The 115,343-nt window shown below is 71.2% G+C and carries 86 protein-coding genes, 3 tRNA genes and 4 pseudogenes; 40 read left to right on the top strand and 53 right to left on the bottom strand.

The annotated features are described in order from the left end of the window. Positions 1–25: 25 nt before the first annotated feature. Positions 26–273 (top strand): annotated as a pseudogene (locus tag EV567_RS28025) (tyrosine-type recombinase/integrase); the annotation flags it as partial. 96 nt (positions 274–369) lie between these two features. Here EV567_RS28025 and EV567_RS02685 read toward each other — a convergent pair. The 7 genes and pseudogenes from EV567_RS02685 to EV567_RS02655 form a co-directional block, all read right to left on the bottom strand. After that, entirely contained in the window at positions 370–834 is a 465-nt protein-coding gene (locus EV567_RS02685; RefSeq protein ID WP_130436923.1) for a hypothetical protein, read from the bottom strand. A 27-nt stretch (positions 835–861) separates the two neighbouring features. Beyond that, on the bottom strand, positions 862–7,923 hold the full coding sequence (locus EV567_RS02680) for a polymorphic toxin-type HINT domain-containing protein (RefSeq protein WP_130436922.1): 7,062 nt from the start codon (positions 7,921–7,923) through the stop codon (positions 862–864). A gap of 159 nt (positions 7,924–8,082) precedes the next feature. After that, positions 8,083–11,787, bottom strand: coding sequence for a LamG domain-containing protein (locus EV567_RS02675; protein ID WP_242620656.1), 3,705 nt, complete (start codon positions 11,785–11,787; stop codon positions 8,083–8,085). Between the two features lie 429 nt (positions 11,788–12,216). Next, positions 12,217–12,624 (bottom strand): annotated as a pseudogene (locus EV567_RS02670) (MarR family winged helix-turn-helix transcriptional regulator); the annotation flags it as partial. Between the two features lie 62 nt (positions 12,625–12,686). Then, a pseudogene (locus EV567_RS02665) lies at positions 12,687–13,909 on the bottom strand (RNA-guided endonuclease InsQ/TnpB family protein). A 364-nt stretch (positions 13,910–14,273) separates the two neighbouring features. Further along, on the bottom strand, positions 14,274–15,947 hold the full coding sequence (locus EV567_RS02660; RefSeq protein ID WP_130436921.1) for an MFS transporter: 1,674 nt from the start codon (positions 15,945–15,947) through the stop codon (positions 14,274–14,276). 385 nt (positions 15,948–16,332) lie between these two features. Beyond that, positions 16,333–16,953 carry a TetR/AcrR family transcriptional regulator gene (locus EV567_RS02655; RefSeq protein ID WP_130436920.1) on the bottom strand — a complete coding sequence of 207 codons (621 nt, stop codon included), beginning with the start codon at positions 16,951–16,953 and terminating at the stop codon, positions 16,333–16,335. A 344-nt stretch (positions 16,954–17,297) separates the two neighbouring features. On the opposite strand from EV567_RS02655, the gene EV567_RS02650 reads away from it, so the two are divergent. From EV567_RS02650 to EV567_RS02630, 5 genes are all read left to right on the top strand, one after another. After that, complete coding sequence (locus tag EV567_RS02650) at positions 17,298–18,377, top strand: glycoside hydrolase family 5 protein (protein ID WP_130436919.1); 1,080 nt, start codon at positions 17,298–17,300, stop codon at positions 18,375–18,377. 155 nt (positions 18,378–18,532) lie between these two features. After that, the gene (locus EV567_RS02645; RefSeq protein ID WP_130436918.1) at positions 18,533–18,820 is read left to right on the top strand and encodes a DUF4190 domain-containing protein; all 288 of its coding nucleotides are present in this window, start codon (positions 18,533–18,535) and stop codon (positions 18,818–18,820) included. Positions 18,821–18,913: 93 nt separating this feature from the next. Continuing rightward, the gene (locus EV567_RS02640) at positions 18,914–20,722 is read left to right on the top strand and encodes a serine/threonine-protein kinase (protein ID WP_242620654.1); all 1,809 of its coding nucleotides are present in this window, start codon (positions 18,914–18,916) and stop codon (positions 20,720–20,722) included. 115 nt (positions 20,723–20,837) lie between these two features. After that, positions 20,838–21,080: a DUF6411 family protein gene (locus EV567_RS02635; protein WP_130436917.1), complete on the top strand. Its 243-nt coding sequence runs from the start codon at positions 20,838–20,840 to the stop codon at positions 21,078–21,080. 24 nt (positions 21,081–21,104) lie between these two features. Beyond that, complete coding sequence (locus EV567_RS02630; RefSeq protein WP_130436916.1) at positions 21,105–22,070, top strand: YihY/virulence factor BrkB family protein; 966 nt, start codon at positions 21,105–21,107, stop codon at positions 22,068–22,070. A 60-nt stretch (positions 22,071–22,130) separates the two neighbouring features. On the opposite strand, the gene EV567_RS02625 is transcribed toward EV567_RS02630, so the two are convergent. The 3 genes from EV567_RS02625 to EV567_RS02615 all read right to left on the bottom strand — a co-directional run bounded on the left by EV567_RS02625 (position 22,131) and on the right by EV567_RS02615 (position 23,806). Continuing rightward, on the bottom strand, positions 22,131–22,490 hold the full coding sequence (locus tag EV567_RS02625) for a hypothetical protein (RefSeq protein WP_130436915.1): 360 nt from the start codon (positions 22,488–22,490) through the stop codon (positions 22,131–22,133). Between the two features lie 99 nt (positions 22,491–22,589). After that, on the bottom strand, positions 22,590–23,135 hold the full coding sequence (locus EV567_RS02620) for a hypothetical protein (protein ID WP_207228656.1): 546 nt from the start codon (positions 23,133–23,135) through the stop codon (positions 22,590–22,592). 281 nt (positions 23,136–23,416) lie between these two features. Further along, positions 23,417–23,806, bottom strand: a complete 390-nt coding sequence (locus EV567_RS02615; protein WP_130436913.1) for a VOC family protein — start codon at positions 23,804–23,806, stop codon at positions 23,417–23,419. Positions 23,807–23,935: 129 nt separating this feature from the next. Between EV567_RS02615 and EV567_RS02610 the strand changes: the two genes are divergently transcribed. Continuing rightward, positions 23,936–24,898, top strand: a complete 963-nt coding sequence (locus EV567_RS02610) for a LysR family transcriptional regulator (protein ID WP_130436912.1) — start codon at positions 23,936–23,938, stop codon at positions 24,896–24,898. A 382-nt stretch (positions 24,899–25,280) separates the two neighbouring features. Here EV567_RS02610 and EV567_RS02605 read toward each other — a convergent pair whose 3' ends face one another. From EV567_RS02605 to EV567_RS02570, 8 genes are all read right to left on the bottom strand, one after another. Continuing rightward, on the bottom strand, positions 25,281–26,120 hold the full coding sequence (locus EV567_RS02605; protein ID WP_130436911.1) for a MerR family transcriptional regulator: 840 nt from the start codon (positions 26,118–26,120) through the stop codon (positions 25,281–25,283). A gap of 452 nt (positions 26,121–26,572) precedes the next feature. Continuing rightward, on the bottom strand, positions 26,573–27,406 hold the full coding sequence (locus EV567_RS02600) for an alpha/beta fold hydrolase (RefSeq protein ID WP_130436910.1): 834 nt from the start codon (positions 27,404–27,406) through the stop codon (positions 26,573–26,575). 101 nt (positions 27,407–27,507) lie between these two features. Continuing rightward, positions 27,508–28,347, bottom strand: a complete 840-nt coding sequence (locus tag EV567_RS02595) for an alpha/beta fold hydrolase (protein WP_130436909.1) — start codon at positions 28,345–28,347, stop codon at positions 27,508–27,510. A 343-nt stretch (positions 28,348–28,690) separates the two neighbouring features. Further along, positions 28,691–29,887 (bottom strand): serine hydrolase, encoded by a 1,197-nt coding sequence (locus EV567_RS02590; protein WP_130436908.1) that lies wholly within the window; start codon positions 29,885–29,887, stop codon positions 28,691–28,693. 251 nt (positions 29,888–30,138) lie between these two features. Continuing rightward, a complete protein-coding gene (locus EV567_RS02585; RefSeq protein WP_407071560.1) occupies positions 30,139–30,351 on the bottom strand; it encodes a hypothetical protein in 213 nt (70 codons plus the stop codon). A 334-nt stretch (positions 30,352–30,685) separates the two neighbouring features. After that, on the bottom strand, positions 30,686–31,255 hold the full coding sequence (locus EV567_RS02580) for a sigma-70 family RNA polymerase sigma factor (protein ID WP_242620653.1): 570 nt from the start codon (positions 31,253–31,255) through the stop codon (positions 30,686–30,688). Positions 31,256–31,369: 114 nt separating this feature from the next. Continuing rightward, complete coding sequence (locus tag EV567_RS02575) at positions 31,370–32,203, bottom strand: alpha/beta fold hydrolase (RefSeq protein WP_130436906.1); 834 nt, start codon at positions 32,201–32,203, stop codon at positions 31,370–31,372. Between the two features lie 107 nt (positions 32,204–32,310). Then, a complete protein-coding gene (locus EV567_RS02570) occupies positions 32,311–35,058 on the bottom strand; it encodes an AAA family ATPase (protein ID WP_130436905.1) in 2,748 nt (915 codons plus the stop codon). Between the two features lie 887 nt (positions 35,059–35,945). Between EV567_RS02570 and EV567_RS02565 the strand changes: the two genes are divergently transcribed. Continuing rightward, the gene (locus EV567_RS02565; RefSeq protein WP_130436904.1) at positions 35,946–36,287 is read left to right on the top strand and encodes a beta/gamma crystallin domain-containing protein; all 342 of its coding nucleotides are present in this window, start codon (positions 35,946–35,948) and stop codon (positions 36,285–36,287) included. A gap of 494 nt (positions 36,288–36,781) precedes the next feature. Here EV567_RS02565 and EV567_RS02560 read toward each other — a convergent pair. From EV567_RS02560 to EV567_RS02550, 3 genes are all read right to left on the bottom strand, one after another. After that, positions 36,782–36,858 (bottom strand) — tRNA-Ile (locus EV567_RS02560). A gap of 201 nt (positions 36,859–37,059) precedes the next feature. Continuing rightward, positions 37,060–37,132, bottom strand: a tRNA-Asn gene (locus tag EV567_RS02555). Positions 37,133–37,137: 5 nt separating this feature from the next. Next, a tRNA-Asn gene (locus tag EV567_RS02550) sits at positions 37,138–37,210 on the bottom strand. A gap of 161 nt (positions 37,211–37,371) precedes the next feature. Here EV567_RS02550 and EV567_RS02545 point away from each other — a divergent pair. From EV567_RS02545 to EV567_RS02530, 4 genes are all read left to right on the top strand, one after another. Then, positions 37,372–37,677 (top strand): YtxH domain-containing protein, encoded by a 306-nt coding sequence (locus tag EV567_RS02545; protein ID WP_130436903.1) that lies wholly within the window; start codon positions 37,372–37,374, stop codon positions 37,675–37,677. An 87-nt stretch (positions 37,678–37,764) separates the two neighbouring features. Then, positions 37,765–39,216: an FGGY family carbohydrate kinase gene (locus tag EV567_RS02540; RefSeq protein ID WP_130436902.1), complete on the top strand. Its 1,452-nt coding sequence runs from the start codon at positions 37,765–37,767 to the stop codon at positions 39,214–39,216. Between the two features lie 128 nt (positions 39,217–39,344). Further along, positions 39,345–41,078, top strand: coding sequence for an ABC transporter ATP-binding protein (locus EV567_RS02535; protein ID WP_130436901.1), 1,734 nt, complete (start codon positions 39,345–39,347; stop codon positions 41,076–41,078). Next, complete coding sequence (locus tag EV567_RS02530) at positions 41,078–43,006, top strand: ABC transporter ATP-binding protein (protein WP_130436900.1); 1,929 nt, start codon at positions 41,078–41,080, stop codon at positions 43,004–43,006. Before EV567_RS02535 ends, EV567_RS02530 begins: the two co-directional genes overlap by 1 nt. 252 nt (positions 43,007–43,258) lie before the next feature. On the opposite strand, the pseudogene EV567_RS02525 reads toward EV567_RS02530, so the two are convergent. The 5 genes and pseudogenes from EV567_RS02525 to EV567_RS02505 form a co-directional block, all read right to left on the bottom strand. Further along, positions 43,259–44,536, bottom strand: a pseudogene (locus EV567_RS02525) (RNA polymerase sigma factor). Positions 44,537–44,607: 71 nt separating this feature from the next. Beyond that, positions 44,608–46,512, bottom strand: a complete 1,905-nt coding sequence (gene dnaG / locus EV567_RS02520; RefSeq protein WP_130436899.1) for a DNA primase — start codon at positions 46,510–46,512, stop codon at positions 44,608–44,610. 57 nt (positions 46,513–46,569) lie between these two features. Next, complete coding sequence (locus EV567_RS02515; protein WP_130436898.1) at positions 46,570–47,835, bottom strand: NAD(P)/FAD-dependent oxidoreductase; 1,266 nt, start codon at positions 47,833–47,835, stop codon at positions 46,570–46,572. Between the two features lie 149 nt (positions 47,836–47,984). Continuing rightward, positions 47,985–49,280 (bottom strand): deoxyguanosinetriphosphate triphosphohydrolase, encoded by a 1,296-nt coding sequence (locus tag EV567_RS02510; protein ID WP_130436897.1) that lies wholly within the window; start codon positions 49,278–49,280, stop codon positions 47,985–47,987. Positions 49,281–49,337: 57 nt separating this feature from the next. Continuing rightward, positions 49,338–50,171 carry a sirohydrochlorin chelatase gene (locus EV567_RS02505; protein ID WP_130436896.1) on the bottom strand — a complete coding sequence of 278 codons (834 nt, stop codon included), beginning with the start codon at positions 50,169–50,171 and terminating at the stop codon, positions 49,338–49,340. A 267-nt stretch (positions 50,172–50,438) separates the two neighbouring features. Between EV567_RS02505 and EV567_RS02500 the strand changes: the two genes are divergently transcribed. After that, entirely contained in the window at positions 50,439–51,050 is a 612-nt protein-coding gene (locus EV567_RS02500) for a vancomycin high temperature exclusion protein (RefSeq protein ID WP_207228655.1), read from the top strand. Positions 51,051–51,131: 81 nt separating this feature from the next. On the opposite strand, the gene EV567_RS02495 is transcribed toward EV567_RS02500, so the two are convergent. The 3 genes from EV567_RS02495 to EV567_RS02480 are packed head-to-tail and all read right to left on the bottom strand — an operon-like array spanning position 51,132 to position 54,996. Then, positions 51,132–51,899 (bottom strand): enoyl-CoA hydratase-related protein, encoded by a 768-nt coding sequence (locus EV567_RS02495; protein WP_130436894.1) that lies wholly within the window; start codon positions 51,897–51,899, stop codon positions 51,132–51,134. Between the two features lie 17 nt (positions 51,900–51,916). Next, complete coding sequence (locus EV567_RS02490; protein WP_242620651.1) at positions 51,917–53,482, bottom strand: hypothetical protein; 1,566 nt, start codon at positions 53,480–53,482, stop codon at positions 51,917–51,919. Beyond that, positions 53,479–54,996 (bottom strand): amino acid adenylation domain-containing protein, encoded by a 1,518-nt coding sequence (locus tag EV567_RS02480; protein WP_130436892.1) that lies wholly within the window; start codon positions 54,994–54,996, stop codon positions 53,479–53,481. Before EV567_RS02480 ends, EV567_RS02490 begins: the two co-directional genes overlap by 4 nt. A 333-nt stretch (positions 54,997–55,329) precedes the next feature. Between EV567_RS02480 and EV567_RS02475 the strand changes: the two genes are divergently transcribed. Then, positions 55,330–57,426, top strand: coding sequence for a molybdopterin oxidoreductase family protein (locus tag EV567_RS02475; protein WP_130436891.1), 2,097 nt, complete (start codon positions 55,330–55,332; stop codon positions 57,424–57,426). Positions 57,427–57,433: 7 nt separating this feature from the next. Here EV567_RS02475 and EV567_RS02470 read toward each other — a convergent pair whose 3' ends face one another. Continuing rightward, positions 57,434–58,162: a TetR/AcrR family transcriptional regulator gene (locus tag EV567_RS02470; RefSeq protein WP_130436890.1), complete on the bottom strand. Its 729-nt coding sequence runs from the start codon at positions 58,160–58,162 to the stop codon at positions 57,434–57,436. A 229-nt stretch (positions 58,163–58,391) separates the two neighbouring features. Here EV567_RS02470 and EV567_RS02465 point away from each other — a divergent pair, with 229 nt between their 5' ends. Then, positions 58,392–59,894, top strand: a complete 1,503-nt coding sequence (locus EV567_RS02465; protein ID WP_130436889.1) for an MFS transporter — start codon at positions 58,392–58,394, stop codon at positions 59,892–59,894. Between the two features lie 103 nt (positions 59,895–59,997). On the opposite strand, the gene EV567_RS02460 is transcribed toward EV567_RS02465, so the two are convergent. Together EV567_RS02460 and EV567_RS02455 are read right to left on the bottom strand one after the other, a co-directional pair. Continuing rightward, positions 59,998–60,714, bottom strand: coding sequence for a DUF6215 domain-containing protein (locus EV567_RS02460; protein ID WP_130436888.1), 717 nt, complete (start codon positions 60,712–60,714; stop codon positions 59,998–60,000). Between the two features lie 135 nt (positions 60,715–60,849). Next, positions 60,850–62,496, bottom strand: coding sequence for a M4 family metallopeptidase (locus EV567_RS02455; protein ID WP_130436887.1), 1,647 nt, complete (start codon positions 62,494–62,496; stop codon positions 60,850–60,852). Between the two features lie 169 nt (positions 62,497–62,665). Between EV567_RS02455 and EV567_RS02450 the strand changes: the two genes are divergently transcribed. The 6 genes from EV567_RS02450 to nirD all read left to right on the top strand — a co-directional run bounded on the left by EV567_RS02450 (position 62,666) and on the right by nirD (position 69,016). Continuing rightward, entirely contained in the window at positions 62,666–63,133 is a 468-nt protein-coding gene (locus EV567_RS02450; protein WP_242620650.1) for a gamma-glutamylcyclotransferase family protein, read from the top strand. 272 nt (positions 63,134–63,405) lie between these two features. After that, the gene (locus tag EV567_RS02445; protein ID WP_130436886.1) at positions 63,406–63,930 is read left to right on the top strand and encodes a hypothetical protein; all 525 of its coding nucleotides are present in this window, start codon (positions 63,406–63,408) and stop codon (positions 63,928–63,930) included. Positions 63,931–64,044: 114 nt separating this feature from the next. After that, complete coding sequence (locus EV567_RS02440; RefSeq protein WP_130436885.1) at positions 64,045–64,683, top strand: class F sortase; 639 nt, start codon at positions 64,045–64,047, stop codon at positions 64,681–64,683. Positions 64,684–64,821: 138 nt separating this feature from the next. Next, the gene (locus tag EV567_RS02435) at positions 64,822–66,033 is read left to right on the top strand and encodes an NAD(P)/FAD-dependent oxidoreductase (RefSeq protein ID WP_130436884.1); all 1,212 of its coding nucleotides are present in this window, start codon (positions 64,822–64,824) and stop codon (positions 66,031–66,033) included. Then, complete coding sequence (gene nirB / locus EV567_RS02430; protein ID WP_130436883.1) at positions 66,033–68,630, top strand: nitrite reductase large subunit NirB; 2,598 nt, start codon at positions 66,033–66,035, stop codon at positions 68,628–68,630. Before EV567_RS02435 ends, nirB begins: the two co-directional genes overlap by 1 nt. After that, the gene (gene nirD / locus EV567_RS02425) at positions 68,627–69,016 is read left to right on the top strand and encodes a nitrite reductase small subunit NirD (RefSeq protein ID WP_130436882.1); all 390 of its coding nucleotides are present in this window, start codon (positions 68,627–68,629) and stop codon (positions 69,014–69,016) included. Before nirB ends, nirD begins: the two co-directional genes overlap by 4 nt. 123 nt (positions 69,017–69,139) lie before the next feature. On the opposite strand, the gene EV567_RS02420 is transcribed toward nirD, so the two are convergent. Beyond that, a complete protein-coding gene (locus EV567_RS02420; protein WP_130437543.1) occupies positions 69,140–70,630 on the bottom strand; it encodes a HAMP domain-containing sensor histidine kinase in 1,491 nt (496 codons plus the stop codon). Further along, complete coding sequence (locus EV567_RS02415; protein WP_242620649.1) at positions 70,627–71,673, bottom strand: response regulator transcription factor; 1,047 nt, start codon at positions 71,671–71,673, stop codon at positions 70,627–70,629. Before EV567_RS02415 ends, EV567_RS02420 begins: the two co-directional genes overlap by 4 nt. Before the next feature lie 263 nt (positions 71,674–71,936). Between EV567_RS02415 and EV567_RS02410 the strand changes: the two genes are divergently transcribed. Together EV567_RS02410 and EV567_RS02405 are read left to right on the top strand one after the other, a co-directional pair. After that, positions 71,937–72,542: a carbonic anhydrase gene (locus EV567_RS02410; protein WP_130436881.1), complete on the top strand. Its 606-nt coding sequence runs from the start codon at positions 71,937–71,939 to the stop codon at positions 72,540–72,542. Continuing rightward, the gene (locus EV567_RS02405) at positions 72,539–74,767 is read left to right on the top strand and encodes a SulP family inorganic anion transporter (RefSeq protein WP_347400476.1); all 2,229 of its coding nucleotides are present in this window, start codon (positions 72,539–72,541) and stop codon (positions 74,765–74,767) included. Before EV567_RS02410 ends, EV567_RS02405 begins: the two co-directional genes overlap by 4 nt. Before the next feature lie 24 nt (positions 74,768–74,791). Here the strand turns inward: EV567_RS02405 and EV567_RS02400 are convergent, their stop codons facing one another. Beyond that, positions 74,792–75,721: an oxidoreductase gene (locus EV567_RS02400; protein WP_130436880.1), complete on the bottom strand. Its 930-nt coding sequence runs from the start codon at positions 75,719–75,721 to the stop codon at positions 74,792–74,794. Positions 75,722–75,898: 177 nt separating this feature from the next. Between EV567_RS02400 and EV567_RS02395 the strand changes: the two genes are divergently transcribed. Next, positions 75,899–77,056 carry an alkaline phosphatase PhoX gene (locus tag EV567_RS02395; protein WP_130436879.1) on the top strand — a complete coding sequence of 386 codons (1,158 nt, stop codon included), beginning with the start codon at positions 75,899–75,901 and terminating at the stop codon, positions 77,054–77,056. A 125-nt stretch (positions 77,057–77,181) separates the two neighbouring features. Beyond that, positions 77,182–77,649, top strand: a complete 468-nt coding sequence (locus tag EV567_RS02390) for an excalibur calcium-binding domain-containing protein (protein WP_130436878.1) — start codon at positions 77,182–77,184, stop codon at positions 77,647–77,649. 164 nt (positions 77,650–77,813) lie between these two features. Here EV567_RS02390 and ppdK read toward each other — a convergent pair whose 3' ends face one another. Continuing rightward, positions 77,814–80,561, bottom strand: coding sequence for a pyruvate, phosphate dikinase (ppdK, locus tag EV567_RS02385; protein WP_130436877.1), 2,748 nt, complete (start codon positions 80,559–80,561; stop codon positions 77,814–77,816). Positions 80,562–81,176: 615 nt separating this feature from the next. Here ppdK and EV567_RS02380 point away from each other — a divergent pair. Continuing rightward, positions 81,177–83,222 carry a CDP-alcohol phosphatidyltransferase gene (locus EV567_RS02380; protein WP_130436876.1) on the top strand — a complete coding sequence of 682 codons (2,046 nt, stop codon included), beginning with the start codon at positions 81,177–81,179 and terminating at the stop codon, positions 83,220–83,222. A gap of 19 nt (positions 83,223–83,241) precedes the next feature. Here EV567_RS02380 and dusB read toward each other — a convergent pair whose 3' ends face one another. After that, positions 83,242–84,459 carry a tRNA dihydrouridine synthase DusB gene (dusB, locus tag EV567_RS02375; RefSeq protein ID WP_130436875.1) on the bottom strand — a complete coding sequence of 406 codons (1,218 nt, stop codon included), beginning with the start codon at positions 84,457–84,459 and terminating at the stop codon, positions 83,242–83,244. A 65-nt stretch (positions 84,460–84,524) separates the two neighbouring features. On the opposite strand from dusB, the gene EV567_RS02370 reads away from it, so the two are divergent. Beyond that, positions 84,525–85,976, top strand: coding sequence for an MFS transporter (locus EV567_RS02370; RefSeq protein WP_130436874.1), 1,452 nt, complete (start codon positions 84,525–84,527; stop codon positions 85,974–85,976). Between the two features lie 22 nt (positions 85,977–85,998). Here EV567_RS02370 and EV567_RS02365 read toward each other — a convergent pair whose 3' ends face one another. Next, on the bottom strand, positions 85,999–86,895 hold the full coding sequence (locus tag EV567_RS02365) for a helix-turn-helix transcriptional regulator (RefSeq protein ID WP_130436873.1): 897 nt from the start codon (positions 86,893–86,895) through the stop codon (positions 85,999–86,001). A 102-nt stretch (positions 86,896–86,997) separates the two neighbouring features. Here EV567_RS02365 and EV567_RS02360 point away from each other — a divergent pair, with 102 nt between their 5' ends. Continuing rightward, positions 86,998–88,434 carry an MFS transporter gene (locus EV567_RS02360; RefSeq protein WP_165430290.1) on the top strand — a complete coding sequence of 479 codons (1,437 nt, stop codon included), beginning with the start codon at positions 86,998–87,000 and terminating at the stop codon, positions 88,432–88,434. Between the two features lie 17 nt (positions 88,435–88,451). Here the strand turns inward: EV567_RS02360 and EV567_RS02355 are convergent, their stop codons facing one another. The 3 genes from EV567_RS02355 to EV567_RS02345 form a co-directional block, all read right to left on the bottom strand. Further along, a complete protein-coding gene (locus EV567_RS02355; protein WP_130436872.1) occupies positions 88,452–89,048 on the bottom strand; it encodes a TetR family transcriptional regulator in 597 nt (198 codons plus the stop codon). 25 nt (positions 89,049–89,073) lie between these two features. Next, a complete protein-coding gene (locus tag EV567_RS02350) occupies positions 89,074–90,084 on the bottom strand; it encodes an aldo/keto reductase (RefSeq protein ID WP_130436871.1) in 1,011 nt (336 codons plus the stop codon). A gap of 175 nt (positions 90,085–90,259) precedes the next feature. Beyond that, a complete protein-coding gene (locus tag EV567_RS02345) occupies positions 90,260–91,642 on the bottom strand; it encodes a glycine--tRNA ligase (protein WP_130436870.1) in 1,383 nt (460 codons plus the stop codon). 206 nt (positions 91,643–91,848) lie between these two features. Here EV567_RS02345 and EV567_RS02340 point away from each other — a divergent pair, with 206 nt between their 5' ends. The 4 genes from EV567_RS02340 to EV567_RS02325 all read left to right on the top strand — a co-directional run bounded on the left by EV567_RS02340 (position 91,849) and on the right by EV567_RS02325 (position 95,000). Beyond that, the gene (locus tag EV567_RS02340) at positions 91,849–92,805 is read left to right on the top strand and encodes a metal ABC transporter substrate-binding protein (RefSeq protein ID WP_130436869.1); all 957 of its coding nucleotides are present in this window, start codon (positions 91,849–91,851) and stop codon (positions 92,803–92,805) included. A 17-nt stretch (positions 92,806–92,822) separates the two neighbouring features. Then, a complete protein-coding gene (locus EV567_RS02335) occupies positions 92,823–93,614 on the top strand; it encodes a metal ABC transporter ATP-binding protein (RefSeq protein WP_130436868.1) in 792 nt (263 codons plus the stop codon). Continuing rightward, positions 93,614–94,516 (top strand): metal ABC transporter permease, encoded by a 903-nt coding sequence (locus EV567_RS02330; RefSeq protein WP_130436867.1) that lies wholly within the window; start codon positions 93,614–93,616, stop codon positions 94,514–94,516. Before EV567_RS02335 ends, EV567_RS02330 begins: the two co-directional genes overlap by 1 nt. 73 nt (positions 94,517–94,589) lie before the next feature. Then, positions 94,590–95,000 (top strand): Fur family transcriptional regulator, encoded by a 411-nt coding sequence (locus EV567_RS02325; RefSeq protein WP_130436866.1) that lies wholly within the window; start codon positions 94,590–94,592, stop codon positions 94,998–95,000. A gap of 132 nt (positions 95,001–95,132) precedes the next feature. Here the strand turns inward: EV567_RS02325 and EV567_RS02320 are convergent, their stop codons facing one another. Genes EV567_RS02320 through EV567_RS28445 form a run of 3 tightly spaced genes read right to left on the bottom strand, consistent with a single transcriptional unit; the run spans position 95,133 to position 96,865 of the window. Next, on the bottom strand, positions 95,133–95,969 hold the full coding sequence (locus tag EV567_RS02320) for an isoprenyl transferase (protein WP_130436865.1): 837 nt from the start codon (positions 95,967–95,969) through the stop codon (positions 95,133–95,135). A gap of 24 nt (positions 95,970–95,993) precedes the next feature. Further along, positions 95,994–96,740: a DNA repair protein RecO gene (gene recO, locus EV567_RS02315; RefSeq protein ID WP_130436864.1), complete on the bottom strand. Its 747-nt coding sequence runs from the start codon at positions 96,738–96,740 to the stop codon at positions 95,994–95,996. Beyond that, positions 96,737–96,865 (bottom strand): recombination protein O N-terminal domain-containing protein, encoded by a 129-nt coding sequence (locus tag EV567_RS28445; protein ID WP_130436863.1) that lies wholly within the window; start codon positions 96,863–96,865, stop codon positions 96,737–96,739. The genes recO and EV567_RS28445 overlap by 4 nt, the downstream gene beginning before the upstream one ends. A 208-nt stretch (positions 96,866–97,073) precedes the next feature. Between EV567_RS28445 and EV567_RS02300 the strand changes: the two genes are divergently transcribed. Further along, positions 97,074–98,336, top strand: coding sequence for an MFS transporter (locus EV567_RS02300; RefSeq protein ID WP_242620648.1), 1,263 nt, complete (start codon positions 97,074–97,076; stop codon positions 98,334–98,336). Between the two features lie 54 nt (positions 98,337–98,390). Here the strand turns inward: EV567_RS02300 and EV567_RS02295 are convergent, their stop codons facing one another. From EV567_RS02295 to EV567_RS02270, 6 genes are all read right to left on the bottom strand, one after another. Then, positions 98,391–99,305, bottom strand: coding sequence for a hypothetical protein (locus tag EV567_RS02295; protein ID WP_242620647.1), 915 nt, complete (start codon positions 99,303–99,305; stop codon positions 98,391–98,393). A 147-nt stretch (positions 99,306–99,452) separates the two neighbouring features. After that, entirely contained in the window at positions 99,453–100,427 is a 975-nt protein-coding gene (locus tag EV567_RS02290) for an SCO2521 family protein (protein WP_130436860.1), read from the bottom strand. 1 nt (position 100,428) lies between these two features. Next, positions 100,429–101,385, bottom strand: a complete 957-nt coding sequence (locus tag EV567_RS02285; protein WP_242620646.1) for an SCO2522 family protein — start codon at positions 101,383–101,385, stop codon at positions 100,429–100,431. Between the two features lie 53 nt (positions 101,386–101,438). After that, on the bottom strand, positions 101,439–102,359 hold the full coding sequence (locus EV567_RS02280; RefSeq protein WP_130436859.1) for an SCO2523 family variant P-loop protein: 921 nt from the start codon (positions 102,357–102,359) through the stop codon (positions 101,439–101,441). Between the two features lie 3 nt (positions 102,360–102,362). Next, positions 102,363–104,225, bottom strand: coding sequence for an SCO2524 family protein (locus tag EV567_RS02275; RefSeq protein WP_130436858.1), 1,863 nt, complete (start codon positions 104,223–104,225; stop codon positions 102,363–102,365). A 186-nt stretch (positions 104,226–104,411) separates the two neighbouring features. Further along, complete coding sequence (locus EV567_RS02270; RefSeq protein WP_130436857.1) at positions 104,412–105,188, bottom strand: SCO2525 family SAM-dependent methyltransferase; 777 nt, start codon at positions 105,186–105,188, stop codon at positions 104,412–104,414. Positions 105,189–105,397: 209 nt separating this feature from the next. Here EV567_RS02270 and EV567_RS02265 point away from each other — a divergent pair, with 209 nt between their 5' ends. Beyond that, on the top strand, positions 105,398–105,859 hold the full coding sequence (locus EV567_RS02265; RefSeq protein ID WP_242620645.1) for a GNAT family N-acetyltransferase: 462 nt from the start codon (positions 105,398–105,400) through the stop codon (positions 105,857–105,859). Between the two features lie 74 nt (positions 105,860–105,933). Here the strand turns inward: EV567_RS02265 and EV567_RS02260 are convergent, their stop codons facing one another. Next, positions 105,934–106,431, bottom strand: a complete 498-nt coding sequence (locus EV567_RS02260; protein ID WP_130436855.1) for a protein phosphatase — start codon at positions 106,429–106,431, stop codon at positions 105,934–105,936. An 80-nt stretch (positions 106,432–106,511) separates the two neighbouring features. On the opposite strand from EV567_RS02260, the gene EV567_RS02255 reads away from it, so the two are divergent. After that, a complete protein-coding gene (locus EV567_RS02255; protein WP_130436854.1) occupies positions 106,512–107,045 on the top strand; it encodes a SigE family RNA polymerase sigma factor in 534 nt (177 codons plus the stop codon). Positions 107,046–107,194: 149 nt separating this feature from the next. Then, on the top strand, positions 107,195–108,052 hold the full coding sequence (locus EV567_RS02250) for a hypothetical protein (protein WP_130436853.1): 858 nt from the start codon (positions 107,195–107,197) through the stop codon (positions 108,050–108,052). A 16-nt stretch (positions 108,053–108,068) separates the two neighbouring features. Here EV567_RS02250 and EV567_RS02245 read toward each other — a convergent pair whose 3' ends face one another. Then, entirely contained in the window at positions 108,069–108,764 is a 696-nt protein-coding gene (locus tag EV567_RS02245) for a TerB family tellurite resistance protein (RefSeq protein ID WP_130436852.1), read from the bottom strand. A gap of 187 nt (positions 108,765–108,951) precedes the next feature. Beyond that, positions 108,952–110,673, bottom strand: a complete 1,722-nt coding sequence (gene leuA / locus EV567_RS02240; protein WP_130436851.1) for a 2-isopropylmalate synthase — start codon at positions 110,671–110,673, stop codon at positions 108,952–108,954. Positions 110,674–111,005: 332 nt separating this feature from the next. Between leuA and EV567_RS02230 the strand changes: the two genes are divergently transcribed. The 4 genes from EV567_RS02230 to EV567_RS02215 all read left to right on the top strand — a co-directional run bounded on the left by EV567_RS02230 (position 111,006) and on the right by EV567_RS02215 (position 115,050). Continuing rightward, positions 111,006–112,076 (top strand): M4 family metallopeptidase, encoded by a 1,071-nt coding sequence (locus EV567_RS02230; protein ID WP_130436850.1) that lies wholly within the window; start codon positions 111,006–111,008, stop codon positions 112,074–112,076. Positions 112,077–112,117: 41 nt separating this feature from the next. Further along, on the top strand, positions 112,118–112,384 hold the full coding sequence (locus EV567_RS02225) for a protealysin inhibitor emfourin (protein ID WP_130436849.1): 267 nt from the start codon (positions 112,118–112,120) through the stop codon (positions 112,382–112,384). 75 nt (positions 112,385–112,459) lie between these two features. After that, positions 112,460–113,794, top strand: coding sequence for a GH1 family beta-glucosidase (locus tag EV567_RS02220; RefSeq protein WP_207228653.1), 1,335 nt, complete (start codon positions 112,460–112,462; stop codon positions 113,792–113,794). Continuing rightward, positions 113,791–115,050 (top strand): MFS transporter, encoded by a 1,260-nt coding sequence (locus EV567_RS02215; RefSeq protein WP_130436847.1) that lies wholly within the window; start codon positions 113,791–113,793, stop codon positions 115,048–115,050. The genes EV567_RS02220 and EV567_RS02215 overlap by 4 nt, the downstream gene beginning before the upstream one ends. The last annotated feature ends 293 nt before the right edge of the window (positions 115,051–115,343 follow it).

Genomic DNA, 115,343 nt, shown 5'->3' with positions numbered 1-115,343 from the left:
ATTTTTCCACTTCTGCATTCCTCGACAGGCCGGACTCCGACGCATCCACTTCCACGACCTCCACCACTCAATCGCCACCGTGCTCCTGTAACAGTGTCGACCTCGTCACCATCAAGGAACTGCTCGACCACGCCCACATCGGCGTCACCACGGGCGTCTATGCCCACGTCAGGCTTCACCTCCAACGCCAAGCCATCGATTGCCTCAAACAACGCCCTGAACGGCACCGAGGAACCGCCTGACGATCCACCTGCCACAGCGCTCGGCCGCTGACGTTGCCGCAGCGTCAAAGCTCCTGAGGCCCCGCCGGAAATCACTCCGGTGGGGCCTCCCCTTATCACTCTGCACTCACTTCGAGAACGTTCCGAGTTATTCCGGCAGGATTTGCCGAATCACCGGATTAACAGCCAATCCAGGGATCTCTGAAGTCAGACACGAATGCGCCTCTCGAAGGAATCCGGAGAAAGCACTCTCGAGCTCTTCACGCTCGGCAGTAACTCGCCATGGCCGTTTCGACGAGGTCAAGGCAATGAGATCGCCATCGCGACGCAGATGGATAACCTCTTCGCTCTCTGTGAAACCGAACGCCGCATTTTCCCCTGACGAGATACGCCTCCCTGCATGGGAGATTGAAAGGGCCAGATCAACGAGCGTCACAAATCTACGCTTTGAGATGACCTCCACGTCATCTACGAGCATCTCGGCATTGACGCCGAAGTACTTGTAGCGAAGGTCAATCTCTGCAAGACCCGCAGGATCGCCTTGCTTGGCCCCCTCCCAGGTCCTCCGCCAGGGTGAACCCGGCTCTGGGAGAGAGAAGGAAAGATGAATCATGGTTTCTCCTTGCAGGAACTCTCTCACCTAGAACGGGAAGGCTGTCACGACTTTTCCGTCATTCACGATCACGCGGATGCCGGTCAAGTCTCCACCCCCATTTGCCGGACCAGCCTTGCCGATAGTGTCACCGAAGTCCCATTCATAAATCTGGCCGGGCCGCGGCGCGCCAGTAACAGGGTCTGGCGTGTTCGGCTTGGGAGTGCCGCGATTGATGGTGTCAGCAATCCTCTGACGGACCTTCTTCTCCTTGCCGATGAAGATACCCGCCTCGTCGTCGACCAACGCACCACCGGGCCGGTGACGGTCCAGAATATGCTGCCAGCCCCCGTTCTCCAGCGCCGCGGTTCCGCATATTCCACTCGAATTGTGAACGAGAACCGGAGTCTGCCCCGCCAGCACATAGTACGTGTGCAAGTCGTCAACCGTGAGGTTGTATGTACGAGCATGCCTGCTGAAGGAACGGTTGGCTGTGACTGTGACAGTAGCGCCGGCTTCCGTGAGCAAGGTCATACCGGGGGTGAGGTCTCTGGCTGCAGTCCAAGTGCGGGCAGAAGGGGACCAGAAGGGATGTTCGTGGGTCGCCGTCAAATGTGAAACGCCGTCTGACGTGGCTATGGAGAGTTCATTGAAGAACTTGTCGTCTTCAGTGACGATGAGGTGGGTGACCTCACGAGGGCCAACTTCGCCGGTTTCCGGATCGGTGGCCTGAACTTCATCACCCACTTCTACGTCTTCAATGTTCTTGGTGGTTCCGTCGGCCATCAGGACGTCCGTGCCCGCAAGGAAGCACTTACAACCAGGCGAAGACTTTCCACGCGGCGGCTTTACCGAAAGGGGTTTATGGCCAAAAATGGCCACCAGTACGCTAGGAACCTGATAGGCATCACTGGTCGTGTCATAGCCGTAGCCGGCTATCCAGTTGTCGAAGTCGGCACCATAGTCACAGCCAGGGCTTCCGGGCCCACCACCGTTTCGGCAGTCGCTATCGAAGATCCAGCCAGCGTACTCCGCTGTGCGTGGGACGTTGCTGACCAGTCCATAGAACAGTTCGCCGCTTGTGGAGCAAACCCCGGACAGGAAGCCCCAGGAACCGCAACCGTTATCGGAGTCGCCTGGCCCAGACTTCCCTTTTCCGCTGCCACGGGTATGGCCCGAGCTATTCGTGTTCGCCGTTCCGCCGCCGCCGGGGGCACCGGTGTAGGTGGGAGTCCACCCATCGCTTCCTCGGTGACCGCCGTACTTGAGGCCGTTGCCGTCATGGCCGGGTGGCTCGGGCATTGGGTCGCCGTCGTCCGGACACGCTGCATCCCTTCCTCGGCCGCAGGCGAGTCCCATGCCGCTGGGGTCGGAGTGGGTGAGGGGGTTTTGGACGGCGTAGCTGTAGCCGTTGAGCGTTTGGTGTTTGTCGAGTTCGAGGAGTGGGTCGACGCTGATGAACTGGCCCACGGCGGGGTCGTATTCGCGGGCGCCGATGTGGGTCAGGCCGGTGGTGGTGTCTCGGGTCTTGCCGAGGAAGCCCTTGTCGTCGGGCCAGGGGCCGTAGACCGGCTGGCCGCGGTCGGCGCCGAAGGGGGTGGTGTAGCGCTTGGTGGGCGCGAAAGTCGTGGCCGTCATGGCGACGTTGGAGGTGCCGTGGTGATCGGCGGCCAGGAAGTTGAGCTTGGTGCCGGAGACGCCTGAGGTTGCTGTGCGGACGGCGATGGTCTGGCCGGCGGCTGTGTAGTAGCGAGTGCCGGTCAGGGTCTTGTTCGCACCGTTGAGCGTCAGGCGCACCTCTGTGGAGCCGATGTAGAGGACGGTGTCGCCGTCGCCCTTGGCCCTGCGGATGAGGAGTTCACCGTCGGCGTCGTAGAGGTAGTTGGTCTCCTTGGTGCTTTCGGTGAGCTTGGCGAGTTCGCCTTCGGCGTTCCAGGTCAGAGTCTGCGGAGAGGTGGAGCCGGGGCGTGTGGCGGTGTTGCCGGCCTTGTCGTAGGTGTAGGTGGCGAGGCGGGCGCCGGTGGTCTTGTCGAGGGTGTGCGGCTTGTTGTCCGCCGGATCGTCGTAGGTGTAGGTGGTCGTGGAGTCGCCTGCGGCGGTGTGCTGCGTCTCCGTCTTGCGCTGGCCGCCCTGGGTGTACGTGTAGGACGTCCAGTAGGGGGCTGCGCCGTCGATGTTGTTCGTCGTTCGACCAGTTGCCGCGCAGTCAGCGGTCTTCGGGGTCCATGCCTCGGTCATGCGGCGGTGGCCGTCGTAGGCGAAGCACTGGTTGTCGGCCTTGGCCGTGCCGCCGAGGATGGTGCTGTCGAAGACGGAGGTGACGTTGCCGGCGTCGTCCTGGGTGAAGTGCAGGTCCTGGAGCGGGTAGCCCTGGGCGTCCGTCCGGACGTTGGCCTGCGTCAGTCGGCGAGTGCCGGCCTCGTACGAGTAGCTGAGGTAGGCCTTCTTGGCACTGCTTGTGCGGTCGGTGCCGAGGATGAGCTGCGAGGGTGCGCCGAGGGGGTCGTAGGTGGCGCCGAGCAGGTAGCCGGTGGTGCCCGTGGCTTCCGTCGCGAGGCCGACACCGAGGTAGTTGTACTTGTAGGAGACGATCTCGGAAGCCAGGCCTGCGACTGCGGGGCTGCCCGCCTGCTTGACGCTGCCGTCAAGGAGATACGAGGACGTGGTGGTCAGGGTCTTGGGAACGCCTGCCGCTACGAGCGGGTCGCTGTCAGGCAGGACGAGGCTGCTGTCGGTGACCTGGTAGAGGTTGTCGCGCTTGTTGACCTTCTTGGTGTAGGCCTTGCCCGTCGGGCCGGATCCGCCGTCGTAGCGGATGGCGGTGTCCTGCTGGCCCAGGAGGAGCTTGTCGTACTCCCAAGCGGTGAGCTGGTGGTCGGCGTCTTTGACGCCGTCCCACAGACCCTTTTTACGGCCGAGGGAGTCGTAGTCGGTGAGGAGCGTCTTGTTGCGGCCGACGTCGGTGGTGCGGACTGCCTGGTCGAGCTCGTTGTAGCCGGTGGTCGACGTGCCCTTGTCCGGGTCGGTGGAGGACGTCTGGCGTCCGAACAGGTCGTAGCCGTAGGACCAGGTGGTCTTGTCCGGGCCGGTGATCGCCGCCTGCTGCCCCGCAGGGGTGTAGGCATGCGTGGTGGTGGTGTAGTCGCTGCCGGTCGGCTGCGGTCCGCCGTACTCACGGCGCTCGGTGAGCTGACCGAGGGCGTTGGTGACCGTGGCGGTGGCCTGGCCGCCCGCGGGCGCGGTCGTGGTGACGGTGTCACCGAGATAGGCCGTGTCGGTGCTCCAGCGGACCACGTTGCGGGTCTTGGTGATCGCCTTCACCGCGCGTCCGGCACCGTCGTAGACGGTGTCGGTCTGGATCGGCGGCTGCCCGCCGTCGATCTCCACCGGCTTTCCGGACGGCTGCTGGTCATGGGCCCAGATGTCCGCCTGGGAGGAGACCGCAAGGCCGCGCGAGTCGTACAGGGTCTGCCCGATGATCGACCCGCCGCCCGGGGAGGGAGCCTGTGTCTGCCTCGGCCGTAGCAGGGAGTCGTACAGGGTGTAGCTGGTGTTGTATCCGGAGCCGTCGCCCTTGAGGGTGGCGGTGGACACCCAGGGCATGGCCGAGTTGGTGACGCTGTAGGTGTAGACCTGGTTCGGGGACCGGTTGAGGTCCTTGAGCTGGTTGGGCAGCCACACCTTGGTGAGACGGCCGAGAGCGTCGTACTCCGTCTCGGTGATCTTGCCGTTGGGGTCCGTGATCTTGGTCGGGGAGGCGGTCGCGAAGTCGACGAGTGTCTGGGTCGGGTGCTGCAAGGCGTTCTTGACCACGGTCGACGTCAGCGGACCGGAGGCTGCGGGAACGTACGTCGTCGCCGCGGTGACGAGGCCGTTGGTGTCTGCGACAGTCGCGGGGCGGCCGAGTGCGTCGTAGGTGAACGCAGCGGTCTTCTGCCACTGGGGCTGGTCGGCGCTGGTGTACCCCTTGGCGCGACCGGTCCAACGGATCTCTCCTGCGGTGGGCTCCTGCGCAGCGCTCCACTCGGCAGTGGTGTCGTAGCTGGTGGCGGTGTCGGAAATGACCTGCCCGGGCCTGCTCGAGTCCGTGGGCAGGTCGAGATCGGCGTCCGTGATCGTGCAGGGGTCGGAGACCGGGTCGGTCTTGGCGTTCGCCACCACGCGCTTGCGGGAGACCAGGCTGTTGATACCGGTGGCATTGTTGCGCGCGTACCAGGTCCGCGTGCAGGTCTCGTCGCCCAGCTTGCTGTCGTCACCGCGGTCGGAGACCGTGACAGGCATGCCGTATGTGGCGTCGAACGTGGTGTTCACCGTCCGGGTACGCCAGGACGGCGTGGCGCTCGAGGTGATGTAGGTGTGGGTCGTGGTCGCGGCGGTGTTGAGGAAGTAGGCCTCGGTGTCGGCGTATGACTTGTGCTGGGTGGAGGTGCGCTTCGACCACGGCGTGTTCACCGTGCTGCTGATCGCGGTAGCGCCGTCGTAGGCGACCGTCTCGCGTGTGAAGCCGGCGAACTGATCCTGATCGGCGAGAGCCGCAGCCTTGAACGCCGTGACGGAAACGCTCTTGCGCACCTTGGGATCGAGTTTGCCGTCTCCGTCCAGGACTCGGTCGCCGTTCATGCCGCGCAGGTAGTAGGTGACGGTCTTGGTCTGGATGCCGTTGGCCTTGCCGACCAGGTGGGTGACCTGGTCGTAACCGCGCCAGGACGACCAGGTGCGCTCCTTCTCCTTGGTGAACGGGTCTTCGTTGTAGTGCCAGGCACCACCGTTGGAGCCGTAGGAGTAGGTGTGCTCGACTGCCTCCAGGCCGCCCTTGGGCGCCGTGGTGGACACCGCCTGGACCGGGTACTTGTGGAACCAGTCGAGAATGGGGGTCTTCTCGCCGTTGGGAGCCCAATTGACGGGGTAGCAGCGGCGGGTGTTCTTGTCGACCGTCGGCATGGTCCGGCCGGCGACGCAGTCCTCCGGCATGTAGCTGACGATGGTCTGCGCGCCGCTTTCCGAGGTGACGGTCTTCAAGCGGGGCTTGTAGAACGGCAGGATGTCGTCGGCGGTCCCGTCGACCCGGTTGGCCAGGAACTCATGAGTGAAGACGACCGGGTCGAGAGCGATTGATGCGCCGCGCTTCCCTGTGTGGCGGATCTCCTGCAGCCAGAGCGACTGGTCCGCCGAATCACCGGTGTCGCCGGGGTCGACGTAGGTCTGCTTCAGCTTCCACTCATCGACCGGTTCGAACGCTGGTGTGGCTGGGGCGGCGTTCCACGCGTAGGTCGTGATGGTGGTCAACCGCTTACGGGTGAAGAAGGAGGGCCCGACGTTGCCCGTGCACTTGTCGCCGTCTTTGCAGACCGCGTCGAACGGCACATCCGGCCATTCGTCCCTGCTCTTCTCCGTCAGCTCGCTGCAGGCGGAGCCCAGCTCGCGGATGCATCGCTCTTCGTAGCCGAAAACGATTTTGTCGGATGCTGCCGGAGCGGTCGCGGTGGTCTTGAACAGAGCGCCCTTGCGCTGTCCGTAGCGGATCTCCTTCAGGTAGCCGCCACGGATGTAGGGAGTGCCGGTGTTGTCGTCGCCGAGCTGGTCGTAGTTGTTGGACTCGGCCTCGTACCAGTACGACATGGCGTTGCCGTGGGTGTCCTCGACGTAGTCGAGGTTCCAGCGCCACGCTTGCTTCTTGACCCGTTTCGCAAAGGTGTCACCGGCGGTGAAGCCCGGCTCGCCGGCGTCGTCGCCGAACACGGGAACCGTCCACACCGACTCGGTGCGGTCGGTGGTGCCGGCGCCGTCCAACTTGTTCAGTCCGAAGACGTACTTGACGCCGTCTCCGGTGGTGACGGTCCAGTACTCGCCCTTGTCGCCGATGTCGCCGTCGTCGCCGTTGTCCGCGCCGATGGAGTGCGCGACCGTCGAGGCGTCGTCGTTCTTCAGCCGCCACTCGCCGGTGGTGTCGTCCTTGACCAGTTCAGTGGCTTTGCCGTTGAGGACCAGCGAGGCGTTGCTGTACTTCCAGCACAGGTCGTACTTGTCGGCCTGGTCGTCGTCGTCACAGGAGCCGTATTTGCGCTCGATGAAGGACGAGGTGAGGTCGAAGCCCTCACCGATCGTCGTGCCCTGGTTGTTGGAGGAGGCGGTGCGCCCGTCGACGCTGCCGGAGTCGTAGGAGATCGACAGGGTCGGGCTCGGGCCTGCTGCTGCGGGCGGCGTCCTGAGCGGGTAGGACCAGGTGAAGGAGCCCGACGAGCCGCCTGCCTCCCATGAAGAGGAGGCGGACAGTGGAGTCGCCTTGTAGTCACCGCGAGCGGAAGCGGCGCCTGCGGACAGGGCCACCAGCATTGTCCGGCCGGAGGCAGTGGTCCCGGCGCGACTTTGACGGGGCGCGAGTGCGGGTTGGAAGGTCAGTTGCGCCGTGAGCTGTTGATCCGCACGGTCGTTGACGTGCTCGAGCCGAGTGGCGCCGTGGCACTGGGCCGCCGCAGGGTTGCTCAGGGCGCAGTCGGGCAGGCGCGAGGCCTGCAGACGGCCCGCCCAGTCGCCTCCGTAGGCAGAGGCGAAGCGGCTGTAGTCGATGCCGAGGGCGGCCGAGCCTCCAGTCGCGGATCCGGTCACCTTCAGGACCAGGCCCTTGACGCCGAGCTTGTCGGTCTGGGCACGGTCCAGGACCTCGACCGTGATCGGTCCGCGCGCGGCCTTCTCGCTCTTCGCGGTCTTGGCCGGGGGTGCGAGGGTGATGGGGAGGGTTCCGGCCGCGGCCTGGGCCGCGCCGGAGGCCGGCACATTCAGGGTGGCCTTGCCTGCTGACGGCCACACCGGTTTCTTCGCCTGGTCGGCGGCGGCCCGCGATATCGCCTTGTTGGTTTCCGCTGCCGCCTTCTTCAGCTCGGCTTCGGTCTTCTTGTTCACCCTCATGGTCATCGGGGAGACCCGGTCCGCCTGACGGGCGGGCGGCTCAGGTTGTTTCGACGGGGCGGCCGTCGCTGTTCCCGCCGCCGCTATGGGCGTCAGGAGCCCTGGCACGAGAAGGAAGCCGGCTGCGGCCGAGAGCCGCCGCGTCCAGGCCCGTCTTCTTGATGCGCGGCTGCCCCGGGACAGCCGCGAACTGTATCGATTCATCCTCTTCCGCTCTTCCGGCACCACACCCTGCGGCAGCACGTGACTGCGGCATGCCTCAGGTGGTGTGTGGCGCGTCGCTACAGTTCGGCCCGGTAGGAGAGGGGCCATGGGTGAAAAGTGGGCGGCGGTACGAGCTGCCGCCGCCCACTTGAAGGGGCATCAGCCGTTCGAAGCAGGGGTCTCGATCTGGGCGACTTGATCGGCGGACATCGCGCCCGCCCAGACCCTCACTTCTCGAACCGCGCCCGGCAGATAGTGACCGGTGGTGCCGGCGGCTGCGCCGCGGCCGACCGCCATGTCGCCGCTGCCCTGGCTGTACGCGGAGAAGCCGGGCGTGGCACCTTCGGAATCCTGGTCGGTGGCGCTCAGGAAGAGATGCAGCTTTCCGAACTCACCCGAGTCCGTGCGCTCGGCCGCATCGAACACCCCGGTGACGTGAACCCAGTCGTCCAATTCCGCGGTTTCCACGCTTTCCACCGTTGCGGAGGCGATGACCTTGCCGGTGGCGTCCACAGCCGTACGGCCGAAGCGCCACACGAACCTGTCGGGTGCCAGCTTCTCCGCCCACAGCGCCCACGAAGACTCTTGGCCTACGGGAGTGGCTTGGCCGATGACCTGCGCACGGTAACCGTTCGGCTTGTTCGCGAGTTTGACGCTGTCGAGCTTGACCCGCACATTGACCGTGAAGGAGGCGGATTCATCGGCGACCGGCCCCGGCGTGCTGAGGTAGCCGGAGGCGCCGTTCAGCGTGACGACGCCCTCGGCGTCCGCGGTGGCGTTGTTGGCCTTGAGGTTGCCGACGGGGTAGGGCGTCAGCTGGGGCACGGCACCGGAGGCAGAGCCGGCTTTCCAGTGCCCCACCAGTTCCGCGGCGGACACGTTGTCGGTCAGCAGGGCGCTTTCGTCACGCAACTCCTCCTGGGTCAGCGCGCGCTGCCACACCTTGGTCTCGTCGACACGCCCCGTGAAGTACTGCGTGTAGGCACTGCCGACCCGTGCCCGCCCGATCTGCATGTCACCGGTGGCCGACCACGGCTGGTAGGTGGATGAGGCGGCCTTGAGGTTCACCGGGGCACCCTGGGGGCGTCCGTTGACGAACAGCTGCAGGGTGTCGTCCGCGTCGGCTGTCCGGCCGTCTGAACAGGGGGCTTGGGTGCAACCGCCGGTGCTGAAGACGCCGGCCAGATGGGTCCACACGTTCTTCGGCGGGCCGGCGTGGTCAGCCACGGACCGGATGGCGACCAGGCCGGTGGTGCCGTCGTGGTTCGTCCGGTTGAGCACCCACTTCCTGTCGCCGGACGAGTAGTACAGGGTGAATGCGACACCGTTGTTGCCCGGTCCGGCCAGCACGGCTTTCGTCGAGGAGTCGTCGGTGAGCAGCACCCACGTCGACACCGTGAATGAGTGAGCGGTGTCGACCGGCATCGGCGTGGTCGCGTAGCCGGTGCGCTTCGCGGGGTCAGTGACGTGGTCGTTCAGCCGCAGGGAGTAGTCCCCCACCCCGCGACGTCCCTGATCAGCGGCGAACACTGCGGCTGCGGCTGCCTGAGGGTAAAGCGTGACAGGCTGCCGGGCGCCGTCGGTGTTGGCGTTGGCCGCGGTGGTTCCCGTTCCCTCGGAAAACCTCCACTCACCAGTGGGGCCTGCGGGCAGAGCCACCATGAACTCGTACTCGGCCGGGGCGCCCCACCGCTGACGCACATCGCGTGCCTCGACCACAAGGATGACCTTGCCCCCTCGAGTGGGAGCGACTTCGATCACCCTCTCGGCGACGGGCTGGGACGGCGGTGTCTCCTGGACGGTACGGGGGTCCTGGAGGTACCAGCGATATCCCTGAATGTCCTTGTCGGTGGCATTCGGCTTCAATTTGAACCTGCCCGCCACACCCGGCCCTCCGGTCCCGAGACAGGAGGCCGAGGCAGTGCACGTGTACGGGTTGCCGGGCTCCAAGACGATCTGCGGCGCCTTCGGAGCGGTGGTGTCCATCTTGAAGTAGCACCACGTCGAGTAGGCCGAGGACGCACTCGACGTCACGCCGGCGTACGTCCAGTGCGACTGGGTCAACCCGCGCAGGCGGTACAGAGTCCCGTCCTGCCGGGAGGAGATCCGCACCTTCTCCAGCGTGTTGTCCACGTGGTAGCCGCTCGACGGCGAAGTCGCGGACCAGGACGCGGTCCACTTCCCGTCAGCGCCCTTCTTCTCGACGGCCAGGTACGCGCGCAGCGCACCCTGGTACTCGCCGGACGCGGGCTGCACCTGCGTCTGCACCGCGGCCTGCACGACGGGGTCGGCACGGGTGACGATCGTGGGCTTGGACTCGGGCTCGCAGTAGGCCCTCGTGCCGTCGCCGGGAATCACACCCACCTGGGTGGGGACGCCGGGCTTGGGAACATACTGGATCTGCAACTCGGCGTTGTGGTTGAACCGCTTCCAGGCCCGCGGGTCACTCTCGTCCTTCGCCCGCAGCATCAAAGTGAGCCGGGCGATTCTGCCGTCCGCGGCTGCCTGCACCGCGGGGGTGAGGTTCTCGTCCGGCTCGGCCGGATTGTCGTTGAACTCCACCCACGAATCCGGCTGGGAGGGGCTGCACAGATCGCCGCGCCCGGCGGAAACGTACCGGTCTCCCATCCAGTCCCGCTGTGCCGGCCCCGGCCAGCGGGTCGCCTCGGAGATGTTGTCGGTGCGGACCAGATCGATCCAGTGCGGATCACAGTTGAACGACCACGTCTCGCGCGCACGGAAGGTGGCGTCCAGGACCTTCTTGCCCGCCAGTTTCGTCGGCGCGAACTCGTAATACATGCGGTTGGTGTAGCCGTTGCCGCACACATAACCGTCGGCGCTGCCGCAGTAGCCGAGACCGTAGTCTCCGGTGAACTGCCAGAACCGGTCACCGTCGGAGGACAGCACCGTGCGCTCGGAGTAGCCCAGGCCCATGGGCGGGTCGATGTAAACCGGGTAAACCGTGTCCTTACCGCGCAGCAGTCCCACGTCGGGAGTGATCGCGACCGTGCCGTCGCCTACCTGGACCGGAAGATTCTCTCTTGCGTCGCCTTTGGAGGGGGCAGCCGCCTCGTCCGAAGGCTGCCCCTCGTCGGCCGCAGCTTTCGTGGCGCCCGACTTGGAGGGTGCCCGTTGTGTGGTTCTTGCGGATGTCGCCTGCGAGGCGGCCGACGCAGAGCCGGCAGAGTCCCACATCAAGCCGGCGGGGCCTTTGAAGACAGTGTTGCCGTTCCCGTCCAAAGCACTGATGCCGCCCCCGACACCCGGCACCACGCGCAGACCCTCGGCGCGCACATCAAGCTTGATCTGCGCCAACTCGGGATTCGCAGCCGCCTCCGCGCTCTTGACGACCAGAACCTCGCGATAACCCTCAGCAGTGGCGGTAAGGCGCAAGTCCACGCCTTCATAGACCTCGGGGTACGTCGCCGTGTCCCCCGACAGGGTCGGCACGGGCAGAGACGTCGGCCAGTCGAAAGTGAGCGAACCGTTCCTGCCGCCCAAGTGGATCAGACCGTCGCCCTTGCCCCCGCCGGCGAACCGTAAATCCACAACGGCCGACTTCGGGCCGAAGCTGCCGTCCGTACGACGCTCCAGAGTGGCGTCAACAGCATGCCAGTTGCCATCAGACCCCCTGGCGCGTTGCGGAGCAGTCGTCTGCGTCAACGTGAACGTGCCGTCCGGGTTCGCCATCGTCGTCGTGTACTCGGTGCGCTCCCCGGTCACCTCGACCGGCGCACCGGATGCACGCGCTTCGGTCGTGGCCGAGGTGAGATCCCCCGCACCCGAATTCCCAGACGCCGGAACCGCTGCGGCCTCCGCTGCTGAAAGGGCGGGCAACAACGACAGGATGAGAGAAGCCGCCACACCCCCCAGAAGCGCCGCACGATGTCTTCGCCTTGTCGATGCAGGCACAGCAGTGCCTTTCTCCGCCGCCACGGAGTCCCCCCTGTATAGGTCTTGTAAAGACGGCGGAAAGTAAAGGCCTTGCCATCACGCTGCGTCAACGACTTGTGACGCGTGACACATGGACTGTGCTCAATATGGCCTGACCTGCACAGTCGGATGCGTCACGCGTGGCCTGAATCAGCGCATAGCCCTGCCGTGGAGCAGAATGCCAGCCGGTGTAGGCAATTCTGCGCGCAGTCAGTGGCCCGCCCCAAAGGGGCAAGCCCTTCTTCGCCTAGGTTCAGTCTCCTCGGTAAGCGTCGTACCCAATGAGGATGGCGGCGAGGCCTCCTCGGGGAGGTCCCGCCAGGGCGAGTTAGTGCGGTACTTCCACGAGAGAGACACCCTCTAGTGGTGCCAAGCCCGGCCGCCCGTGTTGTGGATGAACCGCTGCAACACCTTGAGGGTGATCAAATACTCCTCGTCGGAGACACCCGCGTGCCGTTCCGCCCAGAGCTCGCGCTGCAGGGCCGCGGCCTTGTCGTAGAACGCCCTGCCCTCGGCCGTGAGGCCCAGGCGCCCCTCGGCGTCCTCGGTGATCCAGCCCTGGGCGATGATCGTGTCGATCTCCGACTCCATGGTTTCCGAGCCGACGTCGAGGTAGTTCCGAAGGAGCCGGGACACTTCGTCACGGGTCTTCACGGTGTCGGCGCCCGCCAATTGGGCGAGAACCCACCACTGCGGTTGGGTGGTCCCGATCCCGGCGAGGGCGGCCCGGGCACGGGTGACGACGGCCTTGTAGGCCGCCCAACTCCATTGACATGCTCCTCGCCCTGAAGGGCGAGGATTCCGGCCTTCTCTACCGGTCTGCTGTGCCGCTACGCGACACGGTTTCCGGTCGGGAATCCGTGGCTTCCTGTTTCTTCGCGCTGTGCCGGGACTGCTCCTGGTCTTACCGGCGCTCCGCAGGCCGATACCGCCAGTCCGGCGGCCGTCTTCACGTTGATCGCGGCGTTGGTGTCCCGGTCGTGGACGGTGCCGCAGGCGGTACAGGTCCATTCCCGCACGTTCAGGGGTTGGGTCCGTCCTTGACGCCGCAGGTGGAGCAGGTCTGAGATGTCGGTGTGAACCGGCCGATCCTGACCAGGGTGCGGCCGTACCGTTCCGCTTTGTACTCCAGCATGCTGACGAACAACGCCCATCCGGCATCATGCACGGACTTGGCCAGCTTCGTGCGGGCCAGTCCCGCAACCGACAGGTCCTCCACGGCGATCCCTTGGTTCTCGCAGATCAGTCTCGTGGAGAGCTGGTGGTGGAACTCACGGCGTGCGTCAGCAACTCCGGCGTGGGCGCGGGCGACCTGGAGGCGGGCCTTGGCGCGGTTCTTTGATCCCTTCTGCTTGCGGGACAGTTCCTTCTGGGCCTTCTTCAGTTTCTTCTCCGCGCGGCGGAGGAAGCGCGGGGAGTCGATCTTCGTGCCGTCGGAGAGGACCGCGAAGTGAGTGAGGCCGAGATCGATGCCGATGGTGCGGTCGGTCTCTGGCATCCGCGCCTGGTCGGCGGCGGGGTCGGTGTCGATGACGAAGGAGGCGAAGTACCTGCCGGCCGCGTCCTTGATGACGGTGACGGAGGTGGGGACGGCGGGCAGGGTGCGGGACCACTTCACCTTCACCGCGCCGATCTTCGGCAGGTTCAGCCGGCCACTGTCGGTGATGTTCCAACGGGCGTTGGCGGTGAAACGGATCGACTGACGCGTGTCCTTACGGGACTTGAACCGTGGCGCTCCCACCCTCGGTCCCTTACGGGTGCCCTTGAGGGAGGCGAAGAAGTTGCGGTACGCCTTCTCGGCGTCCCGCAGGGACTGCTGGAGCACCACCGCGGAGACCTCACCCAGCCAGGACCGCTCCTTCGTCTGCTTCGCCTCGGTGATCAGCTTCCGGGACAGCTGACCGGCCGTCGGGAACGGCTGCTCGGCCTTCCGGGCGTCTTCACGGGCACGCACGGCGTCGTTGAACACGACACGCGCGCACCCGAACGCCCTGGCCAGCGCGGCCTGCTGAGCGGCGTCGGGGTACAACCTGAAGGCGTACCGGAGCTGCATGACGATCACCCTAGAAAGCTCGAACCCCCACTGTCATCGGGAACATATGCGCGATGTCACCTGCCGTGCACTGCCCGGCTCCGCCGGCACAACACCGCGACGCTCCGCGTCGCCACGACGAGATTCGCTTCACCCCCGGCCTGAAGGCCGGAGCACTGCGAATGAATCCCGGTAGCCGATGGGCTGCTTGATCAGGTCGTTGTCGCTGTGCGAGTACTCCATGGCCGGAATCCCTGTCGTTGGTCGGAGTCGGTTCGACAAGATCGACCGTAGGAACTCAACTGGACTTGAGGTCAAGGGCGATCCGGCCAACTCATGGACCAGATCGCCCAGTTGCTGTTCGCTCAAACCATCGGTGGTGGTCCTAGCGCCGACGCGTCGGTCCGGCCGGGCTCGCCTCGGCCTCGTTCGCCTCGGCCTCGTGATCCACGGTCTCAGCGGCGGCCTCGCCGGTGGTTTCACCCGCGTCCGGCGCCGGGCGATCCGCGACCGTTGCGCGGCGGCCGGGCAGTACGGCCAGGACGATCAGGGTGCCGGCGGCCATGATGACGCCGCCGATCAGGCTGGTCTGGGCGACGCCGTGGGCGAAGGCCTGGTGGACGGCGTCCGCGAGGGCCTGGGCCTGGCGGGGGCCGCCGGACGGATCCTGGGCGATCCGCTGGGCGACCGCGAGGCCGCCGCCGACCGAGTCCTGCGCCGCCTGCATCGCCGCCGCCGGAAGCCTGCCTCCGACGAGGTCGGTCAGTTCGTCCCGGTAGGCCGTGCCGAGCAGCGAGCCGAGCACGGCGATGCCGAGCGAGCCGCCGAGTTCCAGCGCGGTGTCGTTCGCGCCGCCGCCGACGCCGAGTTCGCTCTCCGGGAAGGAGCCCATGATGGTGTCCGTCGCCGGGGACACGCTCAGCCCGATGGCGAAGCCCAGCAGCAGCATCGGCGCCAGGAAGTCGGTGTACGCGGAGCCCGTGTCGATCCGGGTGAGGAGCAGAACACCGGCGGTGCCGACGACCATGCCGGAGCCGACCATCGCCTTCACGCCCAGCCTCGGCGTCAGCCGCCCGGTGGCGGCGGCTCCGGCGAAGACGGCGCCGGCCAGCGGCAGCAGCCGGACCCCGGTCTCCAGGGCGTCGTAGCCGAGGACGAACTGCAGGAACTGCGTCGAGTAGTAGATCGCCCCGAAGGTGCCGAAGAAGAAGAACAGCACGGCGAGCATGGAGCCGCTGAAGGGGCGCTGTGCGAACCTGCGCACGTCCAGCATGGGCCGCGGGTGACGCAACTCCCAGGCCACGAAGGCCGCGAGACCCACGCCGGCGACGACCGCGGCGGTGACCGGGCCGACGCCCCAGCCGAAGTGTGGGCCCTCGATGGTCGCGTAGACGAGGGAGCCGACGGAGACGATGGACAGCAGGCCGCCGACGTAGTCGATACGGCCCATGCCGGCCGCCTTGGACGGCGGGACCAGCGTCAGCGCGCCCAGCACGGCGACGACGGCGATCGGTACGTTGATCAGGAAGGTCGAGCCCCAGGCGTGGTCCTTCAGCAGCCAGCCGGCGACGAGCGGTCCCACGGCGATGGCGAGACCGGAGGTCGCCGTCCAGGCGGTGATGGCCCTGGCCCGCTCCTCGCGGGGGAAGATCGCCACGAGCAGGGACAGCGTCGCCGGCATCACCACGGCCGCGCCGACGCCCATGACGGCGCGGGCCGCTATGACCAGCTCCGTGCGGTCCACCAGGCTGCCCATGACCGACCCGCCGGCGAACAGCACGAGCCCCGTGACCAGCGCGCCCCGGCGGCTGTACTTGTCGCCGATCGCCCCCAGCACCAGCATCAGCGCGGCGTACGGGACGGTGTAGCCGTCGATGACCCACTGCAGGTCACTGCTGCTCAGCCCCAGGTCGGCGGTCATCGCGGGGGCGGCCACGATCAGCGAGGTGTTCGCCATGACCACGATCAGCAGGCTCAGGCAGAGCACGAGCAGGGCCCACCAGCGGCGGGGGTACGGGCGTGTCGTCTTCTCTTCGGGTGTGCCGGCGAGGGAGGGCATGAGGTGCTCCTAGCGAACGAGTTAATTGCCCATCGGTGTGCAGCTTAGGTTCTTGCTCACTCATGTGCAAATAAGGCCGACGCGAGCTTCGAAGGCCATGACCCGTGTGCCCCACCCGGCCCCGGACACCCCACCCGACAACGGACGGCCGGGCGAACGGACGGTGACAACGGGAGGCCCCAACACTGCGCCGTGCGGGCGGAGATGGGAGAAGGGGAGGTGGAGACGGATGCCCGGTGGGGAGTGATGGACACCTGGGGGGAGAGAGGAGGCGTGCGCCTGTGGGTGGGGAAGGTGAACGCCTCAGGGGGCACGCCTAGGCGTCAAGGCCTCGCCCGAGCAGGGCGCCCCGGCGTCACGTCAACCGGCAGCGCCCTCCCTCGTGCTACGCGGAGACGACCTCCGCCACCACCCTCGCCGCCCGCTCCTCCGGCACTCCCGCCGCCACCAGCGTCGCCACCGCGAGGCGGGTGCCGTCGTCCTCCCAGGCGCCCGTGTTGACCTGCTCCAGCAGGGCGACGCTCATCGCCTCCAGGCCCGCGCTCAGCACGGGCGCCGGGAGGTGCGCCGGGAAGACGCCGTCCCGCTGGCCGCGCTCCAGGACGGCGGTGACCTCGTCGCGGGCCACCGCGAGGATCTCCGCCACCCGCTCCGCGCCCAGGTCACGCCGGGCGAGCGCCAGAAGCATCCGGTAGCGGTCGCCCACCGGCCAGATCGAGAACGTGAAGTACGCCAGCGCCCGGTCGGCGGGCTCGTCCGGCCGTGACGCCGCCGCCACCGTGCTCCGCAGGGTCTCGGCGGCCTCCTCCGCGAGCGCCTCCAGCAGCGCGGCCCGCCCGGGGAAGTGCCCGAAGAGCGTCCGCCGTACGACGCCGGCGGCCTTGGCCAGTTCCTCCAGGGTGACGTCCGGATCGCGGCCGAGCTCCCGGCGGGCGGTGGCGAGGATGCGCGCCCGGTTGGACCGCGCGTTGCTCCGCAACGGCTCGCGGGCCACGGACTTCGACACGAGAAACCCCGGGTGGATCGGTGGATCGACAGATCGGCGGGACCATTCTGGCACTCCCCGGCCGGACACTCCCGGGGCGGATGTTACGCGCGGGAAACCTTGACGATCACCCGGACGGGTGCCACGATTCCGGCGCCGCGATGTTTACGTAAACATCCGGCCCTCGCATCGCAATGTTCACGTAAACATGCCGGATCTGTCCGCTCCCCCACGGCCACCTTCCCCACCCCGTGCCCCCTCGGTTTCCGATCCCCCTCCCCCCACCTCCTCGGTTCCCGATCCGACCCCCTCCCCTCCCCCCAGTCCCCCCAGCTCCCAGCCCCAGCTCCCGGAAGGCCCAGCTGATGCGCACTCCCCCCGCGGTTCGTCCCACCCCCGCCACCCCCTCCCGCGCGCCGCGTACGAGAGCCGCCCTCGTCGCCGTCGCCCTGGCCGCGGTCGGCGGCAGCATGCTCGCCGGCGCGCCCGCCTCCGCCGCCGCCCGGCCCGCCCAGGACACCACCCAGTTCAAGGGCGTCAACTGGGCCGACCCCCGGGACAACTTCGCCGACGACCTCCTCCAGCTCTCCGGCCTGTCGACGACCGACACCTACCGTCAGACCTACGCCAAGGCGACCCGCGTCATCGCCGCGTTCCGCGCCAACCTGGGCGCCAACACCGTGCGGCTGCCGATCAACCCGTACACGGTGAACGGCGCGTACTGGAAGTCGTACCGCGGTGTCATCGACGCGGCGTCCGACCAGGGCTTCAAGGTGATCGTGTCCTACTGGGAGGGCACCGGTCCGCGCAAGGACGGCTTCATCGACGACGAGGCGGCCTACTGGCCGATGTGGAAGACCGTCGTCAAGGAGTACAAGGACGACAAGCGCGTCTACTTCGAGCCGATGAACGAGCCGCACGGCTACACGGACGCCCAGTGGGCGGACATCGCCGCGAAGTGGCTCGACACCTACAAGTCCGTGCCGCGCAACCGGGTGTTCGTCAGCGGCGCCGGCTACAACGACCACGTCACCACCGTCTGCGCCGATCCGCGCCTCAAGGGCACCTACCTGTCGCTGCACCACTACGGCTTCTGGAAGGACTACGCCACCTACGACCAGTGGGTGGCCGACCTCAAGGTGCGCATCGGCGACTGCGCGAACCGCACGGTCGCGGACGAGTTCGGGGCCCCGATGACCACCGGCCTGAACTACGACAAGGCCACCCCGGACGACAACTACGTCAACTTCATCCAGGCCGTCACCGACACCTTCCGCGAGCTGAAGATGGGCTCCGTCTACTGGCCGGGCCTGCGCACCGACGACATCTACTCGATCCAGAAGCTGGTCGGCCCCCCGTCGCGCCCCTGGCTGGAGACGACCAACCAGTCCGGCGCCGACCGGCTCGCCTGGGCGTGGGGAGGCGGCAAGCCCGTCGGCAAGTAGCGGCACCCGCGCTCCCGGAGGGCGCACTCGACCAAAGCGCTTGATCTGACGGTGCGTTGACATGGCCCGGCACCAAAGGGGCATTCGGAGTGTCAGCGAAAGGCAAGTACAGCGCGGCCCGTTCGGGCCGCGCCACCGTCAATCGGGAGTATGCAATGTCGAGTTACGGAAGTTCCTCCACCGCGTCCTCCGGTTCGCGCACCAACGGCATGGCGATCGCGAGCCTGTGCTGCGGCATCGTCGGCCTGTTCCTCCTCAACATCGTCCTGGGCCCGCTGGCCATCGTCTTCGGCTCGGTCGCCATGCGGCAGGCCGGCACGCGCAACGGCGCCGGGATGGCGAAGGCCGGCATCGTCCTGGGTGTCGTCGACGTGGTCCTCTGGCTGGTGCTGCTGGCCGTCGCCGCCAGCAACGGCGGATTCAGCTGGTACGTGGGCGGCTGACGCCGGTGCCGGTGCTGGGATAGCCTCGTCTCCTTCAGGGCGAACTGGTGTACTGGCGAACTGGCGCAAGGCGCACATCACTTCGGGGGTTCCGTGTCAGAACGACGGTCGGCGCCGCCGGAACCGGCGACGGTCGAGGCCGTCGCCCTGCGAGAGACCGGCGCCTCCCCCCTGCGCGTCGGTGACCCCGCCGAGGTGGGCCCCTTCGTCCCGCTGGCCCTGCTCGGCAGCGGCGGCATGGGACGGGTCTATCTGGCCCGTCCCCTGGACGACAGCCCCGGTCTGGTGGCCGTGAAGGTGATCAGGCCGGAGTACGCCGAGGACGTCAGGTTCCGGCGCCGGTTCGAGCGCGAGGCCTCGGTGCACGCACGGCTGCGCACCCCGCACACGCCGAGGCTGTGCGGCACGGGTTTCCGCGACGAACTGCTGTGGATGGCCACCGAGTACGTCCCTGGACCCGACCTCACGGATGTCGTGCGCGAGCACGGCGCCCTCGCCCCGGCGACGGTCTGGCGGCTGACCGCCGAGCTGGGGCGCGCGCTCGCCGACCTCGCCGCCGCCGGGATCGTGCACCGGGATCTGAAACCGTCCAACGTGCTGCTGTCCGTCCGCGGCGCGCATGTGATCGACTTCGGCATCTCCAAGGCCGTGGACGCGAGTTCGATCACCGGCACGGGCATCCGGGTGGGCACCCCCGCCTACATGTCCCCGGAACATCTCAGGACGGGCCGGTCGGACACCGCGTCGGACGTGTTCTCCCTCGCAGGGACCCTGGTCTACGCGGCGGCCGGGCACGCCCCGTTCGGCGACGGCACGGGCGTCGACGTGATGCACCGGGTGGCGTTCGAGGAGCCGGACCCGGAGCTGATCGGCGCCATCGCCTCGGCGGACGCGGCGCTCGGCGCGCTGCTGACCGCGTGCCTGGCCAAGGAGCCCGAGCGGCGCCCCACTCCGCGGCAACTGGTCGAGGCGGCCGCGGCGCACACCGGTGCGCCGGACTGGCCCGAGCCGCTGGCCGGCCGGGTGCTCGCCCGGCAGCGTGCCTACGAGACGCTGCACCGCCTCGCCGCCGAGCGACGGACCGGCCTCCACCGGACGGCTCCCGCCACCGCCGCCGCGACGGTGACGCCGGCGAGCACACCGGCCGTACCGGAGGACCGGGAAGCCGCGCGGCAGGACGCACCGCGGGCGCAGACGCCCGCTGCGCCCGCGCCCCGCTTACGCCCGGCGGGCGCCCCCGCCTGGACACGGCGGAAGCCGTTACTGGCCACGGCCGTCGGCGTCACGCTGTGCGTCGTGGCCACCGGAGCCTTCGTCCTCACCCGCCAGGACGCCTCCACCACCGCCCATCGCCCGGGATCGGTCCCGTCCGCCTCCTCACGCTCCTCCGGCTCCTCCGGGACCGTCGTCGACGAGGCCCCCTCCTCTCCGGGGGCCGTTCCGTCGCCCGGGGTGTCCGCCGAGGGCGCGGCCCGCCGGGACACGGGCGCCCCCGCAGGGCCCGGCGCCGCGCCGCCCGTGGGTTCCGCCCCCGCCGGCGGCGACCGCCCCGCGGACCCCTCCGCTCCTGGCGGCCGGCCGGGCGCTTCCGCCGAGCCGAGCGGCTCCGCCGAGCCCTCTCCGAGCAGCACCGCCCCCGGGCCGACGGCCCCGCCCTGGATCTCCGACTGCACCCACTACGCGGGCAAGAAGCGCACCGGCCCGGGGGACAGCGGCAAACGCGTGGTCCAGGTGCAGTGCATGCTCATCCGGCGCGGCTACGACGTCGGCGGCGACGGTGCGGACGGCGTCTTCGGCCCCGGCACGGAGAGCGCGGTGCGCGGCTTCCAGGGCGACCGGGGACTCAAGGCCGACGGCGTCGTGGGCCGCGAGACCTGGGGCGCGCTCCGCGACACGGTGTGACGTCGACGGGAACAGACCCCGGCTTCTTCCAGGGCGGTCGGAGTCCTTAGGTGCGAGGAGACGGGGCACACGTGTCGGTGACCGTGGAATCCCCCTCGTACGAAGGAGCCGACTCATGGTGGTCGCCGTCGTCATCGGCGTCTGTGTGGTCCTGGCCGTGCTGGCCTTCCTCGTCCCGCGCCTGTCGCGTCACCCCGAGCGCGGCACACAGCGCTCCCTCGGCGTCGGCGCGCGCGCCGGCGGCAAGGCGCCCGGCGTACTGGGCAAACTCTTCAGCAAGCCGTTCCACAGCAGCTCCCGCGCGGTGAGCCGCAGCGGGTCGGCCGGTCGCCGCGCGCGCGGCCACATGCCGTTCTAGGAACCGGAACCGAACGGGGGCGGTATGGGGACCGTTGTGCATGTCCCGCAGACGCGGGACATGATCGGGGAGGAACTCTCCGGCGACGAGGCGCTCACCGCCCTCCGGCGCTACGGCGGCCGCCGGCTGCTGCTGGACGCGTTCGCTCGGTTCCGTTACGCCGACGGCTTCAGCAGCTCCCGCTCGCTCGCGTTCCAAGTGGTCCTGGGCATGGTGCCGTTCACCATCGCGCTGGTCGGCGTGGCCACCGCCGCGCACACCGAGAGCGTGGGCCGGATCGTCGAACTCACCCTCGGCCGGATCGTCCCGGGCGCGAGCTCCCGGCTGGTCGAGGAGGCGCTCGGCGCCGCCGAGCACAGCGCCGGCTCGGGCGTCGGCAGCGCCGTCGCGATGTGGCTGGGGCTGGGCTTCGCCCTGCTGAACCTGGCCTCGGCGATGGGGCAGGTGGAGCGGGGCGCCAACCGTATCTACGGCATCGAGCGCGACCGTCCGTTCCTCGCCAAGTACGGCCGGTCACTGCTGCTTTCACTGGCCGCGGGCATGCCGACGGTCGCCGGTTTCCTGCTCCTCGTCGCGGGGGGCGCCGTCGGGAACGCGGTCGTCGAGGCCCTGAGGCTGTCGCGGTCCCACCTCGACTGGTGGGGTGCGCTGAGGGTCCCGCTCGGTGTGCTGCTCGCCTGGGTCGGCTCCGCGGTGATCTTCCGCTGGGCCCCGCGCCGGGACCAACCCGGTTACACCTGGCTGGCGTTCGGCTCGGCGGTGCATCTGGTGCTGTGGGTCGCGGCCACCTGGCTGCTGGCGCTGTACGTCGCGGAGAGCGGGGCGTTCGGTGCGGTGTACGGGCCACTGACGGCCTTCGTCGCGCTGATGCTGTGGGCCAACCTGACGGGTGTGGCCCTGTTCCTCGGCATCGCGTTCGCCGCCCAACTGGAGGCGGCCCGCGCCGGGATCGCCGAGGCCGTGCGTCCCGACCCGGGCCCCGGCGACTGACGGGCGTACGACGGTGCCCGTCAACTCATGTGACGGGCACCGCCGTTGGCGTCACTGTCCTCACCCGGCCGAGTCGCGTGTCTCCGTGCGATGGTCGTAGTACGCCCACGCCGTCACCGCCACCACGGCGGTCAGCCCGGCTGCCACGGCCCTCAGGGTCCCGCTGGTCGTGTAGGCGACGAGGCCGGTGAGCACCCCTCCGCCGATCATGATCACGCGGCTGACGATCCGGTGCCGCGGCGACTGCGGCTCCTCGCGGTCCTTGAGGTCGTGCAGCGCTTCGCGCGCCGGATGCCGGGAGCCGCGCCGGGCGCGCGCCCGGTAGTCCAGGCCGTAACTGATCAGCGCGTAGAGCGCGATGGCGCCCAGCCCCCAGAGCAGGCTGCCGCTGTCGTCGCTCGATCCCCGTGCCAGATTCACGAGACCTCCTCATCCGCGACCCGTCTACCCGCCCCCCGCGCGCCCAGACGTCGCGTTCCATCCCCGCACTCCGCGCCCGCACCGGCCGCGCACCCCCGCTCAGCCGCCGAGACCGCCGGGGCCTCCCATGGTCGGCTTCCCCGGACGTGGCGGGTCGGGACGGGGCGAGCCGACGGCGCTGTCCGGACGGGCGGGAGCCGCCCGGCCGAACCCTCGACGGACGGTCGCCAGCAGGGAGTCGACCTCTTCCTGCCGGCTCTTGACCACACCTTCGGCCAGCATGCCGGTCAGTGCGCCGAGGCCGGGAACACCGTGCCCCGCCACCACGTGCAGGGCGAGACTCTCCAGGTGAGGGCCCGCATAGCCCCAGGCCCTCAGCTCGTCCCGGGCGGCGGGAAGGTCTTCGTCCGGCGCCAGGGGCTCTCCGTCCTCTCGGAGCCCGCCGGGGTCGCCTTCGGGAAAGGCGAACCGCCACACGCCGGAACGCAAGCAGATGGCCAGGCGCACGCAGTCGTCGGCCAAGCGGTCGCGATCCGGTTCCTCCGCCCCCACCGTCCGGGCGTCCGCGGCGGTGGACGGAGGGAAGCCGAGGCAGCGCATGAGGCCTTCGACGGCCTCCTCGAGCCTGCCAGGCGCACGCCTCACGACGACGCGCCGCCGGCGGCTTTGCGGACGACGCCGGTCCGAGTCGACCTGCGTCGCCTCGTCGCGGCGGGCTTTGCGCACATCTCGGGCCGCACGCAGAAGTTCCAGAGCGGCGTTGTCGAGATCACGTGCGGTGCACGTGCGTCCGTTCGACACAGGCATCCCCCGGCACACCGACCGATCCGGCCTCAAGCGTGGCAGACGACCCGGGTGTTCGCCAGGGCGCCCGCCCGGACACGGAGTCGTCGTCGGCCCCGGGGCGATGCAGCCACAGGCGGCTCTCAGACCTCCGGCGGATACCAGCGCAGTTCGACGGTGTTGCCGTCCGGGTCCTGCACGTAGAGGGAGATCGCGGTGCCCCGGGCGCCGAAGCGCTGGCCGGGGCCGTCGAGCACGGTGAAGACGCCGGAGTCGATGACGTCCTGCCAGTCGAGCGGCTCGACGACCAGGCAGATGTGATCGACGTTGGAGCCCTCCGCCTGCCCGGCCGGGGTCTGGACGAGGTCGATGATCGTCGTGGGGCTCACCCGCACGGACGGGAACGGGGCTTTGCCGTCCCGCCACTCGTCCACCCGCACGGGCTCCAGGCCGAGAGGGCCGGTGTAGAAGGCGAGCGAGCGCTCGATGTCCTCGACGTTGAGGACGAGATGGTCGAAGGCGATCACGCGCATGGGGGTCTCCTCAGGGGTCCGGTCGCCGCCGGGCTCGGTCGACGTCTCCTGCTTCGAGCATCCCCGGGCAGGCATCCATGAGTCCAACGCATGTTTGTCATGCGATCCATCGCGTTCCACGATGGATCCATGGATCTCCAGCAGATGCGCTACGTCCTCGCGGTGGCGGAGACCGCCAACTTCACCCGCGCCGCCGAGCGGTGCCACGTCGTCCAGTCCGCGCTCAGCCACCAAGTGGCGCGGCTGGAGAAGGAGTTGGGGGCCAGACTGTTCGAGCGGACCAGCCGCCGGGTGCGGCTGACCACCGCCGGGGAGGCGTTCCTGCCCGCCGCCCGCCAGGCCCTGGAGGCGGCCGAGCGGGCCCGGGCGGAGGTGGCGGCGGCCACCGGCGAGATACGGGGCAGGCTGACCGTCGGGTCGATCCCCACCGTGGCCGCCGTCGATCTGCCGGATGTGATCCGGAACTACCGCGTGCGCTACCCGCACGTCCGGTTCAGCCTCCGGGCCGGCTCCAGCGAGCAACTGGTCGAGCAGGTACGCGAAGGCACACTGGACGCGGCGTTCCTCGGCGTACAGCCCGGGTTCGTCCCACGGGGCGTCCACGACAGGGAACTCGGCCAGGGCCGGCATGTCGCGGTGGTCGCCCCGGACCACCCTCTGGCCTCGCACGACGAGGTGGACCTGCGCCTCCTCGCCGACGAGGTGTTCGTGGACTTCGCCGGCGGCAGCGCCGCCCGCGCCCAGTCGGACCGGGCGTTCGCGGCGGCGGGCCTGCGGCGCGAGGTCGCGTTCGAGGTGTCCGGCGTCGAGCTGATGGTCCGGATGGTCCGTCACGGACTGGGCATCGCCCTGCTGCCCGCGACCTTCACCCCCGAACTGCACGGCCTGCACTGCGTACCGGTCACCGACGGCCCGATCCGGGTGGAACGCCTCGTCTGGAGCCACTCCACCCCGCCCCCGGCGGCCGCAGCGTTCCTCTCGCTGCTGGGCGTGCGCGGGGACGAGCAGCGGACCCGGATGCCGCCGACATCGGACGCAGTCACCGGCCACAGACAGGTCACTCAAGGGGGTGTGCGGGATGCGGAGGTGTGACGTTGGTGGGGCGGGTGGGACTCGAACCTAAAAGGGAGACGCGTCTCACCTGCGGAAACACCACAGAGGCGGACATTCACATCCGGCTGGATCCCGCTGCGTCCAGCTCGATCCCGGGCAGCGGAGGTGCCGTGCGGTACGTACCGCACGGCTACGGGGCACCCCTGCGCCCATATGGAAAAGCGATCTGCCCGCCGCTCTGCTGCATGGCGGCCGCCCGCGCAACTCACCCGCAGCGCATGCCGTCGACTCCGTTGACGCCCCTCCGCTCTCCCTAGTGCAGACACGCTCCGTATCGACCGGGCACGCGGGGCCACAGGCATATCGCAACCAAGGCAGGCCCGGCTGGACAGCAGGGGCCACAGCGACGGCCGTCCTGAGGTCACTCGACGGCGCTCGGCTCACGGAACTCACATACGGCCATGGCAGTTTCGACCCCGTTGGGGTGCAGCAGATGACGCATCCGGAAGGTGTCGACGTAGGCGGCGTCAAAGGGATATGCGAGAAGACGCGAGAGCGCAGTGCCGTGCTTGGCCATCGAGCTCTTGCCCGGCATGAAGATTGACAGCTCGTCCCGGGCCTCGAACGTCTCCACCTCGATGTCGGCAGGTAGAGACGCCAACGTCTTTTCGTCCGCTTCGACGGGGACTCTGACCAACCAGTGCGGTCCCTCACCGGCGCGGATTCGGCTCTTCTGCTCCGGGGTCCCGGCGGCCAGGGTTCGCCAAGACGTCCCGGTTACCACGGCTCCGCACGACACCACGGTCCTCACCACTTCCTGAACGGCGGAAGTGACGGCGGCGTCAGCCGCATTCCAGTCGTACCGGTTGCGCCCGGCCGGACGCGGCACCAGCTTCGACGCCACGGTCATCTCGTCCACGTGGCGCAGGACCGCCTCGGGAGGCGACGCGAGCAACTCACGTGCGTCTCTGATGTCCTCGTCCTGGGTTTGGCGCTGCTGTCGCACCTCCGTCACGTGCTGCCTCAAGAGGATGAGCGCCTCGTCGGGTTGGTCGAGAGCGCGTCGGACGAGCGTTACGCTCATACCTGTGCCGCGCAGCACAGTGATCAGCATGGCCCGTTCGACCTGACCGAACGTGTAGGAGCGGTAGCCGGTCCGCTCGTCGACATCGGCAGGAACGAGCAGGCCCGCGGCGTGGTAGTAACGAAGTGTCTGCGGCGGCAGGTCACACATCTCGCTGAAATCACTGATCGACAACATGCTGCCATCCTCGGCCTTGCAGCGGCTGCAAGGTCCAGTACCGGGCCCGAGCCATGGAAGGTACCCGGCCTGTCAGCCCGTGCCACGTCGAGGTCCCACGGGTGAAGGGTGTGCGTGCCGGATCGGCATCCGTGGCCCACGTTCCACGACCTGCCGCTCTTTGCGGTGACCGCTGCGACACCCCGCACGCGGCCGGTGCAGTCACCGGCGAGACGCCCGCCCAGCCCGTGGGGCGGGCGTCTCGTGTCGCAGGGTCCGGCCGGGCCAGGTCCCAGCCCGGCTGCCCGGTCGTGCTGCTGCCATGATGCGCGTCGACCCCTGTCGTCGGCTCGACGGCATGGTTCGCGCGGCTCACGGTCCTGTCTTGCAGCAACCGGGCCACGGCTCACGTTCCCGCCCGGTGCGTAACCGGCCGCGCGCCGCCTCGCGGCGGGTGGGGCGTCGGCCGTCGGTCACTTGGCGAGGAACCCGAGGAGGGCGTCGGTGACTTCCTGGGCATGGGTCCACAGCAGGCCGTGGGGGGCGCCGTCGATGACGACGTAGTCGGCCTGCGGAAGTGCCTGGTGGAAGAGTTCCCCGGTGGCCTCGATGGGCAGGATGCGGTCGGCGGTGCCGTGCAGGATCAGTGCCGGGACGTCGATCTTGGCCACATCGGCACGGAAGTCGGTCGACCAGGTCGCCACGCAGGCCAGCGAGGCGTACGAGGAGGCGCCGGCGGCGACGTTCCAGCTGTTGCGGACGGCTTCCTCGCTGATGCGGGTGCCGAGGTTCTCGTCGAGGTTGTAGAAGTTCTTGTAGAACTCGGTGAAGTAGGCGTAGCGGTCCGCGGTGACGGCACCCTCGATGTCCTTGAAGATGGTGCCGTCGACGCCGCCGGGGTTGTCGTCGGTCTTCAGCAGGAAGGGTTCGAGGGGGGCGAGGAAGGCGGCCTTGGCGATGCGGGCGGAGCCATAGGTGCCCAGGTAGCGGCCGACCTCGCCGGTACCCATGGAGAAGCCCACCAGAACCACGTCGTTGAGGTCGAGGGTCTCCAGGACCACGTTCAGGTCGGCGGCGAAGGTGTCGTAGTCGTAGCCGGTGGTGGGCTGGCTGGAGCGGCCGAAACCGCGCCGGTCGTACGTGATCACGCGGTAGCCGGCCGACAGGAGTGCGGCGGACTGCTTCTCCCAGGAGTGGCCGTCGAGCGGGTAGCCGTGGATCAGCACGACCGGCTGCCCCGTGCCGTGGTCCTCGTAGTACAGCTCGACGCTGGTGGAGTTTTCCTGGTCTACGGTGATGAACGCCATGGTGTGCGCTGCCTTCCGGTGTGAATGCGTCTGATGGTGCCGTGCCCGGTCGGGCACGGCTGTGAGGTGAGGTGCGATGAACGGCTGGGCGCCGCCGTCGGTCATCGGACTGTGCGGGCCGCCTGCTCGACGATGCGGGTGACGGCCTCCGGGCGGGATACGGACACCGCGTGCGACGCGTCGATGGTCGTGGTGCGGGCCTCGGCGCGGGCCGACATGAAGCGCTGGGCGGCGACGGGGATGTTGCGGTCCTCCGTGGTCACCAGCGACCAGGAGGGGATCGTCTTCCAGGCGGCCCGGGTGGACTTCTCCTCCAGAGCGGCGGCGGCGATCGGACGCTGTCCGGCAGCCATGAGCCTGGCCTTGTCCTTCGGCACGTCCGCGGCGAACTGGCTGCGGAACTTCTCCGGCTCGATGTAGACGTCAGCGCCCTGACCGCCGTCGGGCAGGGTGTAGTTGACGGACTCGACGGCCTCGCCGAGGGTGCTGCCGGGGAACTTGTTCGTCAGTCCGATCGAGCTCTCGCCGGTGTCGGGCAGGAACGCCGCGATGTAGACCAGTGCCTTGACCTTGTCTTCGAGGCCTGCGGCTGCCTGACTGATGACGGTGCCGCCGTACGAGTGGCCGACCAGGACTACGGGCCCGTCGATGTGGTCGAGGACGCTGCGCAGGTAGGCGGCATCGGTCGCCGGACCACGCAGCGGGTTTGCGGCGGACACGACCGGGTAGCCCGCACGCTGCAGCCGGGCGACGACACCGTCCCAGCTCGCGGCGTCGGCGAACGCTCCGTGTTCCAGCACGATCGTCGGACGAACGGGACGGTGGGGCGTCGCGTCGGCCGCAGTGGGCAGGGTGACGGCGGCGACGGCCAGTCCGACGGCCGCGGTGACACCGAGCAACGTGGATCTGCTGCCCGGACGGACGAGGCGGGTGTTGCGCATGGGGAAGATTCCTTCGGGGTGGTCAGTGGTCCTCGACGGACCGCGGAGACGGCGCAGGGCGCGTTCGAGGAACGGGGCCCGGGTTGCTCCGCCGGCGACTGGTTGATGTGCGTCCGTCCGCGCCATGTGAGCGCAGCGGACCGGACCGCGGGTGGCGGCAGGGCGGCAGCGGCCCGGAGAGCGGCTGCCGGGCTGCGGCCCGAGTGGTCCTGAGGCATCGGTCTCGCCCGGTCGGCGGGGCGAGGAGCGTCCTTCGTCCTGTCCTACGAGGGGACGAGCGGACCGGTTCATCCGGTGGCGGACGTTCGTTCACGGACATGGGTGGTCGTGCGGGGTGCTGCGGTCAGCGGCTTCCCGGCGCGTCCGACCCCACGGCTGGGCCCGCGGGCACACCGCAGCCGGTGCGCTCCAGGACTTCGTAGACGTGCCTGAGGTAGCTGTGGGTGCGCTCCGAGCCGAGGATCCCGTCGCCCACCCGGTTCATCGTGTACGAGAACGTGACGCGCCGGTCGAGGTCCATCATGACGATCGAACCGCCCCGACCGACCCAGAAGCAGATCCTTCCGGGGGGCATGTGCGGCATCGTCCTCGGATCGGAGAGTGCGTAGCCCATGCCCCAGCGGACGGGAACGCCCAGGAACAGGTCGACTCCGTCTGTCTGCGCCTCGAACACCTTGTCCACGGTCTTCTCGGAGAGAAGCCGGGAGCCGTTGGCCCGGCCTCGCCGCGAGATGACGGAGAGCGCTCGTGCCAGGCCCCGTGCGTTGCTGTGCCCGTTGACGGCACCGAGTTCGGCGGACCTCCACTGCGGGGTGTCGACGTGCTCGTCACGGGCGGGACTTCCGAGCAGCGTCCTGGTGAAAACTCCCTCGGGATCAAGTCCGGTGGGTATGACGCCCAGTTGTGCGGGGGCCACCAGATCGGCGATGCGCGGCCAGTCGGCCCGGCGCGCGCCGATCTGGACATCGGCCTGCAGCGGCTCGGCGATCTCGGTGGCGACGAACTCCTTCAGGCTGAGGCCGCTGACCCGCCTGACGAGCTCTCCCACCAGTTGCCCCTGGGTCTGCACGTGGTAGCCGGAAGCGGAGCCCGGCTCCCACCAGGGTGCCTGTGCGGCCAACCGGGCACTTGCGGTAGGCCAGTCGTAGAGATCCTCGACGGAGAAGGGCTGCTCCCAGCCGGAAAGTCCCGAGGTGTGGGTCAGGACGTGCCGCACCTTGATGTGCTCCTTCCCCTTGGCGGCGAACTCGGGCCAGTAGTGCGCGACCGGGCGGTGCAGATCCAGTGCGCCCCGGTCGACGAGGACGAGCGCCGCGAGGCTGGTGAGGGTCTTCGTGGTCGACCACAGGCTCACCAACGTGTCCCGCTGCCACGGAACGGTCCGCGCCGCGTCCGCGTAGCCACCCCAGAGGTCGACCTCCATGACGCCGTCCACATCGACGGCGATCGACGCTCCCAGCTCCTCGCCGGCTTCGAGGTGCGCTGCCAGCGCCGCTCGTACCGGTTCGAACCGGTCAGTGCTCGTTCCCTCGACGACCATGCTTCTCTCCACTTCTGACGACAACCCCGTTCAATCACTCGACGGGCCGGACCTCATGGCGGTTCATGTATCGCCACAGGTCATGACATCTGTTCACATACCGTCGCGGCACGGCGGGGCTACGAAGCACGGTGGCCTCGCCCTCGACGGAACCGACGCGTGACCCTGTCCACGACGCGATCTCCGCCCGACGCCGGGAGCGCGGGGCGAGGACCGCCTCACGGGACCCGGGGGCCGGTCAGGCCGGGTTCTCAGGCCCGGTTCTCCGCCTGGAACATCCAGCTCTGCCTCTCCAGATCAGAGGTGAGTCCGATGAGGAGGTCCTCGGTGACGAAATCCACCGGGCCCACCTCGACGATGCGTTCACGCAGTCGTTCGATCACCGCGGAGAGCGCGTGCACCAGCGCCTCGACGGCGTCGCTGTCCGTGCGCCCGTCTGCTCTCGTCAGTGACGCACGCGGCACGCGGCGACAGCCGCCTCGCGGAAGCCCTGCGCTGACACGTCGTCGAGGGGTACCTGAAATCGCTGCGTCTGCTGCTGCACCGTGCGGTCGAGCGGGGGGAAGTCTCCAGGGACTGTCCTGCCGTCGCCCACTTGGTGCTCGGCGCGATGCTGTCGCAGCGGGCGGTGATGGGGGCAGACCCCGACACGGCCTACCTGCGCGCGTGCTTCTCGTGTGTGGTGCTTCCCAGTTTGGACCACCGGCCCCGCCGAAGACGATGCGACCGGTGACATGGGGCCCGCGGACACCCGGAAGGCAGTGGAGAGCTCCGGCGGCGGACACGTGGCCTCGCCGGCTACACCCCCAGAATCCCCTGCTTCTCCAGCGCCCTGCGCAACGCCCGCACTGCATAGAAGGCGCGGCTTTTGACCGTGCCGGGCGGTATGCCGAGGTGCTCGGCAGCCTGATCGACGCTGCATTCCAGGACGTACATGAGGCGGATGACGGTCTGCTGCTGCTCGTTCAGCTCTCCCAATGCCTGCACCACCCCATGGGAGTTGATCGTGGATGCCGTGCTGTCGCTGGACGTGTCCAGCTCCTCGACGGGCATGAGCTCCAGCGGCCTGACCTTGCGTGCCCGGTAGTGGTCGATGACGAGATTTCTGGTCACGGTGAACAACCAGGGTCTGAGGCGTTCGTTGCGGCTGCCCAGGAAGCGGGCGTGCTTCCAGGCGCGGGCCGCGGTCTCCTGGAAGATGTCCTCCCCCTTGTGCCAGTCACCGTCCAGCAGCCGCGTGGCGTAGCGGACGAGCAGAGGTCCGTACTGGTCGTAGATGTCCTGGATGAAGGCGTCGCAGTCGGCGTCCGGTGCGAGGTGCCCGGCCTGCGACGCGGTCGGAACGGGGGCAGTGGCCCCCGTTTCCATGATCCCGTTCATGAGAGGCGCCCAATCCTGTTCGAGTGTTCCGTGGCGTTCTCACCCGCATGCGCGGAGACCAGCTCACACATGTGCTCCTCGCAAGGGGAGAAACGCCGGCTTTCAGACGGCGAGGAAGTCGATCAGAGCGGCGTTGACCTCGGCTGCGTGGGTGAGCAGCAGCCCGTGTGGAGCGCCGTCGATCTCGACGTAACGCGCCTCGGGCAGGAGGCGGCGGAACTCACGAGCCGTGGCGTCGATCGGCAGGATGCGGTCGGCGGTCCCGTGCAGGATCAGCGACGGCACATCGATGCGCTCCACGTCGGCCCGGAAGTCCGTCAGCCACGCCGGGACGCACGCGTACGCCGCCATGGGCGCCGAGCCGATGGCAGTGATCCAGTTCGCCCGCAGCGCGGTCTCGCTGAGCCGCGACCCGAGCGTCTCGTCGGTGTTGAAGAAGTCGACGAAGAAGCTCTCGTACCAGGCGTAGCGGTCGGCCTCCGCCTGTTCCGCGATGCCGTCGAAGACGCTCTGCGGCACACCGGTGGGGTTGTCCGGCGTCTGCAGCAGGAACGGCTGGAGCGAACCGAGGAACGCCGCCTTCGCCACCCGCTGCGAGCCGTGGACGCCGAGGTAGCGGGCGACCTCGCCCGAGCCCATCGAGAACCCGACGAGAACCACGTCACGCAGGTCCAGCTGCGTTAGTACGGTGTCCAGGTCGGCGGCGAAGGTGTCGTAGTCGTAGCCCGTCATGGCCTTGCTCGACCGGCCGAAGCCGCGGCGGTCGTAGGTGATGACGCGGTATCCGGCCTTGACCAGCGCATCGGTCTGCTTCTCCCACGACTGCCCGTCCAGCGGGTAACCGTGGATCAGGACGACCGGCTGCCCCGACCCGTGGTCCTCGTAGTAGAGCTCGATGCTGGTCGAACCCTCGGTTCCGACGGTGATGGTTCCCATGGTGTGCCTTCCCCACCCGTCCGCCGTGTGCGGACCGGGCATGGCACCAACCTAGGAAACGAGCAGGCGGGCCCGCGTCCGTCGGAGTACGTCTTCGGCGTACGTCATCACGTCGCGCCTTCGGGGTACGTCATCGTGCCGCCCAGCACCGCGGCGAGCTCACCGCGGGACGTCAGGCCCAGTTTGGGGAACATCCGCTGGAGATGGGTGCTCACCGTCCGGGGCGAGACGTACAGCCGCTCGCCGATCTCCCGGTTCGTCAGACCTTGCGCGGCGAGCTGGGCGACATGCAGCTCGGTCGAGGTCAGCCGGTCGACCGCGGCCGGGTCCTGGCGCGGGAACGACGCGCCTGCGGCGCGAAGCTCCTGCCGCGCCCGCTCCGCCCACGCCGACGCGCCGAGGGCGTCGAAGATCTCGCGCGCGGCCTGCAGGGCGGCGCGGGACTCCGCGGGCCGCCGGTGACGCCGCAGCCACTCGCCCAGGGCCATGCGCGCCCGCGCCCGCTCGAACGGCCAGTCCGTGGGGACCGCGTCGAGGGCCGCGCTGTACAACGGCTCGGCGGCGTCCTGCGGGCTCAGCAGTGCCCGGCCCAGTCGCAACCCGCAGAGCAGGGCGGGCGAGGACGTCGTTTCCCCGAGTGGGGTCAGCTCCCGCACGACGTCGCGCGCCACCTCGGCGGAGTCACCGCGCACAGCCGCCTCGACCAGTTCAGCGACCGCGTAGAAGCGCAGCCACGGGTGGAAGGAAGGGTCAGCCGGGTCGAAGACGCGGTGCAGGTGGCCGAACGCGTCGCCGTAGCGGCCCTGGCAGAGTGCCGCCTGGCCGCGGGCCATCTGCAGGATGGCCAGCACCGGGCGCCCACCACTGGGGAGGGCCTCGCGCTCCGCTTCCGCCGCCCACGCCTCCGCCGCCGGGTCTCCGCTGACGGCGGCCAACTGCGCGCGGATGGCATTCACCATCGCGTGCACGAGAGGCTGACCGGTCTCGCGGGCCAGCGAGGCGGCCTCCTCTGCGGCGAGGGAACCGGCGCGCACGTCACCCAGCCGTGCGGCGCTCCCCGCCTGGACGCAGAGGGCGCGAGCCAGCATCGAAAGCCTGCCCTCCGCGCGCAGGGTGTCCAGCGACCTCGCCGTCAACCGGCTCGCCAGGGCGGGAGCGCCCACCGTCACGGCGGCCGCCCCCAGGAGCTGGTCACCCTCGGCGTTCTCGGACGAGCGCCCCAGCTGGCCCGCCAGGTCTACCATGACCGCTTCCCCGCGCTCCACCGGGGCTGAGTACGCCCGCAGAGCGACCAGGTCGGCGTCGTCGGCAGGCACGGGCATTCGGTCCGCGGCGGCGGCGACGCGCTCGCGGGCGGCCGGCCCCGGCTCTCCCCAGAAGCACTGCATGACCGCGCCCCACAGCATGCGCAGCCCCAGGGTCGGTTCGCCTTCAGCGGCGATCTCGACCGCCAGCTCGGCCAGCTCGGCGGTCGCGTCGCCCCCGCCCCGGGTCCCTTCGGCCAGAGCGATGCTGACCCAGGCTGCACGGCCTTGGTCCCGGATCGAAAGGTCCAGTGAGCGCGCCTGGGCCAACAGATGTGCCGCGACGTCTCCTCGGCCCGACTCCAGCGCGAGTTCCGCCGCCCGGAGCAGCCGGTCGGCCCGCGCGGACGGATCCCTCGTCAACTCCGTCGCCCGCCTCAGCGCGGCGAGGGCTGCGGCGACTCCACCTCGCCGCAGGGCTCTGCCGGCGGTGGAGTCCAGATCCCTTGCCACGTGTTCGTCGAAACCAGCGGTGGCGGCGGCACGGTGCCATGCCTGCCGGTCGGGCTGGCTCTGGAGTGCGGCGGTCAGAGCGGCGTGCGCTGCCTGTCGTTCCGCGGCGGTGGCGGCCTGGTAGATCGCCGAGCGGATGAGCGGGTGTCTGAAGGCCAGCCCCTGCGCTTCCACCAGCCCTGCGTCGATCGCTGCCTCACCAGCGGAGACGTCGACCGTCGTCCCGAGCATCCGGGTCGCTGCGGCGAGACATTCGTCCATCGTTCCGTCTCCGTTGAGGGCCAGGAGGAGCAGGACCGCACGGGTGTCGGCCGGAAGGCGCGAGACCCGTGCCGTGAAGGTCCGCTCCAGCCGTGCGGTCAGCGGCAGCGGACCCGAGTCGAGCGCGTACGCCCCGCCGACCGACCGCAGCGCGACCGGCAGCTCGGTCAGTGCCAGCGGATTCCCGGCAGACTCCTCCAGCAGCCGCCGTCGGACCTGCTGTCCCAGGTCGGGGGCCACCGCGTCCAGCACCTCACCCGACACCTCGTCCGTCAGCGGCCCCAGGTGCAGCACAGGCAGGCCGGCGCTGCTGAGACGGTCGTCGAGGCGCCGGGTGACGGCGACCAGGACCAGGGGGTCGGACTCGATGCGCCGTGCCACGAACCCGAGCACGTCGAGGCTGGCATGGTCCATCCAGTGGGCGTCCTCGACGACCACCAGCAGCGGTGCCTTCGCCGCCGCGTCCGTCAGCAAGGTCAACGCGGCCAGGCCGACGAGGTACAGGTCGGGAACGGTCTCGTCGACGAGGCCGACGGCGGCGAGCAGCGCGGTGCGCTGACGCTCCGGCAAGTCATCGATTCCTTCACGCAGTTGGTGGACGAGCTGATGCAGGCCGGCGCAGGGCAGGTTCTCCTCCGACTGGACCCCCACAGCGGTGATCACATGGGTTCCGCCGCGCGCTGCCGCCGCCGCGGCCTCTGCGACCAGAGCGGACTTGCCGATCCCCGGGTCGCCGATGATCACCGTCGCGCCGCCCGACCCGGCGGCCCCCTGCTCGACCAGGGCAGCCAGCGCGCGACGCTCCGTCTCGCGCCCCAGCAGCGCCCGCCTGTGCATGTCTCACTCCGATTCTCCGCGCCTCCCCGGCACCCGAGGGCTCCCCGTCCTCGTGCGTCACCAGGCGACTTGGCGGCAACTCCGACGGCGGGCGATCTGAAAGCCTGTCCTGGATGCCGTTCATGCAATGGTATGCACGCCGGCGGCCGGGAAATACCGCGGTCCATGCTTCCACGGCGCGCCGGAGCCGGGTGCAGGCTGCTCCCGGCCGGGGCGGCGACGGCGCCGCCCCGGGGTGGCGGGCGTGGACATCGACGAGGTGGGCGGGCGCGGTGCGGTCGCCTCGGAGGAGGGGAGACGGGGTAGGGCCGGACCCTTCGGGACCCGGCCCTGGGCTCGGACATGCCGCGACCGTAAGGCCAAGTACTGAGCCCGTGCCGGCGGCCGGTCCGGACGATCTCCGTGCGGCCGGGGATCCACGAGATGTCCTGCTAGACCATGTCGAGCAATCGGTCCGGTGCAGCCACCGTCGCCAGCTCCCAACTCCCAACTCCCAACTCCCAACTCCCAACTCCCCAAAGGTGACTACTCGAGGTCTGCTCGCGCCGTGTCGATACCGCGGGAATATCGGTGGCCGCCAACAGCGACCGAGGAGCCACGTTGTTCGGCAGGGCGGCCCCGCCGAGCAGGGTGTTGGATTCGCTCGGATACAGCCGCCCTCACTCCGCATGGGCGCGACACCCAGCATTAGTCGATCCTGCCTGCCTGTATCGGGCGCGTGAACAGCTGAAGGCGATCGCGACCGTGGCCGCAGTAGGGCGCTTGAGTGGTGAACGGGAGCGCTGGTTTCCACGTTGCGCTGATGGGACGTGCCTGCGTCCCTGCGATGCCGCCGTGCGCTGCGGCCCTCTGCGGCACCACACCACCATGAAAGGATCAACACAACAGTGAAGCGCTTCATCACACGCCTCGCGGTAGTCGCGGCGGCCGGGGCCATGGCCGTCGTGCTGCCTGCCTCGTCGGCGTCCGCCATCAACCGCACCGACTGCAATGGACTGGGTCTCCTGTCGCTCCACAACGCTGGCGGCTCCCTCTGCTTTGCCAACGCGGGCGTGCAGAGCGTGGCGATCTACGGCGTGGACCAGATCTGGACCGGAGACAACAAGGTCACCTTCGAGTACGTCCCGAGGCTGGGCGCTCCGGCGACCAGCGCGACCGTGGACAAGTGGCATTTCGGCAACGTCCCCGGCGAGCCCATCCACAAGATCACGAAGATCAGGATCTGGTAGCGCCCACCGGCGCGAACGGGATGACAGCGGGTCCTCATCAGCGATGACGTCGCTGCGCTTGGTCCGTTGAGTCCGTTCGGCGTCGCCTCTCCAAGGCTGGGGCCCGAGGCGGCGATGTCCGTCGTCCGGCTCGGGCAGCGGTCCGGCGGAGACCCTGCCAGGGCTTCCAGCTGGTGACGCCTCGTTCGGCAGGAGCGCGGGCCTGGGCTAGTGCCCGGTTCAGCGTCCGCTCGGCCGACGACAGTTCGCCGTCGAGCGGGCGGGGTCCAGGATTCGGCACCGAGGCAGCCCCGGCCGGCTTCACGACACAACCGTGGGAGCCAGCACCGACGCTCCCTCCGGCGGTCGCCGCAAAAGACCAGGTCAGATGGGCCTGACGGGTGCCGCCGCCGTGTGAAAGCGGCCCAGTACCGCACCGCGCGCGGCGAGTACCGCACGGAAAAAGCCGAGAAAACCGCGTTTCCGCAGGTCAGACCGTTTCCGCACGGTGAAACTGGTGGGGCGGGTGGGACTCGAACCCACGGCCGGCGGATTATGAGTCCGCTGCTCTAACCGGCTGAGCTACCGCCCCATAGCGGCGTGTCGCGTACATGTGTGCGCGCCATCTGCCGCAGCATAGCCGCTCATACGATCTCACGCTTCGGCTGGTCCGCCGTCGCACGCGGCCTCGGGGGCCGTGCCGCGACCTGCGGGGTTCCCGGCGGCGCCGAGGGCGGCGGCGCGGCCGGGGCCGACATGAAAAAGGACCCCTACGGGGTCCTCGATCACGATGCTCCCCCGACTGGACTCGAACCAGTAACCTGCCGGTTAACAGCCGGCTGCTCTGCCAATTGAGCTACGGAGGACCGAGCTCCCCCGACTGGACTCGAACCAGTAACCTGCCGGTTAACAGCCGGCTGCTCTGCCAATTGAGCTACGGAGGAATGCCTCGTCGCATCGAACGTGCCGACCTGGGTATTCGCCAGGGGGCGGGCGCTCGCTGCGACACATACATTAGCGCAAGCAGGGGGGTGCTCCGCCAATCGGTTCCCTCCCGGCACCGATGCCGCACCTTGCAGACCTACACGAGGGAAGGGTGGCCGCCATGCGCTACCGGCTCACGTTCGTCGTCGGACTCGCCCTGGGCTACGTGCTGGGCACACGGGCCGGGCGCGAGCGCTACGAACAGCTCAAGAAGTCCGCCCGGCAGATCGCGCAGAACCCCGCCGTGCGCAACACCGCGGAGACGGCGGCCCAGCAGAGCCGCCAGTTCGCGGGCCGCGCCTACCACGTGGTGAGCGACAAGGTCGGTGACCGGATGCCCGACTCCGTCGCCGACCGGGTGCGCTCGCTGCGCGAACGGTCCGTGCACAGCAACGGTTCCGACGACTGGGGCACCAGCAACACCTGACGCCCGCAGGACCCCGAGAGACCCGATCGGCCCCGGGACCACCCGAGCCGACACGGTCACCCCCCGCCGTGCGGCAGAATTTTCGGCATGGGGATAGTCGCCGGGTTGGACAGTTCGCCCGATTTCACTCGCATCGTGGTCTGCGACGCGGACAACGGGGCCGTGCTCCGGCAGGGGTACGCGCCGCATCCGCTGGAGGGCGCCGAGGGTGGCGGCCGTCCCTCCGACGTCGATCCGCAGGCCTGGCTGCTCTCCCTCGGGGAGGCGGCCGGCGGCGGACTCCTCGAAGGGGTGCAGGCCATCGGTGTGTCCGCGCAGCAGAACGCGGTCGTGCCGCTGGACTCGCAGGGCAACACCGTGCGCCCGGCGATGGTCGGCGGCGACAAGCGGGCGCAGGTCGCGGCGGCCGACCTGATCGACGCGCTCGGCGGGCGCCAGGCCTGGGCGCAGGCCGTGGGTTCCGTGCCGCAGGCCGCGCATCCCGTCACCAAGCTGCGCTGGCTGGCGAAGAACGAGCCCGACGCCGCCCTGCGCTCCGCGGTGCTGATGCAGGCCCACGACTGGCTGGTGTGGCAGCTGCTCGGGCGGCCCGTGCGCCGGACCACCGACCGGGGCGGCGCCTCCGGCACCGGCTACTGGTCGGCCGCCACCGGCGGCTACCGGCCCGACCTCGTCGAGCTGGCGCTCGGTCACCAGGCCATGCTGCCCGAGGTGATCGGCCCGGCCGACGCGGCCGGCACCACCCCGGAGGGGCTGCTGATCTCCGTCGGCACCGGTGAGACCATGGCCGCCGCGTTCGGGCTCGGCATCGGCCTCGGCGACGCCGTCGTGTCGCTGGGCGCGTCCGGCTCGGTGATGGCCGTGCATCCCGAGGCCCTCGTCGACCCGAGCGGGATGATCACCTCCCTCGCCGACGCGACGGGCATGCACCTGCCCGTCGTCACCACCCTGAACGCCGTACGGACCCTGCGCGGGGCCGTCGAACTGCTCGGCGTGCCGGACCTGGAGAGCCTGTCGGACCTGGCGATGAAGTCGACGCCGGGATCGCACGGGCTGGTGCTGCTGCCCTATCTGGAGGGCGAGCGCACGCCGAACCTTCCGCACACGGCGGGCACGCTGACCGGGCTGCGGCGCGAGTCGATGAAGCCGGAGCACTTCGCGCGGGCCGCCTTCGAGGGCATGCTGTGCGGGCTCGCGGACGCGCTGGACGTGCTGCGCGGCCGGGGCGTGGAGGTGCGGCGGGTGTTCCTGCTGGGGGCGGCGGCCGAGCTGCCGGCCGTGCAGGCGGCGGCGCCCGCGCTGTTCGGGGCGCAGGTCGTCGTACCGCAGCCGGCCGACTACGCGGCGATCGGCGCCGCCCGGCAGGCCGCCTGGGCGCTCGGCGTCTCCCAGGGCACCCTCGACCCCCGCAACCCGCCGCGCTGGAACGGCGCGGCGGCCCAGGTCCTGGAACCGGGCGACGACCTCGCCGTCGGCCAGGCCGTCCGCCAGCAGTACGTGTCGGTGCGCGAGCAGACCCACCCGGGGGCGTTCCGCTAGGTCCGCCGGAGGTGGCGTATAGCACGGCGTTCCCTCGATATTCAGTTGAGGTAACGCCGGTCGCGTGTCCGACGATAGGGGCCACGGGCAACCAACTGCCCCGCCTCGCCGACTCCGAGAGACGTAGCGTGCTCATACGACTTCTGCGGACCTGTCTCAGGCCCTACAAGAAACCCATCGCCCTGCTGGTGGCGCTGCAGTTCCTGCAGACCTGCGCCACCCTCTACCTGCCCACCCTCAACGCCGACATCATCGACGACGGCGTCGTCAACGGGGACACCGGAGCGATCCTGTCCTACGGCGGGCTGATGATCGGCATCTCGCTGGTGCAGGTGCTGTGCAACATCGGCGCCGTGTACTACGGCGCGCGGACCGCCTCCGCGCTCGGCCGGGACCTGCGCGCCGGGGTCTTCGACCGGGTGCAGGCCTTCTCCGCCCGCGAGGTCGGCCAGTTCGGCGCGCCCTCGCTGATCACGCGGACGACGAACGACGTCCAGCAGATCCAGATGCTCGCCCTGATGACGTTCACACTGATGGTGTCGGCGCCGATCATGTGCGTGGGCGGCATCGTCATGGCGCTCGGCCTGGACGTGCCGCTCTCCGGGGTGCTGGTGGCCGTGGTGCCCACGCTGGGCGTCTGCGTGACGCTGATCGTACGGCGGCTGCGGCCGCTGTTCCGGTCCATGCAGGAGCGGCTGGACACGGTGAACCGGGTGCTGCGCGAGCAGATCACCGGCAACCGCGTCATCCGCGCCTTCGTCCGCGACGAGTACGAGGAGCAGCGTTTCCGGAAGGCCAACACCGACCTCACCGACATCTCGCTGCGCACCGGCAACCTGCTCGCGCTGATGTTCCCGGTGGTCATGACCACCGTCAACCTGTCGTCGATCGCGGTGGTGTGGTTCGGCGCGCACCGCATCGACAGCGGCGGGATGCAGATCGGCGACCTGACGGCGTTCCTCGCCTACCTCATGCAGATCGTCATGTCCGTGATGATGGCCACGTTCATGTTCATGATGGTGCCGCGCGCGGAGGTGTGCGCCGAGCGCATCCAGGAGGTCCTGGGCACCGAGTCGAGCGTCGTGCCGCCGTCGTCGCCGGTGCGGGAGCTGCGCCGGCACGGCCATCTGGAGCTGCGCGCGGCCGGCTTCCGCTACCCGGGCGCCGAGGAGCCGGTGCTCAAGGCGGTCGACCTGGTGGCCCGGCCGGGCGAGGTGACCGCCGTGATCGGCTCGACCGGCAGCGGCAAGTCGACGCTGCTCGGGCTGGTCCCGCGGCTGTTCGACGCCACCGACGGCGAGGTCCTCGTCGACGGGGTGCCCGTCGCCGACATCGACCCGGAGCTGCTGGCGCGGACCGTGGGGCTCGTGCCACAGCGGCCGTACCTCTTCGCGGGGACCGTCGCGAGCAACCTGCGCTACGGCAACCCGGACGCCACCGACGAGGAGCTGTGGCACGCGCTGGAGGTGGCGCAGGCCGCGGGGTTCGTGCGAGGGCTGGAGAGCGGGCTGGACTCGCCCATCGCGCAGGGCGGCACCAACGTCTCCGGCGGCCAGCGGCAGCGGCTCGCCATCGCGCGCACGCTCGTGCAGCGGCCGGAGATCTACCTCTTCGACGACTCCTTCTCCGCCCTCGACTACGCCACGGACGCGGCGCTGCGGGCGGCGCTCGGCCGGGAGACCGCCGAGGCGACCGTGGTGATCGTCGCCCAGCGGGTGGCGACCATCAGGGACGCCGACCGGATCGTCGTCCTGGACGAGGGCCGGGTCGTCGGGGCCGGTACGCACACAGAGCTGATGGCGGACAACGAGACCTACCGGGAGATCGTGCTCTCCCAGCTGACGGAAGCGGAGGCTGCCTGATGGCCGGGCCCATGGGGCGCATGATGGCGGGGACCGGTCCGGAGAACCGCTCCCTGGACTTCAAGGTGTCCGGACGGCGGCTCCTCGGCCGGTTCAAGGCCGAACGGCTCACCCTCTACGCGATGCTGTCCTGCGTCGTGCTGAGCGTGGGCCTGAACGTGGTCGGGCCGAAGATCCTCGGCAAGGCCACCGACCTGGTCTTCGCGGGCATCGTCGGGCGGCAGATGCCGGCGGGGGCCGACAAGGAGCAGGTCCTGGACTCGATGCGGCAGCGCGGTGACGGCGCGGTCGCCGACATGCTCCGCAGCACCGACTTCACCCCCGGCCAGGGCATCGACTTCGACGCCGTCGGCCGGGTCCTGCTGTTCGCGCTCGGGGTGTTCCTCGTCGCCGGCATGCTGATGGCGGTGGCGACGCGGCTGGTCAACGCGGCCGTCAACCGCACGATGTTCCGGATGCGCGAGGACGTGCAGACGAAGCTGTCACGGCTGCCGCTGTCGTACTTCGACAAACGGCAGCGCGGCGAGGTGCTGTCCCGGGCGACGAACGACATCGACAACATCGGGCAGACCCTCCAGCAGTCGATGGGCCAGCTCATCAACTCGCTGCTCACCATCATCGGCGTGCTGGCGATGATGTTCTGGGTGTCGTGGATCCTCGCGCTGGTCGCGCTGGTCACCGTGCCGCTGTCGGCGGTCGTCGCGGCGCGGGTCGGCAAGCGGTCGCAGCCGCACTTCGTGCAGCAGTGGCGCTCCACGGGCAAGCTGAACGCCCACATCGAGGAGATGTACACCGGGCACACCCTGGTGAAGGTGTTCGGCCGTCAGGAGGAGTCGGCGCGGCAGTTCGCCGAGCAGAACGACGCGCTGTACGAGGCCGGGTTCCGGGCGCAGTTCAACAGCGGGATCATGCAGCCGCTGATGTTCTTCGTGTCGAACATCAACTATGTGCTGGTGGCGGTGGTGGGCGGGCTGCGCGTGGCGTCGGGCGCCCTGTCCATCGGCGATGTGCAGGCCTTCATCCAGTACTCGCGCCAGTTCTCGATGCCGCTGACGCAGGTCGCGTCGATGGCGAACCTCGTGCAGTCGGGCGTCGCCTCCGCCGAGCGGGTCTTCGAGCTGCTCGACGCCGAGGAGCAGTCGCCGGACCCGGTGGCGGGCGTGCGGCCCGAGGAGCTGCGGGGGCGGGTGGCGCTGGAGGGCGTGTCCTTCCGGTACGACCCGGAGAAGCCGCTGATCGAGGATCTGTCGCTGGTCGTCGAGCCCGGGCACACGGTCGCGATCGTCGGCCCGACGGGGGCGGGCAAGACCACGCTGGTCAACCTGCTCATGCGGTTCTACGACGTCTCCGGCGGGCGCATCACCCTCGACGGCGTCGACATCGCCGCGATGTCGCGGGACGAGCTGCGGGCCGGGATCGGCATGGTGCTGCAGGACACCTGGCTGTTCGGCGGGACCATCGCGGAGAACATCGCCTACGGGGCGTCCCGGGAGGTCACCCGGGGCGAGATCGAGGAGGCGGCGCGGGCGGCCCACGCGGACCGGTTCGTGCGGACGCTGCCCGACGGGTACGACACCGTCGTCGACGACGAGGGGAGCGGGGTCAGCGCGGGTGAGAAGCAGCTGATCACCATCGCTCGGGCGTTCCTGTCGGACCCGGTGATCCTGGTGCTCGACGAGGCGACGTCCTCGGTGGACACCCGTACGGAGGTGCTGATCCAGAAGGCGATGGCGAAGCTGGCGCACGGGCGGACGGCGTTCGTGATCGCGCACCGGCTGTCCACGATCCGGGACGCGGACACGATCCTCGTGATGGAGAACGGCTCGATCGTGGAACAGGGTTCGCACGCCGGGCTGCTCGCCTCCGGCGGGGCGTACGCGCGACTGTACGAGGCTCAGTTCGCGCAGGCGGTGGCCGAGGTGGACTGACCCCGTTTGTCCACACCCTGGGGGCTCCGCCCCCAGACCCCCGACCTGTGCCCACCCACCACCCGACTCGGTCGGGAGAGGGGTGGGCGAACCGAGCTCAGCTCCGGGTGCCTCGTCGGGAGGGGGAGAGGGGGCGGGGTTTTCAGCCCGTCCGGGGGTCCCCCCTCTGGGGGAGTTTGAGGACGAGGCCCGTTCAGGGCCGACAGCGAGGGTCTGGGGGCGGCAGCCCCCGGAGGTCGGCAGCGGGGGCGGTCAGTCCAGGTAGCCGCGGAGTTGGTCGGCGTAGGCGTGGTCACGGAGTTTGCCGAGGGTCTTGGATTCGATCTGGCGTATCCGCTCCCGGGTGACGCCGAAGATCCCGCCGATCTCCTCCAGGGTGCGCGGGCGGCCGTCGGCGAGACCGTAGCGGAGCTGGACGACCTTGCGCTCACGCTCGCCGAGCGTGGACAGCACCGCCTCCAGGTGCTGCCGCAGCAGCAGGAACGCCGCCGACTCCACGGGGCTCGCCGCGTCCCCGTCCTCGATGAGGTCGCCGAGGGCCACGTCGTCCTCCTCGCCCACCGGCGCGTGCAGCGACACAGGCTCCTGGGCCAGCCGCAGCACCTCGCCGACCCGCTCCGGCGCGAGGTCGAGGTGGGCGGCGACCTCGTCGGCGGTCGGCTCGTGCCCCCGCTCCTGCAGCATGCGCCGCTGCACCCGCACGACCCGGTTGATCAGTTCCACCACGTGCACGGGCACCCGTATGGTGCGGGCCTGGTCCGCGAGGGCCCGGGACATGGCCTGCCGGATCCACCAGGTGGCGTACGTGGAGAACTTGTAGCCGCGCGCGTAGTCGAACTTCTCGACCGCCCGGATCAGGCCCAGGTTGCCCTCCTGGACGAGGTCGAGCATGGTCAGGCCACGGCCGACGTACCGTTTCGCCACCGACACCACGAGCCGCAGGTTCGCCTCGATCAGGCGGCGCTTGGCCATCCGGCCCATGACGACGAGCCGGTCGAGGTCGAGCGCGAGGTCGCTGTCGAGGTCGGGGGTGCCGGCCAGCTTCTCCTCGGCGAACAGGCCGGCTTCGACGCGGCGGGCGAGCTCGACCTCCTCGGCGGCGGTGAGCAGCGGGATCCGGCCGATCTCGCGCAGGTACTGGCGGAACAGGTCGGAGGACGGGCCGGCGCCGTCCGCGGCGCGGGGAGCGGGCGTCTCGGCGGGTTCGGGCGCGGCTTCGGGGGCGGCGGCCTCGGGGGCGGTGTCCTCGGGGGTTGTGCCGTCCTCGGGGGCCTCCAGGGCGGCCAGGACGTCCGTCTCGGCTTCCGGTTCCGTGCCGTCGGTGGACGCGTCGGTGCGCGTCCCGGTGTGGGTGAGGGTCCGGGTCTGCACGGGGGCGACCTCCAGGATTTTCGCTGCCGGAATGCGCGACAGCGGCTTCGGGGGCGGAGTCGGCGGCCTCGCCGCTGTCCGTCCCGTACGCGGTGAGCGGAACCGCGGGGTGTGGGACCCGTGGGGGACGGACCGGCCGCGCTCCGAGGACTCAGGCACCGCAACCAGTGTGGGGTACGACACATCGCCGCCACGAGGGGCGTGCGAGGACTTTTTGCGTCCCGCGAGGATCAGAGCGCCGCGGCCCCGTGTTCGCGCAGCGACTGGTCGTACTGCTGAAGGATCCACAGTTCGTTCTGCACGGCGGCCAGTTGGGCCGGATCGCCGCCGGCGGCCAGCCGGGCCAGCTGGGACTGGACGTCGCGCACGCGCCGCTCCACGGCCCGGCGGCGGACGGTGACCAGCTGGGCGCCGGCGTACACCTCGTCCACCGTCTTGCGCATGATCGCCTCGACCGCGAGCTCGGTGACCATCGCGCGGACGGCGTCGTCGGGGGCGGCCTCGCGGACGCGGACCAGGTAGTCCTGCGGGTCCTGGGTGCCGTACTCGGCGCCGCCCGCGTCCGCGATGGCCTGGCGTACGGCGGCGTAGGGGGCGGCGGTGAACTCGTCCGCGCCATAGGCGTCGAAGGCCGGGGAGACCAACTCGGGGCGTTGCAGGGCGAGTTTGAGGAGTTCGCGTTCGGTGGCGTAGACGGGGTTGCGCAGGGTCAGGGCGGGTCCGGTCACGGCGGGGCGGGGGGCGGCCTCGTACCGCTGGGGGCCTCGGCCGGCCGGCGCGGGACCGCCCTTGCCGCCGCGCTCGCGGGCCCAACGGGCCAGCTGTGCAACGCGTTTGACCACGAACTGGGTGTCCAGGATGCCGAGCATGCCGGCGAGCTGGACGGCGACCTCGTGCTGGGCGCCGCTGTTCTTGATGCGGGCGACGATGGGCGCGGCCTCGTCGAGGGCGGCGGCCCGGCCGGCGGGGGTGTCGAGGTCGTAGCGGACGACGATCTGGCGCAGCGCGAACTCGAAGAGCGGGGTGCGGGGTTGGACCAGGTCGGCGACGGCGTCGTCGCCCTTGGTCAGGCGCAGGTCGCAGGGGTCCATGCCGTCGGGGGCGATGGCGATGTAGGTCTCGGCGGCGAACTTCTGGTCGTCCTCGAAGGCCCGCAGGGCGGCCTTCTGGCCGGCGGCGTCGCCGTCGAAGGTGAAGATGACGCGGGCGGAGCCGTTGTCCATGAGGAGCCGGCGCAGGATCTTGATGTGCTCGCCGCCGAAGGCGGTGCCGCAGGTGGCGATGGCGGTGGTCACCCCGGCGAGGTGGCAGGCCATGACGTCGGTGTAGCCCTCGACGACGACGGCGCGGGAGGACTTGGCGATGTCCTTCTTCGCGAGGTCGATGCCGTAGAGGACCTGGGACTTCCTGTAGATCGCCGTATCGGGCGTGTTGAGGTACTTGGGCCCGTTGTCCGCCTCGTAGAGCTTGCGGGCGCCGAACCCGACGACGTCGCCGCCGATGTCGCGGATGGGCCACATCAGCCGGCCCCGGAAGCGGTCGATGGGTCCGCGGCGGCCCTCCTGGGCGAGGCCGGAGAGGATCAGCTCCTTGTCGCTGAAGCCCTTGCCGCGCAGGAAGCGGGTGAGGTGGTCCCAGCCCTGGGGGCTGTAGCCGACGCCGAAGTGGACGGCGGCGGCCTGGTCGAAGCCGCGCTCGGCGAGGAAGATCCGGCCGGTGTCGGCCTCGGGGCTGAGGGCGAGCTGCTCCGCGTACCAGTCGGCGGCGATCTTGTGGGCCTCGACCAGGCGGATGCGTTCGCCGCGCTGGTGGGACGGGTTGTAGCCGCCCTCCTCGTAGCGCAGGGTGACGCCGGCCTGGGCGGCGAGGCGCTCGACGGCCTCGGAGAAGGTGAGGTGGTCGACCTTCATCACGAACGTGATGGTGTCGCCGCCCTCCTGGCAGCCGAAGCAGTGGAAGAGCCCCTTGCTGGGGCTGACCTGGAAGGACGGCGACTTCTCGTCGTGGAACGGGCAGAGCCCCTTGAGGTTGCCGCCGCCCGCGTTGCGCAGCTGGAGGTACTCGGACACGACGGCGTCGATCGGGACCGCGTCCCGTACCGCCTTCACGTCCTCATCATTGATCCGCCCAGCCACGCGTGAATTCTACGGGGCCGGACCGACCCCTCATCGGGCGCGCCGCCGCCGCGGCGGTCAGGGCGCGAGGCCGTCCAGCGGGACGTGCGGGGCGGCCAGGGCGTCCGCGTCGACGCGGACGCCCGAGCGGATCAGCTTCTGGATCGCCTCTGTGACGTCCCACACGTTGACGTTCATTCCGGCCAGCACCCGCCCCTCGCGGAGCCAGAACGCGATGAACTCGCGCTTGCCCGCGTCCCCCCGGATGACCACCTCGTCGTACGTACCCGGCGGCGCCCAGCCGCTGTACTCCATGCCCAGGTCGTACTGGTCGGTGAAGAAGTAGGGCACGCGGTCGTAGGCGACGTCCTGGCCGAGCATCGCGCGGGCGGCGACCGGGCCGCCGTTGAGGGCGTTGGCCCAGTGCTCCACGCGCAGCGTGGTGTCGAAGAGGCCGAGCGGGAAGGACGCGACGTCGCCGGCGGCGAAGATGTCGGGGTCGGAGGTGCGCAGGCTCGCGTCCACGGCGACGCCGCCCCCGTGGGCCCGGTCGGCGAGCCGCAACCCGGCCGCCTCGGCGAGCGCGGTGCGGGGGGCGGCCCCGATCGCGGCGAGCACGTCGTGCGCGGGGTGCTCCTCGCCGTCGTCGGTGCGGGCCGCGAGGACCATGCCGTCCTGCCCGACGATCTCGGTCAGCCGGACGCCGAAGCGGAAGCGGACCCCGTGGTCGCGGTGCAGCTCGGCGAAGACGTTGCCGAGCTCGGGGCCGAGGACGCCGTGCAGCGGGGTCGGTTCCGGTTCCACCACGGTGACCTCGGCGCCGTACTCGCGGGCCGCCGCCGCGATCTCCAGGCCGATCCAGCCCGCGCCGGCGATCAGGATGTGGCCGTTGTCTCGGCCGAGGGCGGCGAGGACGCCCTTGAGGCGTTCGGCGTGGGCGATGCGGCGCAGATGGTGGACGCCGGCGAGGTCGGTGCCGGGGATGTCCAGGCGACGCGGTTCGGCGCCGGTGGCCAGGAGCAGCTTGTCGTAGTGGACGAGGGTGCCGTCGTCGCCGAAGCGGACGGTCTTGGCGGCGCGGTCGACGGCGTCGACGGTCTGGCCGAGGTGGAGTTCGACGTCGTTCTGCGCGTACCAGGCGGGCTCGTGCACGAAGACGCTCTCGCGGGGTTCCTTGCCGAGGAGGTAGCCCTTGGACAGCGGTGGCCGCTCGTAGGGGTGGTCCCGTTCGTCGCAGATCAGTATCACCCGGCCGGTGAAGCCCTCCGTGCGGAGCGTCTCGGCCGCCTTGGCGCCGGCCAGGCCTCCTCCGACGATGACGAATGTCTGATCCGCGTCGACCACGTGATGCCTCCTACGGGGGTCCGGGGGGTGGCCCTCCAGTGAACACTGCTCGTTCCGCCACACGAGCCTCCCGCACGGAGGGTGAGGGGGGAAGAGGGAGTGGCCCGATCAGGCCACGTAGGGGCACTTACGAGTCAGATCCGGCGTTTTCAGGTGCGGGTGGTGAGCCGCGCGTGCAAGGAGCGGGCGGAGGCGTCGGTGAGGGAGGCGACCTGGTCGACGATCACCCGCTTGCGGGCGCGGTCGTCGGGCGCCTGCTCGAACAGGGCGCGGAACTGGGGGTCGAGGTCGTCGGGGGCGCGGGCGGTGAGCGCCTCGGCGAGCTCGGTGATGACGACGCGCTGGTCGGCGCGGAGCAGTTCCTGTTCGGCGCGCTGCATCACGTACCGGTCGGCGACGGCCTTGAGGACCGCGCACTCCAGCCGGGTCTCGTGCGGTACGACGAGTTCGGCGCCGTAGCGGGTGAGGCGCCCGTGGCCGTGGCGCGCGCGGGTGGCGTTCTCGGCGGCGAGGCAGAAGCGGCCGATGAGCTGGCTGGTGGCGTCCTTGAGCCGGGCCTGGGCGACGGCGGTGCCGTCGTAGCCGTGCGGCCACCACTCCTGGGCCTGGAGCCGGTCGAGGGCGGCGGCGAGTTCGGCCGGGTCGGTGCCGGCGGGGACGTAGCGGCCCACCGCGACGCGGAAGACCTCCTGGCGTTCCGGTTCGGCGTGCAGGCTGGCGGGGTCGACGTGGCCGGCGTGCAGGCCGTCCTCGATGTCGTGCACCGAGTAGGCGACGTCGTCGGACCAGTCCATGACCTGGGCCTCGAAGCAGGTGCGGGTGCCGGGCGCGTGCTCGCGGACCCAGTCGAACACGGGCCGGTCGTCCTCGTACACGCCGAACTTGGGGGAGGCGGGGTCGGTGGGGTGGGCGCCGCGCGGCCAGGGGTACTTGGTGGCGGCGTCGAGGGTGGCGCGGGTGAGGTTGAGGCCGACGGAGCCCTCGGCGGTGAACCGTTTGGGCTCGATGCGGGTGAGGAGCCGCAGGGACTGGGCGTTGCCCTCGAAGCCGCCGCAGTCGTGGGCGTAGTCGTTCAGGGCCTGTTCGCCGTTGTGGCCGAACGGGGGGTGCCCGAGGTCGTGGGAGAGGCAGGCCGCTTCGACGAGGTCGGGGTCGCAGCCCAGGGCCGCACCGAGTTCACGGCCGACCTGGGCGCACTCCAGGGAGTGGGTGAGGCGGGTGCGCGGTGTGGCGTCCCACGCGGGGCTGCCGGCGGCCCCGGGGGTGACGACCTGCGTCTTGCCGGCGAGCCTGCGCAGCGCGGAGGAGTGCAGGATGCGGGCGCGGTCGCGCTGGAAGGCCGTGCGGCCCGGGCGTTTGTCGGGCTCGGCCGCCCAGCGGGCCACTGACGTGGGGTCGTAGGGGCCGGGCGAGGTGGGGGGCGTGGTGCCTGCGGTGCCTTCCATGCCCAGAACAGTAGAGGCAGCCGGTGACGGCCGGGGGGCGTGGGGCGCGCGCTGGTCTCAGGCGGAGGCGAGGTGGGGGGTGGTGCGGGCCGGGGCGGCGGTCGCCTGGTCGTAGCGGTGCAGGACGAGCCGGGCCATCGCCTCGTGGGGGCCGAGGGGGGCCGCGGCCGGGCCGGGGGCGGCCGCGGCGGACTCCGTGGCGAAGCGGCCTGGGGCCGTGAAGTAGGAGGCGACGGCGACGCGGTGGCGACCCCGCGCGGTCAGGGCCTCTATCGCCAGGGGGACGGTGGGGGCCGACGTGGTGGCGTAGGCGGGGACGACGGGGACGCCGAGGCGGGCGGACAGCAGCCGGGCGGTGCGGCCGGTGTCGACGGCCGCGTCGGGGTCGCGGGAGCCGGCCGCGGCGAGGACCACGGCGCTGGTGCGGCGCTCGGCGTCGCTCGTCGGGGCGCGCCAGCCGGCCTCGGTGAGGCGGGCGTGGAGGGCGTCCACGAGGAGGGGGTGGGGGCCGAGCGGCGCGGCCACGCGCGTGCGTACGCGAGCGGTCGCGGCCGTCTCGGGGATGTCGCGCTTGACGTGGTAGCCGCGGCTGAGCAGCAGGGGGACGAGGACGGCGTCGGCGGTGTCCGTCGCGTCGAGCCGGGCGAGGGTGTCGGTCAGCAGGGGCTCGTTCAGTTCGATGTGCCCGAGGTGGACGGGCAGCTCAGGACGCAGGGCGCGGACGCGGTCGAGGAGCGCGTGGACGGTGCTCAGGGCACGCGGGTCACGGCTGCCGTGGGCGACGGCGACGAGCGCGGGCGGGCCGGGCCGGCGGCGGCCGTCCGTCCCCGGCCGGGGCGCCGGCCGCACGAGGCCGATCCGGGCGGCGGGCTGGGAGCTGATCCGCTTCATGGACCGATCCTCGCGGTGCGGGGTTGCGTTCCCGTTGCGTGACCGTCACGGGTGTTTTCCGGCGCTTCACGGCGGGGGCGCGGGCGGTGTGAGGAAGCTCGAGGGCGGCGGGCGGAGTGAACCGGAACGGGGCGGGGCTCGTCCTCCCAGGTGAGGGGCGATCGCCGGGCGCCGGGTCCGGGATCGGGGACGGGGGTAGGGGTGAGGTTCCGTCGGCCGAGGCTGCCGCGCACTCGTGCGGGCCGACGGCGGCTGGTGCAGGGTGTGATGGCCGCGTGCGTGCTCGGGCTGCTGCCGTCGACCTGGCTGTACGTGTCGACGGCGGACCGGCTGCGCACGACGGCCGACGCGCCGCGCACCGACGTCGCGGTCGTGTTCGGCGCGGGCCTGTGGCGCGGCGGGCCGTCGCCGTACCTCGCGCGCCGGCTGGACGCGGCGGCCGAGCTGTACCGGGACGGGCGGGTGAAGGTCGTCCTCGTCACCGGCGACAACAGTCGGGAGGACTACGACGAGCCCGACGCGATGCGGACGTATCTGACGCGGCACGGCGTCCCGGACGCCCGGATCGTCAGCGACTACGCCGGCTTCGACACCTGGGACTCCTGTGTGCGCGCCAAGAAGATCTTCGGCGTGGACCGGGCCGTCCTCATCAGCCAGGGGTTCCACATCCGGCGGGCGGTCGCGCTGTGCCGGGAGGCGGGCGTGGCGTCGTACGGCATCGGCGTGAGCGACGAGCACGACGTCACCTGGTACTACGGCGGCACCCGGGAGATCTTCGCGGCGGGCAAGGCGGCGCTGGACGCCCTGTTCGAACCGGACCCCCGGTTCCTCGGCCCGCGGGAACCGGGAGTGGCGCGGGCTCTGGCCTCGGCGGGTTAGCCGGGCGGTACGGCAGCGGCGGCGGGACCTTCCCGCCGCCCACCTGCGCCGACGTCCGCCGACGCCGCGTCCCGCCGTCCGTCACCTCCCCCGGAAGGCCGGCGCCCGCTTCTCCAGGAACGCGGTCATGCCCTCCTTCTGGTCCTCCGTCGCGAACAGGGCGTGGAAGGAGCGGCGTTCGAATCGGATGCCGTCGCGCAGGCCGCTCTCCAGGGCCCGGTCGACGCACTCGCGGGCGGCGCGCACCGCCGCGCGGCCGTACGAGGCGACGGTCCGGGCCGCTTCGAGAGCCTCGGGCAGGACCCGGTCGTCCGGCACGACCCGGGAGACGAGCCCGCAGTCCCCCGCCTCGCGGGCGCTCATGGTGCGGCCGGTGAGGATCAGGTCCATCGCCTTGGCGCGGCCGACGAGCCGGGTCAGGCGCTGGGTGCCGCCGATGCCCGGGATGACCCCGAGCTTGATCTCCGGCTGGCCGAACACCGCGGACTCCCCCGCGATCACCAGGTCGCACATCATCGCCAGTTCGCAGCCGCCGCCCAGCGCCACGCCGTTCACCGCCGCGATCTTCGCAAGGCGCAGGTCGGCGAACTCCTCCCAGGCGGCGAACCAGTCCTCCGCCGCCATCTCCACGGCCGTCCTGCCGGCCATCTCCCTGATGTCGGCGCCGGCCGCGAAGGCCTGCTCGGAGCCGGTGACGACGAGGCATCCGACGCCGGGGTCCCGCTCCAACGGGCGCAGTGCGTCGAGGAGTTCGGCGAGCAGGTCGCCGCTGAGCGCGTTGCGGACGTGCGGGCGGTGCAGCCGGACGGTCACGACCGCGCCGTCGCGTTCGAGCTTGAGGTGGTTCATGTCGACCTCCTGTGGGTCTACGAGTCCCAGATCGCGCCGTACGCGGGGATGCCCCGCCGTTCCAGGCCGTGCACGACCTGCCAGGTCAGCTTCTTGTTGGAGATGCAGATCACGGCCTCCGCGCCGAAGTCCCGGTAGGCGGCGTAGGCGAGGCGCACCATGTCCGGTTTGCCGTGCCGGGAGGTGTCCCAGACGACGGCGTCCGGCTGGACGGCGAGGATCTCCTCGACGAGGGCGTCGCCGTAGGTGGTGCGGGGGTCGCGGGTCGCCCAGACCAGGCGGGAGGGGACCTCGGCGGCGAGCAGATGGGGCAGGCAGGGGCCGATACCGCTGCCGGTCGCCACGTAGACCACCCTTTTGAAGAGGACCTCGATGTTGGCGACCCCGGCGGTGGTGATGCCCTTGACCCAGACGCGGGAGGGCAGGTCGTCGATGAAGGCGCCGGTCCAGTCGCCGGCGCGGGAGACGGTGAGCCGGAAGCCGGTCCGGCCGGGCTCCGGGACGTTGGCGAAGGAGTGCCACTCCGTCCACGGGCTGCGGCTGATGGCCGTGGAGGAGCCGGCGAAGGGGGTCTCGCCGTAGTCGAAGCGGGCCAGCGCCACATGGTCCGAGGGGCGTTCGACGCGGACGTCGACCTTGCGCAGCCGCAGCCAGGGCAGGGCGACGCTGAAGGTGACGAGCGCGAGGACGGTCACCGGCACCGGGCCGGCGTCGGTCAGCAGGGTGTGGGTCCAGAACAGGGCGAGGGCGCTCCAGCCGCCGAAGCGGTGGATCTTCTCGAAGTGGTCGTGGTGGCGGGAGCGGAAGGGCGGCAGGGCGGTGGCGACGATGACGGCGAGGAGGGCGATCAGCGTCCAGCCGACGTACGTCTCGGGCCGCGGGGAGCCGTCCGCGCCGGTTCTGACGGTCAGGGCGAGGAACCAGGCCGTCCCGGCGAGCGCCCCGCCGACGTGCAGTCCGCCGAAGTGGTAGACCTTGCCGAGGGTCCAGCGCAGGCGCAGCGGCCAGGTCGTGGGGGCGGCGGTCGCCAGCCGGAAGAACAGGTTGACGACGTACTGCTGGCGGACGAGGACGGCGAGCGCGAGGTCGGCGAGGGCCGCGTGGGCGAGGGTGCGGTCGGTGAGCGGCCAGGCGGCCCACGCGAAGGCGGCGTTGACGAGGAGGACCAGGGCCGCGAGGCGGTTGTGGTGCATCAGGCGGGGGTGCTTGAGGAGACGGCGCGCCCGGGACGTGAGCGGCGGGAGCACGGCGGCTTCCGCCACAGCGCCGCCGGGCGAGCCGAACGCGCCGGTGGCGCCGGCCGCGGAGGTCGCCCCGGCCGCGGAGGTCGCCCCGGCCGCGGAGGTCGCCCCGGCCGCGGAGGTCGCCCCGGCCGCGGAGGTCGCGGCGGTCGCGGAGGTCGCGGCGGTCGCGCCCCACGCGCCGGACACGGCGGACCCGCCGGCCGCGGAGGTCGCGGAGGTCGCGCCGGTCGCGGAGGTCGCGCCGGTCGCGGAGGTCGCGCCGGTCGCGGAGGTCGCGCCGGTCGCGGAGGTCCCGGCGGACGCGGTGGTCGTCGGGCGGCGGTCGTGGGCGGTGGTCATCGGGTCACCGCCGTGCGCTGCCGGGCCAGCCGCAGCAGCGACTGCTTGTCGATCTTCCCCCGGTCCGTCTCCGGCAGGAATGGCAGGGGCATGACATCCTCGGGCACGCAGTAGTAGGGCAGCGCCTCGGCGACCGCGCGGCGGGCCGCGTCGGGATCGACGCCGGCCGGGCTGACGAAGGAGACCAGGCTGCGGTCGTCGCGCTTGAGCGTGACCGCGCGGGCGCAGCCGGGCAGCCGCTCCAGGACGGCGGAGACGGAGTCGAGTTCGACGCGGAAGCCGCGCACCTTGACCTGGTCGTCGGTGCGGCCGAGGTGTTCGAGCTGTCCGTCGGGGGTCCAGCGGCCGAGGTCGCGGGTGCGGAACATCCGGCGGCCGCCGCCGAGGAAGGGGTCGGGGGCGTAGCGCTCGGCGTTGAGCGCGTCGTCGCCGAGGTAGCCGGCCGAGACGCAGTCGCCGCCCGCCCACATCTCGCCGGTCTCGCCGATGGGCAGGGGCCTGCGGTCGGCGTCCAGGACGTACACGGTGTTGTTGGGGGTGGGGCGGCCGATCGTCAGGAGCGGCGCACAGGGGTCGTGGCGGCTCATCGTGTTGACGATGGTCGTCTCCGTCGGGCCGCAGCAGTTGTGGAAGTTCGCCCTGCGCGCCCACGCGTCCGCGAGCGGGCGGGGGCAGGGCTCCCCGGCGACGGCCACCGCACGCACCCGGGGGCAGGCCGCGGGGTCGATGCCGGACAGCACGGTCGGGGTGGCGATCAGGACGGTGGCGGTGCGGGCGGCGGCGGGGATGTCCTCGCCGCGGACGACGAGGGTGGCGCCGTGGGCGAGGCAGCCGAGGATCTCCCAGGCGGCCATGTCGAAGGCCACGTTGAGGAGTTGGGCCACACGGTCGCCGGGGCGGATGCCGAGGGCGCCGGGTTCGGTGAGCAGGATGTTGGCGACGTTGTGGTGGGTGACCTTCACACCGTTGGGGCGGCCGGTGGTGCCGGAGGTGAACAGGACGTAGCAGCCGTCGTCGGGCGAGGGGGCCGGGAGCGGGCCGGCGGGTTCGTGCGGCAGCGGCTCGTCGAGGGCGATCACCCGCGGACCCCTCGGCGCCCGGTGGGCGTGTTCGGCCAGGGTGAGGACGATCCGGAGGGAGGCGGCGCGGACCACGTGGGCGAGCTGGGCGGCGGGCGCGAGGCCGATGTCCTGGGGGACGTAGGCGGCGCCCGCCTTCAGGACGCCGAGCAGGCCGACCAGCATCGGCAGGGAGCGGCGCACGAACAGGCCGACGTGGTCGCCGGGGCGGACGCCCTCGCGGACGAGGCGGGCGGCGAGGGCGTCGGCCCGGCGGTTCAGCTCGCCGTAGGTGAGGAGCTCGCCTTGGTGTTCGGCGGCGACGGCGTGGGGCGCGGTGCGGGCGTGCCGTTCGACGGCGCGGTGGATCAGCGGGTCGGGGACGGGGACGACGGGTCCGTGGCCGTAACGGCGGAAGAGCCGCCGGTCGTGGGGGGCGAGGTGACGCAGAGGCATGGGGCGGACCTCCAGGCTGCTTCGAGAGTCGGTGACATGGCCGGGGGACGGCGGCATGCCCGTGGTGTCGAAAGCCGTGCGAGTGCCTTGCGCCGAACGACTGTAGTGGTGTCGGTTCAACTCTCAACTAGGTTCTACCGGCCAATTTTGCGACGATATGAGCCACTTGTGGTGACTTTCGCAACAGTGGCAACTCCGGAGGTGTATGGCGGCAACCCACAGGTGGGCCGGGCCACGCCTCACGCCGGGCGGCCGCCGCCGGGGAGGGCACCACCACACCGCCGTAACAGGACGCCGCACGTCGCGTAACACGGCCGACGCACGCTGGGGCGTATGGAGACCGCCTCGACGCCCACCCACTGCCCGTACTGCGCCCTGCAGTGCGGGATGGCCCTGTCGCCCCTGCCCACGGGGGGCGTCGAGGTGACAGAGCGGACCAGCTTCCCGGTGAACCGGGGCGCGCTGTGCGGCAAGGGCCGTACGGCGCCGGCGCTCCTGTCGTCCCGGGTGCGGCTGACCACCCCGCTGGTGCGCCGGAACGGCGAGCTGGCGCCCGCCGGCTGGGACGAGGCGCTCGACCTGATCGCCGGCGAGCTGGGCAGGATCCGCACGGAGCACGGCCCGGACGCGCTCGGGGTGTTCGGCGGGGGCGGGCTGACCAACGAGAAGGCCTACACCCTCGGCAAGTTCGCGCGGGTCGTGCTCGGCACCTCGCAGATCGACTACAACGGACGCTTCTGCATGTCGTCCGCGGCGGCCGGCGGGATCAAGGCCTTCGGCCTGGACCGCGGGCTGCCGTTCCCGCTGGAGGACATCCCTCGGACCGGGTGCGTGATCCTCGTCGGATCCAACGTCGCCGAGACCATGCCGCCGGCGCTGCGGTTCTTCCGTGAACTGCGCGAGAACGGCGGCACGTTGATCGTCGTCGATCCGCGCCGCACCAGGACCGCCGAACAGGCCGACCTGCATCTGGCGCCCCGGCCGGGGACCGATCTGGCGCTCGCGCTCGGGCTGTTGCACCTCGTCGTCGCCGACGGGCGGGTCGACGAGGATTTCATCCGCGATCGGACGTCCGGCTGGGAGGACGCGCGGGCCGCCGCGATGGCCCACTGGCCGGAGTACGTGGAACGGATCACGGGGGTGTCCGTTCCGCAACTCCGGGAGACCGTGCGGCTGTTCTGCGAGCCGGAGGCGGCGATGGTGCTCACCGCCCGCGGCCCCGAGCAGCAGGCCAAGGGCACCGACACGGTCGGCGCGTGGATCAACCTGTGCCTGGCCACCGGCCGGGCCGGGCGCCCGCTGTCCGGGTACGGCTGCCTGACCGGGCAGGGCAACGGGCAGGGCGGGCGCGAACACGGCCAGAAGGCCGACCAGTTGCCCGGATACCGCAAGCTGGACGACCCGGCGGCGCGGCGGCACGTGGCCGGCGTGTGGGGCGTGGACCCCGCCTCGCTGCCCGGACCGGGGCGCAGCGCGTACGAACTCCTGGACGCCCTGGGGCGGGACGTGCGGTCGCTGCTGCTGATGGGGTCGAACCCGGTGGTGTCCGCGCCGCGCGCGGCGCACGTCGAGGAGCGGCTGAGGTCGCTCGACTTCCTCGCCGTCTGCGACGTGGTGCTGTCGGAGACGGCCGCCCTCGCCGACGTGGTGCTGCCCGTCACCCAGTGGGCGGAGGAGAGCGGCACCACGACCAGCCTGGAGGGCAGGGTGCTGCTGCGGCGGCAGGCGGTCAGCCCGCCGGAGGGCGTGCGCAGCGACCTCGAGGTCATGCACGCACTGGCGGCGCGGCTCGGGGTGGAGAAGGGCTTCCCGACCGACCCCGAGGAGGTCTTCGAGGAACTGCGCCGGGCGAGCGCGGGCGGCCCGGCGGACTACTCCGGGATCACTTACCGGCGGCTGGCGGAGGAGGACGGCGTGTTCTGGCCGTGCCCGGCGGACCCGGGCGCTTGTGACGCCCCGCCCGTGCACCCCGGCACGCCCCGCCTGTTCCTCGACCGGTTCGCCACCCCCGACGGGCGGGCCCGGTTCGTGCCGGTGTCGCACCGGGCGGCGGCGGAGGAGCCCGACGCCGAGTACCCGGTGCTGCTGACCACCGGGCGGGTCCTGGCGCAGTACCAGTCCGGCGCCCAGACCCGCCGCGTGGACGAGCTGAACGCCGCCGCGCCCGGCCCGTTCGTCGAGCTGCACCCCCGGCTGGCGGCGCGGCTCGGGGCGGCCGAGGGCGACCCGGTCGCCGTGGTCTCCCGGCGGGGCCGGGCGGTGGCGCCGGCCCGGATCACCGCCGGCATCCGGCCCGACACCGTCTTCATGCCTTTCCACTGGCCGGGCGAGGGCCGCGCCAACACGCTCACCAACCCGGCGCTGGACCCGACCTCGCGGATGCCGGAGTTCAAGGTGTGCGCGGTGCGGCTGGAGGCCGTGACCGCGTGAGCACCCGTCAGCGGGGCAGCCGCAGCGCGAGTCCGTCGAGGACGACCTCCAGGCCGTAGGCGAACTTGGCGTCGCGCAGGGCGGCCGGGTCGGCGGTGGCGGGCCCGGCGTCGGCGTAGGAGGCGGCGAGGTGGTCGTGTCCCGCGGCGGCCTCCTGGGCGGCGGGCATGAGGCGGGCGATGAACTCGGCCTCGGTCTGCCCGGAGCGGGCGACCGTGATCAGCCAGGCGCCCTCGGTGGTGCTCATCCCGATGACGTACGACAGGACGGTGTCGATCGCGCCGTTCGGCTCGGGGAAGCCCGCGTCGGCGAAGAGGGCGGCGAGGCGCTCCGAGTACGCCATGAGGTTGGGGCCCAGGTAGGCCAGGCCCGCCTGGCCGAGGACCGAGGAGAGCCAGGGGTGGCGCAGGGCGGTGGCCCGGAACGAGGACGCCGCCCCGGTGACCGCGGCGCGCCAGTCGGACCCGGCGGGCGGTACGTGGATCTCGGCGGCGACCGCGTCCACGGCGAGCTCCATCAGCTCGTCCTTGGTGGCGACGTGCCGGTAGAGGGAGGTCGCGCCGGCGTTCAGACGGGCGCCGAGCTTGCGCATGCTCAGGGCCTCCACACCCTCGGAGTCGAGCATCGCGATCGCCTCCCGCACGATCGCGTCCCTGCTGAGCGCGGGCTGTTCGGGCTCCCGGCGCTGCCGGGCCCAGACGGACGGGATGGGGTTCGGGTTCGCCTTGGCGGCCACGGCATCGGCTCCTTGTGCTCGTTCACGGTTACGCCGGCCTGAGGGGTCCTGACGCGGAGGGGACCGCGCGCGCCCTGCGGCGCGTCACTCCCGCGGGCAGCCCCTGCGTACAACGTTCGCATCCAGCGTACAGAATTCAAGCCTTGCGCACACCGTTCCGCTATGCGTACAGTGTGCGCATCGAAGGAACGGCGTTCGCAGCGCCGGTCAGGGAGCGAAGGGAAGCCCCATGGAAACCCGCAATCCACGCCGCTGGTGGATCCTCGTCGTGCTCTGCCTCAGCACGCTGGTGCTGGTCATCGACAGCATGGCCCTGACCGTGGCGGTGCCGTCGATGACGGAGGAGCTCGGAGCGAGCGCCCAGGACACCCAGTGGATCCTGGACTCCTACATCCTGGTCTTCGTGGGTCTGCTGCTGACCTCCGGCAGCCTGGGCGACCGGTTCGGCCGCCGGAAGGTGATGCTGGTCGGGCTGCTGCTCTTCGGAGCCGCCTCACTGGCGGCGACCTTCTGCACCACCCCCGGGGAGGTGATCGCCTCCCGTGTCGCGATGGGCGTCGGCGGAGCGCTGATCATGCCGTCCACGCTGTCCATCCTCATCACCGTCTTCGACGAGGAGGAGCGCGGCAAGGCCATGGCGGCCTGGGGCTCGGTGTCGATGCTCGGCCTGGTCGGCAGCCCGGTGCTCGGCGGACTGCTGATCGACCACTTCTCCTGGCAGTCGATCTTCCTGATCAACGTCCCCGTCGTCGCCCTGGCCGTCGTCGCCGGCGTCACCCTCATGCCGGAGTCGAAGGGCCCGTACCAGAAGGCGGACCCGCTGGGCGCGGTGCTGTCGGCGGCGGGCATGACCGCGCTGGTCTGGTGGATCATCGAGATCCCGCAGCACGGCGCGTTCACCGGCTGGGGCGGGGTCACCTTCGCGGCCGCCGTCGCCCTGCTCGCCGGCTTCGTGATCTGGGAGAACGTCACCCCCTCCCCCATGGTCCCGCTGGTCCTGTTCAAGCAGCGCAACTTCAGCGGCGGTTCCCTCTCGCTGACCCTGGTGCAGATCGGCAACGGCGGCCTGCTGCTCGTCCTCACCCAGTACCTCCAGTTCGTCCTCGGTTACTCCGCCCTCAAGGCCGGCCTCGCCTTCCTGCCCCTCGCCGTCACCGCGCTCATCGGCAACGGCGGCGGAGTCAAGCTCGCCGCGAAGATCGGCGACCGCTTCGTGATCCTCGCCGGCATGCTGGTGATGGCGGCCTCGTTCGCCCTGCTGACGACCGTCGAGGCGGACGGCGGCTTCACCGTCCCCGCGGTGGGCCTCGCCCTGCTCGGCCTCGGCGCCGGAATGGCGATGCCCGCCGCCGTCGCCGCCCTGATGGGCACCATCCCCGAGGACAAGGCGGGCGTCGGCTCGGCCCTCAACGACACCGTCCAGCAGGCCGGCACCGCCCTCGGCATCGCCATCCTGGGCTCGCTGCTCACCCACGGCTACCGGGCCGGGATGCCGGCCGACGCCCCCGAGCAGGCCCGCCACTCCATCGTCGGCGCCCTCGCGACGGCGGGCGACGACGCGAGCCTGGCACAGGCCGCCCGCGAGGCGTTCACCTCCTCGATGACCACGACCTTCACCGTCAGCGCGGTGGGCGTGCTGGCGGCCGCGGTCCTGGCGACGCTGGTGATGCGCGACAAGAAGCCGGCGCCGCGGACGCAGGACACGCCTCAGGACGCCGAACTGGCCGCCTGAACCGCACGCCCCGCCGCCACGGCTTCCCACGCGCGAAAGGCCGGCACCCCGTCAGGGGGCCGGCCTTCGGCTGTCTCCGCGCGGCAGGCGTCGCGGCGAGCCGTCAGAGGGCGGGCTGCCAGCCGGGGATCGTGGGGAGCACCGTCTGCGCGACGCGCAGGAGCGCCGCGTCGTCGGGCGTCCCGGAGTCCTGGCGCCAGACGGCCACCTCGTAGGAGCCGCCGCCGTCCTCGGGATCCCGGGCGACCACCAGACAGCGGGCCACATGGCTGGGGGCGCTCTCGCTCTTGTCGCCGCGGATCCTGAACGCCATGGTCCGGTTCGAGTAGAGGACCGCCGGACGCCCGAGGACGGTCTGCTCCCGGGCGCCGCCGCCGAGCAGGCCGGCCATCCCGGACACCGGGTAGTCGTCGTAGGACGCCGACAGTTGCACGGTGTACGTGCTCAGCCCGACCTTCGCCTCGGGGCTCGGCCCGTCGCCGAGCGAGATGCCGTCGTCGGCGCTGCCGAGCGAGGTGGGCTTCTCCCCCGGCGTGCCGAGCAGCGCCGGCAGGTCCGGGCGGTTCAGCGCCCGGCAGAGCTGGTCACCGGTGAGGTAGTCGGCCTTCTTCTTGCCGGCGGCGGGCGCGGAGGCGGTGGCCGACGCGGACGGCGTCGACGTCGAGCAGGTGAGCGTGCTCGCGCTGCTCTCCGAGGACCGCTGCTGCATCACCCACAGCCCGCCGCCGAGCGCCCCCACCACCACGAACGCCGCGATGACCTGGCCCCACGCGTTCGACGGGCCCCCGGAGCCCTCCGGTCTTCCCGAAACGTCCGCCATTACCGCCGGTACCCCCTGGTCATCCTGTGTCCCCTGACTCCCCCGGCGCGCACCTCTCGCGCGCGCCGGGGGAGCCTAACGGGTCGACTGGATCCGGGGAAGCGGTTTCCGTGTGGAAGTGCCGGTCCCGCGCGGTCAGTTCACGTTCACCGCGCTCCAGGCGGCCGCCACCGCCTTGTACTCCGTGCTGCCGGCGCCGTAGAGGTCACGGGCGGCGTTCAGGGTCGCCGTGCGCGCCCCCGCGTAGTTGGTGGAGGAGGTCATGTAGACGGTCAGGGCGCGGTACCAGATCTTGCCGAGCTTGTCCCGGCCGATGCCCGTCACCGTGGAGCCGTTGGACGTCGGGGAGTTGTAGCTGACGCCGTTGACGGTCTTGGCGCCGCTGCCCTCCGCGAGGAGGTAGGCGAAGTGGTTGGCGACGCCGGAGGAGTAGTGGACGTCGAGGCCGCCGACCGAGCTGCTCCAGTAGTCGGCGGAGCTGCCGTCCTTGCTGGGCTTGTCCATGTAGCGCAGGGCGTCCCGGCCGAAGCCGGAACGGACGATCTTCTCGCCGATCAGGTAGTCGCCGACGTCGGAGGAGTTGCCCGCGTGGAACTCCACGAGGGAGCCGAAGATGTCGGAGGTCGCCTCGTTGAGGCCGCCGGACTCGCCCGAGTAGGTCAAGTTGGCCGTCTTGGAGGTCACGCCGTGGGACATCTCGTGGCCGGCCACGTCCAGGGAGACCAGCGGGCCGAGCTGCGTGCCGTCACCGTCGCCGTAGGTCATGCAGAAGCAGCTGTCGTCCCAGAAGGCGTTGTTGTACCGGGTGCCGTAGTGGACGCGGTTGTAGGAGCCCTTGCCGTCGCCGGCGATGCCGTTGCGGCCGTGGACGTTCTTGTAGTAGTCCCAGGTCACGTCGGTGCCGTACTGGGCGTCCACGGCGGCGGTGGAACGGTCGGCGCTCGCGCCGGTGCCCCAGTGGTTGTCGGTGTCGGTGAACAGCGTCGCGGGGGCGCGGCTGATGCAGATGCCGAAGATGCACAGGTCGGTCTTGTTGGCCGCGTCGCCGGTGTAGGTGTTGCCGCGGGTGGGGTCCTTGAGCTGGTACGCCGAGCCCGAGGCGGTGGTCTCCAGCGCGACCGTGCCGCCGTAGAGGGACTTGCCGTCGCCGGTCGCGGTCTCCAGGGTGTCCCAGGCGTCGATCTGGGCACCGGTGCGGGCGTCGGTGAGGACGGCGCGGGCGACCGGGTTGCCCCGGGCGTCCAGGGCGGCGACGTTCGTCTGCCAGGCGAGCTTCGGAGCGCCGTGCAGCGCGTCGACGACCAGTCTCGGCTTCGCGGTCACCTTCTTCAGCGGCTGACCGAGGTGGCGGGCCCGCAGCGCGTTCGCGGCGGTGTCGGCGGCCTTCGGGGCGGTCAGCGTGGGGATGATGCCCGGCAGCGCGATCTCGGCGCGGGTGGCCCTGTCCGCTCCGCGGTAGGCGCCGTCGGGGGCCAGGTGGACCACGAAGTCGCCGCCCAGCACCGGGAGTTGCCGGTAGGTGCGGTCGTAGCGGATGTGCTGGACGCCGTCCTTGTCGACGATCACGTCGCGGACGGCGGTGCTCTGGGCGTCGGTCAGCCCCAGGCTCGTCGCGTGATCGGCGAGCGCGGTGGCCGCGTTGTCCAGTGCGACGGCCCGGGTGGGCCGGTCGGCCGCGTCGGCGGCCGGGGTGAGTACGGCGGCCATGAGGGTGGCCGTGGTGGCGGCGATGCCGGCCGTGGCCAGTCGGGAGCCTCGGGCGTGCTGCCGTATCCGACTCATCTGTCTCCTCGGTGTCCTCGGGAACGCGCGCAAGGGCGCGTTCGGGAAGGCGTGCTGCGCCGTGCGGCGCGTGGGGGTGGCGCTGAGGTCGTCCTGAGATTTAAGAGGCCATGACATGTCATGTCCATAGCGCCGCGTGCGGGTGCGGTGAGGGGAGAGAATCGTTTCCGTGACCACCACGACCGCCGTGAGCACAGGGCCCGCGCCGGAGCTCCCGTTCTTCGTCTACGGGACCCTCCGCCCCGGCGAGCCCAACCACGCGCTCTTCCTGCGCGGCCGCACCAGCCGCGAGGAACCGGCCCGCCTCGGTGACGCCGTGCTGTACGACGGGCCGGGCTATCCCTACGTCGTGGAGGAGTCCGGCGGCGTCGTGACCGGCGACCTCGTCACCGCCCTGCCGGAGGCGTACGGGTCCCTCCTCGCCGAGCTGGACCGGCTGGAGGAGTACCGGCCGGGCGATCCGCGCAACCTGTACGAGCGGGTGGCCCGCGAGGTGGTCCTCAGCGGCGACGGACGCCGGGTCCGGGCCTGGCTGTACCTGGCAGCGCCCCCCGTGGCGGCGCGACTGCGGACACGCGGCGGCCGCATCGAGAGCGGGGACTGGCGCGGGCGGGGCGCGTGGGGCGAAGAGGGCTGAGCCGGGGGCGCGCGGGGCCGTGCGGTCACCCGTTCACACGCTTCTCCCGGGGTTTTCCCGGCGGTGGCCGCCGGACGGCGGTGACCTGGTGAAACACCGTTGCAGAGGGGCCCCGTGGCGTCCGCCCGACACCCGTTCACCCCCTTTCTGACGCGTTCTCAGGAAGCGCGCTCGCGCCGCCGGCCCTTTGCTCGGTAGGGCAGGGCGCGACCGACGCAGCGGCACATGGGGATGCCGCGGGCCGTGGTCCTGGACGAGTTCGAGGAGCACCGATGCGACGAACGGCCGCCCGTCTGCTGACCGGTGGAACGCTCGCCCTCGCCGCCGCGGGCGCGGTCGCCGTGCCGGCGTACGGCGCGGGCGGCGGCCGGCTGGTGGTGGCCCCCGCCACCGCCGTGCCGGGCGGCGACGTCACCGTGACCACGGCGGCCTGCGGCGGCCGCGGCGCGGCGGCGGGCGACGCGGGCGCGGTCGGCGCCGGCCGGTTCACGCTGGCGCCGGGCACGGACGGCGGCGCCGCGGTCGGCCGGTTCCGGGTGCCGCCGAGCGCGCATCCGGGGACGTACGAGATCGTCGCGGAGTGCGCGTCCGACGGACACAAGGTCACCGGGGACCTGGTGGTGACGCTGAGTCCGGCGCGGGAACAGGTGTACCCGCGCGGAAGTGTGAAGACGGGGGTCGGCGGCGCCCTGGGCCCCGACCCCGTGCAGACCGCGGCCGGCGTGACGGCTCTCGCCGTCGCCGCCGCGGGCGGTACCTGGCTCCTGCATCGCCGGGCGAGAGGCGACGGGATCTGACGGACACCCTCCGCTGTCCGTCCGCCGGTACCGCATGTCCCTCCCCCTCCGGGCCCGACGCCCCTCGCGGCCCGGAGGGGGGCATGGGGCCCACCACCGAGAGGGGATCGCCGGATGCGCAGAACGCCCAGACCCCGCGGGGTCGCGAACACCGCGATAACCGTCGTCACCGGGGTCGCGCTCTGCTCGGGCGTGTGGCTGCTGGTCGGCGCGGCCGACCGCCCCGCCCCGCCCCAGCCGTCCGCGGCCGAGGCCCGCCCCGGCGGCGCCGACGTCCGCGCCGCGCCGGCGCTGCCGGCCTCCCCGCCCGACCGCGTCCGCATACCCTCCATCCACGTGGACGCCCCCCTGACGGGGCTGGGCCTGACCGAGTCCGGCAGCCTCGACGTGCCGGACCCCGCACGCGCGAACCTCGCCGGCTGGTACGAGGCCGGCGTCACCCCCGGCGAGACGGGCACCGCGATCGTCGCCGGCCACGTGGACAACGCCGACGGCCCCGCCGTCTTCTACGACCTGGGCGCCCTGAAGAAGGGCGCCGCCATCGAGGTGGACCGGCGCGACGGCGCCGTCGCGGTGTTCACGGTCGACGCGGTCGAGGTGTACGAGGCGAGCGCCTTCCCCGACCGCAAGGTGTACGGCGCCGCCCCCCGCCCCGAACTGAGGGTGATCACCTGCGGCGGCGGCTACTCCCGCTCGACCGGCTACCGGGGCAACGTGGTCGTCTTCGCCCACCTCACGGGCGCCCGCCGGTGACCTGAGCCGGTCTCACAGAGGCCGTTCGCCGGTCCCGGGAACCCTCACACCCACCGCACCGCCCCGCTGAGGGCAGCGTTCCCCGCGGGAAACAACCGTGATGCGGTCGGGAAACCTCAGCAGCGCACGCTCGACGGCATGACCTCGAATTCGCGTGTGGTGGTGATCGGCGCCGGCCTCGCGGGCGTACGACTCGCCCGCCGGCTCGGCGAGCTGGGCACGCCCGCACTGCTCGTCGGCGACGAGGAGCACGCCCCGTACAACCGGGTCCTGCTCGCCGAGGTGCTGGCCGGGCGGTACGCCCCCGAGGTGATCGCGACACCCGCGCCCGCCCGGACCGTCCGCGCCCGGGTGACCGGAATCGACCGCGACCAGCGGGCCGTGATCTGCGCGGACGGCTCCCGGATCGCGTACGGCACGCTGGTCCTGGCCACCGGCTCCAACCCCGTACTGCCCCCGCTGCGCGGCCTCTTCACCCCCGACCACGTCCTGCCCGCGGGCGTCCACGCCTTCCGGACCATGGACGACTGCCTGGGCCTGTCCGAGGCGGTCCGGCCGGGCGTGCGGGCCGTCGTCATCGGCGGCGGGCTGCTCGGCGTCTCCGCCGCCCGCGCCCTCGCGCTGCGCGGCGCGCAGGTCGTCCTCGCCCAGCAGGCCGAGCGGCTCATGGAGCGCCAGCTCGACCCGGCGGCCTCCGCCCTGGTGCGCGCCCACCTCGCCGGCCTCGGCGTGGAGATCCACACCGAGTGCCGGGTGCGGGACGTCCGCTGCGTCGGCGGCGCCGTCCGCTCGGTCGAGATGGCCGACGGATACGCCCTCGACGCCGAGCTGGTGGTGCTGGCCTGCGGGGTCTCCCCGCGCGCCGGCCTGGCCAGGGACGCGGGCATCGACGTCGGCAAGGGCATCCTCGTCGACGACGAACTGCGCACCTCGGACCCGCACATCCATGCGATCGGGGACTGCGCGCAGCACGACGGGACCGTGTACGGGCTGGCGGCTCCCGCGTACGAACAGGCCGACGCGCTCGCCGCGTTGCTGGCCGGGAACGCCGACTCCCGCTACACCGGCACCCGTTCCCTGACCCGGCTCACCCTCTCCGGGCACGGCCCCTTCGACCTCGCCGCGTTCGGCGAGACACAGCCGCGCCCCGGCGACGACGTCGTGCAGCTCGCCGACGCCACCCGCGGCACCTACCGCAAGGTCGTCGTCCGCGACGACCGCCTGGTCGGCGGCGTGCTCGTCGGCGAACTCGGCACCGTCGGCGCGCTCGCCCGCGCCTGGGAGGGAGCAGAGCCGCTCCCGGACGACGGCCCCCTGCTCCACCTGCTCACCAACGATGGAGGCTTCTGATGACGGCCACCCCGGGGGCGAACCCCACGATCGTGCTCGTCGGCCACGGCATGGTCGGCCAGCGCTTCCTCGAAGCGCTCGCCGAGCGCGGCCTGACCGCCACGCACCGCGTGGTCGTGCTCTGCGAGGAGCCCCGCCCGGCGTACGACCGCGTGGCCCTCACCTCGTACTTCTCGGGGAAGACCCCCGAGGAACTCTCCATGACCGACATGGAGTTCATCGCCGCGCAGGGCATCGAACTGCACGTCGGCGACCCGGCGGTGACCGTCGACCGCGAGAACCGCAAGGTCACCGCCCGGTCCGGGCAGGTCTTCGACTACGACGTGCTCGTCCTGGCCACCGGCTCCTACCCGTTCGTGCCGCCGGTGCCGAACAAGGACGCCGAGGGCTGCTTCGTCTACCGCACCATCGACGACCTCCTCGCGATCGAGGAGTACGCGAAGCGCAAGGCGACGGTCGGCGCGGTCGTCGGCGGCGGCCTGCTCGGCCTGGAGGCCGCCGGAGCCCTCAAGGGACTCGGACTCACCTCCCACATCGTGGAGTTCGCGCCGCGCCTGATGCCGGTGCAGGTCGACGACGGCGGTGGCGCGGCGCTCCTGCGCACCATCGAGGACATGGGACTGAGCGTCCACACCGGCGTGGGCACCCAGGAGATCGTCGTCGACGAATCCGGCGCCGTCACCGGCATGAAGCTGTCCGACGGCTCCGAACTCGCCACCGACATGGTGGTGTTCAGCGCCGGTGTCCGCCCCCGCGACCAGCTCGCCCGCGACTGCGGACTGACGGTCGGCGAGCGCGGCGGCATCACCGTCGACGAGCAGTGCCGCACGGTGAACGACCCGCACGTCTTCGCGATCGGCGAGTGCGCGCTGGCCTCCGACGGCCGGGTGTACGGCCTGGTGGCCCCCGGCTACGAGCAGGCCGAGACGGCGGCGGCGACCATCGCCTCCGACGAGGCGTCCTTCGTCGGCGCCGACCTGTCCACCAAGCTGAAGCTGCTCGGCGTGGACGTGGCCTCCTTCGGCGACGCGCACGGCACCGCCGAGGACTGCCTCGACGTCGTCTACTCCGACTCGCGCTCCGGCCTGTACAAGAAGCTGGTCATCGGCCGCGACGGCACCCTGCTCGGCGGCATCCTCGTCGGCGACGCGGACGCCTACGGCACCCTGCGGGCGCTGACGGGCTCCGTGCCGCCGGTGGCCCCCGAGTCGCTGGTCCTGCCGGCGGACGCGGGCGGCGGCGCCCAGCTCGGCCCGTCCGCGCTGCCGGACGAGGCGGTCGTCTGCTCCTGCCACAACGTCACCAAGGGCGCGATCCGCGGCGCGGTCACCGAGCACAGCTGCACCACCGTGCCCGAGGTCAAGAAGTGCACCAAGGCCGGCACCGGCTGCGGCAGTTGCGTCAAGGTGCTCGGGCAGCTCGTCACCGCCGAGCTGGAGGCGAGCGGCGTCGAGGTCGACAAGGGCCTGTGCGGCTGCTTCGGGCAGACCCGCGAGGAGCTGTACGAGATCGTCCTCGCCCTGCGCATCAACACCTACCAGGACCTGCTGGACCGCTACGGCCGCGACGGCGCCCGCGGCGGCGACGGCTGCGACGTGTGCAAGCCCGCCGTCGCATCGATCATCGCCTCCCTCGCCCCGACGATCGGCGCGAGCGGCTACGTCCTCGACGGCGAGCAGGCCGCGTTGCAGGAGACCAACGACCACTTCCTCGCCAACCTGCAGAAGAACGGCTCCTACTCGGTCGTGCCGCGCATCCCCGGCGGCGAGATCACCCCCGAGGGCCTGATCGTGATCGGCGAGATCGCCCGCGACTTCGGCCTCTACACGAAGATCACCGGCGGTCAGCGCATCGACATGTTCGGCGCGCGCGTCGAGCAACTGCCGCTGATCTGGACCCGGCTGGTCGACGCCGGCTTCGAGTCCGGGCACGCCTACGGCAAGTCGCTGCGCACCGTGAAGTCCTGCGTGGGCCAGACCTGGTGCCGCTACGGCGTCCAGGACTCCGTCCGCATGGCGATCGACCTGGAGCTGCGCTACCGGGGCCTGCGCTCCCCGCACAAGCTGAAGTCGGCCGTCTCGGGCTGCGCCCGCGAGTGCGCCGAGGCCCAGTCGAAGGACTTCGGCGTCATCGCCACCTCCAACGGCTGGAACCTGTACGTCGGCGGCAACGGCGGCGCGACCCCGCGCCACGCCGACCTGCTGGCCCAGGACCTGTCCGACGCCGAACTGGTGCGCCTCATCGACCGGTTCCTGATGTTCTACATCCGCACCGCCGACCGCCTGGAGCGCACCTCGACCTGGCTGGAGCGCATCCCCGGCGGCCTGGACCATGTGCGGGACGTCGTCGTGGAGGACTCCCTCGGCATCTGCGAGGAGCTGGAATCCCTGATGACGGCCCATGTGGCGCACTACGCCGACGAGTGGGCGACCACCATCAACGACCCCGAGAAGCTGGCCCGGTTCGTGTCCTTCGTGAACGCGCCGGACACCCCCGACCCGGTCGTCGGCTTCGTCCCCGAGCGCGAGCAGATCAAGCCCGACCTGCCGCTGCTGACCATCGGCCACCGTCCCCTGGAAGGGAGCGCCCAGCGATGACACTGGCACCCGAGACGACCGACCTCAAGATCCAGCTGCGGTGGGGAGGTCACGACGAGGGCCCCGAGAGCTGGTTCACGGTCTGCGACCTCGACGTGCTGCTGCCCGGCCGCGGCGTGGCCGCCCTGCTGCCGGACGGCCGCCAGGTCGCCCTGTTCCGCGACCGCGGCGGAGCCCTGTACGCGATCGACAACCGCGACCCCTTCAGCGGCGCGGCGGTCCTCTCCCGCGGCCTGACGGGCACCCACCAGGGCCGCCCCTTCGTGGCCTCCCCGCTGCTGAAGCAGCGCTTCGACCTGCTGTCGGGCCAGTGCCTGGACGACGAGACGGTCCGCGTGACGACGTACGAGGTGCGCGCGGCCAGTCCCAGCCTGTCCGGCGTCTGAGGTCGAGGCCCGTTCAGGGCCGTACCCGTCCGCGGGGGCGGCAGCCCCCGGGGACGAGTACGGGCGGCGGGGGCGAGGACCCATGGCGGTCACCACCCCACCGTCCTCCGCCTCGAGCCCGCCTCAGTGCCGCCCCGGGGCCGCCGCCTCCTGCAACGGTCTGGCCGGGCGGGGCGCCTCCGCCCCGGGCCCGCCCCGCCCCGCCACCGCAGGCAGGCGGATCAGCGCGTCCAGACCGCCGCTCGGGGCGCGGCGCAGCACCGCCTCCCCGCCGCTCGCGTGGGCCAGCCGCTGCACCAGTGCCAGGCCCAGGCCCGTACCGCCCTTGGGGGCGTCGGGGGCGCGCCAGAAGCGGTCGAAGGCGCGACGGCGCTGCTCCTCGGTCATGCCGGGGCCCTCGTCCATGACGTGCAGCTCGATCCAGGCGGGACCGTTCGCGCGGTGCGGGAAGCGGCGCTCGGGGGGTGTGTGGCGGCGCGGGTCGATCGTGACCGCGGTACCGGGGGGCGACACCCGCAGGGCGTTGGAGAGCAGGTTGTCGAGGATCTGCTCCACCGCCCCGGGGACGGCCGTCACCTCGCCCCGGTAGTCGCCCGCCAGCGTCAGCCACACCCCGTGCCGCTCGTACAACGCGGCCCAGGCGCGCCGGCGTTCCTCGCACACCCGGCCGAGGTCCACCCGTTCCCGTTCGGCGGCGCTCTCGTCGAGCCGGGCCATCGCGAGCAGACCCTCCACCATCCTGGCCAGCCGGTCGGTCTCGGTCAGCGCGGCGTCGAGGCTGCCCCGGGCGTTGAGGGCGATGTCGTTCTCGAGGTTCTCCAGCCGCAGCCGCAGCGCCGCGAGCGGCGTCTTCAGCTGGTGCGAGGCCTCGCCCGCGAAGGCGCGCTGAGAGGCCAGGAGGTGTTCCAGCCGGGCGGCGGTGCGGTTGAAGGTCGCGGCGAGACTGCGCACCTCCGGCGGCCCCTTGGTGATCGCCACCGGCACGGCCGTGCCGCCGACCGCCAACTCGTTGGTGGCACGCTCCAGTTCACGGATGGGCCGGCCGGTCCAGCGGGCGATGGCGAAGCCCACGACGGCGACGGCGACGAGCGCCGCGAGTCCGCCGAGCGCCAGCAACAGCCAGACGTGGTGCACCCGTTCGTGCACCGTGCGGGTCGGCACGGTGATCCGGACGGCGCCCTGCAGCTCGCCGCCCTGCGCCACCGGGGTGGCCACAGCCAGGTACTCGACCCCGCCGATGGTGGAGGTGCGCACGTCCGCCGTGGCCGTCCCCCGCAGCGCGGCGGCGATGCCGGGCCAGGAGGCGAGTCTGCGCTCCTCGTCGGCGGTCAGCGGATGCGAACTGGCCAGCAGACCGCCCGACCCGTCGACGATCAGCACCTTGCCGCCGATCCGCTCGGCGCAGTGTGCGGCCCGCCCGGGAAGGTCCTGCGCGGCGCGGCCTTCGGCGATGGACAGCGAGGCGAACGCCGACACCGAGTCCGCCTCGTCCTCGGCCAGGCCGGTCACCCGCTCGCGCTCGCCCCGCGAGTACACGAACCCCAGCGGGATCTCCAGACAGGCCAGGAGCAGCACGGCGAGCGTGAGATAGCTGAACAGCAGCCGCCGGGTCATCGAGAGGCCGCCGACCACTGCTGCGAGGGGTGCGGTTCGCCGTAGGCGGGCGGTTCGTGCGCCGATGGACGCGCACCCGGTGGGGCCGACTGCACCGCCAGCCGGAAGCCCACCCCGCGCAGCGTCTGGATCCACGCCGGGTTGCCCAACTTCCTCCGCAGGGTGGCGACATGGACGTCGAGGGTCTTCGTCGGGCCCTCGTAGTGCGGGTCCCACACCCGGTCGAGGATCTGCTGCCGGGAGTAGACCGCCCCCGGGTCCTCGGTGAGCAGCGCGAGCAGTTCGAACTCCTTGGGCGTGAGCGCCACGGCGCCCTCCCCCACCCACACCTGCCGCGTCCGCCGGTCGACGACCAGGGGCCCGACCTCCCCGCCGGCGACCTCGACGGGCGCGGGCACCGGGTCGTAGGGGGCGGGGGTGTGGGCGGTGTGGACACTGGGGGCGTACGCGGGGGCCGGGGCGGAGTGGGGGGCGTGGGTCCGGGGCGCGGGGGCCTGGGTTCGGGGCGCTGAGGCCTGGGTTCGGGGCGCGGGGGCGGTGAAGTCCGTGCCGCCGAAAGGCTCGCCGGTGAAGGGTTCGCCGCCGAAGGGCTCCCCGCCGAACGGGGCCCGTCCGTCCACGGGGACGCCCGCGGGGGGTTCCGCTCCCCCGAACTCGGCTCCTCCGAACTCGGGCGTGACCACCCCGCGTTGGGTCCGCCGTGTCACCGCCCGCACCCGAGCCACCAGCTCCCGCATACTGAACGGCTTCGCCAGGTAGTCGTCGGCCCCCAGCTCCAGGCCCAGCACGCGGTCGGCCTCCTCGCCCCGCGCGCTGAGGATGATGACGGGGACGTCCGAGACCTGCCGGATGCCGCGGCAGACGTCGATGCCGTCGATGTCCGGCAACCCCAGGTCGAGCAGGACGACATCGCCGTACGGCCCTCTCAACCCCTCGCCACCGGTGCGCACATGGTGCACCGTCAGCCCGAAGTTCCCGAGACCCTCGACGAGCGGTTCGGCGATCGTCTGGTCGTCCTCGATGAGCAGGACTCGTACGCCCATGCGTTTCCGTCTCTCCCGTGAACCGATTTCGCGTGTTCCGTGGAGCCGTCACGCTACAAGAACGGTCAGTAATACGTCGATCGATTCCAGCCCTGTGTGATCAGCGGCTCAGCATCGGACAAAATATGTCCCGACCCTGTCGACGATTTAGTGTTCCTCTAACCTTCGCCTGGCGATCGCCCCTCTACGGTGAGTCAGGCCTGGTCGGCCTCGTCCCTCCGACCAGGCCTCACCTGGCCGGACACACCCCACCGGGAGGAACCGTGAAGGCATTGCTGGACCGCGCGCGCTCGTTCAAGCGACGGGTCGACTTCGAAAGCGGCGAATACCGGAGGCTGGCCGAAGGCCAATATCCCGAGGCATTGTTCATCACCTGCTCGGACTCACGGGTGATACCCGCGCTCATCACCGGAGCGCGCCCCGGAGAGATATTCGAGCTGCGCAACGCGGGCAATATCGTCCCGCCGCACAGCCGGCCGGGCGCCTCGGGCGAGGCCGCCACCATCGAGTACGCACTGGAGGTGCTCGGCGTTCAGGACGTCGTCGTGTGCGGTCACTCCCACTGCGGTGCGATGGGCGCGCTCAAGTCGGGCGACGACCTCTCCGCCCTGCCCGGCGTGGACGCCTGGCTGCAACTGGCCCGCCCCCGGCTGGCGTCCGTCCTGGACGGGGAAGCGGCAGCCCCCACGCTGCCCGACGTCGTCCAGCGGAACGTCGTCAACCAGCCGGCGGTGCTGCGTGGTTACCCGGCGGCCCGGCGGCGGCTCGACGAGGGACGGCTGCGACTGCACGGCTGGTACTACGAGGTGGACACCGGTCAGGTGCACGAGCTGGACGACGACGGCCTGTTCCGGGTGCACGCGGCATGAGCGGCGCACACGCACGGCACGGCTGGGGCCGGGGCGGCGGTTCGGGGTCGCCGGGGACGGAAAGCCCGGTCGGAGCACGGGACTTCGCCGCGGACGGCGGGTTCCCCGGCGCGCCGCCACGACCGGCAGGACCACCGGCCGGGTACGGAGCGCCGGCCGGGTACGGAGCGTCGGCCGGGTACGGAGCGTCGGCCGGGCACGGCACGTCTGACGCCCGCAGCGAGACGGCCTCCTTCGACCGCGCGGCCGAGTTCGACCGCGCGGCCGACTTCGACCGCGCCGCCGACTTCGACCGGGGCTTTCCCGCGCCGGACGGCAGCGACCCCTTCGACCGCAGCGACCTCTTCACCCCGGAACCGGCGAACGCGCCGCCGGCCGCCGAACGGCCCTCCCTCGGGAAGGCGTTCGCCTTCGTGCGCGGGAAGGCCTCCGGCGGCGGGGAGTCCGCCGCCGGCGTGTCCTCCGCCGCCCCGAAGGGCGACCTGGCCACCGAGATCACCGCGTCCCTCGTCGTCTTCCTGGTCGCGCTCCCGCTGTGCATCGGCGTGGCCGTGGCCTCCGGGGTCCCCGCCGAGCTGGGCATCATCTCGGGTGTCATCGGCGGCCTGGTGGTGGGCATGGCCCGCGGCAGCACCCTCCAGGTCAGCGGCCCGGCCGCCGGTCTCGCCGCGCTGGTCTCGGAGACGGTGCTGGAGCACGGCGTCGTCATGCTCGGCGTGATCGTGTTCTTCTCCGGGCTGCTTCAGATCGTCCTCGGGCTGGTCAGGTTCGGCCGGTTCTTCCAGGCGATCTCCCTGGCCGTCGTCCAGGGCATGCTCGCCGGCATCGGCCTGCCGCTGATGTTCAGCCAGGCCTACCCGGCGGCCGACGCGAAAGCTCCCGGAACGCCGATCGAGAACATGGCCGGCATCCCCGGACTGCTCGCGGACACCTTCGGCGACCCGCAGACGATGATCGCGGCCGGCCTCGGCATCGCCACGGTCGTCCTGAGCTTCCTGTGGAAGAAGGCGCCCGGCCCGGTCAACAAGATCCCGGCCGCACTGGTCGCCGTGGGCGTCGGCATCGCGATCGCCGCGCTGCCCGGCGTGGAGGTGAAGACCCTCCAGGTGGGCAATCTCCTCGCCGCCGTCGACGTGCCCGGCGCAGGGCAGTTCGCGGGTCTCGCGGACGCCGGCGTCATCACCGCGATCCTGACCTTCACCGTGATCGCGTCCGCCGAGTCGCTGTTCACCGCGGCCGCGGTCGACCGAATGCACGACGGACCGCGCACCCGCTACAACCCCGAGCTGATCGCGCAGGGCGCCGGCAACACGGTCGCCGGACTCCTCGGCGCGCTGCCCATCACCGCGGTGGTGGCCCGCAGTTCGGCCAACGTCCAGGCGGGCGCCAAGACGCGGCTCTCCCGCACCCTGCACGGCCTGTGGCTGCTCGCCTTCGCCCTGCTGCTCCCCCAGGTGCTGGCACTGATCCCGGTCTCGGTCCTCGCGGGTGTGCTCATCCACAGCGGCTGGAAGCTGTTCGCGCCCGCGGAGTTCCCGAAGATGTGGAAGCAGGACCGCGGCGAGTTCACGGTGATGACGCTCACCACGCTGGTCATCGTGGCGACCGCGCTGCTGGAGGGCGTCCTGTTCGGTCTTGCGGCGGGGATCGTGCTGGCGGCGGTGCGGATGTCGCAGACGGTGATCCGGCAGCACGTGGAGGACGACACCGCGAAGGTGGTGATGGCGGGGAACGCGACGTTCCTGCGCCTGCCCCAGGTCATCGAGGCCCTGGAGGCCGCGGCCGAGTCGGGCAGGCCCAGGATCAGGCTCGACCTGACCGGCGTGACCCACCTCGACCACGCCTGCCGCAGCCAGGTGGAGGAGTTCACCGCCCAGCAGCGCGGCAAGGGTCTGCGGGTGGAACTGCTGATGCCGGGTCCGGCGAAGCCGCGGAGCACGGAGGAGGCCACCGCGCAGCCGGCGGAGCCGGCGACGGACCGGCACCCGGCCGGCTCCACAGCAGCGGGCCGTCTCCCCCGCCGCCCGACCTTCGCCCCCGGGAGGCCCGCCCGGCACGGCTCGGAGACCTCCCCCGAGCCGCCTCGTGCCCACGCCGACGCCCACGCCCCGGCCGCCGCCCCCGGCCCCACGGCCGAGTGGTTCTACCTGGACACCCGGCCCATGCCGGAGGACTTCGCGGAGCGGTACGCACAGGAATACGCCCCGGGGTACGCGCAGAACTGAGCCCCGCCCGCCGGGGGATGTCGGCTACCCCTTGAGCCCCTCGAACCGCACCCCCGTGAGCCGCTCCGACTCCGTCCACAGCCGTTCGCCCGCCCGGTCCTCCAGGGTCCAGGGGGCCCGCCACGACGGGCCGGGCGCCCCGCGCCACATCGCGCGGGACGGGCCGGTGAAGGAGTCGGGGCGCACGCCCGGCGCGGTCGCGGCGTACAGGGTGGGCAGGGCACCCTCCTCGGCGGACTGGGCGAAGACGCGGTTGCCGGCCTCCACCAGCCGTTCGGCGCGCCGGCGCCCCTCGGCGCGGACCCCGGCGGTCTGGAGGTTGGTCGCCGCGTACCCGGGGTGCGCGGCCGCCGCGATCACCTCGGCGCCGGCTTCGTCGAGCCGTCGGGCCAGTTCGTGGGTGAAGAGCAGGTTGGCGGTCTTGGACCGACCATAGGCGATCCAACGGCGGTAACGCCGCTCGCTGTTGAGGTCGTGCGGGTCGATGTTGCCGAGCACGTGGGCCATGCTGGAGACGGTCACCACGCGCGCGCCGGGCGTGTCGAGCAGCGTGGGCAGCAGCAACCCGGTGAGGGCGAAGTGGCCGAGGTGGTTGACGCCGAACTGCGTCTCGAAGCCGTCGGCGGTGGTGCCGTAGGGCAGCGCCATCACACCGGCGTTGTTGACGAGCAGGTCGAGCCGCGCATGGGGAAGACGGGCCGCGAACTCCCGTACGGAGGCGAGGTCTCCGAGATCCAGTGGCCGCAACTCGATCTCGGCGCCCGGCACTTCACCGGCCAGCCGCTCGACGGCCTCCCGCCCGCGTGACTCGCTGCGGCAGGCCAGCACCACGTGTGCGCCCCGCCGGGCCAGCTCCCGCGCCGTGACATACCCGATCCCGCTGTTGGCGCCGGTGACGACCGCCGTGCGGCCGGACTGATCGGGGATGTCGGGCGTGCTCCAGGCGACAGACATGAAGCTCTCCTTCCGCTTATGCCCCCAGCGTAGGCACGCCCGTCCGTGCGCCCGCATCCCGACACCTCCCCATTACGTCATGTCCACGACACGGTTACCCTGCGCTTCTAGCCTCTCTCACCGCACGACCCCGCCGCCGGCCGGTGGCGGGCCGGTGTCGACACTCCTGGAGCTGACGTGGAACGTCGTACCCTCCTGCGTGCGGCCGTGCTCGGCGGGACCTCCGCCGCGCTCGGCGGAACCCTGTGGCGCGGCGCCGCGTACGCCGCGCCCGCCCAGCCCGGCGCCGGACCGTACGGGGCGCTCGGCGCTCCGGACGCGAGCGGCATCCGCCTCCCGGCCGGTTTCACCAGCCGGGTGATCGCCCGCTCCGGGCAGACAGTGCCCGGCACCTCGTACACCTGGCACAACGCCCCCGACGGCGGAGCGTGTTACGCCGACGGAACCGGCTGGATCTACGTGTCCAACTCGGAGATCAACCCGTCGGGCGGCGCGAGCGCGGTGCGGTTCTCCTCGACGGGGACGGTCACCTCGGCGTACCGCGTGCTGTCCGGCACCCGCACCAACTGCGCCGGCGGGAAGACGCCTTGGAACACCTGGCTGTCCTGCGAGGAGGTCGACCGGGGGTACGTCTACGAGACCGATCCGTGGGGAGTGAAGGCGGCGGTGCGGCGGGACGCGATGGGCCGCTTCAAGCACGAGGCGGCGGCCGCCGACCCGGTCCGTCAGGTGATCTACCTGACGGAGGACGTCTCCGACGGCTGCTTCTACCGCTTCCGCCCGACGACCTGGGGCGACCTGTCCGCCGGGACGCTGGAGGTGCTGGTGGCGGGCAGCGCGACCAGCGGCCCGGTCCGCTGGTCCCGGGTCCCCGACCCCACCGGCGCCACCGCCACCCGCAACCAGGTGTCCGGCGCCAAGCGCTTCAACGGCGGCGAGGGCTGCTACTACGCCGACGGCGCCTGCTGGTTCACGACGAAGGGCGACAACCGCGTCTGGCGGTACAACCCCGCCGCCGAGACCATCGAACTCGCCTACGACGACTCCCTGGTGGCGAGCGGCACACCCCCGCTCACGGGCGTGGACAACGTCACCGGCACCGCGTCCGGCGACCTGTTCGTCGCGGAGGACGGCGGCAACATGGAGATCTGCGTCATCACCCCGGACGACGTCGTCGCCCCCTTCCTCCGCGTCGACGGCCAGTCCCTCTCGGAGATCACCGGCCCGGCCTTCTCCCCCGACGGCACCCGCCTCTACTTCTCCAGCCAGCGCGGCACCTCGGGCAGTTCGTCGGGCGGCATCACCTACGAAATACGGGGCCCGTTCCGCTCGTGACCCCAACGGGACCCGTCCACCCTGCCGGTTCACACAATCATCACAACTAGGCCACATCTGCTCCACTTCAATGGATCACGGCTTACCGTCGTCCCTTCAAGCACCAGCCCTGGGGGGACGACACCATGACCAACCCGTACGCCACCGCTGCTCCCGTCCCGCCCAAGTGGGCCCGCAAGCGCTTCGTCCTGCCGGCCCTGGCACTGGCGCTGTTCGTCGGCGTCGGCATCGGCGCCGGCGACGACGGGAAGGCCGCCTCTGACGCCAAGCCCCTCTCGGCCGAGCCCCGCCCGACGGTGACCGTCACCACGACGGCCACGGCGACTGCCACGGCGGCGCCACGCCCCGCCACGACCGTGACGGCCACGGCGACGGTGAAGGTGCAGGTCACCAAGACGGTCACCGCGCCGGCACCGGCGAACGACGACACGACGTCCGACGACCAGGGCACCTCCGGGGGCTCCGGCGGCGCCGACGTGTACTACGCCAACTGCACCGAGGCCCGGGCCGCCGGCGCCACCCCGCTGCACCCGGGCGACCCCGGCTACGACCGCCACCTCGACCGCGACGGCGACGGCTCGGCCTGCGAGTAGCAGCCCCCGAAGCCCGGCCCACACAACACAAGAGGGCGACACCCCCGCACAGGGTGTCGCCCTCCTCTTGCGTGCCGGAGCCGTCGCGATCGGTGCTGAGGGTCGGGGACCGCGGCGGCTCCGGGGTCGGGCGGGCCCTCGGGGATGCCGAGGACCCGGCGGGGTCAGCGGTGGTCGCTGCCCGTGGACTGCGTGGCCGCCCGGCCCGCTTCCAGGCGGGCCACCGGGATGCGGAACGGGGAGCAGGAGACGTAGTCCAGGCCGGCCTCGTGGAAGAAGTGCACCGACTCCGGGTCGCCGCCGTGCTCGCCGCAGACGCCCAGCTTGAGGTCGGGGCGGGTCGCACGGCCCGCCTCCGCCGCCAGCTTGACCAGCGAGCCCACGCCGTCCTTGTCGATCGTCTCGAACGGGGAGACGCCGAAGATGCCCTTCTCCAGGTAGGCCGTGAAGAACGAGGCCTCCACGTCGTCGCGGGAGAAGCCCCACACCGTCTGGGTGAGGTCGTTCGTGCCGAAGGAGAAGAACTCCGCCGCCTCGGCGATCTGGCCCGCCGTGAGCGCGGCGCGCGGCAGCTCGATCATCGTGCCGATCGCGAGCTTCAGCTCGGTGCCCGTGGCCTCCTGCACCTCGGCGATGACCTGGTCGGCCTCCTCCCGCACGATCTCCAGCTCCTGAACCGTGCCGACGAGCGGGATCATGATCTCGGCGCGCGGGTCGCCCTTGGCGTTGCGGCGCTCGGCGGCCGCCTCGGCGATGGCGCGGACCTGCATCGTGAACAGGCCGGGGATGACCAGGCCGAGCCGTACGCCGCGCAGACCCAGCATCGGGTTCTGCTCGTGCAGACGGTGGACGGCCTGGAGCAGGCGCAGCTCGTTCTCGTGGGGCTCCTGACGGGACTCCGCCAGGGCCACGCGGACCGACAGCTCGGTGATGTCGGGGAGGAACTCGTGCAGCGGCGGGTCCAGGAGGCGGATCGTCACCGGGAGGCCGTCCATCGCCGAGAAGAGCTCGACGAAGTCCTTCTTCTGCAGCGGGAGCAGCGCCTTCAGGGACTCCTCGCGCTCGGCCTCCGTGTCGGCCAGGATCAGCCGCTCGACCAGCTCACGGCGGTCGCCGAGGAACATGTGCTCCGTGCGGCACAGGCCGATGCCCTGGGCGCCGAAGCGGCGGGCGCGCAGCGCGTCCTCGGCGTTGTCTGCGTTGGCGCGGACCCTCAGGCGCCGCTTGCGGTCGGCGAAGGCCATGATCCGGTGGACCGCCTCGACCAGTTCGTCGGCGTCGTGGGCGCCGGCGTGCATACGGCCCTCGAAGTACTCCACGACCGGGGAGGGGACCACCGGGACCTCGCCCAGGTAGACCTTGCCGGAGGAGCCGTCGATGGAGATGACGTCGCCCTCCTCCACCACGTGGCCGCCCGGCACGGTCATCCGGCGGCGCTTGGTGTCGACCTCGAGCTCCTCCGCGCCGCAGACACAGGTCTTGCCCATGCCGCGCGCGACGACGGCCGCGTGGGAGGTCTTGCCGCCGCGGGAGGTGAGGATGCCCTCCGCCGCGATCATGCCGTCGAGGTCGTCGGGGTTGGTCTCACGGCGGACCAGGATGACCTTCTCGCCCGAGCGGGACCACTTGACGGCGGTGTACGAGTCGAAGACCGCCTTGCCGACCGCCGCGCCCGGTGAGGCGGCGATGCCCCGGCCGACCTGCGCGATCTTCGCGTCCTCGTCGAAGCGGGGGAACATCAGCTGGGCGAGCTGGGCGCCGTTGACGCGCTGGAGCGCCTCCGCCTCGTCGATGAGCCCCTGGTCCACGAGCTGCGTCGCGATGCGGAAGGCCGCGCCCGCGGTGCGCTTGCCGACGCGGGTCTGGAGCATCCACAGCTGGCCGCGCTCGATGGTGAACTCGATGTCGCAGAGATCCTTGTAGTGGTTCTCCAGGGTCTCCATGATCTGCATCAGCTGGTCGTACGACTTCTTGTCGATCGACTCCAGCTCCGCGAGCGGGACCGTGTTGCGGATGCCCGCGACGACGTCCTCGCCCTGGGCGTTCTGGAGGTAGTCGCCGTAGACGCCCTGGTGGCCGGAGGCGGGGTCGCGGGTGAAGGCGACGCCGGTGCCGGAGTCGGGGCCGAGGTTGCCGAAGACCATGGAGCAGACGTTGACGGCCGTGCCGAGGTCGTGCGGGATGCGCTCCTGGCGCCGGTACAGCTTGGCGCGGTCGCCGTTCCACGAGTCGAAGACGGCCTTGATGGCGAGGTCCATCTGCTCGCGCGGGTCCTGCGGGAAGTCCCGGCCGGCCTCGGTCTTGACGATCTTCTTGAACTTGGTGACGAGCTTCTTGAGGTCGGCCGCCTCCAGCTCGGTGTCGACGGTGACCTTCTTGGCCGCCTTCGCCGCCTCCAGCGCGTCCTCGAACAGCTCGCCGTCGACGCCGAGGACGGTCTTGCCGAACATCTGGATGAGGCGGCGGTAGGAGTCCCAGGCGAAGCGGTCGTCGCCGGCCTGCTTGGCCAGGCCCTGGACCGACTTGTCGGAGAGCCCGATGTTCAGGACGGTGTCCATCATGCCGGGCATGGAGAACTTGGCGCCCGAGCGGACGGAGACGAGGAGCGGGTCGTCGGCCTGGCCGAGCTTCTTGCCCATCTTGCCCTCGAGGGCGTCGAGGTGGGCGCTGACCTCGTCACGCAGTGCCACCGGCTCGTCGCCGCTGTCGAGGTAGACCTTGCAGGCCTCGGTGGTGATGGTGAACCCGGGCGGGACCGGCAGGCCCAGGTTCGTCATCTCGGCGAGGTTCGCGCCCTTGCCGCCGAGGAGGTCCTTGAGGTCCTTGTTGCCCTCGGTGAAGTCGTAGACGAACTTCACGCTCTCAACGGTCGCGGCCTGATCGGCTACCGGGAGATCTTTGTTTTCCGACACGGGTCTCGACTCCTCGAGGACGCGGTGGCTGCCCTGACGGCCAGGAACATACCCAGATCGAAGGCTTCTGGGTACGTCCACTTGCGCGTCATGCGCCCGTAACCGGTCGCCCGCCACGGGATCGAAAGTCAAAGCTGGGCAAGCGTTGAGCAGCCTATGTTTTCACTTCTTGAACGCAAGCCTCTCGACGAGCCCCGCAAAACGCTCATCTGAGCGGCTTGCGCCACGCTTGATTTCGATCGATGAACGATCAAAGGGTGGCACTCAGTGCCAGTCCTTGAGGAAGTGCATCCGCTCATGATCCGCTCATCTGAGCGCTGCCCCTATCAAGGGTGGCGAGAATCACGCTGCCACGGCCGGGCGGATTTCACCATCCGGACGACGCGCCGAAGTCGCGTGCGGACGGGAATCATGCTCGGCGGCGGACCCGTCGGCGCTGATCACGGCGGTGGACGGGGCACGGGGGACTTGGCGGGGCGTTTGCACGGTGTTTGCCCGCCGCTGGCCGTGCGGGGTGAACACCGGCCTGGAGCAAGCCGTACGAAAGGTGGCGGATCCCATGGCCCCCTGTCGGGTCCGCCGCTCCACCCGGCTTCGTACGGAAGGACCTCTCGGGTGCCCGCCTCCACACGCTCTCGCCACCTGCCCGACCCGAAGGAACCCGAGGACCCCGGGACGACCGCTGAGAATCCCGGGATCACTGAGAAGCCCGGGACCACCGGGAAGGCTGAGAACCCCGAGACCACCGGGACCTCCGAGGAACCCGAGGCCGCCGGGAACTCCGAGACCTCGCCTGACGCCGGGAACCCCGAGCCCCCGCAGGACACCGAGCCCGGGAAACCCGAGAACCTGCAGAACGCCGAAACGCCGGAGAGCGACGAGCCCACCGGCACCCCCGAGCCCGCCGAAACCCCCGAGGCTTCAGCGAGCGCCGAAGATTCCGAGAACACCGAGAACGCCTCCCGGCAGCCCCGCCCGGCCTCCTTCCTGGCCCGTCTCGCGCACTGGCGTTCCTGGCGGGGCCGGCATCCGCGTGCCGCGCGGGCGCTGCGCTGGACGGCGACGATCCTGTCCGCCGTGCTCGTGCTCGGCGCCCTGCTGCTGCCGAACCAGCTCCAGATGCTGCGCACGGACCAGTTCCTGCGGCTTCCCGGCGAGGCGATCATCGCGGCGGCCCTGCTGCTGGCGCTGCCGCGCAAACCCCGGGTGGCGGTCGCCGCCGCCGGCGGGGTGGTCCTCGCGGCGCTGACCGTGCTGAACATGCTGGACATGGGGTACGCCGAGTACCTCGGCCGCACCTTCAACCCGATCCTGGACTGGGGGCTGCTGGACGACGCCCAGTCCTACGTCGCCGACTCGATGGGCGAGGCGGTCGCCGTCGGCGCGGCCGTCGGCGTGGTGCTGCTGGTCGTGGGGCTGTTCGCCTCCATGGCGCTGGCCGTGGTGCGGCTGGGCAACCTGCTGGCGGACCACCGGCAGACCGCGACCCGGGCCACGCTGGCCGCGGGCACGGTGTGGATGACCTGCTCGGCCCTCGGGCTGCAGTACACGGGCGAGCCGATCGCCCAGGACCGGGCCGCGACCGCCCTGACCGACAAGGCCAGGGAGGTGCGCAAGACCCTGCGGGACGAGGCGGCCTTCGAGAAGGAGACCCGCGTCGACGCCTTCGGGAACACACCCCCCGCGCAACTGCTGCCCGACCTGCGCGGCAAGGACGTGATCTTCACGTTCATCGAGAGCTACGGCCGGGTCGCCCTGACGGACCCGGAGATCTCACCCGGTGTGGACCGGGCCCTCGACGCCGGCCGGCAGGCGCTGACGAAGGCCGGTTACCGCGCCAAGAGCGGCTGGCTGACGTCCTCGACGTTCGGCGGCGGAAGCTGGCTCGGGCACTCCACCACGATGTCGGGGCTGTGGATCGACAACCAGCAGCGCTACCGCACGGTGATGAACAGCGACCATCTGAGCCTGACCAAGGCGTTCGGCAAGACCGGCGCCTGGGACACGGTCGGGATCATGCCGGGTGTGCAGAAGGCCTGGCCGGAGCAGCGGTACTACGGCCTGGACAAGGTCTACAACGCCTTCCAGATGGGGTACCAGGGGCCCGCGTTCAGCTGGTCGACCATGCCCGACCAGTACGCCCTGGAGTCGTTCCAGCGTCTGGAACACGGCAAGGACCGCGCCAAGCCGCTGATGGCGGAGATCATCCTGACCTCCAGCCACCAGCCGTGGGCCCCGGTGCCGGAGATGGTCGACTGGAAGGACCTCGGCGACGGTTCGGTCTTCGACAGCATCGAGAAGAAGGGTCAGAAGGCCTCCGACATCATCAGCGACTCCGGCAAGTCGCGTGTGGCGTACGGCAAGTCGGTGGAGTACTCGGTGACCGCGCTGACCCAGTGGCTGGAGCGCTACGGCACCGACGACACCGTGCTGGTCTTCCTCGGCGACCACCAGCCGATCACCCGGGTCAGCGGGAACACCTCCGTGCGGGACGTGCCGGTGTCGATCGTGGCGAAGGACCCGAAGGTGCTCGACAAGATCGCCGGCTGGAAGTGGACGGACGGGCTGAAGCCCGCGCCCGACGCCCCGGTGTGGAGGATGGACTCGTTCCGCGACCGCTTCCTGACGGCGTACGGCTCGACGCCGCATCCGACGAAGTGAGCGGCCGCGGCCGGGCCGGTCAGCCCCCGGACGTGTCCAGTTCCGCGTCCTCGCCGACGCCGGCACAGTCGTAGGGGTCCTTGAGCCAGCCGTCCGGCAGCACCACCCGGTTGTTGCCGGAGGTCCGGCCGCGGGGCCCGTCGGCGCCGGCGGGCCAGGGCTGGTCGAGGTCCAGTTCGTCGAGCCCGGCGCGCAGTTCGGCCAGCGAGGAGGTGATCGCGAGCCGCCGCCGCATCTCGGAGCCGACGGCGAAGCCCTTGAGGTACCAGGCGACGTGCTTGCGGAAGTCGACGACGCCCTTGGACTCGTCGCCGATCCACTCGCCGAGCAGGCCGGCGTGCCGGAGCATGACGTCGGCGACCTCGCGCAGGGAGGGCCGCGCGATGTCCTCGGTCCGGCCCTCGAAGGCGGCGACGAGGTCCGCGAACAGCCACGGCCGGCCCAGGCAGCCGCGCCCGACGACGACGCCGTCGCAGCCGGTCTCCCGCACCATCCGCAGCGCGTCCTCGGCGGACCAGATGTCGCCGTTGCCGAGGACGGGGATCTCCGGGACGTGTTCCTTCAGCCGGGCGATGGCCTCCCAGTCGGCGGTGCCGCCGTAGTGCTGGGCGGCCGTGCGGCCGTGCAGGGCGATGGCGGTGACGCCCTCCTCGACGGCGATGCGGCCGGCGTCGAGGTAGGTGATGTGGTCGTCGTCGATGCCCTTGCGCATCTTCATCGTCACCGGGAGGTCCCCGGCGCCGCTGACCGCCTCGCGCAGGATGGCGCGCAGCAGGTGGCGCTTGTACGGCAGGGCCGAGCCGCCGCCCTTCCTGGTCACCTTGGGGACGGGGCAGCCGAAGTTGAGGTCGATGTGGTCGGCGAGGCCCTCCTCCGCGATCATGCGGACGGCCTTGCCGACGGTCGCGGGGTCGACGCCGTACAGCTGGATCGAGCGCGGCTTCTCGGTCGCGTCGAAGTGGATCAGCTGCATGGTCTTCTCGTTGCGTTCGACCAGCGCGCGGGTGGTGATCATCTCGCTCACGAACAGGGCCTTGAAGCCGCCGTCGCCGCCCTTCGCCTCGCCTCCGGCGAAGCCTTCATCTCCGGCGAAGCCCGCGCCTTCGGCGAAGTGCCTGCACAGGGTGCGGAAGGGGGCGTTGGTGATGCCGGCCATCGGGGCCAGCACGACGGGGGTCCGGACGGTGTGCGGGCCGATCTGCAGCGTCGTGTTCTTGGTGGGCGCGGTCGTGGGCATCCCCCCATTCTCACCCACCGCATGGCGGGACGACGATATTCATTAGTTAGGCGTACTATGCATGCATGCCCGAGCTCAGCCACCGCCGACGTCTGCTCGTCCTCGCGATCTGCTGCATGAGCCTGCTGATCGTGAGCCTGGACAACACCGTCCTCAATGTGGCGCTGCCCGCCGTGCAGCGCGACCTGCACGCCTCCACCGCCGGTCTGCAGTGGACCATCGACGCCTACACGCTGGTCCTGGCCGCGCTGCTGATGCTCGCGGGTTCCACCGCGGACCGGATCGGCCGCCGGAAGGTGTTCCTGGCGGGCCTGGTGCTGTTCTCGGCCGGTTCCCTGCTCTGTTCCCTCGCGCCGAACCTGGAGCTGCTGATCGCGGCGCGGATGGTGCAGGCCGTCGGCGGGTCGATGCTCAACCCGGTCGCCATGTCGATCATCACCAACACCTTCACCGACCCCCGCGAGCGCGCCCGCGCGATCGGCGCGTGGGGCGCTGTCGTCGGCATCTCGATGGCGGCGGGCCCGCTGGTGGGCGGGGTGCTGGTGGAGTCCGTCGGCTGGCGCTCCATCTTCTGGCTCAACCTGCCGGTCGGCCTCGCCGCCCTGCTGCTCACCCTGCGGTTCGTTCCCGAGTCCCGGGCCCCCAAGGCACGCCGCCCCGACCCGGTCGGCCAGTTGCTGGTCATCGCCCTCTTCGGCTCCCTGACGTACGCGATCATCGAGGCGCCGACGGCCGGAGCCGCCACCAGCCTGCCCTTCGGGGCGGTCGCGCTGGCCGCCCTGGCCGGGCTGCTGCGCTACGAGCCCCGGCGCGAGGAGCCCCTCATCGACCTGCGGTTCTTCCGGTCGGCGCCGTTCACCGGGGCCACGGTGATCGCGGTCAGCGCGTTCGCCGCGCTCGGCGGCTTCCTGTTCCTGTCGACGCTCTACCTGCAGAACGTGCGCGGTCTGGACGCCCTGCACGCCGGTCTGTGGATGCTGCCGATGGCGCTGCCCACGTTCCTGTGCGCGCCGCTGTCCGGGCGGCTCGTCGGCAGTACGGGACCGCGGCTGCCGCTGCTCGTCGCCGGGGCGGCGATGACGGCGAGCGCGGTGCTGTTCGCCGCGTTCGACGCGGAGACCTCCGACGGCACGCTGTTCCTCGGGTACGCCCTGTTCGGCATCGGCTTCGGATTCGTCAACGCGCCGATCACCAACACGGCGGTGTCCGGCATGCCCCGCGCCCAGGCGGGCGTCGCCGCCGCCGTCGCCTCCACCAGCCGCCAACTGGGGCAGACCCTCGGCGTCGCGGTGGTCGGCGCGCTGCTGGCGGCGGGCGTCGGGAGTTCCTCGTACCGGGAGGCGTTCGTGTCCGCCGCGACGCCGGGGTGGTGGGTCCTGACCGCCTGCGGGCTCGCCGTCCTCACGGTCGGCGCGGCCACCACGGGCCCCTGGGCCCGCGGCACCGCCGAACGGGCCGCGGCGCAGTTGGACGCCGAGGAGATCAAGGAGGCGGTGGGCGCACCGGGCCCCCGCTGAGCGGACCGGCCCGGCCCGGCGCTCACGCCGCCGGCACGGCGGGCGCCTCGCGGCAGGCGATCTCGTGCAGCAGCTCCAGCCGCCGCCTCGACTCCTCGTCCGCCGGCGTGAACGTCACCATCCGCGCCCCCTGTTCGGGGCGGAGCCAGAGATCGACGTGGTGCAGGGTGAGCGGGCCCACGTGGTGGTTGACGAAGTACTTGGTCCGGCTGCGGGCGCTGACGACCTCGTAGCGCTCCCAGTTCTCGCGGAACTCCGGTGACTCCGTCTGGAGCCGCTTGACCAGCATCTTCCAGGCCGGCTCGGTGAGGTGGCCGGCCATCGCGGCGCGCAGCTTGGCGGCCATCAGCCGCATCGTCTCCTCCAGGTGGACGACGGTCGCGCGCCAGTCGGGGTGGGTGTGGACGAGGAGCATGCAGTTGCGGTCCTCGGGCGGGATCGCGTCGAGGTCGCCCATGAGGCGGGCGTAGGTGCGGTTGTAGGCGAGGATGTCGTAGCGGCTGTTCTGGACGCAGGCCGGGAGGGGTTCGAACTGGCGCAGCGTCTCGCGCAGGGCGTCGCTGACCCCTTCGCAGGCCGCGGTGGGCGCCGGATCGGTGGCGGCGGCCAGCTGGAAGAGGTGGGCGCGTTCGCTCGCGTCGAGCATCAGGGTGCGGGCGAGGGCGTCCAGGACCTGTACGGAGACCTGGATGTCCCGGGCCTGTTCGAGCCACGTGTACCAGGTGACCCCTACCGCGGAGAGCTGGGCCACCTCCTCGCGCCGCAGCCCGGGTGTGCGCCGGCGGGCGCCGCGCGGCAGGCCGACCTCTTCCGGGGTGATCCGCTCGCGGCGGCTGCGCAGGAAGGCCGCCAGTTCGTGGCGGCGGATCTCCGCGCCGCCCTCCGTGCGTCCGGCCGCTTCCTGGACCATCGTCGTCATGCCTCCAGCCTGCCGCCCCGCGGATCCTGGTTCCAGGTACCGCTGCTACCAGGATAAGGAGACTCTGGTACCCCTTTGGTGGGCGGGAGCAGGCTCGGCCCCGTGACTGACACTCTGACCACGACAGCCGCGCCACCGTCGGCCCCGGCCGCGGATTCCCGTGCGCTGGGCCCGCTGGGACTCCTCACCGTCCTGCTGGGCGCGGCCCTCCCCCTCATCGACTTCTTCATCGTCAACGTCGCCCTCCCCTCGCTCGCCGCCGACCTCTCCGCGAGCGAGTCCGTCCTCGAACTCGTCGTCGCCGGCTACGGGGTGGCGTACGCCGTCCTGCTCGTCCTCGGCGGGCGGCTCGGCGACCTGTTCGGGCGGCGCCGGCTCTTCCTGGCCGGCATGGCCGCCTTCGGTCTGACCTCGCTGGCCTGTGGACTCGCGCCCGGCGCCTGGTGGCTGGTCGCCGCCCGGGGCGCGCAGGGCGCGGCGGCCGCCGCGATGGTGCCGCAGGTGCTGGCCACCATCCAGGCGGCCACCGAGGGCCCGCGGCGGGCCCGGGCGATGAGCCTGTACGGCGCGACCGCCGGCCTGTCGATGGTGGTGGGCCAGATCCTGGGCGGCGTCCTGGTCGCCGCCGACATCGCCGGCGTCGGCTGGCGCTCGGTCTTCCTGGTGAACGTGCCCGTCGTGGCCGTCGGCCTGGTGCTGGCCGTGCGCAGCGTCCCGGAGACCCGCTCGCGGCGGCCGGAGCCGGTGGACGGTCCCGGCACGGCCCTGCTGGCCGTGACCCTGCTGACGTTGCTGGCCCCGCTCACCGAGGGCCGGGCGGCGGGCTGGCCGCTGTGGACGTGGCTGTCGCTGGCCGCGTCCCCGCTCGCGGCGGCCGCCTTCGTCGCGGTGGAGCGCCGGGCGGACCGGCTCGGCCGTACACCGCTGGTGCCGCCGAGCCTGCTCGCGCTCACCACGCTGCGCCGAGGGCTGATGATCATGGCGCCGCTCACGATCGGGTTCAGCGGGTTCATGTTCGTCCTCGCGGTGGCCCTCCAGGAGGGGGCCGGGCTGGGACCGGTGCGGGCCGGGCTGGCGCTCGCGCCGATGGCGGTGGCGTTCTTCGCGGCCTCGCTCGCCGGGCCCCGGCTGGTCGCCCGCTTCGGCGCCCGCGTGGTGACGGCGGGTGCGGTGGCGCAGTTCGCCGGCGTGGGCCTGATCATGGCGGCGGTGTGGCAGGGCTGGCCGGAGCCGGGGTTCCTGGCACTGCTGCCGGGCACGGCGGTGGCGGGTGCGGGGCAGGCGCTGCAGTTGCCGGTGGTCATGCGGATCGTGATGTCCGAGGTGCCGCCGGACCGTGCGGGCGTCGGCAGCGGTGTGATGGTGACGACGCAGCAGGCCTCGCTGGCCCTGGGCGTGGCCACGCTGGGCACGCTGTTCCTGTCCCTGGCGCCGGGATGGGGGATGCGCGACGCGATGCTGGTGACGCTGGCCGTCCAGCTCGCCGCGATCGTCCTGACCGGGCTGCTGAGCCTGCGCCTGCCGCGCGGGGTGCGGTGAGCGGAGGGCGCTGGGGCTCAGGCTGCTCGCAGGGCTCTCAGCAGGAGGTCCACCAGGGCGGTGAAGTCCGCGTCGGCTTCCGGGCGTTGCCAGACCTTGGCGTAGCCGGGGTCGTGGAAGCGGGCGGTGGCGTGGAAGACGGTGCGGGCCTCGGCCGCGGGGTCGGCGGCGGTGAAGGCGCCGGAGGCGACGCCCGCCTCGATGATCCGGGTGAGCTGTCCGGTCAGCTCGGCCAGGTGCTCGCCGACCACCGCGCCGGCCTCCCCGGTCAGCACCTGGTAGGTGGCGAACAGCTCGGGATCGTCGCCCGCCTTGCGGCGCTTGGCCTCGAAGAGGGTCGCCAGCCAGACGCGCAGCCGGGTCTGCGGGTCACGCCCCTCGTCGGCGGCGATGCCGGCGAGGTCCTGCGAGGCGCGGTCCAGCCAGCGCTTGGTCACCGCCTCGCGCAGCGCCGCCTTGGTGCGGAAGTGGCGGTAGACGCTGCCGTGGCTGACGCCGAGCGCGCGGGCCACGTCCACCACGGTGGCCTTGGCCGGGCCGTGGCGGCGCAGCACCTCCTCGGTGGCTTCGAGGATGCGCTCGGCGGTCAGGGTCTCGGAGGTCTGCGGTGCCATGCTCCGACCGTACCGGGAGCCCGGATCAGCGTTCGCTGTCGAGGTGCGCCATCGCGGCCGGCGCGTACCGCTCGCCGGCGGCCGCGTCGGCCGGCACGGCCGCCTCGATCGCCGCGAGGTCGTCCGCGTCGAGGACGACGTCCAGCGCGCCCAGCGACTCCGTCAGCCGCTCCCGGGTGCGGGCGCCGATCAGCGGGACGATGTCCTCGCCCTGGGCCAGCACCCAGGCGATGGCGATCTGGGCGACGGAGACGCCCTTCTGCTCGGCGATCTTCCGCAGCGACTCCACCAGGGTCAGGTTGTGCCGGAGGTTGTCGCCCTGGAAGCGGGGCGAGTGGGCGCGGAAGTCGTTCGCGGCGAGCTGCCGGTCGGCCGAGAAGTGCCCGGAGATCAGGCCACGGGACAGCACTCCGTAGGCGGTGACGGAGATGCCGAGCTCGCGGAGGGTGGGGAGGATCTCCCGTTCGATGCCGCGGGTGATCAGGCCGTACTCGATCTGGAGGTCGGCGATGGGGGCGGTGGCGGCGGCCCTGCGGATCGTCTCGGCGCCGACCTCGCTCAGGCCGATGTGGCGGACGTACCCCTTCTCGACGAGTTCGGCGATGGCGCCGACCGTCTCCTCGATGGGGACGTCCGGGTCGAGTCGGGCGATGCGGTAGACGTCGATGTGGTCGACGCCGAGGCGCTGGAGGGAGTAGGCGGCGAAGTTGCGCACGGCGGCCGGGCGGCCGTCGTAGCCGGACCAGGCGCCGTCCGGGCCGCGCAGCGCGCCGAACTTCACGCTGGTCAGAGCCTGTTCACGGCGGGCGGCGGGCGCGGTGCGCAGGGCCTCGCCGATGAGCAGTTCGTTGTGGCCCATGCCGTAGAAGTCGCCGGTGTCGAGCAGGGTCACGCCGGCCTCCAGGGCGGCGTGGACGGTGGCGATCGACTCGGTGCGGTCCGCGTCGCCGTACAGCGCCGACATGCCCATGCAGCCGAGGCCGAGGGCGGAGACGCGGGGGCCGGTCGTTCCGAGGATGCGGGTGTCAAGGGTCATGGGATCCAGCCTGACATGACAGCTGACAGATTTCAATATCTGTCAGCTGTCACCCCACGTCACCGCCGACACCTTCCACCCGCGCCGGACATGTCCCGAATGACCGAAGGCCCCGGTTCCGAAACGGAACGTTCCGGAACCGGGGCCTTCGCAGCCCGATCAGAGGCGATACGCGTCAGCAACCGACCAGACGGCTCGCGAGGTAGCCCTCGATCTGGTCCAGCGACACGCGCTCCTGCTTCATGGAGTCGCGCTCGCGCACCGTCACCGCGTTGTCCTCGAGGGTGTCGAAGTCGACGGTGACGCAGTACGGCGTGCCGATCTCGTCCTGGCGGCGGTAGCGGCGGCCGATCGCGCCGGCGTCGTCGAACTCGATGTTCCAGTTCTGGCGCAGCGCCTGGGCGAGGCCCTTGGCCTTCGGGGACAGCTCCGGGTTGCGGGAGAGCGGGAGCACCGCGACCTTCACCGGGGCGAGACGGTGGTCCAGGCGCAGCACCGTGCGCTTCTCCAGCTTGCCCTTGGCGTTGGGGGCCTCGTCCTCGACGTAGGCGTCCAGCAGGAACGCCAGCATCGCGCGGCCGACGCCGGCCGCCGGCTCGATGACGTACGGCGTCCAGCGCTCCTGGGCCTCCTGGTCGAAGTAGGAGAGGTCCTGACCGGAGGCCTTCGAGTGGGCGCCGAGGTCGTAGTCGGTGCGGTTGGCGACGCCCTCGAGCTCGCCCCACTCGCTGCCGCCGAACTGGAAGCGGTACTCGATGTCAGCGGTGCGCTTGGAGTAGTGGGAGAGCTTCTCCTTCGGGTGCTCGTACCACCGCATGTTCTCCTCGCGCATGCCGAGACCGGTGTACCAGTTCCAGCGCTGCTCCATCCAGTACTCCTGCCACTGCTCGTCCTCGCCCGGCTTGACGAAGAACTCCATCTCCATCTGCTCGAACTCGCGGGTGCGGAAGATGAAGTTGCCGGGCGTGATCTCGTTGCGGAAGGACTTGCCCATCTGCGCGATGCCGAACGGCGGCTTGCGGCGCGAAGTGGTCTGCACCTGGGCGAAGTTGGTGAAGATGCCCTGGGCGGTCTCGGGGCGCAGGTAGGCGACGGAGCCGGAGTCCTGCGTGGGGCCGAGGTGGGTGGAGAGCAGGCCCGAGAACTGCTTGGGCTCGGTGAAGGTGCCCTTGTTGCCGCAGTTGGGGCAGTTCAGGTCCGCCAGGCCGTTCTCCGGGAGGCGGTTGTGCTTGGCCTCGTAGGCCTCCTCCAGGTGGTCCGCGCGGAACCGCTTGTGGCAGGAGGTGCACTCGGTGAGGGGGTCCGTGAAGGTGGCGACGTGGCCCGAGGCGACCCAGACCTCGGGGGCCAGGATGACGGACGAGTCGAGGCCGACCACGTCCTCGCGCGACGTCACCATGTAGCGCCACCACTGGCGCTTCAGGTTCTCCTTGAGCTCGACACCCAGCGGTCCGTAGTCCCAGGCGGCGCGCTGACCGCCGTAGATCTCACTACAAGGGAATACGAAGCCACGGCGCTTGCTCAGGCTGACGATGGTGTCGATCTTGTCGGCGGCCACGGTGCTCTCTTCATAACGACGACGAATACTGACGGGTGCGGCGCGTAGCGCCTCGATGTCGGGAGACGGGCGGGCGAAGCGAGACGCTTCCAGCGAATGCTTCAGCGTACCGGCGGTGCCTGCCTCTCAATCAAATCGGTCCACTGGTCAGACCGTGACGAACCGCTTGTTGACAACGGTTTCCATCATTGTTGAAAATGACTGTCATGAACGTACGACGCCTCATACCGGGCACCGCGGTCGCGGCGGCCACCGCCCTCGGCCTCACCGCCCTCACCGCCTGCTCCGGCCAGAGCGCCGCGGCGGGCAACACGGACAAGTTCGACGTCGTCGCGTCGTTCTACCCGATGGCCTTCCTCGCCGAGCGCATAGGCGGCGACCACGTCCACGTCAGCAGCCTCACCGGGCCCGGCCAGGAACCGCACGACCTGGAGCTCAGCACCCGGCAGCGAGTCCAGGTCGAAGAGGCCGACGCGCTCCTGTACCTCAGGAACCTCCAGCCCGCCGTCGACGACGCGGTGGCCCAGTCCGAGGTCAAGACCAAGATCGACGCCGCGAAGCTCACCACGCTGGAACAGCACGGCAGCGAGGTCGGCGGCCACGCGGCCGAGCACGACCACGAGCACGGCGAGGAGGAAGCCGGCCTCGACCCCCACATCTGGCTCGACCCGGTCAGGTACGCCGAGGTCGCCAAGGGCGTCGGCGCGGCCTTCGAGAAGGCCGACCCCGGCCACGCGGCCGACTACAAGAAGAACACCGCCGCCCTCGTCTCCGAACTGGACGCCCTGAACACACAGTTCGAGACCGGCCTCGCGAACACCCGGACCAAGGTCTTCATCACCACCCACGCCGCCTTCGGCTACCTCGCCGAGCGCTACGGCCTGACCGAGGAGGCCATCAGCGGCCTCGACCCCGAGTCGGAGCCGAGTGCCGCCCGCGTCCGCGAACTTGAGAAGATGGCGAAGGCCGACGGCGTCTCGACCGTGTTCTACGAGACCCTCGTCAGCGACAAGACCGCCAAGACCGTCGCCAAGGACGCCGGACTGAGGACGGACGTCCTCGACCCGATCGAGGGCATCACCGCCAAGTCCCGCGGCAAGGACTACTTCGCGGTCCAGAAAGCCAACCTCAAGGCGCTGCAGACGGCCCTGGGAACCAAGTGATCTCTACGGAGGGCGTCATGGACACCGGCGTCACAGAGGGCGAACGCGAGCCCGTCATCACCCTCGAAGGGGTCCGCGCCGAACTGGGCTCACGCCCCGTCCTGCGCGGCATCGACCTGACCGTACGGCGCGGCGAGGTCGTCGCGCTGCTCGGCGCGAACGGCTCCGGCAAGTCCACCGCCGTGCGCACCGTCATCGGCCAGGTCCCGGTCACCGCCGGCCGGATCGAGCTGTTCGGCGCCGACCGGCGGCGCTTCAGCGAGTGGCGGCGCGTGGGCTACGTACCGCAGCGCACCACCGCCGCAGGCGGCGTCCCGGCCACCGTCACCGAGGTCGTCTCCTCCGGCCGGCTGTCCCGGGCCCGCTTCGGCATCCTGCGCAAGGCCGACCACGAGGCCGTGACCCGCGCCCTGGACCTCGTCGGCATGGCCGACCGGGCCAAGGACTCCGTGAACGCCCTCTCCGGCGGCCAGCACCAGCGGGTGCTGATCGCCCGCGCGCTCGCCGCGGAACCCGAACTGCTGATCATGGACGAGCCGATGGCGGGCGTCGACCTCGCCAGCCAGGAGGTCCTCGCCCGGACCCTGGAGAAGCAGGTCGCCCAGGGCGCCACGGTCCTGCTCGTCCTGCACGAACTCGGCCCGCTGGAACCCCTCATCGACCGCGCCGTCGTCCTGCGCGACGGCTGCGTGACCCACGACGGCCCGCCCCCGCGCGCGGTAGGCCAGCACGCCCTGCCCGGCCACGACCACGTACACCCGCACGCGCCGGCGGGCGCCGAACCGATCCGCACGGGACTGCTGAGCTGATGGACTTCCTGAACTACGCCTTCATGCAGCGGGCGCTGCTCGCCGCCGTCCTGGTCGGCGTCACCGCCCCCGCCGTCGGCATCTACCTCGTCCAGCGCCGCCAGGCCCTCATGGGCGACGGCATCGGCCATGTCGCGATGACCGGCGTCGGCCTCGGCTTCCTGCTGTCCTGGTCCCCGGTGTGGATGGCCACCGCCGTCTCCGTCCTCGGCGCGGTCCTCATGGAACTGATCCGCTGGTACGGCCGCACCCGCGGCGACATCGCCCTCGCGATGCTCTTCTACGGCGGCATGGCCGGCGGCGTGATGTTCATCAACCTCGCGCCGACCGGCTCCAACGCCAACCTGAACTCCTACCTCTTCGGCTCCCTGTCGACCGTGTCGGAGTCCGACGTCACGGCGATCTGCGTGCTGGCCGCCTTCGTCGTCCTCGTCACCCTGGGCCTGCGCCGGCACCTGTTCGCCGTCAGCCAGGACGAGGAGTTCGCCCGGGTGACCGGACTGCCGGTGCGCGCCTTGAACCTGCTGACCGCGGTCACCGCCGCCGTCACGGTGACCGTCGCCATGCGGGTCGTCGGGCTCCTGCTGGTCTCCGCGCTGATGGTGGTCCCGGTCGCGGCGGCCCAGCAGCTCACCCGCAGCTTCACGGCGACGTTCGCCGTCGCCGTGGCCATCGGCGTCACCGTCACCCTCGGCGGCACCGTCACCTCGTACTACCAGGACGTCCCGCCCGGCGCGACGATCGTGCTGCTCACCATCGGCGCGTTCATCGCCCTGACCGCGCTCGCCGCCCCGCTCGCCCGACGACGCGCCCGCGCGGCCGCCGCCGCCCAGCCCGCCGGGGACCCCGCGGAGTGCGCGATTCCGGCCACCAGGGAGGCGGGCGACGGCATCGGCGTCTGACCGCGCACGGCACAGGCTGGCACAATGGCCCGGCAAGCCGCAGACGTGAACCGAGCCAACGGAGGAGGCAACGGTGACGACCGCTGGACCGCCCGTGAAGGGCCGCGCCACCAGGCAGCGTGCCGCAGTGGCGGCGGCGCTCGACGAGGTCGAGGAGTTCCGCAGCGCGCAGGAACTCCACGACATGCTCAAGCACAAGGGCGACTCGGTCGGGCTGACGACGGTCTACCGGACCCTCCAGTCCCTCGCCGACGCCGGCGAGGTCGACGTCCTGCGCACCTCCGACGGCGAGTCCGTCTACCGCCGCTGCTCCAGCGGCGACCACCACCACCACCTCGTCTGCCGCAGCTGCGGCAAGGCGGTCGAGGTCGAGGGCCCCGCGGTGGAGAAGTGGGCGGAGGCCATCGCCGCGGAGCACGGGTTCGTGAACGTGGCGCACACGGTGGAGATCTTCGGGACCTGTGCGGAGTGCTCCGCGGGGTGAGCCGGAGTACGGTGCGGGTCCCTGTCGTGGCCGTGACCGGGGGCTGTGCCCCGGACCCCCCGTCGGCCCTGGACGGGCCTCGTCCTCAAGCGCCGGACGGGCTGGTGGGCCCAGCCCGATCGGAGAGTGCCGCTACTCCCCTTCCCGGCCCTCCATGGCGAGGAGTTCCTCGTTGGGGACGGCTCCGCCGAAGCGGCGGTCGCGGGAGGCGTATTCGATGCAGGCGCGCCACAGGTCGCGGCGGTCGAAGTCGGGCCACAGGACGTCCTGGAAGACCAGCTCGGCGTACGCGCTCTGCCAGAGCAGGTAGTTGGACGTGCGCTGCTCGCCGCTGGGCCGCAGGAACATGTCGACGTCCGGCATGTCCGGGTAGTACAGGTACTTCTGCAGCGTCTTCTCGTTGACCTTCGACGGGTCGAGACGGCCCGCCTTCACGTCCTCGGCGAGGGCCTGCGCGGCGTCGGCGATCTCGGCGCGGCCGCCGTAGTTCATGCAGAAGTACAGGGTGAGCCGGTCGTTGTCCTTGGTCTGCTCCTGGGCGATCTGGAGCTCCTTGGCGACCGACTTCCACAGCTTGGGCATGCGGCCCACCCAGCGCACCCGGATGCCCAGTTCGTCGAGCTGGTCGCGGGTCTTGCGGATGAAGTCGCGGTTGAAGTTCATCAGGAAGCGCACCTCGTCGGGCGAACGCTTCCAGTTCTCGGTGGAGAAGGCGTACAGGGAGATGTTCTTCACGCCGATCTCGACCGCGCCCTGGAGCACGTCGAGCACCCGCTCGGCGCCGACCTTGTGCCCCTCGGTGCGGGGCAGCCCGCGCTCCTTCGCCCAGCGGCCGTTGCCGTCCATGACGATCGCCACGTGCTCCGGGACCAGCTCGCCGGGGACCTTCGGCGCGCGGGCGCCGGACGGGTGCGGTTCCGGTGCCTTGTACTCCCGGCGCTGCCGCCCCAGGAACCCGCGTACCACCATGTGTGTCTTCTCTCCTCTAGCCGCTTACTTCTCTACATACCGAAGGGAGCGCAGACCGCGCTCCATGTGCCAGTGCAGGTAGGCGGAGACCAGTCCGCTGCCCTCCCGGACGTGGCGTGCCTCGCACGCGTCCGCCGTCTCCCAGTCTCCCGTGAGCAGCGCGCCCAGCAGTTCCAGGGTCTGCGGCGAGGGTACGACGCTGCCGGGGACCCGGCAGTCGGCGCACACGGAACCGCCGGAGGCCACGGAGAAGAACCGGTTCGGGCCGGGCATGCCGCACTTGGCGCAGTCGCCGAAGCTGGGCGCGTAGCCGTTGACGGCGAGGGAGCGCAGCAGGAACGCGTCGAGGACGAGGTGGGGGGCGTGCTCGCCCCGGGCCAGCGTCCTCAGGGCGCCCACGAGCAGCAGGTACTGCTGCACGGCCGGCTCGCCCTCGTGGTCGGTGAACCGCTCGGCGGTCTCCAGCATGGCGGTGCCGGCGGTGTAGCGGGCGTAGTCGCTGACGATGCCGCCGCCGTACGGCGCGATGGTCTCGCTCTGCGTGCACAGCGGCAGCCCGCGGCCGATCAGCTCGCTGCCCCGCGCGAAGAACTGCACGTCCACATGCGAGAACGGCTCCAGCCGGGCCCCGAACTTCGACTTGGTCCGCCGCACCCCCCGAGCGACCGCCCGCACCCGCCCATGCCCCCGCGTGAGCAACGTGATGATCCGGTCGGCCTCGCCGAGCTTCTGGGTGCGCAGGACGACGCCGTCATCCCGGAACAGACTCATCGCACACCGCCCCAGGCCTGCTGGGGGTGCGGGGGTCGCCCCCCGCAAAGACACAGCATGATCCGGTCGGCCTCGCCGAGCTTCTGGGTGCGCAGGACGACGCCGTCATCCCGGAACAGACTCATCGCACACCGCCCCAGGCCTGCTGGGGGTGCGGGGGTCGCCCCCCGCAAAGACACAGCATGATCCGGTCGGCCTCGCCGAGCTTCTGAGCGCGAAGCACTACGCCGTCATCCCGGAACAGACTCATCGCGCACCGCTGTCGAACAGGCTCATGGGTTCATTCTCGCCCATGCCGGGTGGGGGGTGGGCGGGCACCGTAGGATCGCCCGGGTGGTGCGGTGGGCGTTGGGGCGCGACTTCGGGTGGCTGTGGGGGGCGTACACGGTCAGCGCGTTCGGGACCCGGCTGGCGTTCGACGCGTTCCCGCTGATCGCCGTGCTGGTGCTGCACGCCGGGCCGGCCGAGGTGGCGGCGCTGGCCGCGGTGGGACCTGCGGTCGGGGCGCTGCTGGCGGTGCCGCTCGGGCCGTGGGTGGAGTTCAGGCGGAAACGGCCGGTGATGATCACGGCGGACCTGGTGCGGTGCGCGGTGCTGCTGAGCGTGCCCGTCGCCTACTGGCTGGGCGGGCTCGGCGTCGGCCAGTTGCTGCTGGTGTCCGCGGTCGTCGCCGCGGCCGACATCTCCTTCACCGCGGCGAGCGGCGCCTTCCTGAAGTCGCTGCTGCCGCCGGAGCGCCTGCTCGCCGCCAACGGCCGCTTCGAATCGACGAGTTGGACGGCCACCATGCTGGGCCCGCCCCTGGGAGGCGCCGCGATCGGCCTGTTCGGCCCGGTCGTGACGGTCGTGGCGGACGCGGTCAGCTATCTGCTGTCGGCGGCGGGCCTGCGGGCGATCCGGGCGCGCGAGCCGGCGCCGGCGCGGGTGACCGCGGCGCGGGACGGGCAGCGACTGCGCGCCGGGGACCTGCTCGCCGGCTGGCGGCACCTGTTCGCGCATCCCGTGCTGCGGCCGCTGTTCCTCAACGCCGCGCTGGTCAACGGTCTGATCATGGCGACCGCGCCGCCGCTGGCCGTGCTGATGCTGGGCCCGCTGGGCTTCGCCCCCTGGCAGTACGCGCTGGCCTTCGCCGTGCCCTGCGTCGGCGGGCTGATCGGATCACGGCTGGCGCCCCGGCTGGTGGCCCGGTACGGCCGCCGGCGGGTGCTGCTCGGCACGGGGGTGCTGCGCGCGTGCTGGTCGCTCGGGCTGGCCTTCGTCGGGCCGGGCGTCGCCGGGCTCGTCCTGGTGATGACGGTGGAGCTGGGACTGATCGCCTGCGCGGGCGTGTTCAACCCCGTCCTCGCCACCACCCGGCTGGAGCTGACCCCGACGGACCGGGTGGCCCGTACTCTGTCGGCGTGGTCGGTGGGGACCAAGGCGAGCGTGGCGGCCCTGACCGCGCTGTGGGGCGGCCTGGCCGCTCTCACCGGGCCGCGCACCGCGATCGCCCTGGCGGGCGCGCTGCTGCTGGCGACACCGCTGCTGCTCCTGGCCGTACGGCGCGGGGAGACGGCAGCGGATCGGGCGTCCGCCGAGATCACCGAGGCCGCCTGACCCCGGCACCGCGGCCGGACCGGTGGGACCGGGCCCGGCCGGGCGTCACCGGCGTCAGTCCGGGTCGGGGCCGCCGCTCCTGACCCGTACCTGGCCGGGCAGGCCGTTCGGGGAGTTGGCCGGGTCGGCTGCGTCCCAGAGCAGGTTGAACCGGCGGCGCAGGGGCTCGACCTCGTTCGCGCGGGCGTTGATCGTGGTGGAGGAGTTCACGCTGAGCTGGTCGGCGTGGATCTCGTACGTCAGCGCCTCGTCGAACACGATGAAGTCGATCATCTTGCCGCGCCGGAAGTACGGCGGGAGCTCCTCCAGCGCGACCACCCGCACGTCGATCCCCATGTCCCGCTGCTCGGTGCAGATCGGCCCCAGGGCGGAGAACTCCTCGGGCCGTTTGACGATGAACAGCCGCCGCACCCGGATACGGCGCTCGGGGTCGAGGATGGCCTCCCGCTGGGCGGTGAGGTAGCGGCCGGCGGGTTCGGTGTTCCAGAAGCTGTCGTCGACGACGGTGGTGCTGATGGCGTCGATGCTCTTGCGGGTGCACCGGGTGAGGGTCATGAGCCAGTCGTGGTTCTCGCCGGGGCACTCGGCGACGAGGTTGGTGAAGTCCTCCATCTGCGCGGCCAGTCGGTCGATCTCGGCGTGCGCGAACGCGTGCAGGATGTCCGGCCCCATGGAGACGACCTTGGTGGCGTGTTCGGCGAGCCGGGGCACGCCGTCGCCGCGCAGCTTCTCCACCTCGTTGAAGAGCTTGGTGGCCTTGCCGATGTCGGCGAACCTCTTGTCCACCGAGTCCTTGACGGCGTTCATCTGGTTCACGAAGGACACGAGGAACTGCACGATCAGCACGATGCCGCCGCACAGCACGGACAGCACGAGCTGCCACGGGCCTTCCTCGTCGGCTCCGAGGACGTTGGTGAGCAGGTAGACCACACCGCCCACCACCACGGTGACCAGGAGTTTCTGGGTCACATGCCGAGCGCCTTCCAACGTGTGCGCCGGAGCGTTCATCTCTCTTTCTCCCCCCGTCGGGATCATGCGCGGACCGGTGCCGTGGTGCCTTCCCTTGCTGTGCTGCCGTACGGGCTGTGCGGTGGTACGGGCTGTGCCGTGGTGCCGTCAGGGTGTGCTGAGCGCGCCGCCGTGTTCCTCGCGGCTGATGAGGTTCTGCAGGGCGAGCTGGTCGCGGATGCGCTGGGCCAGGGTGGTCCACTGTCTGCTGAACCCGGGATTCTTCTCCAGCTCCTCCCAGGGGGTGGTCAGCGCGCGGTCGACGCGGGCCCTGGGCATCCACAGGTGCAGCAGGTGGTCGACGAGCGGGCGCAGCACCTTCAGCGCGGCCTTGCGGTCGTCGGAGCCGAGCCGCAGGCCGTCGAGCTTGTCGGCGACGGTCGTCAGCAGCCAGTCGTGCAGGGCGAGGTCCTCGCACAGGCCGGCCACCGCCGCGGGCTCGGTGCCGGGCGGCAGCCGCAGCTCCACGACCCTCAGTCCGTCGCCGGCCTCGGTGAAGTGCAGGGACGCCTCCTCGCCCGCGGCGGTCGGGGACGCCGTCCAGCGCAGGCTGGTGTCGGCGGTGGTGAGCGGGGCGTCGTGGTCCAGTTCGTGCCGCCGGGAGATCCGCGCCAGCAGGCTCTCGGCGACCGAGCCGACGTCCAGCTCGCCCTGCCGGCTCCCGGTGAGGAAGCCCTCCCGGACCGACTTCTCGGGGAGCCGGCCGACGGGGACGAGGGAGCCCGGCCGGACCAGGTAGTAGCCCCAGGGCTGGCGCCGGTCGGGCCCGTCCGCCGGGAGGGAGAAGGACGCCGTCGACTGCAACACCCGGCCCTCGACGAGCGCCGCGCGGGCGGTCACCGTGCCGACGGCGCGGATCCGGGCGCCGGTGGCGGTGGGCAGCCGGCAGTCCACGCCGGTGAGGACGTCCGGGGAGACGGCGTGCCGGTTGGGACGCCGGGACAGCCGGACGCGTTCGTCGGCGCGCAGGCGCAGCAGCCCCTCGGCTGCCCGCTCGTCCACCGCGTCACGGTTGGGCAGCAGACAGGTCCGCACCTCGCCGCAGGCCAGGACGGGCCCCGTGGTCGTGCCCAGGCCGCTCATGTCACAGCCCCGGCGGGAACACGTAGGAGGTGCGGTCCACGACCCCGGCGGGCACGGTGACGCCCTCGCCCGCGGAGCGTTCGGCGACCTGGCGCAGCGCCTCCTCCTCGACGTGGACCTGGTCGAGGACGACGCGGACGGCGTGCTCCACGGGCAGGAACCGGGCCGGGAGGATGCTGCACGTGGCGTACGCGGTGAAGGGCGGCGCGAGCGGGTTGAGGCGGACGACGGGCGGCAGCGCGTCCCAGTCGGCCGGGAACGCCTTGTCGTCCCAGACGGCGGGGGTCAGCACGGCCTGGCCGTTGTCGCGCAGCAGCCCGAGCCGGACGAGCTGCCAGACCGAGGCGAGGAAGGCGCAGGACCAGGTGCGCTCGTCCTCGGGCCCGCTCCACAGTTCGACGTCCATGAAGACGGAGTGGCCGCGCGCGCCGGTCTCGCTCGGCGGCTCCCAGACCGCCCCGGTGGCGTCCAGGGCGGCGGAGGTGCGCCGGGAGGGGGCGCGGCGGCCGTTGGTGAGCCAGCCGGTGCGGCTGACGGGCGGGCGGAAGCCGTTGCTGCCGGGCGGGGGCGACTCCACGAGCCGGTGCAGGACGGCCTCGGCGAGGACGGCGCGGTCGCGGCGGCCGGACCCGCCGGCCGGGCCGGGGCCGGCGAGGGCGGGGCCGGCGCAGCCCGACTCGCGGGCCAGGTAGTCGATGGTGAGGCCGGACTCGGCCGCCGCTTCGAGCAGCGGCGGGACGAGTTCGGCGGGGGTGGAGAGCCGGCTGAAGTAGTCGTCGATGAGGAAGCAGGTGCTGATCCTCGGTCGTCGGCCGGCCGGCAGCGGGCCGACGCCGGCCCTGGCGGCGTCCACCCAGGGCCGTACGGCGGCGAAGTGGCGGCGCAGCCGGTCGGGGCCTTCGACGAAGTCCTCCATGTACAAGTGCCCTAATTCCAGGGAGAGATGGGAGTAGGGCACGGATTCTGTGCGCGGCTGCGCGCTGGTCTCCCGGAACACCGTTCCCGGCCCGCTCACAGCTGCCCCCAGTAGGTGTCGTCGGTCAGGCGTTGTGCGAGTTCGCCCATCTTCTGCCAGGTCTCGACATTGGCGATCCGGCGGTCGTGGACGTCCTCGTCGGTGATGAGGCGTTCCTGCCACTGGAGGACGGGTTCCAGCGGAATGGACGACAGCACCCGCGTCTTGCCGATGCCGCGGCCGGCCGCGATTTCCTCCAGTTGCGTGTCGCACTGCCGCATCCACGCGTACTGGGCGGGTGAGACCTGCGACCAGAGCGGCGACTCGAGATTGGGAACGGCGGCCCGTACGAAACGGATCGCGGCGTTGAGCGCGTCCGAGTCGTGGCCCATGGCGCAACCGGCCTCGACTATGCCCTGTTTCCCGTACACGAGTTCGGCGGCCGCCATCACGTGCTGGCGGGTCCAGCGGTGATAGACGAGCCATCGCGTTTTCAGTCGCCCGAGCCCGCCGCGGGGCGAGGTGGCGAGCAGCGCGAGGTCCATCGCATAACTGCGTCCGGCGCTCAAGTCGACGATGATGACGTCGAATTCGCGTTTCAGTCGCAGGACGAGGTCCACGCACCGGTGCAGGTTCTCCGCGTCGGTGACGAATTCACCGCCGGAGCGGTCGCCGGGCAGCAGCACCAGCCGGCCGGAGCCGCCGGGCCGGCTGAGCAGGACGGGGTGTTCGGTGCGGGCCCACACGTCGACCCGCAGCGGCTCGCCCACCTCGCCCTTGAGGTAGGAGTGCAGGCCCCGCCCCTCGGCCTCCCCGAGCACGTCGGGCAGGTCGAAGACGGCGGCCGCGGTGGGCGAGCCGAAGTCGAAGTCGAGGTAGCAGACGTCGTCCCCGTCCAGCGCGCGGTGGTAGGCGAGGTTGGCGCTGGTGACGGAACGGCCCGTGCCCCCCTTGTCGGAGGCGGCGAAGACGAGCACCCGTCACCTCCCCTGCGGGTCGGCGTCGCCGCGGGCCCGGGCGAGGGTGTCGAGCCGGGTCAGGACGCCGAGGGCGAGTGCGTAGGCGGTGCCGGGCTGGTCGCCGACGAGTCGCCGGGCGCGGCGCAGGTCCGCCTCGATGGCCTTGATCTCTTCTCCCTGGGGGCTCTTGAGGGCGGGGGCGGCCTGCTCCATCTGCTCCCGGCCGAACAGGTGCGCCGCCTCGCTGATCAACGCCTTGGACAGCTCGGTGAGTTCGGAGCTGCGGACCGGTTTCTGGTCGTACAGGCCGTGCGCGGCGACCATGCACTCGGTGATGCGCTCCATGATGTTCCAGGACAACGGGCCCTGGCGTACCGGGGATTCGGGGTAGACGGCGTGCACGTTGTCCCACAGGCCGACGCCGTGGCCCTCGCTGAGCCGGCGCTGCCAGAGGTGGTCGAGGATGCTCTCGGCCAGTTGCAGCAGACGGTCCTGGGAGCTGATGTTCCGGGACAGCGAACAGAGTTGGATGGTCCGCTTGAGCAGCTGCGCGGAGAAGTCCGTCATCGTCCACTTCATGGGCGGGCCCAGGGCGTCGCTGCCCAGCAGGGGCAGGGTGACGCCGGGGTTGTGCAGGCCGATCGCGGGGTCGTCGCGGGTCATGCCGCTGGTGATCCGGCCGCGTTCGGCGAGGCGTTCCATGACGGCGACGGTGCGGGTGAGGTCGTCGTCGGTGGCGCGGCGGCGGACGAGGTCGTGGACGAGGATGGAGGCCACGGAGAGGGAGAAGTACTCCGACTCCAGCTGCTGGAGCGTGGTGCGCCAGGGGATCTCCTCCAGCGGCCAGGTGCCGTCGCCGAATCGGGCCACCGCCGACCAGTACTGCTGGGTGATCTCCCAGCGCAGCCGGAGCGCGTCGGCGAGTTTCTGCTGTTCGGGGTTGAGCAGACCGAGGACGAGGGTGCGCTCGGAGAACAGGTCGGGGATGCCGTCGAGGGCGACGACGGTGAAGTACAGGTAGGGCACGGCGTGGGCCACGCCCTCGGGCTGCTTGCCGATGGCGACGGCGGTCTCGGGCTCCACCTCGACGTCGGGGGCGCCCTGCACCAGGCTCCAGGCCCAGCCGCACTCGAACATGCGGTTCTCGTTGCGCAGTTCGTCGGTGATGTCGGCGTCGAGACCGAGGATGAGGCTCTCGCTGATGACGGCGCGTAACTGCTTGAAGCGTTCCTGGAAGCGCTGCAGGACCTGCCGCTGGGAGAGCCGGCCCTGGCCGAGCAGCCGGGTCAGGGCCTGTCCCTGGTCGCCGTTGACGTCGACGACGTTGACGGTGAAGGAGCGCAGCAGGCTCACCATGGCGGCGGTCAGCCGGGCGCTGGTGGCCTCCCAGAGCCGCTCGATCTGGGCGAGGGTGCTGGCCCGCTGGGTCTTGCCCCGGTAGACCTTGAGGAAGCCGAGCGTGGCGAGGCAGAGGGTGACCGACATGGAGTAGGCGTCGACCACGCCCACGTCCCGCTGCTCCTGGGTGAGTTGCTGCTCGGGATCCTCGGGCGAGAAGTAGTAGCCGCCGGCGAAGGTGGGCCTGCCCTCGCCGCGGTGCTGCTCCATGAAGTGGGTGAGGACCTTGACGAGGTTCCCGGGAATCGCGGTGGAGTCGCCCGCGTTCCGCAGGGCCCTTTCCACGTCCCGTTGGGTGGTGTCCGGGTCGTCGAGACGGAACGCGCTGATTTCGGTGGCGGGGTACATCAGGCAGAGCAGTCGCTCCGCGTCGGCGACGCTGCTGCGGCCGCCCCATTCGCCCCAGTCCCATTCACCGTTGTCGAATGAATGGCGGCCGATGGCCTGCCACACCTCGAGCAGGTTCTGTCTCGGTTTGATCTGCATGCCCATTCCCCTCGCACAGGCCCGTCACCATGCCGTCACCGTGTCCGCCTCGACGCCGTCTTTCGCGGCGGGTGTTCGTTCCGGCGGCATCCCCGCGTCATTCCGACGTCGTTCCGGCGGCTTTCCGTCTGCCTTCCGTCTGCTTTCCGCCTGCTTTTCGGCGTCACGGAAGAAACGGACCGGAAGTCAGCTCTTCCGCCGCCCGCAGGCGAGGATCATTCCCGTGTATCCGTCGCGCACGAGTTCCTGCGGATTGGCGGTGCGGTGAATCGTCACCTCGTCCGCGTATTCAGCGAGCTGAGTTCTCACCTCGGCCACGTCGACGTCCAGGGCCGGGAATTCCTGGGAACCCACCTGATATCCCTCGGAATGCTCCATGAAAGCGGCGGCGAAGGGCGCGCCGGGATTCAGCACGTGCATGAAGCAGCCGACGCCGCGGCGGAACTCGTCGAGGTCGGTGGTGATGGATTCGGCCACGAAGAACATCGTGCCGAGGTCCCAGCGGCGGTCGCTGCCGCACAGGTCGAAGAGACTGCCCGGCTCGGGGGCCCGGACGGCTTCGGCGAGGTACTTCCCGTAGTCGTCGCCCAGCTCGGCATATGCCTCGCCCTTGCGCAGGACCTCCCAGAACTGGTCCCAGTGCGCGTCGTAGCTCTGGAGTTGACGGCGGAGGTAGTCGAGGTTGCTCTCGGACCGCTCCAGCAGGGTGATCCGGTCGCACCAGGGAAGCATCGCGAGGGCGGGGTAGAGATTGGGCCCCGCGCCCACGTCGATACCGGAATGCACCCGTCCCGCCCGCCCCCGGAAATGATCACTGAAGTGGTCCCGCACACGGGAGAGGATCTCCTCGTCCACGGCCTGGATGCCCAGGTAATTGTGCTTGATGTACTCATCGGGATCGAAGGCGTCCCATGGGACATCAGCATTCAGTTTTTGATCGGCGGCGGGTGGTCCCAAGTCCATTGGTTCAGCCTAGCAGGAGACGGAGGTCTTGAAGGCGTGGATGCACCGGGAGATGATGGACGATCAGATGGATATCGCATTAGAGCAGCCGCGCGCGTCATTCGCATAGACCGGTCCAAGTCCATCCTTCACAAGGGGACGGTATGACTCCTCTTCCCGGAGTTCCCGGAGATCGTTTTCCGTCGGTCGCCGGTTCGACCGTGAGCCAGGTGTCCGGAGAAAGGCGCTTACGGATCAGACCGGCCGGCGAGGAGGATCTCGGTCCGATCGTCCGCCTCGACGCGGAGGCCTTCCCGGCCGACCCCTACCCCTACTTCGTGCTCAGGCAGTTCCTCGCCTGCTTCCCGGACTTCGTGTTCGTGGTGGACGACGGCGCAGACCTGGTCGGGTACGTGCTGTCGACGCCGCCGAACGCGGCCCACAGCTGGATCCTCAGCCTCGGCATCACCCCCGGCCTGCGCGGCCAGGGGCTCGGGCGTCAGCTGATGACGAGGATCCTGAGCCATCTGCGCGGGGAGGGCGTCCACGCCGTCTCCCTCTCCGTCGAGCCCGGCAACGACACCGCCGTGGCTCTCTACCGCTCCCTGGGCTTCCTCCCCGACCCCGGCGGCCCCCGCGCCGACTACTTCGGCCCCGGCGCACACCGGCTGCTGATGACGCTCACCATGTGAGGCGTTCTGCGCGGCTCGGACCGTCCGTGAGGCGTTCTTGCGCGGCTCAGCGTCCGTGAGGCCTTCTTCGCGGCTCAGACCGTGGCCGCGAACCGTCGTACGAACCGTCGCTGCCAGGGGGTCTCGACGGCGTGCCGGTCGTAGTGGCGGCGCACGAAGCCGACCGCTTCGGCGGCCGGCACGCCGTCCAGGACGGCGAGACAGGCCAGGGCCGTCCCGGTGCGGCCACGGCCGCCGCCGCAGGCGACCTCCACCCGCTCCCCCTCCGCGCGCCACCACGCCTCGGTGAGCGCCGTCCGCGCGTCCGCCCGGTCCGAGGGCAGCCGGAAGTCGGGCCACCGAACCCAGCGCGCCTCCCAGGGAAACTCCGGGGGCGGCGCCCCGAGCAGGTACAGCCCGTACGCGGGGACGGGTTCCGCCGGGTCCATGTCCCGCCGCAGTCCCCGCCCCCGCACCAGCCGCCCCGAGGGCAGCGTCAGCACCCCCGGCGCCTGCGGCGACCAGGTCCACGCGGCCCAACCGGCGTCGTCGCCCACGGCTTTCCCGACGTTCCTCTCGGCGTCTCGCTCCATGCCCCCATTCGAACCCGTCCCGAACTCACGGGCAACCGATTCCGGCCCCATGGTGGTCTGGGGGGCGAGGAGGGTGCTTGATGCAGGCCGAACTTGAGGGCCAGTTCCAGGATTTCGTCAGGGCACGGTGGTCACGGCTCGTCCGGACCGCGTACCTGCTCACGGGCGACGTCCACCACGCGGAGGACCTGACGCAGACCGCGCTGGCGAAGGCGTACCGGTCGTGGCGGCGCATAGCGCGCAGCGACAACCCGGAGGCCTACGTCCGGCGGATGCTGGTCAGCTGCAACAGCGACCGTTTCCGCAAGCGGCGGGTCACGGAGGCGCTGACCGCGGCCCCGCCGGAGCGGGCGGGCCGGGACGACGAGTCCGTCGGCCGGGTGGACGAACGCGGCTCCCTGCTCGCCGGGCTGGCACGACTGCCCGCGAAACAGCGGGCGGTGGTGGTCCTGCGGTACTGGGAGGACCTGTCGGAGGCGGAGGTGGCCGAGGTGCTCGGCTGCTCGCCCGGCACGGTCAAGAGCCAGGCCTCCAAGGGGCTGGCGAAGTTGCGGCTGTATCCGGGGCTGATGCGGGAGGACCGCACGGTGTCCCAACGGGGAGGCGGAAGGTGAACGACGAGGCGCACGGCGCGCACGGGCCACGGAAAGCGCACCAAGCACACGAGACACGCACGGCACACGACGGGCCGACGGCCCGCGATGCCCGAGATGCCCAAAGTGCCTACGAAGAACGGCACTTCGAGGAACTGGTGAGGAAACTGATGACGGACGACGCGTACACCATCCACCCTTCCCCCGCGCCCTACCCGGCGATCCGGCGGCGGGGCGTGGCGGAGCGGCGGCGCCGGGTGGCGGCGGTCGGCGCGGCGCTGGCGGCGATCGTGACTGTGCCGGCGGCGGCGTACGCCGTGGTCGGGGGGAACGGGGGAGGGGGCGCTGACACGGCGACGCCGATGTCGTCGGTCAGCGCCCCGCAGAGCGCGTCGGCGGCGGCCTCGGCCTCCGGCCCCGCGCGGCCCGCCACGGACGGGCAGTTGCTCGACGGGATCACCTTCGACGAGGCGACGAAGGCGCTGCAGGAGTGCCTGACCGCGGAGCACGTGGCACGCGTCGTCGGCAAGGACGCGGGCAAGGCGGAGAACTACCGGATCATCCTGGCGGCGAAGAGCACGGGCGACTCCAACTCCCCCGGCGACGGCGTCCACGTCGTCGGCGTGGCGCAGCGGCCGGCGGGCTTCCGGGTGATCTGCGACGTGAAGGACGGCGTCTCCGCCGGCATCAGCACCAGCACGCAGGACGGCCTGACGTCGGCCGCGCGCCCGGTCGTGCCGGACGACAACGCGGGCGGCCTGTACCGGCAGTCGCTGATCGACAAGGGGCGGTGGAAACTCCCGTACCGCTGGGCCTCGATCGGCACGGTCGACCCGTCCGTGGCCGAGGTGACCGTCTCCTACGGCGGCAGCGACGCCACGGCGGCACTGGACCATGGCTGGTTCGTCGCCGCCGGCATCCTGAACCAGCAGGTCACCAGGGCCCCGCACATCAAGGGCTTCGACGCCGCCGGCAAGCAGGTCTACGACTCGGACACGGACAGGACCTACGACAAGACCCTGCCGTAACCCCGTAGGGGAGTGCTCACGACGGGGTGCGGGCCGCTGCCAGGAGGCGGGTGACGTCGGTCGTGCAGATGGTCAGGGCTGTTCCGACCGTGGTGAGGACCTCGCGTTCGGCCGGGGTGTACGGGCCGTCGGCGAGGGCGATGCGGGCGCCCTGGAGGAAGACGGATTCGCGGCCGGCGGGGGCGAGGTGCGGGGCGAGCGGGGCGAGGGCCTCGTGCAGTCCGGCGGCGAGGCCGGGGGTGCAGGGCTCCCCGTGGGCGCGGCCGGTGTCGGTGTCGAGGGCGTCGACGAGGGCGGCGAGCTGTTCCTCGGTGCAGTCGGGGAAGCCGGCCGTGCGCACCGTCGCGGCGGCCGTCTCCAGGGAGGCGCGGGCGCAGGCGCCGCCCGCGCGGAGCACCGCGAGGGCGACGGTGTGCACGGCGTCGCGGAGCATCGCCGAGAAGCGGACGGTGGTGGGGTGTTCGAGGGCGTCGGTGCCGTAGTGGCGCCGGCAGGCCGCGCACTCGACGACGGGCGCGCTCGCGCCTCGCGGGAGGACGGGCACGCCGAGCAGGGTGAGGCGGCGATGGCCGGTCAGGCGCTGGTAGTTGCGGTCGCCGCCGCAGCCGGGGCAGAAGAACTCGCCGTCCCCCACGGGCGTCCACGCGGTGCGGGTGCCCAGGATGCGGGCAAGCCCGTCGGCACGGCCGTCTCGTCCCCGTCCTGGCAGCACGTCGCACCTCCGTCACCGCACGGCATCATCGCCGTACGTCTGCGTGATGTTAGCCACATCCGGCGGCCTGAGTCAGCACCCAGGACGAGACCTCTCCGTGACCTTCACGCGCGGGTGGCCGAGATGCGCCGGGGCTCCGGCCGTCGCTCGCGGCGACCGGAGCCCCGGAACATCCGGGTCAAGCGGGTCAGCGGGTGGCGCGGTTGACGGCCGAGACGACCGCCTTCAGCGACGCGCGCGTCGTGTTGGCGTCGATGCCGATGCCCCACAGGACCTTGTCGTCGATCGCGCACTCGATGTACGAGGCGGCCTGCGCGGAGGCGCCCTCGCTCATCGTGTGCTCCTGGTAGTCGAGCAGGCGTACGTCGATGCCGATGGACTGCAGGGCGTCGAAGAAGGCCGAGATCGGACCGTTGCCGGTGCCGGTGAGGACGGTGTCCTCGCCGTCGACGGTGGCTTCGACGGTCAGGGTGTCCACGCCGTCGGTGTCGGTGCTCGACTGGCCGTTGCGGACCTGGATGCGGCCCCAGGGGTTCTGCGGGTTGGGCAGGTACTCGTCCTGGAAGACGCCCCAGATGGCGCCGCCGGTGACCTCGCCGCCCTCGGCGTCCGTCTTCGCCTGGATGATCTTCGAGAACTCGATCTGCATCCGGCGCGGCAGGTCCAGCTTGTGGTCGTTCTTCAGGACGTAGGCGACACCGCCCTTGCCGGACTGCGAGTTGACGCGGATGACGGCCTCGTAGGAGCGGCCGACGTCCTTGGGGTCGATCGGCAGGTACGGAACGGCCCACTCGATGTCGTCGACGGTGACGCCCTTGGCGGCCGCGTCGGCCTCCATCGCGTCGAAGCCCTTCTTGATGGCGTCCTGGTGGGAGCCGGAGAAGGACGTGTAGACCAGGTCGCCCACGTACGGGTGGCGCGGGTGGACCTCCATCTGGTTGCAGTACTCCCACGTGCGACGGATCTCGTCGATGTCGGAGAAGTCGATCTGCGGGTCGACGCCCTGGGAGAACAGGTTCATGCCCAGGGTGACCAGGTCGACGTTGCCGGTGCGCTCGCCCTGCCCGAACAGGCAGCCCTCGACGCGGTCGGCGCCGGCCATCAGCGCCAGCTCGGCCGCGGCGACGGCGGTGCCGCGGTCGTTGTGCGGGTGGACCGACAGGCATACGTACTCGCGGCGGGAGAGGTTGCGGCCCATCCACTCGAAGCGGTCCGCGTGCGTGGACGGCGTCGAACGCTCCACGGTGGCGGGCAGGTTGAGGATGATCTCGCGGCCCGGGCCGGGCTGCCAGACGTCCATGACCGCCTCGCAGACCTCCAGGGCGAAGTCCAGCTCGGTGTCGGTGAAGATCTCCGGCGAGTACTGGTAGCCGAATTCGGTTTCCGGACCCAGCAGTTTCTCGGCGTACTCCATCACCAGGCGGGTGCCGTCGACGGCGATCTGCTTGATGTCGTCCTTGGAGCCGCGGAAGACCACGCGGCGGAAGACGGGGGCCGTGGCGTTGTACAGGTGCACGGTGGCGCGCTTGGCGCCCTTGAGGGACTCCACGGTCCGCTCGATCAGGTCCTCGCGGGCCTGGGTCAGTACGGAGATCGTGACGTCGTCCGGGATCGCGCCCTCTTCCTCGATGATCGAGCGCACGAAGTCGAAGTCGGTCTGGCCGGAGGCGGGGAAGCCGACCTCGATCTCCTTGTAGCCCATCTTGACCAGCTGGTCGAACATCCGGCGCTTGCGCTCGGGCGACATCGGGTCGATCAGGGCCTGGTTGCCGTCACGCAGGTCGGTGGAGAGCCAGCGGGGGGCGGAGGTGACGCGCTGCTGCGGCCAGCTGCGGTCGGGGAGGTCGACCTGCTCGTACTGACCGTACTTGTGGATCGGCATCTGGCTGGGCTGCTGGCGGTTCGCCATGGTGCGGTGGCTCCTCGGGATGGCCGGAGAAAGTCCGGATCAGGACGGCCGACGACGCAACGCCAAGCTCCGCGGGGAGGGGGTCGGCCTCGACTACAGGCCCTCGCCGCGGCAGCTAAGGAGAAGCAGCCCGAAACGCATAATGCTCCGCACTCTAGCCGAGCGGCGCCGGGCACGCGGGCCTGTCCCAGTATGCGGGACCACGGGGAGGAATCGGGCAAAACGTGCGCCATACCACTCGGGAGCCCGGAGCAGGCCCCTATGTCACCGTATTTCACCAATCATGGTTGCCTCTAGTGACAGTGGCATCACCCAGTGCAAGGGTGCCGGGCATGACGACACACGGGGGCTTCGAGCCCGTCTTCTGCACCGTCGTACCGCCGCACGTCCTCCACCGGCTGGCCCGCAACGACGACCCCGCGCTCTCCGGTCCCGCCCGCCGCACCCTGGTGCGCGACAGCGAACTGCGCGCCGCGCGCAGCGTGACCACCGAGTTCCGCCTCGCGGCGGCCCCGTCGGCGAAGGCTCCGTCCGACCGGCCGCTGCGGACCGTCTACGACGCCGGGCACGGCACCGACCTGCCCGGCGCCAAGGTCCGCGGCGAGGGGGAGGACCCCGGCCGCGACGCCACGGTCAACCGCGCCTACTCCGGCCTCGGCTCCACCTTCGAGCTCTTCCTGAAGGCCTACGGCCGCCACTCCATCGACGGCGACGGCCTGCCCCTGGACGCCACCGTCCACTACGACCGGGACTACAACAACGCCTTCTGGAACGGCGAGCAGATGGTGTTCGGCGACGGCGACGGCGAGATCTTCGTCGACTTCACCAACTCCGTCGACGTCATCGGCCACGAGCTGACCCACGGCGTCACCCAGTACACGGCGAACCTCACCTACTTCGGCCAGCCGGGCGCCCTCAACGAGTCGATGTCCGACGTGTTCGGCTCGCTCATCAAGCAGTACACGCTCGGCCAGACCGCCGCCGAGGCCGACTGGCTGATCGGCGCCGGACTCCTCGCCCCGAGCGTGACCGGCCAGGCCCTGCGCTCCATGAAGGCCCCGGGCACGGCGTACGACGACGACGTCCTCGGCAAGGACCCGCAGCCCGCGACGATGGACGACTACGTCCGCACCGGCCGCGACAACGGCGGCGTCCACATCAACTCCGGCATCCCCAACCACGCGTTCTACCTGGCCGCGACCGCCCTCGGCGGCTTCGCCTGGGAGAAGGCGGGCCAGATCTGGTACGACGTCCTCACCGGCGGCGAGCTGCGCGAGGGGGCCTTCTTCACCGACTTCGCCGGGCTGACCGTGAAGGCCGCCCGCGAGCGCTTCGGCGACGGCGGCGAGGAACTGCTGGCCGTGGAGAAGGCGTGGGAGCGGGTCGGGGTGCGAATCCTGTGACAGGCGCAGCGGACCGGACCCGTTCGTACTAGACAGGACCCATGCGGATTCAGGTGACGCGCACGGGCGGTTTCGCGGGCATCGAGCGGCACGCCGAGGTGGACACCTCGGGGCGGCCCGACGCCGACGAGTGGCACGCCCTGGCCGAGAAGGCGACGGCCGCCGGCCGGGACGTGCCCCCGGCCGGGGTGCCGGACGGCTTCGCCTACGAGATCACCGTGGACGGCCGGACCGTGTACGCGGCGGACCCCCGGCTCACGGAGGAACAGCGCAGGCTGATCACGCGGGTGCTGAAGGAAGGGGCGTGAGAAACGGGGCGCAGGGAGAAGGGGCGTAACTGGACGTTCCCGTCCGGCCGTTGACTTCGGTTACCCCTGGTACGGATGATCCGGCGCATGGCTACCGATCAGCGCGACACGACGCACCCGATCCCCCGGTTCCCCGACGGCTTCCTGTGGGGAGTCTCCACCTCCGCCCACCAGATCGAGGGGGCGGCCGACCTGCGCGGGCCGTCCGTGTGGGACTCCTTCACCTCCGAGCCGGGCAAGGTCAAGGACGGCTCGACGGCGGCGGTGGCCTGCGACCACTACCACCGCTACCCCGAGGACGTGGCCCTGCTGGCGGGCCTCGGCGTGGACGCCTACCGCTTCTCCGTCTCCTGGCCCCGGGTGAACTCCCCCGGCGGCCTCGACTTCTACGACCGGCTGGTGGACGAGCTGTGCGCGGCGGGCGTCCGCCCCGTGCCCACCCTTTTCCACTGGGACCTCCCGGTGGACCTGGACTGGCTGGAGCGGGACACGGCGTACCGCTTCGCCGACCACGTCAGCGCGGTCGCCGCCCGCCTCGGCGACCGCGTGGGCAAGTGGATCACCCTCAACGAGCCCGCCGAGCACACCCTGTTGGGCCATGCGCTCGGCACCCACGCCCCCGGCAGACAGCTCCTCTTCGACGCCCTGCCGGTCGCCCACCACCAGCTCCTCGGCCATGGACTGGCGGTACGGGCCCTGCGCGCGGCCGGCGCGACGGACATCGGCATCGCCAACTCCCACGGTCCGACCTGGCCGGCCTCCCAGGAGCCCGCCGACGTGGAGGCGGCCGCCTTCTACGACCTCCTGCTCAACCGGCTGTTCGCCGAGCCGGTCCTGCTCGGCGAATACCCCGAGGGCATGGGCGAGTTGATGCCCGGCGACGTGCAGTCCGACCTGAAGGTCATCGCCGAGCCGCTCGACTTCTACGGCGTCAACTACTACGCCCCCACCAGGGTCGGCGCGCCGCAGGGCACGGAGATCGACTTCGGCGGGGTGCGCATGCCGGCCGAACTCCCCTTCTCGGTGCAGGAGATCGAGGACGTCCCGGTGACGGACTTCGGCTGGCCGGTGGTCCCCGAGGGACTGACGGAACTGCTCACCACGTTCAAGGACCGCTACGGCGACCGCCTCCCCCCGGTAGTCATCACCGAGAACGGGTGCAGCTACCCCGGCGTCGACGACCAGAGCCGCATCGCCTACCTCGACGGCCACCTGCAGGCCCTGCACCGGGCGGTGGAGGCGGGCGTCGACGTCCGCGGCTACTTCGTCTGGTCGCTGCTGGACAACTTCGAGTGGGCGGAGGGCTACCAGCGCCGCTTCGGCCTGGTCCACGTCGACTTCGAGACGCTGGCCAGGACCCCGAAGGCGTCCTACACCTGGCTGCGGGACGTGCTGCGGGCGCAGAGATGACGGCGGCTCCCCCCGCGGCCGGCCCGGCCCTGACCGAGCCGGTGGACCGGGTCGGCCGGGGCTGGACGGCTGCGCTGTCCCTCGCCAACGGGGCGATCTGGGCGGGCTGGTACGGCCCGCTGCAGATCCTGCTGGCCTCCCAGGCGGAGGACTTCGCGCCCGGCTCCGGCATGTCGAAGGAGACGATGCTGGCGTGGGTGACGGGCGTCGGCGCGGTCGTCTCCCTCGTCGCGAACCCGCTCTTCGGCGCCCTGTCGGACCGCACCACCTCCCGCCACGGCCGCCGCACGCCGTGGATCGTGGCCGGCGCGGCGGGCGGGGCCCTGTCCCTGCTGGCACTGGCCGCCGCGGACGGCGTGTGGACGATGGCGCTCGGCTGGTGCCTGGCGCAGCTGACCCTGAACGCGGCCTTCGCGGCGGTGACGGCGGCGGTCCCCGACCGGGTGCCCCGCCTCCAGCGCGGCTCGGTGGGCGGCTGGCTGGGCTCGGCGCAGGTCCTGGGCGTGGTGGGCGGCACGGGGCTGGCGATGGCCGCCGGGGGCGTGGGGGCGGGCTACGCGGCCTGCGCGGTGTTCAGCCTCGTCGGGGTGCTGCCGTACGTGTGGAAGTACGCGGATCTGCGGCTGCCGGCGGCGGACCGTCCCGGCTGGTCCTGGCGGGGCTTCCTGGCGGGCTTCTGGCTGAGCCCGCGCCGCCACCCCGACCTGGGCTGGGCCTGGCTGACCCGCTTCCTGATGAACCTCAGCAACGCGCTGGTGCTGCTGTACCTGCTGTACTACCTGCGCGACCGCCTCCATCACGCCGATCCCGACGAGGGCGTGCTGATCCTGACGGCTGTGAACGGGGTGACGCTGCTCGCCACGGTCGTCGTCGGGGGCGTCTGGTCGGACCGGGTGGGCCGACGCAAGCCGTTCGTGCTCTGGTCCGGCGTGCTGATGGCGGTGGCGACGGGGGCGCTGGCGGTGTGGCAGACCTGGCCGGGGGCGATCGTCGCGGCGGCGGTGCTGGGCGTCGGCTTCGGTGTGTTCACCTCCGTCGACTTCGCCCTGATGACGGACGTCCTGCCGAAGGCGCTGGACCGCGGCAAGGACCTCGGCGTCATCAACGTCGCCAACGCCCTCCCCCAGGTGACGGCCCCGGCCCTCGCCGCCCCGATCGTCACCCACCTGGGCGGCTATCCGGCCCTGTACGCCATCGCGGCGGCGATCGGCCTCGCGGGCGCGCTACTGGTGGTCCGGATCAAGGGGGTGGACTGAACCGGTACCGGCGAGCGGCGCGGGCCCTGTCGTCAGAAGCCCAGCTTGCGCAGCTGCTTGGGGTCGCGCTGCCAGTCCTTGGCGACCTTGACGTGCAGGTCCAGGCTGCATCGACATGCGGCTACCGCCGCGCGGCGGGCGTAGGACCCCTAGGCCCACACCCTCCGGACGGCGACCAGCACAGCCCCGCCCAGCCTCAGAAGCCCAGCTTGCGCAGCTGCTTGGGGTCGCGCTGCCAGTCCTTGGCGACCTTGACGTGCAGGTCCAGGCTGCATCGACATGCGGCTACCGCC

This window comes from Streptomyces sp. BK239, from assembly GCF_004217285.1.
Lineage (GTDB): Bacteria > Actinomycetota > Actinomycetes > Streptomycetales > Streptomycetaceae > Streptomyces.
Note: the sequence above shows the minus strand (reverse complement) of the source record. Positions and strands in the feature narration are given on the sequence as shown.

What these genes read in the sequence shown, in the direction of transcription:
- EV567_RS02685 (WP_130436923.1), bottom strand. Translation starts at nt 834, where the DNA reads ATGATTCATCTTTCCTTCTCTCTCCCAGAGCCGGGTTCACCCTGGCGG.
- EV567_RS02680 (WP_130436922.1), bottom strand. Translation starts at nt 7,923, where the DNA reads ATGAATCGATACAGTTCGCGGCTGTCCCGGGGCAGCCGCGCATCAAGA.
- EV567_RS02660 (WP_130436921.1), bottom strand. Translation starts at nt 15,947, where the DNA reads ATGCCCTCCCTCGCCGGCACACCCGAAGAGAAGACGACACGCCCGTAC.
- EV567_RS02650 (WP_130436919.1), top strand. Translation starts at nt 17,298, where the DNA reads ATGCGCACTCCCCCCGCGGTTCGTCCCACCCCCGCCACCCCCTCCCGC.
- EV567_RS02645 (WP_130436918.1), top strand. Translation starts at nt 18,533, where the DNA reads ATGTCGAGTTACGGAAGTTCCTCCACCGCGTCCTCCGGTTCGCGCACC.
- EV567_RS02635 (WP_130436917.1), top strand. Translation starts at nt 20,838, where the DNA reads ATGGTGGTCGCCGTCGTCATCGGCGTCTGTGTGGTCCTGGCCGTGCTG.
- EV567_RS02630 (WP_130436916.1), top strand. Translation starts at nt 21,105, where the DNA reads ATGGGGACCGTTGTGCATGTCCCGCAGACGCGGGACATGATCGGGGAG.
- EV567_RS02615 (WP_130436913.1), bottom strand. Translation starts at nt 23,806, where the DNA reads ATGCGCGTGATCGCCTTCGACCATCTCGTCCTCAACGTCGAGGACATC.
- EV567_RS02610 (WP_130436912.1), top strand. Translation starts at nt 23,936, where the DNA reads ATGGATCTCCAGCAGATGCGCTACGTCCTCGCGGTGGCGGAGACCGCC.
- EV567_RS02605 (WP_130436911.1), bottom strand. Translation starts at nt 26,120, where the DNA reads ATGTTGTCGATCAGTGATTTCAGCGAGATGTGTGACCTGCCGCCGCAG.
- EV567_RS02600 (WP_130436910.1), bottom strand. Translation starts at nt 27,406, where the DNA reads ATGGCGTTCATCACCGTAGACCAGGAAAACTCCACCAGCGTCGAGCTG.
- EV567_RS02595 (WP_130436909.1), bottom strand. Translation starts at nt 28,347, where the DNA reads ATGCGCAACACCCGCCTCGTCCGTCCGGGCAGCAGATCCACGTTGCTC.
- EV567_RS02590 (WP_130436908.1), bottom strand. Translation starts at nt 29,887, where the DNA reads ATGGTCGTCGAGGGAACGAGCACTGACCGGTTCGAACCGGTACGAGCG.
- EV567_RS02580 (WP_242620653.1), bottom strand. Translation starts at nt 31,255, where the DNA reads ATGGAAACGGGGGCCACTGCCCCCGTTCCGACCGCGTCGCAGGCCGGG.
- EV567_RS02575 (WP_130436906.1), bottom strand. Translation starts at nt 32,203, where the DNA reads ATGGGAACCATCACCGTCGGAACCGAGGGTTCGACCAGCATCGAGCTC.
- EV567_RS02570 (WP_130436905.1), bottom strand. Translation starts at nt 35,058, where the DNA reads ATGCACAGGCGGGCGCTGCTGGGGCGCGAGACGGAGCGTCGCGCGCTG.
- EV567_RS02545 (WP_130436903.1), top strand. Translation starts at nt 37,372, where the DNA reads ATGCGCTACCGGCTCACGTTCGTCGTCGGACTCGCCCTGGGCTACGTG.
- EV567_RS02540 (WP_130436902.1), top strand. Translation starts at nt 37,765, where the DNA reads ATGGGGATAGTCGCCGGGTTGGACAGTTCGCCCGATTTCACTCGCATC.
- EV567_RS02530 (WP_130436900.1), top strand. Translation starts at nt 41,078, where the DNA reads ATGGCCGGGCCCATGGGGCGCATGATGGCGGGGACCGGTCCGGAGAAC.
- EV567_RS02510 (WP_130436897.1), bottom strand. Translation starts at nt 49,280, where the DNA reads ATGGAAGGCACCGCAGGCACCACGCCCCCCACCTCGCCCGGCCCCTAC.
- EV567_RS02505 (WP_130436896.1), bottom strand. Translation starts at nt 50,171, where the DNA reads ATGAAGCGGATCAGCTCCCAGCCCGCCGCCCGGATCGGCCTCGTGCGG.
- EV567_RS02500 (WP_207228655.1), top strand. Translation starts at nt 50,439, where the DNA reads ATGGCCGCGTGCGTGCTCGGGCTGCTGCCGTCGACCTGGCTGTACGTG.
- EV567_RS02495 (WP_130436894.1), bottom strand. Translation starts at nt 51,899, where the DNA reads ATGAACCACCTCAAGCTCGAACGCGACGGCGCGGTCGTGACCGTCCGG.
- EV567_RS02490 (WP_242620651.1), bottom strand. Translation starts at nt 53,482, where the DNA reads ATGACCACCGCCCACGACCGCCGCCCGACGACCACCGCGTCCGCCGGG.
- EV567_RS02480 (WP_130436892.1), bottom strand. Translation starts at nt 54,996, where the DNA reads ATGCCTCTGCGTCACCTCGCCCCCCACGACCGGCGGCTCTTCCGCCGT.
- EV567_RS02475 (WP_130436891.1), top strand. Translation starts at nt 55,330, where the DNA reads ATGGAGACCGCCTCGACGCCCACCCACTGCCCGTACTGCGCCCTGCAG.
- EV567_RS02465 (WP_130436889.1), top strand. Translation starts at nt 58,392, where the DNA reads ATGGAAACCCGCAATCCACGCCGCTGGTGGATCCTCGTCGTGCTCTGC.
- EV567_RS02460 (WP_130436888.1), bottom strand. Translation starts at nt 60,714, where the DNA reads ATGGCGGACGTTTCGGGAAGACCGGAGGGCTCCGGGGGCCCGTCGAAC.
- EV567_RS02455 (WP_130436887.1), bottom strand. Translation starts at nt 62,496, where the DNA reads ATGAGTCGGATACGGCAGCACGCCCGAGGCTCCCGACTGGCCACGGCC.
- EV567_RS02445 (WP_130436886.1), top strand. Translation starts at nt 63,406, where the DNA reads ATGCGACGAACGGCCGCCCGTCTGCTGACCGGTGGAACGCTCGCCCTC.
- EV567_RS02440 (WP_130436885.1), top strand. Translation starts at nt 64,045, where the DNA reads ATGCGCAGAACGCCCAGACCCCGCGGGGTCGCGAACACCGCGATAACC.
- EV567_RS02435 (WP_130436884.1), top strand. Translation starts at nt 64,822, where the DNA reads ATGACCTCGAATTCGCGTGTGGTGGTGATCGGCGCCGGCCTCGCGGGC.
- nirB (WP_130436883.1), top strand. Translation starts at nt 66,033, where the DNA reads ATGACGGCCACCCCGGGGGCGAACCCCACGATCGTGCTCGTCGGCCAC.
- nirD (WP_130436882.1), top strand. Translation starts at nt 68,627, where the DNA reads ATGACACTGGCACCCGAGACGACCGACCTCAAGATCCAGCTGCGGTGG.
- EV567_RS02420 (WP_130437543.1), bottom strand. Translation starts at nt 70,630, where the DNA reads ATGACCCGGCGGCTGCTGTTCAGCTATCTCACGCTCGCCGTGCTGCTC.
- EV567_RS02415 (WP_242620649.1), bottom strand. Translation starts at nt 71,673, where the DNA reads ATGGGCGTACGAGTCCTGCTCATCGAGGACGACCAGACGATCGCCGAA.
- EV567_RS02405 (WP_347400476.1), top strand. Translation starts at nt 72,539, where the DNA reads ATGAGCGGCGCACACGCACGGCACGGCTGGGGCCGGGGCGGCGGTTCG.
- EV567_RS02400 (WP_130436880.1), bottom strand. Translation starts at nt 75,721, where the DNA reads ATGTCTGTCGCCTGGAGCACGCCCGACATCCCCGATCAGTCCGGCCGC.
- EV567_RS02390 (WP_130436878.1), top strand. Translation starts at nt 77,182, where the DNA reads ATGACCAACCCGTACGCCACCGCTGCTCCCGTCCCGCCCAAGTGGGCC.
- dusB (WP_130436875.1), bottom strand. Translation starts at nt 84,459, where the DNA reads ATGCCCACGACCGCGCCCACCAAGAACACGACGCTGCAGATCGGCCCG.
- EV567_RS02370 (WP_130436874.1), top strand. Translation starts at nt 84,525, where the DNA reads ATGCCCGAGCTCAGCCACCGCCGACGTCTGCTCGTCCTCGCGATCTGC.
- EV567_RS02365 (WP_130436873.1), bottom strand. Translation starts at nt 86,895, where the DNA reads ATGACGACGATGGTCCAGGAAGCGGCCGGACGCACGGAGGGCGGCGCG.
- EV567_RS02355 (WP_130436872.1), bottom strand. Translation starts at nt 89,048, where the DNA reads ATGGCACCGCAGACCTCCGAGACCCTGACCGCCGAGCGCATCCTCGAA.
- EV567_RS02350 (WP_130436871.1), bottom strand. Translation starts at nt 90,084, where the DNA reads ATGACCCTTGACACCCGCATCCTCGGAACGACCGGCCCCCGCGTCTCC.
- EV567_RS02340 (WP_130436869.1), top strand. Translation starts at nt 91,849, where the DNA reads ATGAACGTACGACGCCTCATACCGGGCACCGCGGTCGCGGCGGCCACC.
- EV567_RS02335 (WP_130436868.1), top strand. Translation starts at nt 92,823, where the DNA reads ATGGACACCGGCGTCACAGAGGGCGAACGCGAGCCCGTCATCACCCTC.
- EV567_RS02330 (WP_130436867.1), top strand. Translation starts at nt 93,614, where the DNA reads ATGGACTTCCTGAACTACGCCTTCATGCAGCGGGCGCTGCTCGCCGCC.
- EV567_RS02320 (WP_130436865.1), bottom strand. Translation starts at nt 95,969, where the DNA reads ATGGTGGTACGCGGGTTCCTGGGGCGGCAGCGCCGGGAGTACAAGGCA.
- recO (WP_130436864.1), bottom strand. Translation starts at nt 96,740, where the DNA reads ATGAGTCTGTTCCGGGATGACGGCGTCGTCCTGCGCACCCAGAAGCTC.
- EV567_RS28445 (WP_130436863.1), bottom strand. Translation starts at nt 96,865, where the DNA reads ATGAGTCTGTTCCGGGATGACGGCGTCGTCCTGCGCACCCAGAAGCTC.
- EV567_RS02290 (WP_130436860.1), bottom strand. Translation starts at nt 100,427, where the DNA reads ATGAGCGGCCTGGGCACGACCACGGGGCCCGTCCTGGCCTGCGGCGAG.
- EV567_RS02275 (WP_130436858.1), bottom strand. Translation starts at nt 104,225, where the DNA reads ATGCAGATCAAACCGAGACAGAACCTGCTCGAGGTGTGGCAGGCCATC.
- EV567_RS02270 (WP_130436857.1), bottom strand. Translation starts at nt 105,188, where the DNA reads ATGGACTTGGGACCACCCGCCGCCGATCAAAAACTGAATGCTGATGTC.
- EV567_RS02260 (WP_130436855.1), bottom strand. Translation starts at nt 106,431, where the DNA reads ATGGAGCGAGACGCCGAGAGGAACGTCGGGAAAGCCGTGGGCGACGAC.
- EV567_RS02255 (WP_130436854.1), top strand. Translation starts at nt 106,512, where the DNA reads ATGCAGGCCGAACTTGAGGGCCAGTTCCAGGATTTCGTCAGGGCACGG.
- EV567_RS02250 (WP_130436853.1), top strand. Translation starts at nt 107,195, where the DNA reads ATGACGGACGACGCGTACACCATCCACCCTTCCCCCGCGCCCTACCCG.
- leuA (WP_130436851.1), bottom strand. Translation starts at nt 110,673, where the DNA reads ATGGCGAACCGCCAGCAGCCCAGCCAGATGCCGATCCACAAGTACGGT.
- EV567_RS02230 (WP_130436850.1), top strand. Translation starts at nt 111,006, where the DNA reads ATGACGACACACGGGGGCTTCGAGCCCGTCTTCTGCACCGTCGTACCG.
- EV567_RS02225 (WP_130436849.1), top strand. Translation starts at nt 112,118, where the DNA reads ATGCGGATTCAGGTGACGCGCACGGGCGGTTTCGCGGGCATCGAGCGG.
- EV567_RS02220 (WP_207228653.1), top strand. Translation starts at nt 112,460, where the DNA reads ATGATCCGGCGCATGGCTACCGATCAGCGCGACACGACGCACCCGATC.
- EV567_RS02215 (WP_130436847.1), top strand. Translation starts at nt 113,791, where the DNA reads ATGACGGCGGCTCCCCCCGCGGCCGGCCCGGCCCTGACCGAGCCGGTG.